Source organism: Flavobacterium polysaccharolyticum (assembly GCF_038739875.1).
Classification (GTDB): Bacteria; Bacteroidota; Bacteroidia; order Flavobacteriales; family Flavobacteriaceae; genus Flavobacterium; species Flavobacterium polysaccharolyticum.
Genome location: NZ_JBCGDP010000007.1, coordinates 1 through 115,343, shown reverse-complemented (window position 1 = coordinate 115,343; position 115,343 = coordinate 1). Strand labels below are relative to the sequence as shown.

Annotated in this window: 69 protein-coding genes and 1 tRNA gene (1 of these 70 running past the window's edge); 28 read left to right on the top strand and 42 right to left on the bottom strand. The window is 35.4% G+C overall.

Annotated elements, in window-relative coordinates:
• From galE to WFZ86_RS08885, 10 genes are all read right to left on the bottom strand, one after another.
• A protein-coding gene (gene galE, locus WFZ86_RS08930; RefSeq protein WP_342691617.1) for a UDP-glucose 4-epimerase GalE crosses the window boundary here: on the bottom strand, positions 1–418 show its beginning. Its footprint begins 602 nt before the window's first position; 418 of the gene's 1,020 nt are visible here — the first part of the coding sequence; the start codon lies at positions 416–418; its stop codon lies off the left edge, out of view.
• A 1-nt stretch (position 419) separates the two neighbouring features.
• On the bottom strand, positions 420–1,469 hold the full coding sequence (locus WFZ86_RS08925) for a UDP-glucose--hexose-1-phosphate uridylyltransferase (RefSeq protein ID WP_342691616.1): 1,050 nt from the start codon (positions 1,467–1,469) through the stop codon (positions 420–422).
• A 139-nt stretch (positions 1,470–1,608) separates the two neighbouring features.
• Complete coding sequence (gene galK, locus WFZ86_RS08920; RefSeq protein WP_342691615.1) at positions 1,609–2,781, bottom strand: galactokinase; 1,173 nt, start codon at positions 2,779–2,781, stop codon at positions 1,609–1,611.
• A gap of 107 nt (positions 2,782–2,888) precedes the next feature.
• The gene (locus tag WFZ86_RS08915) at positions 2,889–5,315 is read right to left on the bottom strand and encodes a DUF4982 domain-containing protein (RefSeq protein WP_342691614.1); all 2,427 of its coding nucleotides are present in this window, start codon (positions 5,313–5,315) and stop codon (positions 2,889–2,891) included.
• Between the two features lie 135 nt (positions 5,316–5,450).
• The gene (locus WFZ86_RS08910; protein WP_342691613.1) at positions 5,451–6,488 is read right to left on the bottom strand and encodes a glycoside hydrolase family 53 protein; all 1,038 of its coding nucleotides are present in this window, start codon (positions 6,486–6,488) and stop codon (positions 5,451–5,453) included.
• A gap of 2 nt (positions 6,489–6,490) precedes the next feature.
• Positions 6,491–7,588, bottom strand: a complete 1,098-nt coding sequence (locus WFZ86_RS08905; protein WP_342691612.1) for a glycoside hydrolase family 53 protein — start codon at positions 7,586–7,588, stop codon at positions 6,491–6,493.
• An 11-nt stretch (positions 7,589–7,599) separates the two neighbouring features.
• Entirely contained in the window at positions 7,600–8,631 is a 1,032-nt protein-coding gene (locus WFZ86_RS08900) for an aldose epimerase family protein (protein ID WP_342691611.1), read from the bottom strand.
• A gap of 250 nt (positions 8,632–8,881) precedes the next feature.
• Positions 8,882–9,940, bottom strand: coding sequence for a SusE domain-containing protein (locus tag WFZ86_RS08895; RefSeq protein WP_342691610.1), 1,059 nt, complete (start codon positions 9,938–9,940; stop codon positions 8,882–8,884).
• Positions 9,941–9,966: 26 nt separating this feature from the next.
• Complete coding sequence (locus tag WFZ86_RS08890; protein ID WP_315172619.1) at positions 9,967–11,577, bottom strand: RagB/SusD family nutrient uptake outer membrane protein; 1,611 nt, start codon at positions 11,575–11,577, stop codon at positions 9,967–9,969.
• 6 nt (positions 11,578–11,583) lie between these two features.
• Positions 11,584–14,541, bottom strand: coding sequence for a SusC/RagA family TonB-linked outer membrane protein (locus WFZ86_RS08885; RefSeq protein ID WP_342691609.1), 2,958 nt, complete (start codon positions 14,539–14,541; stop codon positions 11,584–11,586).
• A 257-nt stretch (positions 14,542–14,798) separates the two neighbouring features.
• Here WFZ86_RS08885 and WFZ86_RS08880 point away from each other — a divergent pair, with 257 nt between their 5' ends.
• The 3 genes from WFZ86_RS08880 (at position 14,799) to fsa (ending at position 18,797) form a co-directional block, all read left to right on the top strand.
• The gene (locus WFZ86_RS08880; RefSeq protein WP_342691608.1) at positions 14,799–15,797 is read left to right on the top strand and encodes a GntR family transcriptional regulator; all 999 of its coding nucleotides are present in this window, start codon (positions 14,799–14,801) and stop codon (positions 15,795–15,797) included.
• A gap of 286 nt (positions 15,798–16,083) precedes the next feature.
• Positions 16,084–18,135 carry a transketolase family protein gene (locus WFZ86_RS08875; protein WP_342691607.1) on the top strand — a complete coding sequence of 684 codons (2,052 nt, stop codon included), beginning with the start codon at positions 16,084–16,086 and terminating at the stop codon, positions 18,133–18,135.
• Positions 18,136–18,140: 5 nt separating this feature from the next.
• The gene (fsa, locus tag WFZ86_RS08870; RefSeq protein ID WP_342691606.1) at positions 18,141–18,797 is read left to right on the top strand and encodes a fructose-6-phosphate aldolase; all 657 of its coding nucleotides are present in this window, start codon (positions 18,141–18,143) and stop codon (positions 18,795–18,797) included.
• A gap of 63 nt (positions 18,798–18,860) precedes the next feature.
• On the opposite strand, the gene WFZ86_RS08865 is transcribed toward fsa, so the two are convergent.
• Positions 18,861–19,550: an NUDIX hydrolase gene (locus WFZ86_RS08865; protein ID WP_342691605.1), complete on the bottom strand. Its 690-nt coding sequence runs from the start codon at positions 19,548–19,550 to the stop codon at positions 18,861–18,863.
• Positions 19,551–20,061: 511 nt separating this feature from the next.
• Here WFZ86_RS08865 and WFZ86_RS08860 point away from each other — a divergent pair.
• From WFZ86_RS08860 to WFZ86_RS08800, 13 genes are all read left to right on the top strand, one after another.
• On the top strand, positions 20,062–23,109 hold the full coding sequence (locus WFZ86_RS08860) for a SusC/RagA family TonB-linked outer membrane protein (RefSeq protein WP_342691604.1): 3,048 nt from the start codon (positions 20,062–20,064) through the stop codon (positions 23,107–23,109).
• Positions 23,110–23,137: 28 nt separating this feature from the next.
• Positions 23,138–24,700 carry a RagB/SusD family nutrient uptake outer membrane protein gene (locus WFZ86_RS08855; protein ID WP_342691603.1) on the top strand — a complete coding sequence of 521 codons (1,563 nt, stop codon included), beginning with the start codon at positions 23,138–23,140 and terminating at the stop codon, positions 24,698–24,700.
• 128 nt (positions 24,701–24,828) lie between these two features.
• On the top strand, positions 24,829–25,845 hold the full coding sequence (locus tag WFZ86_RS08850) for an arabinan endo-1,5-alpha-L-arabinosidase (RefSeq protein ID WP_342691602.1): 1,017 nt from the start codon (positions 24,829–24,831) through the stop codon (positions 25,843–25,845).
• Between the two features lie 46 nt (positions 25,846–25,891).
• Positions 25,892–27,439 (top strand): alpha-N-arabinofuranosidase, encoded by a 1,548-nt coding sequence (locus WFZ86_RS08845; protein ID WP_342691601.1) that lies wholly within the window; start codon positions 25,892–25,894, stop codon positions 27,437–27,439.
• A 12-nt stretch (positions 27,440–27,451) separates the two neighbouring features.
• The gene (locus WFZ86_RS08840; protein WP_342691600.1) at positions 27,452–29,074 is read left to right on the top strand and encodes an arabinan endo-1,5-alpha-L-arabinosidase; all 1,623 of its coding nucleotides are present in this window, start codon (positions 27,452–27,454) and stop codon (positions 29,072–29,074) included.
• Between the two features lie 25 nt (positions 29,075–29,099).
• Positions 29,100–30,071, top strand: coding sequence for a glycoside hydrolase family 43 protein (locus WFZ86_RS08835; protein ID WP_342691599.1), 972 nt, complete (start codon positions 29,100–29,102; stop codon positions 30,069–30,071).
• A 34-nt stretch (positions 30,072–30,105) separates the two neighbouring features.
• Positions 30,106–31,089 (top strand): arabinan endo-1,5-alpha-L-arabinosidase, encoded by a 984-nt coding sequence (locus tag WFZ86_RS08830; protein WP_342691598.1) that lies wholly within the window; start codon positions 30,106–30,108, stop codon positions 31,087–31,089.
• Between the two features lie 5 nt (positions 31,090–31,094).
• On the top strand, positions 31,095–33,062 hold the full coding sequence (locus tag WFZ86_RS08825; protein ID WP_342691597.1) for a glycoside hydrolase family 127 protein: 1,968 nt from the start codon (positions 31,095–31,097) through the stop codon (positions 33,060–33,062).
• Positions 33,063–33,119: 57 nt separating this feature from the next.
• A complete protein-coding gene (locus WFZ86_RS08820) occupies positions 33,120–35,105 on the top strand; it encodes an alpha-L-arabinofuranosidase C-terminal domain-containing protein (protein WP_342691596.1) in 1,986 nt (661 codons plus the stop codon).
• A gap of 169 nt (positions 35,106–35,274) precedes the next feature.
• On the top strand, positions 35,275–36,966 hold the full coding sequence (locus WFZ86_RS08815) for a ribulokinase (RefSeq protein WP_342691595.1): 1,692 nt from the start codon (positions 35,275–35,277) through the stop codon (positions 36,964–36,966).
• Positions 36,950–37,651, top strand: a complete 702-nt coding sequence (locus WFZ86_RS08810) for an L-ribulose-5-phosphate 4-epimerase (RefSeq protein ID WP_342691594.1) — start codon at positions 36,950–36,952, stop codon at positions 37,649–37,651. The genes WFZ86_RS08815 and WFZ86_RS08810 overlap by 17 nt, the downstream gene beginning before the upstream one ends.
• A gap of 94 nt (positions 37,652–37,745) precedes the next feature.
• Positions 37,746–39,254: an L-arabinose isomerase gene (gene araA / locus WFZ86_RS08805; RefSeq protein WP_342691593.1), complete on the top strand. Its 1,509-nt coding sequence runs from the start codon at positions 37,746–37,748 to the stop codon at positions 39,252–39,254.
• Positions 39,255–39,454: 200 nt separating this feature from the next.
• Positions 39,455–40,642: an aldose epimerase family protein gene (locus WFZ86_RS08800; RefSeq protein WP_342691592.1), complete on the top strand. Its 1,188-nt coding sequence runs from the start codon at positions 39,455–39,457 to the stop codon at positions 40,640–40,642.
• 380 nt (positions 40,643–41,022) lie between these two features.
• On the opposite strand, the gene WFZ86_RS08795 is transcribed toward WFZ86_RS08800, so the two are convergent.
• The 23 genes from WFZ86_RS08795 to WFZ86_RS08685 all read right to left on the bottom strand — a co-directional run bounded on the left by WFZ86_RS08795 (position 41,023) and on the right by WFZ86_RS08685 (position 87,444).
• Positions 41,023–42,942 (bottom strand): glycoside hydrolase family 97 protein, encoded by a 1,920-nt coding sequence (locus WFZ86_RS08795; RefSeq protein ID WP_342691591.1) that lies wholly within the window; start codon positions 42,940–42,942, stop codon positions 41,023–41,025.
• 149 nt (positions 42,943–43,091) lie between these two features.
• The gene (locus WFZ86_RS08790; RefSeq protein ID WP_342691590.1) at positions 43,092–44,417 is read right to left on the bottom strand and encodes a vanadium-dependent haloperoxidase; all 1,326 of its coding nucleotides are present in this window, start codon (positions 44,415–44,417) and stop codon (positions 43,092–43,094) included.
• A gap of 6 nt (positions 44,418–44,423) precedes the next feature.
• Positions 44,424–47,720 (bottom strand): VCBS repeat-containing protein, encoded by a 3,297-nt coding sequence (locus WFZ86_RS08785; protein WP_342691589.1) that lies wholly within the window; start codon positions 47,718–47,720, stop codon positions 44,424–44,426.
• 180 nt (positions 47,721–47,900) lie between these two features.
• Positions 47,901–48,920: a sialidase family protein gene (locus WFZ86_RS08780; RefSeq protein ID WP_342691588.1), complete on the bottom strand. Its 1,020-nt coding sequence runs from the start codon at positions 48,918–48,920 to the stop codon at positions 47,901–47,903.
• A gap of 214 nt (positions 48,921–49,134) precedes the next feature.
• Entirely contained in the window at positions 49,135–50,694 is a 1,560-nt protein-coding gene (locus WFZ86_RS08775; protein WP_483788275.1) for a PNGase F N-terminal domain-containing protein, read from the bottom strand.
• A gap of 286 nt (positions 50,695–50,980) precedes the next feature.
• Entirely contained in the window at positions 50,981–52,546 is a 1,566-nt protein-coding gene (locus tag WFZ86_RS08770; protein WP_342691586.1) for a SusD/RagB family nutrient-binding outer membrane lipoprotein, read from the bottom strand.
• Positions 52,547–52,576: 30 nt separating this feature from the next.
• The gene (locus WFZ86_RS08765) at positions 52,577–55,909 is read right to left on the bottom strand and encodes a SusC/RagA family TonB-linked outer membrane protein (RefSeq protein WP_342691585.1); all 3,333 of its coding nucleotides are present in this window, start codon (positions 55,907–55,909) and stop codon (positions 52,577–52,579) included.
• A 785-nt stretch (positions 55,910–56,694) separates the two neighbouring features.
• On the bottom strand, positions 56,695–58,023 hold the full coding sequence (locus WFZ86_RS08760; protein WP_342691584.1) for a sugar MFS transporter: 1,329 nt from the start codon (positions 58,021–58,023) through the stop codon (positions 56,695–56,697).
• 237 nt (positions 58,024–58,260) lie between these two features.
• On the bottom strand, positions 58,261–59,856 hold the full coding sequence (locus WFZ86_RS08755; RefSeq protein WP_342691583.1) for a SusD/RagB family nutrient-binding outer membrane lipoprotein: 1,596 nt from the start codon (positions 59,854–59,856) through the stop codon (positions 58,261–58,263).
• Positions 59,857–59,858: 2 nt separating this feature from the next.
• Positions 59,859–62,933 carry a SusC/RagA family TonB-linked outer membrane protein gene (locus WFZ86_RS08750; protein ID WP_342691582.1) on the bottom strand — a complete coding sequence of 1,025 codons (3,075 nt, stop codon included), beginning with the start codon at positions 62,931–62,933 and terminating at the stop codon, positions 59,859–59,861.
• Between the two features lie 471 nt (positions 62,934–63,404).
• Positions 63,405–66,065 carry a glycoside hydrolase family 3 N-terminal domain-containing protein gene (locus WFZ86_RS08745; RefSeq protein ID WP_342691581.1) on the bottom strand — a complete coding sequence of 887 codons (2,661 nt, stop codon included), beginning with the start codon at positions 66,063–66,065 and terminating at the stop codon, positions 63,405–63,407.
• 10 nt (positions 66,066–66,075) lie between these two features.
• The gene (locus tag WFZ86_RS08740) at positions 66,076–68,319 is read right to left on the bottom strand and encodes a GH92 family glycosyl hydrolase (protein WP_342691580.1); all 2,244 of its coding nucleotides are present in this window, start codon (positions 68,317–68,319) and stop codon (positions 66,076–66,078) included.
• Between the two features lie 4 nt (positions 68,320–68,323).
• A complete protein-coding gene (locus tag WFZ86_RS08735) occupies positions 68,324–69,808 on the bottom strand; it encodes an alpha-L-fucosidase (protein ID WP_342691579.1) in 1,485 nt (494 codons plus the stop codon).
• 77 nt (positions 69,809–69,885) lie between these two features.
• A complete protein-coding gene (locus WFZ86_RS08730) occupies positions 69,886–71,748 on the bottom strand; it encodes a glycoside hydrolase family 35 protein (RefSeq protein ID WP_342691578.1) in 1,863 nt (620 codons plus the stop codon).
• Between the two features lie 62 nt (positions 71,749–71,810).
• A complete protein-coding gene (locus tag WFZ86_RS08725; protein ID WP_342691577.1) occupies positions 71,811–74,126 on the bottom strand; it encodes a GH92 family glycosyl hydrolase in 2,316 nt (771 codons plus the stop codon).
• A gap of 2 nt (positions 74,127–74,128) precedes the next feature.
• Complete coding sequence (locus tag WFZ86_RS08720) at positions 74,129–76,450, bottom strand: glycoside hydrolase family 20 protein (RefSeq protein ID WP_342691576.1); 2,322 nt, start codon at positions 76,448–76,450, stop codon at positions 74,129–74,131.
• A 120-nt stretch (positions 76,451–76,570) separates the two neighbouring features.
• Complete coding sequence (locus WFZ86_RS08715) at positions 76,571–78,808, bottom strand: GH92 family glycosyl hydrolase (protein ID WP_342691575.1); 2,238 nt, start codon at positions 78,806–78,808, stop codon at positions 76,571–76,573.
• Complete coding sequence (locus tag WFZ86_RS08710; RefSeq protein ID WP_342691574.1) at positions 78,808–79,920, bottom strand: family 10 glycosylhydrolase; 1,113 nt, start codon at positions 79,918–79,920, stop codon at positions 78,808–78,810. The genes WFZ86_RS08715 and WFZ86_RS08710 overlap by 1 nt, the downstream gene beginning before the upstream one ends.
• A 21-nt stretch (positions 79,921–79,941) precedes the next feature.
• Positions 79,942–80,991 carry a glycoside hydrolase family 18 protein gene (locus WFZ86_RS08705; protein WP_342691573.1) on the bottom strand — a complete coding sequence of 350 codons (1,050 nt, stop codon included), beginning with the start codon at positions 80,989–80,991 and terminating at the stop codon, positions 79,942–79,944.
• Positions 80,992–81,120: 129 nt separating this feature from the next.
• Entirely contained in the window at positions 81,121–82,191 is a 1,071-nt protein-coding gene (locus WFZ86_RS08700; RefSeq protein ID WP_342691572.1) for a carbohydrate-binding family 9-like protein, read from the bottom strand.
• An 8-nt stretch (positions 82,192–82,199) separates the two neighbouring features.
• A complete protein-coding gene (locus WFZ86_RS08695; protein WP_315172663.1) occupies positions 82,200–83,165 on the bottom strand; it encodes a glycoside hydrolase family 130 protein in 966 nt (321 codons plus the stop codon).
• Positions 83,166–83,281: 116 nt separating this feature from the next.
• Entirely contained in the window at positions 83,282–85,159 is a 1,878-nt protein-coding gene (locus tag WFZ86_RS08690) for a sodium:solute symporter family protein (RefSeq protein WP_342691571.1), read from the bottom strand.
• A gap of 38 nt (positions 85,160–85,197) precedes the next feature.
• Entirely contained in the window at positions 85,198–87,444 is a 2,247-nt protein-coding gene (locus WFZ86_RS08685; protein WP_342691570.1) for a GH92 family glycosyl hydrolase, read from the bottom strand.
• Between the two features lie 112 nt (positions 87,445–87,556).
• Here WFZ86_RS08685 and WFZ86_RS08680 point away from each other — a divergent pair, with 112 nt between their 5' ends.
• Complete coding sequence (locus WFZ86_RS08680) at positions 87,557–88,615, top strand: sensor histidine kinase (RefSeq protein WP_425402873.1); 1,059 nt, start codon at positions 87,557–87,559, stop codon at positions 88,613–88,615.
• Between the two features lie 57 nt (positions 88,616–88,672).
• Positions 88,673–89,383 (top strand): LytR/AlgR family response regulator transcription factor, encoded by a 711-nt coding sequence (locus WFZ86_RS08675; RefSeq protein WP_315172674.1) that lies wholly within the window; start codon positions 88,673–88,675, stop codon positions 89,381–89,383.
• A gap of 121 nt (positions 89,384–89,504) precedes the next feature.
• Here the strand turns inward: WFZ86_RS08675 and nagB are convergent, their stop codons facing one another.
• From nagB to WFZ86_RS08655, 4 genes are all read right to left on the bottom strand, one after another.
• Complete coding sequence (gene nagB / locus WFZ86_RS08670) at positions 89,505–91,418, bottom strand: glucosamine-6-phosphate deaminase (RefSeq protein WP_342691568.1); 1,914 nt, start codon at positions 91,416–91,418, stop codon at positions 89,505–89,507.
• Positions 91,419–91,564: 146 nt separating this feature from the next.
• Positions 91,565–93,661, bottom strand: coding sequence for an alpha-L-fucosidase (locus WFZ86_RS08665; RefSeq protein WP_342691567.1), 2,097 nt, complete (start codon positions 93,659–93,661; stop codon positions 91,565–91,567).
• A 696-nt stretch (positions 93,662–94,357) separates the two neighbouring features.
• On the bottom strand, positions 94,358–95,317 hold the full coding sequence (locus WFZ86_RS08660) for a hypothetical protein (protein WP_342691566.1): 960 nt from the start codon (positions 95,315–95,317) through the stop codon (positions 94,358–94,360).
• A gap of 141 nt (positions 95,318–95,458) precedes the next feature.
• Positions 95,459–95,899, bottom strand: coding sequence for a hypothetical protein (locus WFZ86_RS08655; protein WP_342691565.1), 441 nt, complete (start codon positions 95,897–95,899; stop codon positions 95,459–95,461).
• A gap of 227 nt (positions 95,900–96,126) precedes the next feature.
• Between WFZ86_RS08655 and WFZ86_RS08650 the strand changes: the two genes are divergently transcribed.
• The 3 genes from WFZ86_RS08650 to WFZ86_RS08640 all read left to right on the top strand — a co-directional run bounded on the left by WFZ86_RS08650 (position 96,127) and on the right by WFZ86_RS08640 (position 97,976).
• A complete protein-coding gene (locus WFZ86_RS08650) occupies positions 96,127–96,267 on the top strand; it encodes a hypothetical protein (RefSeq protein ID WP_342691564.1) in 141 nt (46 codons plus the stop codon).
• A 221-nt stretch (positions 96,268–96,488) separates the two neighbouring features.
• A complete protein-coding gene (locus tag WFZ86_RS08645) occupies positions 96,489–96,818 on the top strand; it encodes a hypothetical protein (RefSeq protein ID WP_342691563.1) in 330 nt (109 codons plus the stop codon).
• A 174-nt stretch (positions 96,819–96,992) separates the two neighbouring features.
• Entirely contained in the window at positions 96,993–97,976 is a 984-nt protein-coding gene (locus WFZ86_RS08640) for a hypothetical protein (RefSeq protein ID WP_342691562.1), read from the top strand.
• 704 nt (positions 97,977–98,680) lie between these two features.
• Here WFZ86_RS08640 and WFZ86_RS08635 read toward each other — a convergent pair.
• Positions 98,681–98,760, bottom strand: a tRNA-Leu gene (locus tag WFZ86_RS08635).
• 283 nt (positions 98,761–99,043) lie between these two features.
• Here WFZ86_RS08635 and WFZ86_RS08630 point away from each other — a divergent pair.
• The 3 genes from WFZ86_RS08630 to pth all read left to right on the top strand — a co-directional run bounded on the left by WFZ86_RS08630 (position 99,044) and on the right by pth (position 101,650).
• Positions 99,044–99,985, top strand: coding sequence for a ribose-phosphate pyrophosphokinase (locus tag WFZ86_RS08630; RefSeq protein ID WP_342691561.1), 942 nt, complete (start codon positions 99,044–99,046; stop codon positions 99,983–99,985).
• A 115-nt stretch (positions 99,986–100,100) separates the two neighbouring features.
• Positions 100,101–100,712, top strand: a complete 612-nt coding sequence (locus WFZ86_RS08625) for a 50S ribosomal protein L25/general stress protein Ctc (protein ID WP_342691560.1) — start codon at positions 100,101–100,103, stop codon at positions 100,710–100,712.
• 368 nt (positions 100,713–101,080) lie between these two features.
• Positions 101,081–101,650 (top strand): aminoacyl-tRNA hydrolase, encoded by a 570-nt coding sequence (gene pth, locus WFZ86_RS08620; protein ID WP_342691559.1) that lies wholly within the window; start codon positions 101,081–101,083, stop codon positions 101,648–101,650.
• A gap of 64 nt (positions 101,651–101,714) precedes the next feature.
• Here pth and WFZ86_RS08615 read toward each other — a convergent pair whose 3' ends face one another.
• The gene (locus WFZ86_RS08615) at positions 101,715–104,375 is read right to left on the bottom strand and encodes a zinc-dependent metalloprotease (protein WP_342691558.1); all 2,661 of its coding nucleotides are present in this window, start codon (positions 104,373–104,375) and stop codon (positions 101,715–101,717) included.
• Between the two features lie 324 nt (positions 104,376–104,699).
• Between WFZ86_RS08615 and WFZ86_RS08610 the strand changes: the two genes are divergently transcribed.
• The 3 genes from WFZ86_RS08610 to bioB all read left to right on the top strand — a co-directional run bounded on the left by WFZ86_RS08610 (position 104,700) and on the right by bioB (position 107,354).
• The gene (locus tag WFZ86_RS08610) at positions 104,700–105,647 is read left to right on the top strand and encodes a bifunctional riboflavin kinase/FAD synthetase (RefSeq protein WP_342691557.1); all 948 of its coding nucleotides are present in this window, start codon (positions 104,700–104,702) and stop codon (positions 105,645–105,647) included.
• 96 nt (positions 105,648–105,743) lie between these two features.
• Positions 105,744–106,181 carry a hypothetical protein gene (locus tag WFZ86_RS08605; RefSeq protein ID WP_342691556.1) on the top strand — a complete coding sequence of 146 codons (438 nt, stop codon included), beginning with the start codon at positions 105,744–105,746 and terminating at the stop codon, positions 106,179–106,181.
• A gap of 87 nt (positions 106,182–106,268) precedes the next feature.
• A complete protein-coding gene (gene bioB, locus WFZ86_RS08600; RefSeq protein WP_342691555.1) occupies positions 106,269–107,354 on the top strand; it encodes a biotin synthase BioB in 1,086 nt (361 codons plus the stop codon).
• A 269-nt stretch (positions 107,355–107,623) separates the two neighbouring features.
• Here bioB and WFZ86_RS08595 read toward each other — a convergent pair whose 3' ends face one another.
• Positions 107,624–112,531 carry a T9SS sorting signal type C domain-containing protein gene (locus WFZ86_RS08595; protein WP_342691554.1) on the bottom strand — a complete coding sequence of 1,636 codons (4,908 nt, stop codon included), beginning with the start codon at positions 112,529–112,531 and terminating at the stop codon, positions 107,624–107,626.
• A 251-nt stretch (positions 112,532–112,782) separates the two neighbouring features.
• Here WFZ86_RS08595 and WFZ86_RS08590 point away from each other — a divergent pair, with 251 nt between their 5' ends.
• Entirely contained in the window at positions 112,783–113,256 is a 474-nt protein-coding gene (locus tag WFZ86_RS08590; RefSeq protein ID WP_342691553.1) for a regulatory protein RecX, read from the top strand.
• Positions 113,257–113,781: 525 nt separating this feature from the next.
• Here WFZ86_RS08590 and WFZ86_RS08585 read toward each other — a convergent pair.
• The gene (locus tag WFZ86_RS08585) at positions 113,782–114,936 is read right to left on the bottom strand and encodes a beta-ketoacyl synthase N-terminal-like domain-containing protein (RefSeq protein ID WP_342691552.1); all 1,155 of its coding nucleotides are present in this window, start codon (positions 114,934–114,936) and stop codon (positions 113,782–113,784) included.
• Between the last annotated feature and the right edge of the window lie 407 nt (positions 114,937–115,343).

Genomic DNA, 115,343 nt, shown 5'->3' with positions numbered 1-115,343 from the left:
CTTCTGCAATAGGCATCACTTCGGCTTGACCATAAACCGTGCAAGAGGAACTAAAAATGAAATGAGCTTCTGGCTTTTTCTGCAATTCTTGCAAAAGATAGACTAAAGAAGCAATATTGTTCTCGTAGTACAATAAAGGATTTTGAACACTCTCACCCACTGCCTTTGAGGCTGCGAAATGAATCACTCCTGTAACCTCAGTATATTTGGTAAAAAAAGCTTGTACTGCCGCTTTTTCTCTTAAATCAATCTGTTCAAAAATAGGCTGCTTTCCTGTGATTCTTTCAATTCCATCCAAAACATCAATAGACGAATTCGATAAATTATCAATCACGATTACCTCATAACCAACATTTTGTAGTTCAACAACCGTATGCGAACCTATAAATCCTAAACCTCCTGTGACAACTATTTGCATCTTATTTGTTTTTATAATGAACTACTGATAATCCTCTCAAAACCTCAGCACTTTTCTCTGGAGTAATATCACGCTGTGACTCGCCCATCATTTCATAACCTACCATAAATTTCTTTACCGAAGCTGAGCGCAACAAGGGCGGATAAAAGTGCATATGAAAATGCCATTCTGGATGTTCATCACCATCTGTTGGCGCCTGATGAATCCCCGAAGAATACGGAAAGGAAGTCTCAAAAAGGTTATCGTATTTGGTGGTTAATTGTTTTAAAATAATCGCAAAAGCAGTTACCTCAGCTGCACTAAAATCAGTGATTTTAGACACGTTTCGTTTGCTTACAATCATAGTCTCATAAGGCCAAATCGCCCAAAAAGGCACCAAGGCTACAAAATGCTCATTCTCGATAACGATGCGCTCTTGTGCCTTCAATTCTGCTTCAACATAATCTTGCAATAAGGTTCGGCCTTGTTGTTCATAATACTGTTTCAAGCTATTATGTGTTTTTTCTACCTGCGTAGGTAAAGACGATTGTGCCCAAATTTGACCATGCGGATGCGGATTACTACAGCCCATCACACTGCCTTTGTTTTCAAAAATTTGAACATGGTTAATGTAATCTATAGCGCCCAAAGTGGTGTATTCTTTTTGCCAAGTCGCTACAATATTCTCGATATTCTCGACCTCCATTTGAGGTAAGGTCAAATCGTGTCTTGGTGAAAAACAAACCACTCTAGAAATGCCTCGTTCTGGTTTTGCTTTAAAAAAAGTAGGCGTATTGTTTTCTTCAAAAGCAATAGGTTCTTGTTTTAGCGCAGCAAAATCATTTTCAAAAACATAACAAGAATCATAAGCAGGATTCACTTCGCCATTGGCACGTACATTCCCTGGACATAAGTAACATTCAGGGTCGTACTCTGGCAATTGCGCACCTGAAATGCTTTCTTTTTGACCTTGCCAAGGTCTTTTGGAACGGTGAGGAGAAACCAAAACCCATTCGTTGATTAAGGGATTAAAACGTCTATGTGGGTCTTCGTTGATATCAAAATTTTTCATGCTATTCATTTTATGTTTGTTACCGCAAGGGTCGCAATGTGTATTAAACAGATAAGTCATTTAAGCTTATGACACTTTTATTTTTGGATTTAAAAGGTCATAAAAGTTTTTAAATTATTCGTGCATTCGTGGCTACCATTTACCCTACAGGTTCATACAATGATGTACCGTTTCCGATTTTTACGTCATAAATTTTCAACTCAATGTTCCATTTTTCTTGGTACAATTGAGCGAATTTTTGTTTAACGGCTTCTTCTTTTCCTTTTTTAATCAAAGTAATGGTACAACCGCCAAAACCTCCGCCCATCAATCGAGAGCCTATTACGGCATCATCGGCTAAGGCCAATTCCACCAAATAATCCAACTCGGGGCAGCTCACTTCGTATTCTCTAGACAAGCCATCGTGTGTTTCAAAAAGTAATTGTCCCAAAAGTTCAATATTTCCAGCATCCAAAGCTTCGCAGGCTTTAGACACACGAGCAATTTCTTTCACTACATAATGCACGCGTGTAAAAACAACAGCATCCATTTTGTCTTTCAAAGTCAACAATTGCGCTTCGGTACAGTTTCTGAAACTTTTAACTTCAGGAAAATTAGCTTTGATAATCGCCAAACCTTCCTCGCATTCTTCTCTTCTTTTGTTATACGCCGACGTAAACAAGGAATGCTTCACGTTGCTATCAAATAACACCAAAGCATAGTCTTTAAAATCAGCATTGTGGTACTCAAATTCCAAAGTATTACAATCCAATTTGATGACCATATTTTCAAGTCCATGCACACTAGCAAATTGGTCCATAATACCACAGTTGATTCCCACCCAATGTTCTGCCTTTTGGCTCATCAATGCGCGATTTTGTTGGCTAATGTCTAGTCCAAAAAGCGATTGCATTCCGAAAAGAAAACCACATTCTAAAGCAGCCGAAGACGACAATCCAGAACCTACTGGAATGTTGCTACTAAATACGCAATTAACTCCACTAAAATCAAAACCATTATCTTGCAACTGTTTCAAAACTCCTAAAATATAATTGTTCCAAACGGTTGAACTGAGTTGAATGTCTTTCGACAAATCGATTTCAAATTCTTGATTCAAATCGATAGCCACAATTCGAGAAATAGTTGTATTGCTTTTTTCGAAAGCAAAACAGATGATCTTATCTATAGCAGCAGGCAATACATAACCATCGTTGTAATCTACATGTTCTCCTATGATATTAATTCTTCCTGGAGAAAGCACTATTTTTTCGGGCGTACTACCAAATGTATCCTGAAAAAAAGTTGTCGTTTTTTGTATTAATGAATCATTCATTATTCTTAAAATTATTAAAGTGTTGCATCGCAAAAACTCGCTTTAATGTCTTTGCAATAATTTTGTATTTGAAATATGATAAGGAGGCATACCTCTTGTTTATCTATTTATTTCTTTGCTTCCAAAGTCAATTTACCCGCCTTTAATCCAGCTCCATTCACTTCTAATTGGATGGTTCCATCGGTAGTTTTCGATCGTACTAGTACTACCAATTTTCCGCTAAACAATTTCATCGTGTCTTTATGGAACATTTCGAGTGAAGTCGCATCTCCATTACAGGCGGCGCGATACGTACCCGCTCCAGAAACTTTAAATTTTAACTGGTTTGTTGCTGTTGGACAAGGAACTCCATTTTTATCCACTACAGAAACCGTCACAAACGAAATATCCTCGCCATCGGCTGTGATGGTTTTTCGGTCGGCATCCAAAACAATTTGGTACGGTTGACCAGCGGTTCGGATTTCCTTTTCTTCAGCCACTTTGCCATTGTCATCATAAGCTACGACTTTTACCGTTCCTGGTTCATATTTTACATCCATCCACATCAAGCGGTAACGGTTTTGCGGAGTATTTTTGTTTTTGGTTTGTACGCCCATACTTTTACCATTGATAAAAAGTTCGGCACTGTTGTAACTGGTGTACACAAAAACAGGAGTTGTTTGTCCCTCGCGACCTTCCCAGTTCCAATGGGGTAAAATGTGTAGCGTAGTTGCCTTGGTGTTCCAACGGCTTCGGTACAAATAATAACGGTCTTTCGGTAAGCCTGCTAAATCGTTAATTCCGAAATACGAACTACGAGACGGCCAGCTTTCGTCATAAGGTGTTGGTTCGCCCAAATAATCAAATCCTGTCCAAACGAATTCACCAATTACCCAAGGTTTATCATCCTGAAGTACAAAATCTTCATCGGGAACATTGGACCAACTACAGGCTTCCAAATCATACGATGAAGATTGAAAGTCTGGATATTGCTTCATTTTTTCTTGTACTACAGGAAATTTGTAAATCCCTCTAGAACTCACGGTTGATGCCGTTTCGGAACCCAAAATGAATCCTTGCGGGAATTTTTTGAATGCCTCATCATACAAATGCACGCGATAATTCAATCCTGGAATATCCAACAAAGCTCCAAAACCAGACTCCATAGTCGCTTTCACTTGATCCATTCCTACGGTTACAGGACGCGTTGGGTCTTCTCTATGAAAAATCTCCTGTAACCATTTGGCTCGTTTTACACCCGCTTCTCCCCACTGATCTGGAACTTCATTTCCTGAACTCCACATCACAATTGAGGGATGATTTCTTGTGGCTTGTACCAAATTCACTATGTCTTTTTCAGCATATTCGTCAAAAAAGCGATGGTAGCCGTTTTCTACTTTTGGTAAAACCCATTCATCGAAACTCTCTGCCAAAAACAAAAAGCCCATTTCGTCTGCCAACTCCAATTGCTCGAAAGAAGGCATATTATGCGAACTGCGAATGGCATTGCATCCCATATCTTTTAAAATGGTCAACTGTCTACGCAAAGCGGCTTTGTTTACCGCAGCACCAAGAGGTCCCAAATCGTGATGCAAACAAACCCCTTTGAATTTGGTCACTTTCCCATTAAGACTAAATCCTTTATTGGCTTCATATTTAATTTCACGAATTCCAAATCGGGTGGCAACCTCATCTTTTAGTTCATTGCCAACATACAATTGAGCAACCGCTTTGTACAAATAAGGTGTTTCTGGGCTCCACAATTTTGGATTCTCTACTTTTAAATTTTGATCAAACTCTTTTCCGAAACGTAAGGAAGATTCCTCTGCACTTACTTTGTGTCCTTCAGCATCAAAAATGGTGGTCACCAAACGCGTATTTTCGCCAGAAGCTTTGGTCTTAATATTCACTTTGGCCACGGCATCACTAATAAAAGGTGTCGTTATAAATTGCCCCCATTGGTCAATGCTTTCATTGTTCTTAATAATAACACTTACTTTTCGATACAAACCAGCTCCGGGATACCAACGGGAGGCAAATTCTTTATTGGATAATTTTACAGCTAATGTATTGTCTCCTTCTTGAATAAATTGAGAAACATCAAAATAAAAATAACTATAGCCATATGCCCATTCTCCTACTTTTTTCCCATTCAAATACACTTGAGGTTCGCTCATAGCGCCTTCAAAAAGCAATAGTATCTTTTTTCCTTTGGCATCTTTAGGCAAAGTAAAAGTATTGCGATACCACGCGGTGCCAATATGTGGTAAGGCTCCGGTTCTTCCTGTTTTTTCGGTAGCTACATTTTCTCCATTTTGAACAATGGCTACATTTTGTATATCCACTTTTTTATCAAAAGGACCATAAATTGCCCAATCATGTGGAACAGTAACCAATTCCCATTTCGAGTCGTTGAAGTTGGCCTTAAAAGCGTCTTCAAAATTTCCTTTTTGAAATTTCCAATGAGTATCCAATACCTTTACCACTCGGGCTTGAGAAAAAACTATGGCGGTGAAGGCTATAAAAACCAACAAAAAAGAGGGTATTTTTTTCATTTATACAACATATTTTTGAACCATATAAGGCATTTAAGGCCATATAAGGTTTTTATTTTAATCTATAGAGTTTCCTCATTTCTAACATTCAGAAATATGGTTTACTTATTTCGTCTTTATTCTGAATCCAATTCATTATTCTTTAAAAGCATCCAATGCTGGTGAAGGTTTTCCGTCTTGTTGCCAAGCACTCAAGCCATAACCACTCCAAGATTTGGCTCCTTGCGGCTCCCAATACAAAACGCCCAAGCCTTTATGATCGGGAACGGCTCTTACGGCTTTGATCGTAGCAGCTAGAAGTTCTTTGGTGTTTTGTACTTGTTCATCAACACCTCCGACTTCAACAACCATTACCTCTTTCTGATAACGAGAAGCCATATCATTTAGGTTTTTTTGTAAATCGGCTATGGTTTCTGAATAGTCTTTTTTAATCCAAAATGGATAGTAAGACAGACCAATAACGTCATACTTTACTTGATGTTCGGTAGCTTTATCAAAAAACCAACGGAATTTTTCATTGTTGTTCCCTTCATCTACATGCACAATTACTTTGATTTTGGCGTTCACGGCTTTGGCGGCTTCGTATCCTTTATTCAATAATTGCGCTAGTTGAGCCCAATTGTTCGTACTCCCATCAGGCCAAAGCATTCCGTCTGGAATTTCATTCCCCACCTGAACCCATTCTGGAGTAACACCTGCTTTTTTTAAAGCGGTCAACACATCAAATGTATGTTCATAGACTTTATTTTGTAACGCATCGGACGATAAGTTCGCCCAAGCAGCTGGTTTGGCTTGTTTGGCGGGATCTGCCCAAGTATCGCTATAATGAAAATCGATCATAATGCGCATTTTGGCTTTTTGAGCACGCAAAGCCATAACAACCGTTTCGGCAGCACTGCAATGACCACTGGCTTTATCTTGACTTGGATTGACAAATACACGCAAACGAATGGTATTCATTCCGCGTTCTTTTAGCAATTGCAAACAATCTTTTTCCTTTCCGTCGACATCATGAAAACGATAGCCAGTAGCTTCCATTTGAGGTAACCAACTCACGTCGGCCCCTTTGGCGAAAGCCAATTTATTTTTCTTTTGTCCCAAAGCAATAGTGGTACTACTTATAAAAAGAAGCAGTAGCACTATTCTTTGAAAAATTCTAACAGTGGCAATCATGACTAATTGGTAAACGCTTGTAAAACCGGCAATGATTTATTAGAAAAATCATAGAATGCTTGGTTTTCGAAAGTAGAACCATTGGTGGCTTGACTTCCTTTGAAAGACACCCATTCGCCTCCCCAATACGCAAAACCTTGTCCGTAAGTAGAAGATTTTACTAAATCTTTAATCGCCAAAACAAAGTTTTTTTGCCCTTCTGCGGTAGCTGGATAACCAGTAACTAATTGTGAATCTAACCCAACAATATTATTCGTCCAGTCATTGAATCCTAAAGTAAATGGATAAGCAGTTTCTGCAATCAATACTTTTTTAGAAAAGTTTTTTCCTAAGGCATCGATAGTGGTTTTTATTGTAGCCAAATCTTTCCCGTGCCAAATAGGATAATACGACAAACCGATATAATCATAATCAACACTTTTTACTTTATTAAAAAACCAATTAGTATCTGTAGCCGAAACGCCTGCATAGTGAATCATAATTTTGGTACTTGGCGCTTTGCTTCGAATGGTAGCACTCGCTGTTTTTAACAAATCTATACATTGTGCTTCTTGATTGATTAAATGCCCTTGAGGCCAAAGCAATCCGGTATTGATTTCGTTCCCGATTTGAATAATATCTGGATTAATTTCGGTCAAAATAGTTGTGGTGTAAGTGACTACCGCAGCTTTTAAATCGGTAAAAGATAAGTTTTTCCAAGCAGCTGGAGTGGTTTGAACCGCAGGATCAGCCCAATCGTCAGAATAGTGAACAGTTAACCAAACTTTTAAGCCCGCTTGTTTTACGCGCTGCGCCAAAGCCTTTACCTCGGTCAATCCAGAATGTCCGTTGGCTGGATCTTTCCACAAACGAATTCTGATGGTATTACAACCAACACTTTTTAGTGTGGTTAGCATGTCTTCTGTTTTTCCGTTGTTAGTAAAAACTACTCCCGCAGCTTCTATTTCTGGCAAATACGAAATATCAGCCGCTTTAATAAAATCACTTGTTACTACAGGTGGTGTAACCGTTCCACCATCATTTTTTTCGCTATCGCTTGAACATGCCGTTTGCAACAAAACACTTAGAAGAATAACTATAGTTAAGAAGGTTTTTTTCATAATTAAGGTAATTAAATTGATTTGGATTGGAATTTATAGATGGTTTTATGATAATAATTTTCGTCTTTTTTTAAGACCGCCGAAGGAAAATGATCGTGATTAGGCGCATCCGGAAAATTTTGTGTTTCAAAACAAATACCGCTCAACGGATGGTAGTTCGCACCTTCTTTCCCTGGAATGGTATCAAAACAATTGCCTCCCACATACACATGAACTCCAGGTTGATTAGTATAAACCGACAATTGCAAGTTGTTTTTGAGACTGTAAAGCGAAGCCGCCATTTCTTCTTGACTTGCTAAAACGAAAGTATCATCAATAGACGTTGGACAATTTTTAGCTTCTAAAAAATCGAAGGCACTTTCGGCCACAGCCAAAACCCTACCAGTTGGTATATTTTGATGATTTTTCTCTATTACTTTTTCGGCATTGACAAATAACTCTTGTTCCGTTACCGCATATTGATGACCATCGAGGTTAAAATAACTGTGATGAGTCAGGTTTAATACAGTATCCTCTGTAGTAGTTGCGTGGTACTCTACCAACAATTCATTCGACTCTGTCAAACTATAAGTAACCGTTACGGTTACCTCACCAGGAAAATTCTCTTCCCCAGAAGGACTAGTATACGACAAAGTAACTGCTGAATTAATTCCTTTTTTTATTTTCTCAATTCTCCAGTTTTTTTGATGAAATCCAGTGGCTCCACCATGTAACAAATGCTCGCCATGGTTGGGGTTTAACTTAATAGCTTGGCCGTTCAAGTCAAAGCTACCACCCCTGATTCTTCCAGCATATCGACCAATTATTGCTCCGAAATAAGGAGGACTGGGCAACTCAAAGGACTGAATATAATCCTCTAAGGTTTCGAATCCCAAAACAACATCTACTTCTTTGTGATCTGCCATAGGAATTTTTACAGACGTTACTGTAGCCCCATAACTTATCACATGGACTTTCATACCATTTTTATTGGTTAATTCAATCGCCTGGACATCATCACCGTTAGGCATTATACCATATGATTTATTGATGGAGAGTGTCATAATTTGAGAAATTTATTTTATTTGGGCTTATTTTTTATCAAATGTGAAATTCAAATGTATGCAAAAAAAGAACAAAAACATACCAGTACCTACCAGTTTTTTAAGCTTAGGAAAAACAGTTAGAATAATAAAAATCAACCTACTAAAACTGATCTAATTAGTAAGTGAAAAAAATTAAAAACTCTGTAAAAAAACAATCCCCGATAGCAAATACTACCGAGGATTGAAAAGTATAAAAAACCAAAAATTATTACTGTGCTACAATGAACGTGTAACGCCCATCTAAATCATTGAACCAGATATCGTATTTACCTGCTGTTACAATAATATCACCTCCATTATCTCCCCAATTCACATCCCAACTGTTGTTGGCTCTGAATTTCATTTTACCATCAGTAAGGGTTTGAGTAACTTTCCACATATGGACATCAAAAGTAGATTGCACCATTGGCACACTCACATCCCATCCAGAAGGTAAAGCATCACCAACTAATCCAATCGTTGCATAAGTTGTTGTTGGCCCAGTGTAAGGCGTCAAAGTATAGGTTAATGATTCTAAATTCAATTCAAAATAATAGTATCCTGCTTTATCTGTAGGGAAAAGTCCTGGATCTGGCGCACTGTCATTGGCTCTGTATTTTACTTTGCCCCCATCAACACCATACATAGGAGCCCAGAAACCTAATTGCTCAATTAATTTGAATCCGCCCGCATTGAAGTATCCTGTGTAATAAAATTTAGCATTGTCTTTAGTATCTCTAAAAATAGGCATATTCCCTTTATTCACTTCCCAACCTGCGATTGTTCCTGGTCCAACTTGATACAAATCAACTTTAGGGAAAACACCTCTGTAAGGTGTTACTACAATACTTATTGCCTTAGAATATTTAGGTTGAGATCCTGTAGTACCTACAGTAGATTTGATACGGATATCTATAGTTCCCTCTACCTCTGGAGTTAATCCAAAATCCAACGCTTTGGTGTTTAGCTCCGAAACTTTAATAGTAGCAAAAGAATTTGATGTTGAATTGATTTCGACTGGTGCGGCAAAATCAGTTCCGCTTTTGGCAAACTCAACCGTATAGGTTACAATAGTTGGAGCACCATAAGATACTTTTTCCCAAGTTAAAGTAAGTGCCGTATTATCTGGTGTAGCTTTGTTCAAAATTACTTTCGAACCCGCATCTGGAGTAATAATAGCAAAATCAGCTTCTTGTGCTTCAAGAATCATCAAATCAGTTTCGTTATCACAGGACCAAAATCCTAAAATAGCTACAAAAGCAACTAATAGTTTATATGTATTTTTCATTTCTTTAGTGTAAAGTGGTTATTTTTTTAGTATCCAAGGTTTTGAGTTAGGTTGCTATTTGATCCCAAAGAACCCGCAGGAATTGGAAACAAATCCATAAAAGCTGGAATAGAAACTCCAGTAGAAGCATTGCCTTTCCAAGCCCAATTGTAAGAACCGCCAGAGAATTTCCCAAAACGGATTAAGTCTTGTCTGCGATGAGCTTCCCAGTGTAATTCACGAGCTCTTTCGTCTAAAACAAAATCAAGAGTCAAATCAGCAGGGACAATATTACCAACAGTAGTATTGTTATTGGCTCTTATTCTAAGTGCATTCACATAGTCTAATGCTTTGGCAACATCTCCTCCTGCTCCTGCTCGTAAAGTTGCTTCGGCATACATCAAGTATACATCGGCCAAACGGAATAATGGAAAATCAGTATCGGCATAAGTTGAACTTGTCCCATTTTGTCCCGTAGATGTTTTGTTAGAAAATTTAGACAAGATGTACCCTTGGGTTTTAACTCCAATATCTGCAATATCAATCGTTCTTTGTTTAGAAGCACTTCCAGCCACGCCAGTTCCTATTGTTTTACGAGTATCTTGGTTGAATTTGGTACCATCAAATTTTTGAGCAAATTCTTTTCTAATTCTCAAGGCTCCACTCCATCCGCCAATACCAAAATCAGCTCCGTTATTTTCCCATACACCAATTTGTCCATTGGTCAATACTGTAGTGGCTCCCCAGTTTTGAGTTTTGGCTCCATCAGATTGAATGGTGAAAATCATTTCAGGCGAAGTATGATTATCAGCTTTGAAATTATCCAAATAATTCGTTTTCAAAGAATAGCCCGCTGCAATAAGATCATTACACATAGTAATACAATCTCCGTAACGCTTAGTTTTGGTATACACTTCTGCGTTCAAGTAAATTTTAGCTAAAATCATTTTTGCCATTCCTTGATCAACACGTCCGTATTCATTGGTTCTTGCGGCTTTCAAGTTAGGAAGCGCGGCTTTTAATTCTGTTTCCACAAAATCAAACAATTGTTGTCTTGTAAACTCAGGTCCTTTGAAGTTGATAGGATCAGTTTCTGTATACATAGCTGCTTTCCCAAACAAATCCATCATATTATAGTAGGCATACGCACGCAAAACCTTTACTTCATTTCGGTACAATTCGATTGCTGCCAAATCTTCAGCGCTAGTAATATTGCGTGATTTCAATTTTTCAGGAGTACTCTGACGCAAAAATTCATTAGCATAAGCCACAGAAGCCATAGTTCGTGAGTACATTCCCAAAAGAATTGGATTCGCTGGTGTCCAAATATTGCGTTGCAACTCAGCTGTTCCACCATCATTTTCATAACTCCACACTAACTCATCGGTAGTAAGCTCTTGTAAATACAACAAACATCTACTAAACTGACTTGTTCCTGCGTCTACTCCTTCAAGCGAAGAAGCATCTGGTCCCCAAGTACTCGTAAGCGATAAATTTCCGTAAACACCTGCTAAGGCATTTTTGTATCCTGCTGCATCTTTATAGACAGCATCTGAAGCCAATACATCGTCATCTTCTGACACTACATTCAAATCATCAGTACACGATTGAAATAAAGTAGCCAAAGCTAAAAAGGATATAATTATATATTTCTTCATCGTTTATTAAAATTTAAGATTAAGACCAAATAGAATAGTACGCTGTCTAGGATAGATGGTTTTATCGACACCATTATTAGTAATTTCAGGATCTAAACCACTGTATTTTGTCAAGACAAAAACATTTTGAACTCCTGTAAACATTCTCAAGCTAGTATTTTCATTCATTATTTTTCTAAAAGTATAGCCTAAGGTTACGTTATCCATTTTCAAATATGAAGCATTTTCGATATAAATATCAGACAACAACACGTTTGAAGTGGTTTGGAAATTATTATCTAAAATAGAAGAAGGAACATTACTTAAAATCCCACCATTTTCCATCGCTTCAAATTGTGCTCTGGAAGCGTCTACTGCATTAAAAATTCGGTTACCAATGCTCGCTCTTAAGTTAAAAGAGAAATCAATGTCTTTGTAATTCATTGTAGAAGCAAAGCCTAAAGTTACATCTGGATCTGGATTGTTATAGATGTAGCGGTCTGAATCATTTTTGATGTTATCTCCATTCAAATCTGCAAAAGCACCTTCAATAGCTTTTCCGTTGGTATCATACAATTGTTTGTACACATAAAAAGAATAAGGCGTATATCCTTCTCTAAAAATCTGACCTGGTGTTCCGGTTCCAGCAATGTTATCGCCTACATAAATATCTGTTCCATACACTAAATCTTTGATTCTTCGCTCGAATTTAGTCGCATTAAAATTGACATTCCAATTGAAATTTTCTGTTTTAATTGGATTGGCATTCAAGGTAAACTCAATTCCTTTGGTCGTAAAAGAACCTACATTTTGGTACACACGGTTAGAGAAATTACTTCCGTCAGAGATAGCCGCATTTACCAATAAATCTTTAGCTTCTTTATAAAATACGTCTACCGCACCTGTGATTACATTGTTGAATACTCCAAAATCAAGACCCGCGTTATAAGAAACGGTTTCTTCCCATTTCAAGTTTTTGGTACGTTTGCTTGGCAAGGCAATTGGAAAATAAGCATTACCAAATTGGTATTGTGAGTTACCTCCACCTAAATCGTATTTCTCCAAATAACCATTTGGATCAGGAATATCTTGTTGTCCAGTAATACCATAGCTCAATCGCAATTTCAAATCCGAAACTACCGTACTGTTTTTAAAGAAATCTTCTTTTACTTTCCAAGCAAAAGCGGCAGAAGGAAAATTCCCCCAACGGCTTTCTTTTTCAAATCGAGAAGAACCATCTCTACGATAAGACAAGGTCAATAAATATTTATTTTTGAAATTAATGTTGGATCTTCCAAAAAAGCCTAACAGCACTACATCCGTATTCAAAGTAGTTTCAGGAAAAGTCGAGGGTAGATCTGGGTTTAAGATGTTACCGGTATCAAATCGATTGGATTCGAATTTTTGATACGAATGTCCACCTGTTAGTTCAACATTAAAATCATTAAAAGTCTTGTTATACACAAAATAGGCATCAATCAACTTATTTCTTCGAGTCGATTCAGAGTACTCATCTGTTCCGTAAGGAATATTGTTGTTGGATGGAGCCGAACCAGCATTGGCACCTACCAAACGACGTCTTTCTCCATTCGATTCATCAAAACCAAGATTCACTACAGCTCTCAAAGAAGGCAAAAAGTGAAATTTATAATCGATTTCAAAATTTCCAAAAAGTCTATTGCTCTTCCCACGATCATTAGTTTGTAGTAACTGAGCCACAGGATTTCTTGCTGCGATAGCGATTAACGGATAATTCCCGTTAGCATCTACGCCAGAAGTATACTCAAAAAATCCTCCATAAGGAGCACCCTCAACACGAATAGGTTGTGTTGGATCAAAACCAATAGCAGTACCTTCAACAGCATCAGTAAAACGGTTTCTTTCATTGGCATAATTAGCAGAAAGTTTTACCTTCAAATGGTTCTCGAAAAAAGACGGATTCATAACCAAACCTACCGTATTTCTTTTGAACTCATTGGTAATACGCAATCCTTGTTGATCCGTATTTCCTAAAGTTAAACTTGTTGGAATCACACCAAAAAGACTACCTCTAACCGCTAAATTTTGATCTACTAAACCTGTATTACGGTAAATTGCCTCTTGCCAGTTGGTATTGGCTGTGCCTAATTTATCTACATCCTGCGGACGCATTTGAGCAATGGTATTTCTAAAAGCTGTTGGACTCAATACATCAACCGTATTAACCAACTCACCCGCTCCAAACTGCACATTGTAGTCTACAGAAAGGGTTTTACTTCCCTTTTTGGTCGTGATGATAATTACACCGTTGGACGCACGTGAACCATAAATAGCGGTTGCCGAAGCATCTTTCAAAACTGTCATTGACTCAACTGTACTTGGATTCAAAGAAGCTAAAAACGAAGCGGAACCGGTATTGGTCGTGTTTTCAAGAGGCAAACCATCAATAACAATCAAAGGGTCATTACTCGCAAATAATGAACTTCCCCCTCTAATTCTAATTTCTGACAAAGAACCAGGTGCTCCCGAAGAATTGATAGACAAACCTGCAACTCTACCTGTAAGCATGTTCTCGGTAGAAACGTTTACCCCTTTGTTAAAATCTTTGGTAGCCAAAGTAGTTACAGAACCTGTGGCATCTTTTCTTTTTACAGATCCGTATCCTACTTGAACTACGACCTCCTTAAGCTCATTGTCTTGTTCTTGCAATAAAACAGTAAGCGAACTTTGTCCGGAATAAATCACGGTTTGTGATTTAAAACCCACAAACGAAACTACGATTTGATCTCCTTTACTCACACTAGACAGTTGAAAAGCCCCAGAAAAATCAGTAGACGCACTAACTTTAGAACCTTTAACAACTAGATTGGCTCCAGGAATTGGTAGTTTGGTTGTATTATCAACCACCGTTCCAGACAATTTATTTTGTGCCTGAACAAAAAACGGAACAAGGAGCAGTAAAAAGAACAATCTGAAATGAATTGTTTTCAAACTTTTTGTTTTCATTAAATTGATTTTGTTAGTTATTATTTTTTGAATATTCCCAAAAAAACAACTGAACCGTTTCTGAATCAAAAATTAGTTTATCATGATTTTGGTTGCTAAAAAATGATAATCTTAATTTTTTTTGCTATTTGTGACAAAAACGTTTTATTTTTCTATTTTTTTTGTGAAATATTAAAATCCAAAATTATACGAAGCTTAACACTTTACATACCAGTACCTACCAGTTTTTTTGTATATTGCCCAAAAAAAATACCATCATGAAATATATTACTGTTCAAAACAACCAAGGCGTACCCAAATACAAACAAATAATTCAATCGATTGAGAAAGCCATTGAGTCCGAGAAATTAGTCAAAGGTGATCAACTGCCTTCGGTGAATAAAGTGTGTTTAGCACACGATTTATCAAGAGACACTGTACTACAAGCCTATGATGAATTAAAGAAGCGAGGTATTGTATTTGCTATACCTGGCAAAGGCTACTACATAAAAAGTGTAGAAATAAATATCAAACAAAAAATATTTTTACTCTTTGACGAATTGAATATTTTTAAGGAAGATTTGTACAATTCATTTTTAGAAAACATAGGAAAAAACGTTCAGGTTGATATTTTTTTTCACCATTTTAATTTTAAATTTTTTCAAAAAATTATTGCAGAAAACAATGGCAATTATACCAAATACATTATTATGCCGACCGCTTTTGAAGAAGCACATACCACAATAAAAAGCCTACCAGTAAATGATGTCTACATATTAGATCAAACCAATTCCGAATTATTTTCCTACCCTTCAATTCATCAAAACTTTATCCAAAATATTTATGACGGTCTTTTGGAGGGAAAATCTAGGTTGGATAAATACAAAAAACTCATCATTATCTTCCCTGGATTTAGAGAACCACTGGGCATGAAAATAGGTTTTTTAAACTTTTGCAACGACTTTGGATTTGATCATGAAGTAATTACAGAGTTTAAAAACAGAACCATTGCGCACGGTGAAGTCTATATAGTTCCAAGTGATCGCGATTTAGTGAGAGTAATTGAAAAGGCAAAATCACAGCAGTTCACTATAGGTAAAGATTACGGAATCGTTTCGTATAATGAAACGCCACTAAAGAAAATTGTAGAAAATGGCATCACGACCATCTCCACTGATTTTGAACAAATGGGTAAAATATTGGCCGAAATGATTTTGAAAGCGCAAAAAGAACAAATAGAAAACAAATGCCATTTGATTTTAAGAAGTTCACTTTAGATTGAATCAATAGAATTTTTGGATTTACAAACAAAGGATCATACTTGTTTTGGTCCTTTTTCTTTTTTATCAAATTACGATTTTTAAAGCAAGCATATTGTCATATCCGTATAAAAACTAATAAAAAAATATAAATATAATTTCCTTGGTTATATGAATTAAATTTGCTTCATTTGTAAATGTGTTTTTTACACTTATTATTAAACACAACGAAACAAGTCCTTTAGAATATTCTATTTTAAAAAACAGTCGTTGAAAAAAGACAAGTAATTTAATATCATTTACTATGAATTATAATATTGAAAAAAAAGCTCCCGATAACATTCGAGCACTAGCAATAGCAATGGTCGAAAAGGCCAAATCAGGACATCCAGGAGGAGCCATGGGTGGGGCCGATTTTTTGCACGTTTTATATACTGAATACATAAAGTTCGACCCTACCGATATGGAATGGATCTTTAGAGATCGCTTTTTTATGGATGCAGGTCACCTTTCAGCTTTATTATACGCCCAATACTACTTACTTGGCCATTATGAAAAATCCGATTTGGAAAATTTCAGACAATGGGAATCAGTCACACCTGGTCATCCAGAAATTGATGTAAAAAGAGGCATAGAAAATACCTCTGGACCACTCGGACAAGGACATGTTATGGGGATTGGAGCTGCCATTGCAGCAAAATTCCTAGCAGCACGATTTACAGGTCTTTTTGATCATAAAATTTACGGTTTCATTACTGATGGCGGCATACAAGAGGAAATTTCACAGGGCGCTGGAAGAATTGCTGGACACTTAGGTTTGGATAATTTCATTATGTTCTATGATTCTAATAATGTTCAACTGTCTTCTATGACTGATGAAGTTACAACCGAAGATACCGCCAAAAAATATGAATCTTGGGGATGGAATGTACTAACAATCGACGCACATAATTATATCGAAATCAAAAAAGCACTAGACTCTGCCAATGCTCAAACCGAAAAACCTACACTGATTATAGGCAACACCATTATGGGGAAAGGTTGTGTAACAGCTGAAGGTGAAATGTATGAAGGTGAATGCGAACTGCATGGAAAACCAATAGGTGCTACCAAAGCCGATTTCACTAAAACACTACTCAATCTTGGAGCCAATCCCGAAGATCCATTTGCAAAATACGAAGCAGTAGATGCTTATTACCAAACCGTTCTTGCCGAAAAAAGACAAGAAGCCGCTACAAAAAAAGAAGCCTATAAAAATTGGGAAAACCAAAACCCTGCTTTAGCTCAAAAACTGACCGCTTTCTTTTCAGGAAAGACACCTGAACTTGATTTTGGTAGTATCATTCAAAAAAACAATGCCGCGACTAGAGACGCCTCGGCTGCAGTACTGAGTTATTTAGCAGAAAAAGTAGAAAATATGATTGTATCATCAGCCGATTTATCCAACAGTGATAAAACGGATGGTTTCTTAAAAAAGACAACTGTACTACAAAAAAATAATTTCAAAGGTGCCTTTTTACAAGCTGGTGTAGCCGAATTGACAATGGCTGCTATCGCAAATGGTATAGCTTTGCATGGAGGTGTGATTCCGGTAGTAGCTACTTTTTTTGTGTTTTCTGATTATATGAAACCCGCCATTCGACTATCGGCTATCCAAGAACTACCTGTAAAATATGTTTGGACTCATGATTCTTTTAGGGTTGGTGAAGATGGACCAACGCATCAACCTATCGAACAAGAAGCTCAGATACGATTAGTTGAAAAAATTAAAAACCATTCAGGTCGTCAAAGTTTTCTAGCCCTACGTCCTGCAGATGCTATAGAAACATCAGTAGCTTGGGAAATGGCGATGCAAAACACCACTACCCCAACTGGATTAATTTTATCACGACAAGAAATTAGCAGTATTCCAACCCAAGGCGACGCATACACAGCAGCTAAACAAGCTAAAAAAGGAGGTTATTTGGTAAAAACCGTAAGTCAACCTGATATAACATTGGTTGCAAATGGTTCTGAAGTAGCAACTTTACTTGACGCCGCAACTATTCTTGAAAAAGAAACTGCTATTAAAATCAATGTGGCCTCAGTCATTTCTGAAGGACTTTTTAGGAACCAATCCATCGAATATCAAGAAAGCGTTCTACCAAACCATCAATTAATTTTTGGGTTAACCGCTGGTCTTCCTGTAAATCTTCAAGCATTGGTTGGTGCAAGAGGAAAAGTATTTGGCTTAGAACACTTTGGCTATTCAGCTCCTGCTCAAGTATTGGATGAAAAATTCGGATTCACGAGCCAAAATATTGCTAACGAAATCAAAAACTATTTATCAGAACAAAATTATTCAACTCAAAAATAAAGATTATGAAATTTTTTATTGATACTGCCAATCTAAAAGACATTAAAGAAGCCAACGATCTTGGCATTTTAGATGGTGTAACCACTAATCCATCATTGATGGCCAAAGAAGGAATTACAGGAGCGGAAAACATTTTGGCTCACTATATAAAAATATGCGAATTAGTAGATGGCGATGTAAGTGCCGAAGTTATTGCCACAGATTTTGAAGGTATGGTTGCCGAAGGCGAAAAGTTGGCCGCTTTGCATCCTCAAATCGTAGTTAAAATTCCGATGATCAAAGAGGGAATCAAAGCCATAAAGTACTTTACAAACAAAGGAATAAAAACCAATTGCACCTTGGTCTTCTCTGCGGGACAAGCTTTATTAGCGGCAAAAGCTGGTGCAACCTACGTCTCTCCTTTTATAGGACGCTTAGATGATGTTTCTACAGACGGTATGACTTTAATTGATGATATCCGATTAATTTATGACAACTTCGGCTTTGAAACTCAAATTTTAGCAGCCTCCGTTCGCCATGTAATGCATATTGTAAATTGTGCAAAAACAGGAGCTGATGTAATTACAGGACCATTGAGTGCCATTGAGGGATTATTAAAACACCCATTAACCGACATTGGATTAGCTACCTTTTTGGCGGATTATCAAAAAGGAAATAGCTAAACTAGATTTAATTTTTGGTTTTAATTGAAAAAGCCCTGACTAAAAAATACGTCAGGGCTTTTTTTATAAATTAAGAACAAAATCATTAAGAAGTTTTTCTTCATACTTTTCTTTGTCAAAACGATACAAGTAAGAACCTTTTCGAGAGGATTTCATGTCTTTTTCATCCAGTTTTATCAATATATCAAGCGAATTTATTTTACTTATAAAATTACGCTTATCGAGTTCTTTACTCAAAATCGCTTCATACAATTCTAACAATTGACGCATGGTAAATTTTTCTGGCAAAAGCTCGAAACCAATAGGTTTTATCGAAGTACGATAACGCAATCTTCGGATGGCATTACGCAACATTTTGTCGTGGTCAAAAATTAATTTAGGTACTTCAGCCATACTAAACCATTGAGCATGATAATTTTTAATCAACTCTGCATTATGATTTTCTATATTTATCAAAGCATAATATGATACAGAAATCGTTCGTTCTACAGGATCACGGTCAATTTCACTATATGCGTACAATTGCTCCATATAAATATCATTCAGTCCCGTATAAGTATTCAAAATACGGATGGCAGCTGTATCCAAAACCTCGTCATTTTTTAAAAATCCCCCTATCAAAGACCACTTCCCTTTTTCAGGTTCAAAATCTCTTTTGATCAAAAGTATTTTTAAACCATCGGCATCAAAACCAAAAATGATACAATCTACTGCAACTAAAATTTTATCGGTATCACTATACTTGTTGAGCATAATTCTTATTTTTTGGTAAATATATAAACTTCTATTTGTTTTTTAATGAAATAATTAATGTCAAAAAAACACTTATTATTTTTTTTTATCTAAATTTTACCTACCTCGCAAAAGCTAAAATCATAATTCTGAAGCTTTTCAAAAGAATAAGAGTAGTAAAACTAAAGAAAAAAATTAAGAAATACCCTATGGTAAGTTCATTTTAAATGGCTTTGAATGTGAAATTTCGAAAACGTTATAGCTTTTTTAAAAAAAATTACGAAAACGATTTTCGTAAAAGAAAAACAGCTTTTTATTAAAAAGTGTAAATTTTACACAAATAATTAATTAAAAAAGGCTCTTTTTTAAAACAAACTTCAAAAGGAAATCTTAAATAAATAAGTAAAATTAAAAAATCTGTTTTTTTATCAACTTTTTTTTGTCAAATACATTTGTTTACATCAATTTTTTTTAATTATATTTACAAATGTAAAAATAACACTTATAAACAAACTAATTAATTTAACCCAATATGATAACAAACCAAAGATTGTTTTTTTTCAACAATACGTTATTGTTAAAAAAAGAATGGCTAGTGGCGTTACTAATCATACTGTTCACTTCCTATACAGTATCAGCGCAACAGCTTAATGAAATAAAGGGAATTGTAACTTCCGGTACAGACAATCTTCCTTTAGCAGGTGTGAATGTAGCCTTGAAGGGAGCAAAAGGAGTAACTTCTACTGGTTTTGATGGAGAATTTACTATCAAAGCCTCCTCAAATGATGTCCTAGTATTTTCATTTATCGGTTTTAAAAACCAAGAGGTACAAGTAGGATCAAGCACATATTTAAAAGTAACTCTAAGAGAAGACATAAACTCACTTAATGAAGTAGTGGTAGTAGGTTACGGAACGCAAAAAAAATCCGACCTAACTGGTGCGGTGAGTGTAATAAAAATGGAAGATGCTAAAAAAACCGTCACTTATGATGTTGCTAAGATGATGCAAGGTCAAGTAGCTGGTGTTACCGTACAATCTTCGGGAGAGCCTGGAGGTTTTGTAAACATCAAAATTCGTGGCATCAATTCCTTTAGCAATAATAATCCGTTATTTGTGATAGACGGTATGATTGTAGACAGTCCTTATGATTTTGCTACTGGTGAGATCGAGTCAATGCAAGTATTAAAAGACGCATCATCTGCCGCTATCTACGGAGTTAGAGGAGCCAATGGGGTAGTAATTATTACAACCAAAAAAGGAAAATTAGGCAAACTTGACATTAAATACAGATCATTAGTAGGTTTTCAAAATGTAGCTCAAAAATGGTCATTGACAGATCGTTTAGGATACCAAAAAGTTACAAGCGCAGCGGAACTAAATGCTGGCCTAGCTATAGCTCCAGGTAATGATCCTAATAGCGCCTCTTATATTAATAACGTAAATACAAACTGGCAAGACGCTGCTTTTGGAACAGGAATTATAGAAAATCACTCATTAACCTTTAATGGAGGTGCCGAAAGCTTAGGATACAACTTGAATGTTGATTATTTCAAAAACAAAGGATATGTAAATACACCTCAAGATTACACTAGATATTCTACTACTTTGAATTTACATGGCAAAAAAGGCAACTTCAAATACGGATCAAAAATTGCTTTTACACAATCTGACAAAGAAAACTTTAATGAATACAACGGTGGTCAAACACCCATTTCAGATTTATTAGGAGCGGTACCTACCATGCCAGTTCGTGACCCAAATCGTCTTGGAGGTTATGGTGGAACTGATAATTTAACCCAAAGAGCTATTTCGATGAACGTAATTGGATACAATAGTCTTATTACAAACAACAGCAAACGCAACCGTTTTGTAGGTGACATTTGGGGAGAATATGAAATCATCAAAGGATTGAAATACAAAATCGATGCAAGTTTTGATATCTTAAACTGGCAAAATAGAAAATTTGTTCCACCAAGTGATTTAGGTTGGTATTACATTACCACAAATGACGAAGCTTCATTAGACGTTTCAACAGGAAGCCAAACCAGAACTTTCTTAAACAACTTATTGACGTATAACGTTGACATCAACAAACATAAAATTGATGCTTTAGCAGGTTGGGTTCAAGAGCGTAACGATAATTACAACCACTGGTCAAGAGGTGTTGGTTATCTACCAGGAGAAATCAGTCACTTAGAATATGCTGATGCGACAAGTGCTGGAGAATATGAAAATACAGTAACCAATATTTCATACTTAAGTAGATTGAACTATGCTTATGACGATCGTTATTTGTTAACCGTAAACTTTAGACAAGATAAAACCTCATTATTTAGTGAAGAAAACAACACAGGAAACTTTTACTCTTTCTCTGCTGGATGGAAAATTAGCAACGAGAAATTCCTAAAATTACCAGAATGGGTAAGCAACATCAAACTAAGAGGTGGTTATGGAATCTTAGGAAACAACACCATAGGTCCTTACGCCTATTCTCCAACAACCAACTCGTTTGCAGGTTATAACTTCAACAATGAATTGGCGCCTGGAACAACAGTAGTTAGTGCCATTGACCCAGATGTTCATTGGGAAGAAACCAAAACAACCAACGTGGCACTTGAATTAGGATTTTTAGACAATGCCCTTCAGTTCACAGCTGAATACTACGAGAAAAAATCAACAGATTTATTGATTGGCGTACCACTACCTTTCTCTACAGGAGCATTCCCTGCAAGTGTAGTTACAAATGCTGGAGCAGTAAAAAATAATGGTTTAGAATTTACAGCTTCATACAACAATAATAAAAATGAATTCAAGTATACTATTTCAGCGAACTTAGGTACAATGAAAAACAAAGTATTACAAATTGGTTTAGACGGAAATCCAATTTATGGAGCAGCGTCAAAAACAGAAGTAGGTCGTTCTATTGGTGAAATTTATGCTTACCAAACTGCAGGAATTTTTAAAGATGCAGCTGATGTAGCTACTTCTCCAACGCAAGTAAATGCTGCACCTGGAGATGTGAAATTCAAAGATGTAAACGGAGACGGAATGATTTCTGACTTAGACAGAACTTACCAAGGAGTTACCATTCCAAAATACAGTTATGGTTTGAACTTTAGTGCTTCTTACAAAAATTGGGATCTGTCTATGTTCTGGCAAGGAGCTGGCGGACATAAAGTATTCAATGCCATGTATCGCAACCTAATGTTAGGACAATATGGCAACCACCATACTGACATGCTGAATTATTGGACACCAACAAATACAGATACCAATGTACCAAGACCAATAATTGGTGATCCTAATGCCAACGCAAGAGACTCTAATAGATTCATCGAAAAAGGAGATTATATTAAATTACAAACCATGCAAATTGGTTATCAAATTCCTTTAGAAGGTATTAAATTCATACAAAAAGCAAAAATATTTGCCAACGGACAAAACTTATTGATCTTAAGCAAATACAAAGGGTACGATCCTGACTTTAATAGTAACGATGGATTGTTTTCAAGAGGTTATGACGCAGGTTCCTTCCCAAATCCAAGAACCGTTTCATTAGGAATTGAAGTTGAGTTTTAATTTTAGCTAACCCATAAAAAATATAAAAATGAAATATAAAATATATAATTATCTAACAGTCTTCTTTACACTATCTGTAGTGATGACCAGCTGTGTAGACAATGAAGATTTATTACAAGTAGATCCAAACGTAGAGACTTCGGGCTCTTTCTGGAAAACAGATCAGGATGCTATTGAAGGAGTAAATGCCGCTTATAGTAGCTTATTAACAGATGGAACTTACATGAGAAGTACTCCGCTTTTATTAGACCTAAAAGGTGATGATACCCGCAGTAACAGTCCATGGGATGCAATGTATAATGTAGGGCGTTTCAATTCTAATGTTTCTAATCCAGCTATCTACGGATGGGCTTATGAAACCTACTATCAAGGAATTTATAGAGCCAATCAAGTCCTCAAAAATGTACCAAACATAGACATGGCCGACAAAGGTTTAAAAGACAGAGTACTTGGACAAGCCTACTTTTTGAGAGGATTGTATTTATTTCACGCAGTAAATCTGTTCAAAAATGTGCCTGTTCCAACGGATATTGCCACTTTTTATCCTCAAAAAACACAAGCAGATGGTTGGGCACAAGTAATTGCTGATTTTAAACAAGCTGCAGATTTACTACCTGTAACATATAACAATGTTACTGGTTTAGACGCAGGTGAAAAAGGACGTGCTACCAAGGGTGCTGCACTTGGCTATTTAGGAAAAGTGTACCTATTTACTAAAGATTTTAACAATGCTAAAACCGCTTTCAAACAAGTAATCGATTTGGGAGTTTATGCATTAGTTAGCAACTATCGTGATAACTTTACAACTACCAATGAAAACAATTCTGAGTCGCTTTTTGAAGTACAATTTAGCAGAGAAGCTGGTGGTGTAGATTTAGGTTGGGGCGGTGCTCCTGCATCTGGATGGGGAAAAACATCGGCTAGGGCTATTACTTATGGACCAAGAGCTTTCGGATGGACTGACGTACAACCTACTTGGGCCTTGTATAATGATTATCAAATAGAGAAAACGACATCTGGAGCAGTAGATCCACGTTTAGACGCAACGATGTTTTACAATAAACCAGGTGGTATGCAATTATACGGTCAAGATTTTGCTAGTTTTTACAGCAAAAGTCCAGCCGATTTGAACGATTTATTTTGTAGAAAATATCAAAATTCTGACGGACAATTTGCCAACGAATATGATTGGAGATCCGGAATTAACGAACGTCTTTTACGTTATGCTGATGTATTGCTAATGTATGCCGAGTGTTTGAACGAAACAGGCGATACACCTGGGGCTTACACTTACATTCAAATGGTTAGATCACGTGTTGGACTTCCTAATTTAGCGACTACAAAACCAGGCATGACCCAAGCACAGATGAGAGATCAAATCGCTCATGAACGCTTCTTAGAATTCCCTCTTGAAGGCCACCGATTTGATGACATTCGTAGATGGGGCTGGTTACAAGACCCAGCAAAACTTGCTTGGTTAAAATCTAGAGATGCTGAATTTAACACTTACACCTCTGGTAGAGAGTACTTCCCAATTCCGCAATTAGAAATGGACAACAATCCTGGAACCATACAAAATGATGGCTACTAGTATTTACATAAAATTTTGAGTTAGTTGAGTTTTGAAAATCATATGGTAACAATGACCGTTACCATATGATTTTATACCTTTAAATAAATTCCAGAAAAAAAACTGTTACCTACAAAACAAGAAACCACATGAAGAAAGTAAACAAAATAGCATTCATCATCCTATTTGGATTTTTAGTAACCAATTGCCAAAACGAAGAAATAAATTCACCAGAATCCCAAAGTGAAGCCATTGCAACAAATCCAAAAGCACCGACTCAAAATCAAACGGCCAAAACTGTTAGCGGAACGGTTCCCTCACACGACCCAAGTACCATTGTAAAAAGCGGAGTCAATTATTATGTGTTTACCACAGGAGACAACATTCCTATGACCTACTCTAGCAATTTAAACAGTTGGACATGGGGAACTTCTGTTTTTACGACCACTCCAAGCTGGATTACAAGCTATGTCTCAGGATTTACCAAAAATTTTTGGGCACCCGACGTTGCTTGGTTTAATAACCGTTGGAACATGTACTATTCGTGCTCCACATTTGGCTCAGCCACTTCAACAATCGGATTAGTAACAGCGCCTTCTATTTCACAAAGTGCTGGAACAAAATGGACCGACAGAGGTATGGTGGTCGCTTCTTCCTCTTCTTCGGATGTCAATGCAATAGATCCATCGATTTTGGTAGATGGTTCAAATGTGTATATGGCTTATGGTTCATGGCATGCGGGTATTGGAGTGATTCAAATTAATCCTTCGACAGGTAAAACCACTGGTAGCAGAACAATTGTTGCAGGAGGAAACAGTGCCAGTTGGGAAGCGCCTTGCTTAATCAAAGAAGGAAGTTATTATTATTTATTTGTAAATAGAGGTTCGTGTTGTAATGGAGTAAACAGCACTTACTATATTGTTGTAGGCCGTTCTACGAGTCCATTTGGCCCATTTGTTGACAAAAATGGAGTTTCCTTAAAAAGCGGAGGCGGCACTACTGTTCTAGCTTCTCAAGGCAATTATATCGGCCCAGGTCATTTGTCTAGGATTGTTGGAACTCAAAAAGGCTCGGTTCATTATTACGATGGGGCCGACAACGGAAATCCAAAACTTGAAATTGTTTATTTTACTTGGTCAGGAGGTTGGCCAACACTTTCTTATTAAATTCAGAAGAAACCCAAAGCCTCCATTCTTCATAAAGCCCATTATCATGAAAAAATCATTAGTAGTACTTTTTGCCCTTACCCTATGTAGTTCCTTTGTTTTGGCACAAAATAAAGTGACTGTCGTTACATTACAAAACACCAAAGAATCACCTACTATAAGCAAACACATTTATGGCCATTTTGCTGAACACCTAGGACGATCCATTTATGGTGGCTTTTTTGTTGGTGACACTTCCAAAATACCAAACACAAACGGAGTTAGAAATGATATTATAAAAGCTTTAAAAGAACTTCAAATTCCAAATCTAAGATGGCCTGGCGGTTGTTTTGCTGATACCTATCACTGGAAAGACGGTATTGGTCCGAAAGAACAAAGACCTACCATAGTCAATAAATGGTGGGGAGGTACAACCGAAGACAATAGCTTTGGAACCCACGACTTCCTCAACCTATGTGAAGCACTTGGAGCAGAACCCTATCTTTCTGGAAATGTGGGAAGTGGTACAGTTCAAGAATTAGCAGATTGGGTACAATACACCAACTTTAGCGGAAAAAGTCCGATGAGTGATTTGCGTCAAAAAAATGGTAGAACAGCCCCTTGGAAAGTTAAATTTTGGGGAATAGGTAATGAAGCATGGGGTTGTGGTGGTAACATGACCGCTGAATACTATGCTGGTGAATATAGAAAGTATGCCACTTTCATGTCTGATTGGGAAAATACTGGAGGCATTACACGTATTGCCTCTGGCTCCAATAGCGCCGATTATAATTGGACTGAAGTTTTAATGAAAAACATCCCACTGAATATGCTTGGCGGAGTGGGTGTTCATCACTATGCAGTAATAGATTGGAATAAAAAAGGAGACGGTGTAGACTTTACAGAAAACCAATATTTCCAAACCATGAAATCGGCACTAAAAATGGAAGAATTAGTGACCAAACATGGCGCTATTATGGACAAATACGATCCTGAGAAAAAAGTAGCCATTATGGTTGATGAATGGGGAGCTTGGTACGAGGTAGAAAAAGGAACCAATCCCGGATTCTTGTATCAACAAAACACAATGCGTGATGCTGTTTTAGCTGGGGCAACACTTAATATTTTTAACAATCACGCCGATAGAGTGCGCATGGCCAATTTAGCTCAATGTGTCAATGTATTGCAAGCTGTGATTCTAACAGATAAGGCCAAAATGATTGTAACGCCTACCTATCACGTAATGAAAATGTATAGCGTACACCAAGAAGCTAAATTGATACCTGTAACATTTCAATCACCAAACTATACTTTTAATGGAGAAACTCTTCCTGCAGTATCCGTATCGGCTTCAAAAAATAACAACGGTACTATTCATATTTCGCTAGTAAATCTAGACACTAAGAACAAAAATACCATTGAAATTGCAGTAAATGAACTTGGAGTAAAAAACTTCACAGGAACTATACTAAGCTCGGCTAAATTACAAGACTACAACAGTTTTGATACTCCAAACAAAATTACTACCAATACATTCAAAGGTTTCGAAAACAAAAATGGAAAACTTCAAATCACCATTCCTCCATTCGCTGTAGTGGTTTTAGAAGGAAAATAAAAGCTGAAAGTCATGAAAAAAGCAACTGCATTTGTAAAAAATATAATTCATCTAGGCCTATTTATACTAATCATAACTATGGTTAGTTGTTCTAAAGATGAACCCACAACAACGGATCCAACAACAACTCCTACACCTACACCAACTCCTACGCCATCTACATTTGCAGGACCTACTTACCCAGACAATTATACGGTAAACGCCTCATGGGGCAATCGTTTACAATGGAATTTGGCCAATGTGCATGATCCATCAGTAGAGAAAAGTGGAGAATACTACTACATGTACCAAACCGATGCTTCCTATGGAAATGCACATGAAGGTAATGGTCACTTTTTTTACAGACGTTCCAAAGATTTAATCAATTGGGAATTTATGGGTGCTGCAATGACACAAGCACCTGCTTGGGTAAAGGATTCCTTAAACAACAAAAGAGCCAGAATGAATCCCGCTTTACCCGCAATTACCAATCCAAGTTATGGTTTTTGGGCACCTTGTGTAAGAAAGGTAGGCAATGTATACCGAATGTATTATAGCATTGTCGTAACCAACCCAATTGTTGGTACTGATACCAATACATCTTGGACAGAGCGTGCTTTTATTGGCCTTGCCGAAACAAGTGATTTGGCTTCTAATAATTGGACCGATAAAGGCATGGTCGTTTGTTCAGAACCCGATGGTGCAAAAAGTTATGTCCGAAATGGAGGAAATGATTGGGGTGCCTATTTCAAATTTAATGCTATAGATCCAAGTTTTATTGAAACTCCCGAAGGTGAACAATACCTTGTTTATGGTTCTTGGCACTCAGGGATTGCTGCTGTAAAACTAAATCCAACTACTGGAAAACCTTATCAACTCAAAACAATAGATGATTATGGTGTTCGAATTGCAGGTCGTGGTAATGTAAACACCAATCGTTGGCAAGCGCTTGAAGGTCCAGAAATTATCTATAATCCAGACACGCAGTATTACTATTTATTTCTAGCCTACGACGAACTTTCGGTGGCCTACAATACTCGTGTAGCTCGTTCCAAAAGTATTCTAGGTCCTTATGTTACCATTAGCGGACAAAGCGTTACTACTGGTGCCGAAACTTGGCCAATAGTGACTCATCCTTACGCATTCAACAATCACACGGGTTGGGTAGGATTTGCTCATTGTGCGGTATTCCAAGACCCCACGTCTAAACAATGGTACTACGCCTCTCAGGCAAGACTACCAGAAGGTGTAGCGGGAATAGCGGTTTCGAATGCTGTAATGATGGGACACGTACGCGAAATAGAATGGACTCCAGATGGATGGCCTGTAGTAGCTCCAGAACGCTATGCTGGTGTTCCAAAAACAAGCATAACAGAAGCTAATATCATTGGAACATGGGAATTTATCACTATGAATTATCAATACAAAACCATGCAAAAAGCAGTAACTGTTTATATGACTGCTGACAAAAAAGTAAGCGGTGGGGTAACCGGTACTTGGGCGTATGATAGTAGTACCAAAATTTTAACTTTTAACGGAAATAAATGCATTGTAAAAGATGCATGGGATTGGGAGGCCTCTACCCGAAAAGTGACGCTAACGTTTACTGGATTAAATTCTGGTGGGCAATCACTTTGGGGCAAAAAATCAAATTAACTCCAAGAACCAAACAAGAACAACAATGAAGAAAGTTCTTTTAATTGTACCTCTGCTTATTGGCAATATTGCCATAATCTCAGCACAAAACAAGGCTACAAAAGCCGCTGAGATTAAGAAAGAGAACAACCCAATAATCACCGAAAAGTATACTGGGGATCCTGCCGCATTGGTATACAAAGACAAAGTATATCTTTATGCAGGTCATGATGAGGCACCAAACGATTTCAATTTTTATAAAATGAACGAATGGTTGGTCTATTCATCCTCAGACATGAAGCAATGGCAAGAACATCCTGTACCGCTCAAAGTGACCGATTTTGAATGGGCTTCTGGAGACGCTTGGGCCTCACAAGTCATAGAAAGAAACGGAAAATTCTACTGGTATGTGACCGTTTCTCATAAAACCATTAACGGTAAAGCTATAGGTATTGCTGTTGCTGATACTCCTACAGGTCCGTTTAAAGATGCCCTAGGAAAAGCACTTATTACGAATGACATGACCACTCAAACTAAAATTGATTGGGATGATATTGACCCAACCATATTTATCGATTCAGATAGTCAGGCTTATTTGTTTTGGGGGAATTCCGTTTGTCATTACGTTAAACTAAAAGAAAACATGCTCGAAATGGAAGGTCCTATTCAAACCATTTCCTTGCCCCATTTCACCGAAGCTCCTTGGATTCACAAACATAAGCAATGGTATTATTTATCCTATGCTTACCAATTTCCTGAAAAAATAGCCTATGCCATGAGCAAATCTATCAACGGACCATGGGAGTTCAAAGGCATTCTAAATGAACTTGCTGGTAACTCAAACACAAATCATCAATCAATCATTGCCTTTAAAGGGAAAGATTATTTCATTTATCACAATGGAGCGATACAACCCAATGGGGGTAGTTTTAGAAGATCAGTTTGTGTAGATCAATTGTTCTACAACAAAGATGGCACGATGAAACGGGTAGTAATGACCACCGAAGGCATTCAATAAAAACCTTGTTTTAGTTTAAAAAAAAATACATGCAATGAAATTTCACAAAAAAATAGCGACTCCACTTGCCCTATTTATGCTACTCATAACCACTGTATCATTGGCGCAAAACAATATGGTTCATGATCCTGTGGTTATCAAACAAAAAGACACCTACTATCTGTACTGTACGGGTAAAGGCATCAGCGTTTTAAGTTCCAAAGATTTAAAAAACTGGCAACCAGAGCCTCCTATCTTTAAAGAAAAACCGCACTGGGTAGATGTCGTGGTTCCCAATTTTGACAACCATATTTGGGCACCTGATATCTCTTTTCATAATAATACATATTACTTGTATTACTCTGTCTCGGCTTTCGCCAAAAACACATCTGCTATTGGTGTAGCGACTAATACAACTTTAAACCCCAAAGACCCCGCCTATAAATGGATTGACCATGGTATTGTGATCCAGTCACAACCGAATCGCGATATGTGGAATGCCATTGATCCCAATTTGGTTTTTGACGATAGCAACACCCATTGGTTAACTTTTGGCTCTTTTTGGGAAGGACTAAAAATGGTGAAACTTAATCCAGATTTGAAATCTATTGCTAACCCACAAGAATGGCACACCATTGCCAAACGCAAACGCTCTTTTGATTTACCCGACACCGATCCTGGTGATGCTGCACTCGAAGCGCCATTTATCTTTAAGAAAAAGGGATATTATTATCTATTTCTTTCATGGGATTTGTGCTGTAGAGGAGACAAAAGCACATACAAAGTGGTAGTAGGAAGATCCAAAAACCCGACTGGTCCTTATGTAGACAAAACCGGGAAATCACTCGCTGAAGGAGGAGGTAGTTTAGTGGTAGAAGGAGACGAAAACTATTTTGGCGTAGGCCACAACAGCGTCTATACTTTTGACAACAAAGATTATATTTTTTACCATGGTTACGAAAAAAAGTCTAACGGCACCCCAAAATTGATTATAAAAGAAATACTCTGGGACACTGAAGATTGGCCTTCATTAAAATAAAAAACATGAAAAAATTAATATCCTCCCTAAGTTTTCTATTACTATTACCAATAGTTTTTGCGTCATGGAAAGGAATTCCACCTAAAAAAACCAAAGCACTTCCTCCAAAAGGATATGCGATAACTCCTGTCAATATTCAACAGGTAAAACTAACAGATGCTTTTTGGTTACCCATTATTAAAATAGTACAAGAAGTAACCATAGAATATGCCATTCAAAAATGTAAAGAAGAAGGGCGTTTGGACAACTTTTTGATTGCTGGCGGACAAATGAAAGGCGAGGTAAAAGGTCAATTCCCCTTTGATGATACCGATGTGTACAAAATTATTGAAGGCGCCTCAAACACATTGATTAGCGAACCCAATCCAAAATTAGAAAAACAACTAGATGCTTTGATTGCTATTATCAAAATAGGTCAAGAAAAAGACGGCTACTTAACAACTTGGAGAACAATAAATCCAATGAAGCCACCTGCTCCTTGGGTAAAAACCGTAACAGGCAAAAAATGGGAATCATTAATATCTAGTCATGAATTATACAATTCTGGTCATTTAATCGAAGCGGCGGTAGTGCATTATAAAGCCACTAACAAAAGAAACTTTTTGGATATTGCGATTAAAAATGCAAACCTACTAGTACAAACTTTTGGAGATCAACCCCATCAAGTGCATGGCGTTCCTGGCCATCAAATAGTAGAAACTGGATTAGTAAATCTATATCAAATTACCAAAAACAAAGCCTATCTAAAACTAGCGAAGTATTATCTCGATAATAGAGGAAATCCAAAAAATCATAAGTTATATGGAGCTTATTCCCAAGATGACATTCCGGTTATCCAACAAAAAGAAGCAGTAGGTCACGCAGTAAGAGCTGTTTATATGTATGCAGGAATGACTGATATTGCTGCAATATACAACGACAAAAACTACTTGAATGCGGTAAATAATTTATGGACAAACATGGTTAACAAAAAAATGTACCTCACTGGTGGTATTGGAGCCAAACATGATGGAGAAGCTTTTGGCGAAAACTACGAATTGCCCAATCTTACTGCTTACAACGAAACTTGTGCCGCTATTGGTGATGTATATTGGAATCACAGATTGCACAACTTGACTGGAAAATCTGATTATTTCGATGTAATTGAACGCTCTTTATACAACGGATTAATCTCTGGAATATCCCTAGACGGAAAACAATTTTTCTATCCCAATGCTTTAGAGTCTGATGGAATACACAAAAACAACAGGGGATCCTGCACCCGTCAATCATGGTTTGATTGTTCATGCTGTCCTACGAACTTGATTCGGTTTATTCCCTCGATTCCTGGATTGATTTATTCTCAAAGCAAAAACACCCTTTATGTAAATTTATACGCTTCGAATACCGCCAAAGTAACATTAGAAAAAACCGAATTAGAGATTAGTCAACAAACCAATTACCCTTGGAATGGGAAAGTTACACTAGCTGTTACTCCAAAAAACACAGCAACATTCACCCTCAAATTACGAATTCCAGGATGGGCAAGGAATCAAGTAATTCCTGGAGATTTGTATCATTATGCCAACACTTCTACTGCAAAAACTAAGGTAACTATAAATGGAATCCCTTTTGAAGGCAAAGAAAATGAAGGATACATAAGCATCCATCGAAAATGGAAAAAAGGGGATGCTATTGCGATGGATTTTCCAATGGAAGTTCAAAAAGTTATCACCAATGAAAAAGTAGTGACCAACAAAGATAAAATGGCACTAGAATATGGCCCCATTGTATATGCAATAGAAGAAATGGATAACAAAGACAGCTTCGATGCCATAAAAATCAATCCATCAGAAACTTTCAAAGTAACATATACCCCTAGTTTTCTCAACGGAATTAATATAATTGAAAATTCAAACCTAAAAGCCATTCCTTACTACTCATGGTCCAATAGAGGGGTTGGAAAAATGAAAGTTTGGATAGATAAGAAATAAAAAGAGTACCTAAGAAACTTAGATTATTTATAAAAAATAGAAATAAAGTAACAAAATATGAAATCAAAGCTAATCACAAAAATAACCCTATGCGGTCTTTTACTAAGTGGTGTATATGGCATGGCGCAAACCAATACATTTGAAGTAGAAGTTGGAAAATCGGTCACCAAAATTCAGCCCACCATGTACGGGGTATTTTTTGAAGACATCAACTTCGCCGCCGATGGTGGTTTGTATGCCGAAATGATCAAAAATCGCTCCTTCGAATTCGAACTGCCTTTTATGGGCTGGCAAGAACCTAACAGCGACCGACACAAGTTAAACACAAACTCGGGAATTGCGAAAATCATAAAATACGCTACCGAAGGCACCAATCATAGCTATTGCCGTGTAACCATCAACGAACCCAAAGGATATGAACTCATCAATGAAGGATTTAGAGGAATGGGAATTAAAAAAGACGCCCGATACAATATATCGCTCAATGCAGCCAAAGAATCAGGGAATATTTCCAAAATAAAAATCCAATTCATTGACAAAAACAATACTGTTCTCGGAGAATCCTCTATCACTCCTACTGCATCCAATTGGACCAATTATACCTCCCAACTAATTGCTACAAAAACAGAAGCCAAAGCCAGAATCAAAATCACTTTTGAAGGAACTGGCGTACTAGATTTAGACATGATTTCTCTTTTCCCAGAAGATACTTGGAAAGGAAGAAAAAACGGAATGCGTAAAGATTTAGTGCAACTTTTATACGATCTAAAACCTGGTTTTCTTCGTTTTCCTGGCGGTTGTATTGTAGAAGGAAGAACACTAGCACAACGCTATCAATGGAAAAAAACCGTAGGTGAAGTAGCAAAAAGAGAAACTTTAATCAACAGATGGAATACCGAGTTTGCTCACAAACCAACACCAGACTATTTTCAAAGTTTTGGTCTTGGATTTTATGAATACTTTCTCCTTTCAGAAGATATTGGAGCCGCACCACTACCTATCTTAAGTTGTGGTATGGCCTGTCAGTTTAATACTGGTGAATTAGTTCCAATGGAAAAATTAGACCCTTATGTACAAGACGCCTTAGACCTCATCGAGTTTGCCAATGGCGATGTAACTACTCCTTGGGGAAAAATCCGTTCAGAAATGGGACACCCCAAACCCTTTAATCTAAAACATATTGGAGTTGGTAACGAGCAATGGGGGCCTGATTATATCGAGCGCTTTAAAGTTTTCGAAAAGGCTATCAAAGCTAAATACCCTAGTATCATTATTGTTTCTGGCTCTGGTCCTTTTCCCGAAGGAGATTATTTTGACTACGCTCATTCTGAACTCAAAAAACTTAATGCCGAAATTGTGGATGAGCATTATTACAAAAGTCCAGAATGGTTCCGAAAAAATGCTACTCGTTATGACAGCTATGATCGCAAAGGACCCAAAATATTCGCTGGAGAATATGCTGCACAAAGTGTAGAAATTGCTAGTCCTGACAATAAAAACAATTGGGAATGTGCTTTCTCTGAAGCTGCTTTTATCACCGGAATGGAGCGCAATGCCGAAGTAGTTCACCTTACCTCCTATGCACCGCTATTAGCTCACGAAGAAGGATGGCAATGGACACCCGATATGATTTGGTTTAACAATTTAGAATCTTTTGGAACACCAAATTATTATGTACAACAACTGTTCTCGAATAATAAAGGAACAGATTTAATTACCATTACCGAAAAAGGAAAAGCCATTACAGGGCAAAACGACCTGTTTGCATCGGCAGTGAAAGATGTCAATACCAAAGAGGTAATCGTAAAAATTGTCAATACCAAAGATACCCCTCAAAAAGTGAATTTGAACTTCAAAAATGCCAAATTGGAATCAAAAGGAGAACTAATCACCTTAAAAGGAGATCAATTAAATGATGAAAATTCATTTGCAACACCTAAGAAAATTAGCCCCATCACAAGCATGCTTACCCTTAACGGAACTGATGCCAATTTAAATCTAGCGGCTTACTCGGTAACCGTTTTAAAAATAAAGATGAAATAATCTTAGTAAATCAAAGAATTGGTTATAAAAAGCATACACTTTATCACCAAAAAGCCTTGATTTACTTAGCATTTAATAAAAAGATAATTGCCATAAATTATTAAGTGTTTATTAAACACTTATAAAACAAAAAAGAGTATATTTGTTATCAGATTTAAAGAATATGACAATGAAAAACTATGTAATAGGTCTTGATTACGGAACAGACTCTGTTCGTGCGGTGTTGATTGATACTGATAACGGACAAGAAATAGCGTCTAATGTTCATTATTATCAAAGATGGAAAAATAAACAGTATTGTAACGCTGCGATCAACCAATTTCGCCAACATCCTTTGGATCATATCGAAGGATTAGAAAACACTATACAACAAGTAGTTGCTTCAGGAAATGTGTCACCTTCACAAATCAAAAGTATTTGTATTGACACCACAGGTTCTTCCCCAATTCCTGTGGTCCAAGACGGCACTCCTCTAGCGCTTACCAAAGGTTTTGAGGAGAATCCTAATGCGATGATGATTCTCTGGAAAGACCACACCGCCATAAACGAAGCCAACGAAATCAATGAACTAGCGGCCAACTGGGGAGGAGAAAATTTCACCAAATACGAAGGAGGAATTTATTCTTCGGAATGGTTTTGGGCAAAAATCTTACACATTGCTCGTCAAGATGAAGCCGTAAAAAATGCCACCTATACTTGGATGGAACACTGTGATTTGATGACTTATTTACTAATTGATTCCAAAGATTTAAAAACATTCAAACGCTCTCGTTGTGCCGCCGGACATAAAGCAATGTGGCACGAAGACTGGAACGGCCTTCCACCAGAAGAATTCTTGGCAAAATTAGATCCCTATTTGGCCTCTTTGAGAGGGAAACTCTACGACGAAACCTATACTTCGGATATAGTAGCTGGAAATCTAAGTCAAGAATGGGCAACTCGATTGGGACTTACCACTGATACACTCATTGCTGTAGGAACATTTGATGCGCATTCGGGAGCGGTAGGTGCAAAAATCGAAGAACATACTTTGGTACGCGTTATGGGAACCTCAACTTGTGATATCATTGTAGATACCAAGGCATCAATAGGAGCCAAAACTGTTCGTGGCATTTGCGGACAAGTAGATGGCTCTGTAATCCCAGGATTTATTGGACTAGAAGCAGGGCAATCTGCCTTTGGTGACTTATTGGCTTGGTACAAAGAATTACTAATGTGGCCTACAGAAAAAGTGTTGGCCTCTTCTACCCTTTTGACACCTTCGCAAAAAGATGCGTTAAGAACAGAAATCAGTGATAAACTTATTATAGAACTAACTGCCGAAGCAGAAAAAATTCCATTATCAGAAAGTGTGCCCATTGCTTTAGACTGGATTAACGGAAGACGAACTCCCGATGCCAATCAAGAATTGAAAAGTGCCCTATCCAATTTATCATTGGGTACCAAAGCCCCACATTTATTTAAATCATTAGTGAATGCCATCTGTTTTGGCTCTAAAAAAATTGTAGATCGCTTTGAAGAAGAAGGCGTGAAAATCAATAGCGTTATTGGTATTGGTGGTGTAGCAAGAAAATCGCCTTTTATCATGCAAACTTTGGCAAATGTGCTGAACAAACCCATCAAAGTGGCTGCTTCAGATCAAACTCCAGCTTTGGGAGCCGCCATTTATGCCGCTGTTGCCGCAGGTATTTACCCCAACGTAATCGAAGCCAGTCAAAAAATGGGAAGCGATTTCGAAAGCGAATATTTACCACAGCTAGACAAAGTGGCCGCTTACAATAAACTGCTATTAGCCTACGAACAATTAAGTCAATTTGCTGATCCGTCCCTAAAAAACCAACACTATGAGCACGCTATATAAAGACCTGAAACAAGAATGTTATGAAGCCAATATGCAACTGAATGCTTTGAATTTGGTCGTATATACTTTTGGCAATGTAAGTGCGGTAGATCGAGAAAAAGGGGTTTTTGCCATCAAACCAAGTGGTGTACCTTATGAAGACTTAAAACCCGAAGATATGGTGATACTTGACTTTGACAACAACATCATCGAAGGAACTATGCGTCCATCATCGGATACCAAAACGCATGCTTATTTGTATAAAAACTGGCCTAACATTGGCGGAGTAGCTCATACCCATGCAACTTACTCTGTAGCTTGGGCTCAATCGCAACTCGATATTCCGATTTTTGGAACCACTCACGCCGATCATTTAACGGCAGACATCCCTTGTGCGCCACCAATGGCCGATTCACTTATTGAAGGAAATTACGAACACAATACAGGAATCCAAATTTTGGATTGTTTCAAAGAAAAAAACCTTTCTTATGAAGAAGTGGAAATGGTATTGATTGGCAATCACGGCCCTTTTGCTTGGGGAAAAAACGCTGCCAAAGCGGTTTACAACAGTAAAGTACTTGAAGTAGTTGCCGAAATGGCCTATCTAACCTTACAAATTAATCCAAATGCCCCTAGATTGAAGGATTCTTTAATCAAAAAACATTACGAGCGCAAACACGGAAAGGATTCGTATTACGGTCAATAATTTTAGTGTAAGGTTTCTTTGGTTTACAGTTGTTTAAACTAAAACGAACCTTTAAACAATGTTAACCTTTAAACAATTTAAAAAAAATATTATAATGATAGATCTCTCTCAAAAAGAAATTTGGTTTGTAGTCGGAAGCCAAGAATTATACGGTGAAGAAACTCTAAGAAAAGTAGCAGAACATTCACAAATTATTGCAAAAGGGCTAGATGCTTCTGCAAAATTACCCGTTAAATTAATTTATAAAGATGTCGTAAAATCGCCTGCACAAATTACAAATGTGTGCTTAGAAGCCAATACCAACAAAAACTGTATTGGGATCATCGCTTGGATGCATACCTTCTCTCCAGCCAAAATGTGGATTGGTGGTTTGAGTATTTTGAACAAACCTTTATGCCATTTACACACCCAATTCAATGCCGAAATCCCTTGGGCTAGTATTGATATGGATTTTATGAACTTGAACCAATCCGCTCATGGAGACCGAGAGTTTGGATTTATCATGTCTAGAATGCGTAAAAAACGCAAAGTAGTGGTAGGTCATTGGGAGGACGAAAGAGTACAAACCAAATTAGGCAATTGGACAAGAGTAGCCTTAGGCTGGAATGAATTACAAAACCTAAAAGTGGCTCGTATTGGCGACAATATGCGAGAAGTTGCCGTTACGGAAGGGGATAAAGTAGAAGCTCAAATACGTTTTGGTGTATCTGTAAATGGTTACGACTCATCGGATGTGACCAAACATATCGAGAAAATAACCGACAAACAACTGAACGATTTATTGGCGGTTTATGAAGCTTCTTATACTTTGACTCCTTCTTTGAAAGAAGGTGGAGCACAAAGACAATCACTAGTAGATGCTGCAAAAATAGAATTAGGACTAAGAGCTTTCTTGGAAGAAGGTGGTTTTGGAGCTTTTACTGATACGTTTGAAAATTTAGGCGTTTGGAAACAATTACCTGGAATTGCGACACAACGTTTGATGGCCGATGGCTACGGCTTTGGTGGCGAAGGCGATTGGAAAACAGCAGCAATGGTAAGAGCGTTGAAAGTTATGAATGTAGGCCTTGAAGGAGGAACCTCGTTCATGGAAGATTATACCTACCACTTCACTCCACAAAAATCGTATGTTTTAGGATCACATATGTTAGAAATTTGTCCTTCCATTTCAGATGGAAAACCTTCTTGTGAAGTACATCCGTTAGGCATTGGTGGAAAAGAAGATCCAGCCCGTTTGGTGTTTAATTCTCCAGCTGGCGATGCCATCAACGTATCTTTGGTAGATATGGGTACTCGTTTTAGATTGATTGTAAACGAAGTAACGGCTGTAAAACCAATGGCTGATTTACCAAAACTTCCTGTGGCGCGTGTCGTATGGGATTGTAAACCAAACCTTGATATTGCAGCTACGGCTTGGATTCTTGCTGGTGGGGCGCATCATACGGTTTATAGCCAAGCAGTAACTACCGAATTTATGGAAGATTTTGCAGATATTGCTGGCATCGAATTATTGGTAATTGATGAAAAAACAACAATAAGAGACTTTAAAGACAAGCTTAATGCTAATGAAGCATACTTTCATTTGTTTCAACATGGCTTGTAAAAAGAAAAAGGTGTAGGTTAGCACTGTCCGCGTGAGTGATGGCAGTGGAGCTCTTTTTTTGATTCCGTTTTTTCGGAATCAAAAAAAAGCGGGAACGTACAGCACGACCCGTAGTCTCGTCTTTTCTGACGAGACGAAGGGGCACGCCCAACAAAAATTTTTTGTTTATAGTTATTTCTAAAAACCAAAAAAACAAATATATGAATCTAGTAAAACGTTGTATTTATGGAATTTCCATTTTAAGTTTAGCAAGTATGAATGTGCAATGCAAAGGAGAAAAAAAAACAGATGCAGCGGAAACTGCACTTGAAACGAAAGCTACGGATGCTGTATCTATAGCCAAAACAATGTATGGTAAAACAGATAAAGGGGTACAAATAGACCGCTATACACTGAAAAACCAAAAAGGAATGGAAGTTGACATCATCACTTATGGTGGAATTATTTCTTCCCTAAAAGTGCCTAACAAAGCGGGAAAATCCGAGGAAGTGGTACTTGGTTTTAACTCATTGGAACAATACATGAAGCCTAATCCGTATTTTGGAGCACTTATCGGAAGATATGGCAACCGTATTGCAAAAGGTAAATTTACTTTGGATGGAAAACAATATTCCTTGGCGATCAACAACACCCCAAATGCCTTGCACGGAGGTCCTGAAGGTTTTCACCGAGTGGTTTGGACTGCCGAAGAAGCCAAAGGAGGTGATACTGCTTCGCTAAAATTGAAGTATGTAGCCAAAGATATGGAAGAAGGTTATCCTGGCAACTTGACGGTTTTTGTAACCTATACTTTGAATAAAGACAATGCTTTGGATGTTTTGTATGAAGCCACTACCGATAAAAAAACGATCGTAAACCTAACACAACATTCGTATTTCAATCTGTCTGCTGATTTTTCTAAACCTATTTTAGACCACGAAATCATGATTGATGCAGACAAATTGATTCCTGTAGCTGCAACTTTGATTCCAACTGGACAGTTGACGGATGTTACCAATACTCCATTTGACTTTAGAAAACCGAAATTGGTTGGTGCAGCAATAGAAGCCAAAGACGAACAATTGAAAAACGGATTGGGTTATGACCATTGCTGGGTCTTGAACAACCAAAACAAAGGAGAACGATTAGTAGCCTCAGCTTATCATGCTACAAGCGGAAGAGTAGTAGAAGTGTACACAGACCAACCTGGTATTCAGTTCTACTCTGGTAACTTTTTGGATGGAACTTTACCAATGAGAAACGGTGGTACCTATGCGCATAGAACTGGTTTTTGCTTGGAAACACAACATTATCCAGATTCGCCCAATCAAAAAGATTTTCCTACGACTGCGTTAAGTCCAGGGGAAAACTATAAAACAAAAACAACTTTTAAGTTTTCGGTTAAATAATAAAATAAATAATCTGGGTTCGATAAGTAAAGTAAGTTGATTTTTTGAATACATCTTATTTACTAAATACAATCATCGAAATCAGAACAACCCATGAAAGAAACCCTAACTAATTATAGATTGAATTTTTCTACACATAAATAAGTCAACTGGTTATTGCTTGTAATTATGGTATTAGTTAGTACCCCGAGAGTTATACTTTCGGGGTTTTTTATTGATTTAAATTCTAATTCCTATCGAAGAAGTTCGTTACTATTTTAAAGAAAAATTGGTTGGTTCTTATTCAAAATCAAAAGGATGTTCATAAGAACAGTAGCACAGATCCTGAAGAAAAACCAACCAAATTTGTTTTATCATAAATTACACAATCCTCATAGCGATTATATTTTTACCACAAATCCGTCGTTGGGCTGTATGGTTACCGAAAGTGGCTTTGCCTTAGTAACAGGAAGCTTTTCAAAACCATTCTCACCATCAGTAATCAAAAAGCCGTTTGTTTGGGTTACAAATGACAAATCGATTGTTATTGTTTTGGCTACGTTTTCGGCATTGATGCCCACAATATGCCAGATGTTATTTTTCTTTCTTGCCATTACGATATACTTTCCAGGATAGCCCTCAATAAATTTGGAGTCCTCCCAATTCGTTGGTATATCTTTTAAATAATCCACAACATAACTAGGCATTTTGGCCATTCCTTCAGGAATTTCGGCTATGTGTTGAATTCCCGACAAGAACAAAACAGGAAGTGCCAGTTCAAAGGCAGGGGTTGTTTTACGTGTAATTCCAGGTATAGCATCGAGTACCATGGGAGTAAAATCCATAGGGTCAAAAACATTACGTGTAAACGGAATAGTAGCACAATGTGTAGGCTGTTTGTCGGCATCGGGTTGTCCAAAAGTAATAAACTCCTCCCCTTTGATGGCCTCTGTAGTCAACAAGTGAGGATAGGTACGCTGCCAACCTCTAGGAAGTGTCGCACCGTGAAAATTAACCAACAATTGGTATTTGGCTGTAGCTTTCAATAATTCGTGATAATAAGCAATCATCGATTGGCCGTCGCCTCCAAAGAAATCTATTTTGACTCCCGCAATGCCTATTTCTTTCAACCTTCCAAATTCGGCGGCTCTACTTTCTGGTGTCAAGAGTTTACTTTTAGGATGGTATTCTGTTCCGTTCCAACTCCCAGAAGAATTGTACCAAACTAGTAATTTTACTTTCTTGGTTTTTCCATATTCAACCAATTCTTTGAGTTTATCAACGCCAATTCGGGTATCCCAATCAGCATCTATCAAACAATAAGGCCAATTCATACTCGCCGCATAATCTATAAACTGACGCGTAATAGCATAATTAACCGATTCGTCTTTCAACAGCACCCAACTCCATGAAGCTAGTCCTCCTTTTATGAAAGAAGTATCCATTTTGATAGCTGGTTCGGCCAGATCGGTTCCCAAAGTACTTTCGGTAATTGTGCTTAAAGTACCAATAGTTATGAGACGCCAAGGGGTGCGCCAAGGCAAAACAGATTCAGGTTGTAGCGCACCATTAGGAAAAACTTCTTGTTTTTGAGGAAAAGTAACCTGCAATGCCTGTGCATTGTCGTTATAAACCAATCTTGAACCACAGTATTTATCGTGTAGTCCAGTTTCTGAAAGTAACACCCATGCTGCATTGGTTTCAAAAAGTGCTGGATACACCCATCCTTCGCCTATCTCTGGTTGAGTAAGTACAGGAACTCCCATGGCATAATGTTCCTCGTAAGAAGGGTTGGTTTCTTTCCATCCCGTCTTGGCCTTGGCCATAGGTTGCAACCAAGATTTGGTAGTAGAATCGAAATTGTAGGTCGTTTTTTCTTCAATTATTTTTTTTATATCCTTAGAATAGGAAGGAAAATAATAACGAAAAGCCACGCCATCTTTCGAAAGTTGAAAAATGATCTCCATCGGTTCGCCTTTGCCATTTACAAGACTTACAATGTATTGATTGGCCAAATAAGAAATATCTTTTCGCTTGCCCTGAAGCATGGTGTAATGATCATTTACTTTTTTAGCTCTAGAAATTGCAACAATTTTTAAATCCGAGTAAAAATTGGCATCTTCACGGATAATGCCTAGTTGCGAGGTATTGATCACCAATTTATTTTTATAGAAAACCCGATAAACAGCTGTTTTTTCAGGAGACAACTCAAACGCTACTTCGATAGTTTTATCAGCGTTGACCAAAATATAAGGACTGGATTTCACCGTAAACGAAGTGAAAAACAACAGTACTATTCCTAAAGTGAGAACTTGTTTCATTTTTTAAGTGTTTTTATTACACTTACAAGTTTACAACAAAAAAAGGAGTTAAAATAGCGATTGGCTCTAAAATTTAGTCGGTTGGTTCTATTTTATATAGAGAAAAAAGCACTTTTCCCAAACCGGCTTTTCTATGCTTTACACATAAATTACTTATCAATCTTATAATTCCTTAGCAGATTAGATGCCATATACTTGCCAATTTCTTGTCCTTGCAAAACACCATTATCGATAGCATCTCTATAATGTATGCCACCATATAATCTAGAAACAGCGGCTTCTTGAGAAGCCTGTATAAAGGATTTAAATTTTCGTTCAGGCAAACCAAATTCAATTTCAGTAGTATCTTCAAAAGAAAAGTTATCGCCAAAAAATTGGGTAAGCACAACGGCAACTGCTGATGAAATTACGCTATGTCCAGATGTATATTCAGGAAACGGAGGCGTTTGTAATAAAGGTTTCCATGTCTTATCGATATATTTCTTAATTGCGGTTTCTGGTCTTATCCTATTGCTTCTGTACTTTTCGTCCCAACAGCTAATAAAGGCATCATGCAAAGTAATTGCCACAACGGAATGAATAAAAACTGTCTGCGATAAACTTATTTGCTTTTTTAAACAAGCAATTCCAGTAATACCCATCCAATGTCCGCCAGGTGAAATTTTTTTCAACCCAAACTCAACATGACCAATCTGATTTAAAATAAAAGGATTACAGTCCCAGAAACTGGCAATCGCTCTTTGCTTCTTGGTCAAACTATTTACAACCGTATACACCTCCTTCATTTGCTTATAAAAAGAAGCCGTCGAAGCAAGATCAAAGGCCGCGGGTTCTTTTGGTTTAAATTGACTAGATGATTCTAGTAAAAAGGGTCTAATTGTATTCCAATTGGGCTCAAGAGCTTGCATATAGCCAGGACCTGTGGGCTCCCAATAACCTTCGCCTACTACAGGACTGTACTTTTTATAACTACTCAATTTACTAAATCCATCCGTTTTTACGTACTCTATCATTTGCTTAACTACCAAATTTACTAACTCCTCCGAATGTTGCACTTGGTCTTTAGGAATTCCTTTTTTAATTGCTACTTGTCGCAATGAATCGATTTTATCAGAGAATAAATAACCAGAGGGCAAAAGTTTTTCAGCCATTTTAAAAACTGCGGAAACTGTTGCAAAAGATTGACTGCTTTTTGAAACAAGTGTATCAGGAATTATGATCTTTTTAAAACTTCTAATAGCGGGATACAAAGAATTGCTGTTTTGGTCAAATAACGACGAAACTTCATTTGAAGTAAGTGTTACATATGAATAATATCTCCCTGCTGCTACTGGGGAAGTCACATCATTAACCATTACATCTGTAACCTTTTTTAAAGCAATGATATACTCTTTGGATGAAAATGTTTGATCTTGTTGAGAAAACACCTTCCCAGTAATAAGGATCAAGAATAAAACGAAGCCAACTTTATTCATATGAATTTAATTAAAATTATAAACAGAAGGAGTTTGATTATTTACTGAAAAAATGACTCTTTTTACCTCTTTGGACTGGATTGAAATAATATCTCTAACACAGCCATTCACTATTAAACCTGAATCTAACTGAGGGATATAAGTAAAATTTCCTTTTCCGTCTCCAGTTAATAAAACACCATAATTAGCATCAATTTTTCCGATTTTAATTCGAGTTTGTTCTATGTTACCTCCTAATAAAATATCCAGATTACCATCATTATTATAGTCAGCTGTTCCAATGGCATAAACAGGAGCATAATTCGCCTGAATTGGTAAACTATGTTTTACAAAACCTCCGTTTTTATTTTCGAACCAAACCGTTTCGAAAGTAGACGCTTTTAATTGCTTTGATAGCTTTAATTGTTCTGAAGTTAAAATTTCGTTGATCGTAACTTCTGAATAGGATTCGTAATTTGGAAACCGCTGGCGTAAACTAACCATTTGATCTGTAAGTTCATCTCTACTGGCCATAGGAAATGATTTTCCTTGTACAAAACAAGAAACAAAAGGATCTACCGACCCATTTTTATCAAAATCTCCGTAACACAATGTTGCGGGTTCTTTCTCATTTACATGAATTTGGCTGTTATTTCCCCAATTGGCAGCCACTAAGTCCATATCTCCATCAGCATCAAAATCAGCCAAAGCTAGTCGATTCCACCATCCTTCTAAAGACTCGGGAAAATACTTGTTAGTTGCATCAGAAAATTTACCTCCATTATTTTCAAAACAACTAATTTTCATCCATTCCCCACAAACAATCAACTCGGCTTTGCCATCTTTATTGATGTCATACCATAAGGCGTCAGTGACCATCCCTATTTCTTCTAAAGTTGGTGCTATAGCTTCTATCTTATTGGTAAAAAACCCTTTCCCGTCATTTATCAATAACATATTTTTTGGCGTCTCTGGATATCTTCCTGGAATCACACGACTCCCAACAAATAAATCTAGATCACCATCATGATCAATATCGATAGCTTTTACACAAGAACCACTATTCGTTTCAAGAGGTAATGCATTATTTCTTTTTTCAAATACACTATTGTTATTGATATACAATCTATCTTGTAGCTCTGGTGCTTTTTCACCAAAAGCGTATCCGCCACTTACTACATATAAGTCTAAATCACCATCACTGTCTGCATCAAAAAACAAGGCATCTGTATCTTCTGATGCTTTATCATCATCAAAATCTTTTTGATTATAAGTAATAAATTCTCCGTTGGGTTGTTGCAATAATAATTGTCCTGACTGTCCTCTTGCACCGCAAATAAAAATATCTTCTAACTTATCTTTATTAATATCCCCTTTTGTCATATGTGGCCCGCTGTAAGAAATCATATTAGGCATTAAAGGTTGTACTTTAAAATCATTGGTTTGTTCCTCTGAATGACTAAATGGAATCGTATTGTTTTCTGAAAAAAAGATTGTTTTGTTAACTGCTTTGGGGGCAATTGAATTAACCTTTGTGGTTTCATATTTAATTACAATAGATGTATTTGCAACAATATCTTTCTTTATAGTCTGTATTTTTCTATTAGGCCAATAAATAGAAATAGAATCAATTGTAGCCGAAGGGAGTCCTATGTGCATTGGTTGTTGCATAGAACTTTGAAAACCATGAACTGGGTAATTTTCTTGAGTTACTGTACCTTTGGGAGTGAACACTTTCACTTTTGCTCCTAAAGCATTTGTATTTTGGATGGACATTCTCAAATCTAAATTCAAATAACTTCCAGATTTACCTATTTCAACTGCATTATTTTTGTAAATAGCGGCTACATCATTCATTCTGTTTATAACAAGATCCAAATCCCCATCATTATCTAGATCTGAATAAACAGCACCGTGAGAAAAATTTTCATCTTCTAACCCCCAATCTATTGATTGATCCTTGAACTGAAGATGCCCAGTATTCTCGAATATAAAATTATGAAGGGGAGTTGAAGGCACTCCTTTCAGCATTTGGAACATATTGTCTTCGGTTTCTCCTCTTAAATGTTTTAACCGTTCGTTTGCATAAAACTTAACAAAATCACGATTAATCATATCCTTACCATATCCATTTGAAACAAATAAATCTTTGTTCCCATCATTATTAAAATCGGCAAATAAAGCGGACCAACTCCAGTCGGTATTAGAAACACCACTTAATTGCCCCGTTTCGCTAAAAGTATTATTCCCATTATTTACTTGTAGCATATTACGCATCAACTGATGATAAAAACCATTTTTTAATGTGTTTTCGTAGAGTTCATAATTGTCTGGTGCATATAATAATTTTTGCCTTTTATTATCCGCAGGAAGCATGTCTAGGGTATAAATATCTGACCAACCATCATTATTTATATCCGCAATATCTGCACCCATAGAAAAGTTAGAAATGTGTCCAATCTGTTCTTTCAACTTTTCCGTAAAAGTTCCATCAGTATTGTTTATGTATAAATAATCTTCTTCGACATAATCATTAGAAACATATAAATCTGCCCAACCATCATTATTAACATCACTCACGACAACAGATAATCCGTACCCGATAGGATTAGAAATGATGTTGGCTTGTACAGTAACATCCGTAAAACGATTAGCGTCATTGCGATACAACCGATCACCAGCATCAGGGTCAATCATTTTTTTCACGAAAGAAGCATCAAAATTTCGCAGTTGTTTGATATTATGATTCAGTACAAAAAGGTCTAAGTCCCCATCATTATCATAATCGAAAAAAGCGGCTTGTGTAGCATATCCTTGATCTGCAATACCCATTTCATCAGCTTTATCCTTAAATGAAATTTCTCCAATAGCATTCGGTCCACTATTAATTAACATTTGATTTTTTCTTTTTTCAGGTTCTACATCGCCTGAATAACAAACATAAATATCTAACCATCCATCTCCATTTATGTCAACTACACTTACTCCGGTCTTCCAACCTCTTCGCCCACCAACACCAGCTTTTTTAGTAACATCTTCAAACTTTAAATTGCCTTTGTTGATATACATCTTATTGGGTTGTAAATTTGAAGTAAAATACAAATCGATTAATCCGTCATTATTGAAATCCCCAGATGCCACTCCACCTCCATTATAAAAATATTCATAAGTAATAATATTAAGTTGAGGAGATTCTGGAAGATAATTATTGAACTTAATACCTGTATCTTCCGAAGCTAACAATGTAAATAACTTTGTATGCTGCGAAAAAACAGGTGAAAAAAACAACAAACTCAACCCAATAAATAAGCAAACTCTCTTCATATTTTTTGTGTATTAAAATTGAATTTTTAATAGATGTAAATGTCTCCCTAATAATAAATTACTAAAACTAAACATAAAAGTTCAAGTATGTCTTACGCCCTGTTTGATGGATCTTAAAAAATGTAATTATCATTTTTTTAAGGTCATTAAGGATTTAAAAACTGTAATCTTAAAGCTAATTTATATATTAAAAGCTACATGCTTAATGTATTTTCGATTGTAAGTATATAAAATATGTATTTTCCCGTCTAAAGTCTGAATAACAGCAGGATAACTAAATTCTCCTTCGCTTTGATTTTCAAGATCAAAAAGCTTTTTCCAATGCAGTCCGTCGTTAGAATATTCTACATCAAGAACATTGCGCCCATTGAACCAGTCTTTACCTTGCGGTAATGGATTATTGACCAATAAAAAAGACTTTTTGGACAATGTTATTGCATCAATTCCTGAATTAGAATTAATCACATTCAGGCTGTCAGTGTGACTCCATTGTTGGCCTGTATCGGTAGACCAACTACTGATGATTTTATTGTGCTTACTTCTGGATAACATTTGAATAGTATTCTTTGAATGAACAAGAAATGTCGGCTGGATGATATTAAACCCCTTTTCATTTTCAACAGCAACCTTCTCCCAACTATCCGTTGCTTCTGTATACATTTCAACATGTACTCGCCATTCTTTATTATCAATACTTTCAGTACTGCTGCCACACAAAATAACACCTTGGCCTACCTCAATAGGCTTATTTTTAATGGGGCCAAGTAATCCTTTAGGTAAGTATTTAGGAGCGCTCCAAGAAGTCCCATTATCTTTTGATACTGTCATGGCACCAAACCATTCTCTGGGATTTTTCCCAACCTTGTAAAACAAATACAAATTTTGGCTTTTACTTTTGAATAATACTGGATTCCAACAAGGTAACGTATCTCCTTCTCTGATTAAGGGCTTAATCAATTGATTAGGAGCAGACCAGACTTTCCCATTATAAACCGCTGTATAAATCCCTACATCTTTAGCACCTTCATGCTTCCCACCAAACCACGCTGCCATAAGTTGGTTTGACTCCAACTCAACTAATGTTGCCGCATGACTACTGCTAGTTATTGGCTGATTCGTTATGAGCGTATTAGTTATATTGCCTACTTTTAATTTCTTTGTTGAAGAGCAGGAAACATTAAACAAAATTAGTATTAGCACTAAATAATTAAATTTTAAAATCATTGTTTATTGTTATTTTTAAACTTTTTGATGAAGTCATTTAAACTTTTTTAATTGATTGAAAATATCCTTTTTCCTTACATGTATATTCTACACAGCTTTAATAGTATTATTTAACTATGAAGCATGATTTTCGGAAATTAAATTAATCACTGAATAAAAAAATCACAACAACCGTATTTTTATTTAACAATTAATTATTCAATTGTCCGACCAAAACTCCTGAAACATTCCAATGATTTGTACTAGGCCCTTCATTTGGACCTTGATCTATAACTACCTCTATCACATGATTTCCTTTTTGTAAGTCATTCAATGGAACAATGTAAGGAAAGGTTAATGTTCCCGGACACCAATTTGAACGACTTAAATCACTAGAAGATAAACCATCAGAGAAATTGCCTGAAGCAGGATTAAATAACCGATATGTGGCACAATCAGTTCGCCAAGGAATAATTTTAAAAACTTCTTTGCCATCAACAAACAACTTATTCATTCTTGGTACAAACTCATCTCCATTTCCCCAGCCCCCATGTCCTGTTGTTGTATATAAAAGCTGTAAGTTTTTTACCTCTTCCTTAATTTCGAAATTTACTTTCAAAGTATCATTAGCAAAAAGTCCACCATAATTTTGACCTGACATTTCCATAGTATTAACTGTTGAAAATAAAGGTACTATATACTTTTTCGTTTTTATGTTACTTTCATTATTCATTAATGGATAAGCATCAAATTCTAGACTTATTATATGGCCACCAGCATCATAATTACCTATAAAAACGCCAATCCAAATTTCATCTTCATCTGTAGGAACAAGAGAGGTAATGTCTTCTTTATAAACGACTTCATTTGCCCAGTTATAATTATTTATTTTTCGTTTATCATTAAAATGATTTACTCCAAATGGCGTAAAAAACCTAAGTAATTCAATTGCTGGAGAATATCCTTTTTCTTTTATAATTCCTTGATATTTATTTGCTTTACTATCTGTATAAATTGGTAATCGATCCAATCCATGTAAATAAGCATCTAATAAAGTAGTTATCTCTCTCTCTTTTTTTTCTGGAATAATGAATACTGAACCAGTCCTGTCATAGGCATCCCCATTAGACTTACAAGTTAATTTTGCAAAAACAGCATTACTGTTTTTTAATTCTGGAGTAATTTTTATTTTTTTCAGAACTACACTTCCGTTAGAAAAATGATAAACCTTATCTGAAATAAGGTCTTCTTCTTTTGGAATTATTGACTTAGAATTGAAGTTTAATTTTTCATTATCAAAAATATGCAATTTAGTATATCTAGAGTTAATGAGAATTTCTTCAAATTCTGATTTATCAACTAATACTGTCTTATCATCATAAGTAATAAATGGTTCATACTTTTTAACTTTGGTTATGGCATTAGCTGTTAAAGTCTGATTGCCATTATAAACCATTTGCAATACAAGAGCATTTCTATTTGGCAGATAATTGCTATTAGGAGTCCCTTTTACTGCAGCTTTTTCAGTGTACCAAACATCAATTCTATTTGAAAAATAAGAAAAAGAAACATGCTGACATTCATAGCCCAATATGACACGAGTATCATTTTCTTTTTTAGGAATAGGTAAACTATCAAAAGAGATTATTTTTTTGAAAACAGTATTTCGATCTTTAATAGTGCTAATGTTATAACCGTTTTTTAAATCGATGTATTGTTGAATTTTATCAGAAGGTTTTGACAAAAAAACCATCTGATTATATACATAGATTTGGGTATTCTCACCTGTTTTTTTTCCATTTTCGATTTTATCATACTCGATTTTATACGCCTCTAATTTAGTTTGAGCAACGAGAACAAAAGAAAATAATCATAATAATATGGTATTAAAAAAACGTATCATGTATTTACAAATTATATATTTTTTTATAAAATTTAAGACTGAAAACCTTTAAAAAACAGAGGTAAGAATGAACATCTTACCTCTGTGTAAATTAATAGCTATAGCTGCTTTTGATCGCACATGTTAATTATTCAACTTTCTATTGCAACTATAATTATTTTACATCCCAGAATATTTTGGTACTCAAATTATCATTTGCTTTAACAGCATTATAATTAGCCGAATTATAAACACTCTCTGAATTTGGATATGTCCAACGTGTTGGTGGTGTTTTTCTCACACTACTTGTTTCATCATCAAGAAATGACAAAACAGGGAGTTTCAGCCTTCTTTGTTCAGCCCAAGATTCATCTACTTGCATCATATTGTAGTGAATGTATTTTTGAAAAGCAATTAACTCCAATTGAGCTGCAGGCGTTATAGCTCCAGCAAAATTTATGGTTACAATGTAAGCATCAATTTCAGCTGTTGTAGGCTCTGTAGCTGGTTTCCAAGTAGTGTCATCAGCTTTATCTCCTAATCGTACATAATATTCAACTGATTGTCTGATAGCTTTTTCAAAATATGTTTTTGCCGAACTGGCATTACCTGTTCTTGAATAATACTCCGCAAGAATCAAGTTTACCTCGGCAGCATTGATTAATGTTCCCGGTAACCAATCATTTCTACTGATTACAGAACGATTATAGGTAGAAATTTTACCATCGACTATTAGCTGATCCTGAGCCGCTGATAATAGCATTGGATCAAGGCCTGTAAAAACACCGGGGGTATTAACTGCTGCTTCAAACAGCCAAGGTTTACGAGGATCATTATTCGCGTTCATGTGATCAATCATTGGTTTTGGGGCAATGTTGTTTCCTCCCTCCATTGCATCAATAAATCCAGAAGTATCTAAATCAGTGTCTTGTGTATATACTCTGAAAGCAATATTTTCAGCATTTTCATCTACAATATTTCCATCAGTAATAATTGCAGCCATCTCAGTATTGGCTCTTGCTGCAAAAGCAGGAACTCCAGAAACTCTGTTCAGCATTTTTAAGCGCAAAGAATTGCAATAATTTCTCCAACTCGTCAAGCTACCTTTATTAATTAAGTCTTGGTTTTTGAACTCTAATGCCACGCCTGCAGACAAAGTAATAGAATTCAATTCAGTAGAAAAAGCTTTCAATTGATCCAACATCAGGGTATATAACTCCGTTTGATTATCATACTTTGCTAATGCAGCAGCATAATCGCCCCCCGTTGAACTAATTTTACCCGCTTGAGAAAAAGGGATATCACCAAAGTTATCAATCATTTTTTGAGTATGATCGTATAAATAAATAGTCGAAGCAATCGTATAGATTCTATTTTCAGTTTGCATAGCTGCGGGCAAAGTAGCCATCACTTTTTCCAACTCTCTATATTGAGCCATAAATTTATAAAACCTATCCCATCTATACACTGTTGCTGCACCTGGAACATAGCGCCCTTGTCTGTTTGTAAATCCATGCGACTGAGTGTAGGATAGAGAAGTCGATTGAAGAACAGTAAAATAATTCCAATAAGACGGTATTACATCCTCAAAATTAATTTTCAAGAATCCTGCAAATTGTTTAGGAACGGTTGTTGTTTCAACCGTTGACGGATTTTTATATGCCTCTGAGAAATCGTCATTCGAACAAGAACTCAAAAAGACAACAGCAGTTGTTAACGATATATATAATAATTTTTTCATATTGTTTTTTTAAAATTATAATTTAATAAACTAAAAAGATGCTCTTAACATACACCCAATACTTCTAGTCGCTGGATTGGTACCCGCATTGGTAATGTTTTGAGACCATTTAGAACCCGCAGTAGTAGCCTCAGGATCCATATCCTTAATTGATCTGTAGATGAAGAACAAATTACGTCCATAAGCAGAAAAACTTAATCTAGAAGCACCAATTTTACTAGCCCAAGCAATTGGCAAACTATAAGTTAACGATACTTCTCTCATTTTTATATAATTATTTTCCTGGATATATAACTCATAACGGGAACTACTATATTGAGGGCCTCCCCAGTTATAAGTCATATTATAATATCCAGCCTGAGAGATTACATTAGTATTTACTTTGCCATCTGCTGTAACACCTTCCATCAACATCCCATCACGATATAATGTTTGCCCACCTGGTCCTGAAGTAGCGCTATTAGGGACTTGAACTCCCTGACCATTAGCATCTTTATAATACGTTAAGCCTCCACGTTCATTTGTACTGTAGTTCAATGTTTCTTCTGTCAATCCTCTTGATTTCATCCAGTTAATCCCAGTTGGCATCAAATATCCTCCATAAGAATAATCAATATTAAGATCTAAAGTGAAATTTTTATATGTAAATGAATTGATCAAACCTCCAACACCTTGAGGCATAGCTGTTCCGTATTTTTCCCATTTATCTCCATCAATCATATAAAAACCATTAGAGTCAACCATTTTATTACCATTAACATCTGTCTTAACAGGGTGTGCATAAATACCTCCCATTGGATCACCTACTACAGATTTCAATTGTGCAGCAGACCCATCGTAATCAGCATGTAATAATTCAGATGCTCCGTTAGCCAATTTCACTACTTTGTTTATATTTTTAGCCCAGTTCAAAGTAATATCCCAAGAAAAAGAATCTGTTTTTATTGGAGTACCCGTCAAAGCGATTTCAACTCCTTGGTTACTCAATTCTCCAACATTAGCTAAGATGGACGACGCTCCAGTTGTAGGTGCCAATGTCAAATCCAAAATCTGATCATAAACATGCGCATTATAGTACGAAAGATCTAATCCTAATCTGCCTTTAAAGAACTTAGTTTCAAAACCAAACTCATATTCATTTTTCATCTCAGGTTTTATTCCTTCATTACCATAATTATTCATAGAATTTGTTATCAACACTGGAGTAGTTGTACCTTGATTACCAAGTGTATTTTGATTAAAAGCTACGTTAGCTTTATAAATTTCTGGGTAATTACCCACAATACCCCAAGAAGCACGTAGTTTTGCATAACTGATTACTTCTGGCAATGTAAATGCATCTGACAATACTAAAGAGGAGTTTACAGAAGGGTACGTGAATGTATTATTTTTAGGATTCATAGTAGAAGTACGATCCTTTCTTATTGTTCCTTCAACGAACAAGTAATTTTTGTAGCTAGCGTTTATTGTTCCAAATACAGCATCTTTTACAACTTCATATTTTGCATCAGTACTTCTTGGAATGTTTACGGAAGCATTCATATCGTACCAGCCTTCAACGCTCAAACCTCCATCTGTAAATCTTGACAAACTAAATCCAGTTTCTTTTGTTGCATTATACCCTGCTTGAGCTCCCAATGCGAAATCATCATTAATTTTCTTGTTATAAATCAACATCACATCTCCATAAAGAATATTGTAGTTTTTAGTTTCCATTTCATAAGATCCAGAACCAAATCCATAAACCAATGGTCTCTCAACTGGTCTTTTAGTTTCAACATTTATTGACGTTAGATCAGTAGAAGCACGCCCACGTAATTTCAAATCATTATAAATAGTATAAGTTTCCGTAACACTAGCAATTAAACGGTTTGTAATTTCATCTTGCTGAATCGCATTCGTATACCAGAAATAATCCGCGATGTCTGACCTGAAACCATTACGAATAATATTTTCATTTGGAGTCAAACTTTGATTACTACCAGTAACATACTTATATCCTAAACTAGTTTTATATTTATCTTTGTACCAATCACCATTAGCAAACGGACCAAGCATACCTGTAAAGTTATTTATCAATCGATCTGTACCAACAGCACGATTATGGACATCTTGATTCATATAACTAACGATTATATCCGTTTTCAAATTTTCGCCAGTTTTAAATGATGTGTTTAGATTAAGAGTATTTTTTTTATTCATGTTACCCATACTCAAACCTTGTGATTCGTTGTGAGTATATGAAAAACGAATACTGCTATTATCTGTATTATTAGAAAGTGCAACATTTGTTACCCCGTCCCATGAATATTGAAACATATTTTTGTATCCGTCTCTTTGAGCTGAATATGGACGAATGACACCATCCCAAGTCATAATAGGCTGACCATCGAACCAATTCCCAAAATTAGAACTCCCATTTGGAGTCCCTCTCGTCTCAGCTACACCATCACCGTCGGTATCGTAACGAGCAAAACCATCTGGACCCAAATATGCTGAAGGAGCATAGGCTGGATTGGCATAACCTGGCCCTCTTTCATATTGGAATCTTGGCAAATATGCTATTTCATTTGTTGCATAACTTGTACTGAAATCAATACCGAAACCTTTTTTTCCTTTACCAGATTTAGAAGTAATTAATACTACACCGTTTACAGCCTCTGAACCATATAATGCAGCAGCCGAAGCGCCTTTAAGAATAGAAATACTTTCAATATCTTCAGGATTAATATCTGCCAAACCATTGCTTCTAATACGCTGATCATTCCAATAATCATTATTCTTTGTATCCCCATCACGAATCGGCACACCATCAAGAATGATAAGCGGCTGGTTTTTACCTGTTATAGAGTTAACACCACGTATCTGGATATTAATATTTCCAGCTCCACCTGGAGTAGAAGTGATTCGAACCCCTGGAGCTTTTCCGTAGATAGAGTTAGCAATGGTAGCTGAACCTGTCTTCACGATAGCATCAGACTTAATCACACTGGTAGAATATCCTAAAGATTTTTTCTCTTTACTTTGACCCAATGCAGTTACAACAACTTCATGAAGATTTTCAGAGGATGATATCAATTTTACATTAAGAACAGAAGAACCAGTTAGTGTAACTTCCTTTGTCACAAATCCTACATAAGAAACCATTAATACCACAGACAAATTTGGCACCTTAAGACTATAGGCGCCATCAAAATCTGCAGAAGCACCAGTTGACGATCCTTTAACAATAATAGTGGCTCCTGGCAAAGGCATACCAGCAGCATCTGTAATTTTACCTGTGACTGTAATGTTTTGTGATTTAGCATATTGAAAACTAAATAAACAAAATACAAGCAGTAGTTTTAATAGTTTTTGAATCATAATTAGTTTTTTTTTATAGATTTTACTTAAATTAGTTAACTATAGGTTAATAGTTTGTTAAATTTAAAACTATGTTTTTGTTATGTCTACGAAATTTCGACCAATAACAAATTTGAAAAGGTGTTAGTATGTTTTTTAGTGTTTTTTAAACAAAAAAACTTTATTTAACAACTTATTAATAACAAAAACCACAAAATGATAATTATTCAATAATGCTTTGGCATATTTATAATCCAAAATTACATATCAGACATCGTAGCGAAACTGAATTCTTCAATAAAAGCAACAGCTAATGGACTATTTTAAAGAAGGAAGCAGGGTCCATTGAATACCTATAAAAATATAGTACAATGAGATACTACTTTTGTATTTTGAATTCAAAAATTGGAATAAGTTCTTGGTTTTGAAGAAGACATCGAAGATTACATTTAACCTAAACAACAATATTAAAAACAAATGAAATTTATTCACTGAACTCCGATATAAAAAAATAAACATGGTGAAGTAATTTAGTTGTAGTAGATTTCTAATGCAGAATCTGGGCCTAAATAAAAAGCATCAACCTTAAAGTAGAGGTTAATGCTTTTAATTGAGGTTATCCTTGAAAAGAATCGTTTGGAAGTGGATAGAAACTGAGTATGGATCAATTTCAAAAGCGGATTATTTTCGGGAAATTGAAAAAACTATACTTTAAGCAGCAGTAATGTTTGAATTGCTTTTATATTACTTTTTGTGAATAAAATACAATTCAAAAACATACTCTTTAACTTGTTTTATGAGCATTATTATTTCTTTACTCCTAACTTGTGTCCTGCAATGGCGTAATATAATATCATACTATAACACGGTAATAAAATCCAATATCCTTGAGTAGAAGCTGATGCTGTAGCCAATGCTTCACTTACTCCTTGAGCAATACTATCTGCTTTATTAGAATCTACAAATTTGCCATATAGTGGAGGAATAATTGCTCCTCCAGAAATTGCCATGACCAACAAGGCAGAGGCTGTTTTTGTGAATCTCCCCAGTCCATTTAATGCTAAAGGCCAAATCGCTGGCCAAACTAAAGCGTTTGCAATTCCTAATGCTGCTACAAATAAAATGGAAGTAAAACCTGTTGTAAGTACAATACAAAACGTCAAAATAATACCCAAAATAGCACTTACTCTTAACGCGAGAGCTTGAGTAATGTATTTTGGAATTAAAAAAACACCCAAAGCATAAGTTAGAACCATCGCCAATAATGTAAATGTGGTAAAAAATTTAGCATCAGCAGCAGGAAACCCTAACGATATACCATAGGCTATAATAGTATCACCCGCAATAACTTCAACGCCAACATACATAAAAAGAGTCAATACCCCTAGCCATAAATGCGGAAAATGAAATATACTAGCTTTTGTTGAATCTTCCTCTTTTCGTGATTCAGTAGATGAAGCTTCAACATCAGGCAACGGTGCTTTTCTTATCAATATTCCAAGAACAAATAAAACAACCGCCATTGTTACATAAGGCATAACAACACTATTTGCCATTGTATCTAATAATTCCGCTTTTTCAGTTGCATTGACTTTACTTAGTTTTTGTTGAATTTCATCTATTCCAGACAGCAAAAGTGAGCCAAAAATAAGTGAGCCTAGAGCACCCGCAATTTTATTTGCAATCCCCATTATGGAAATACGCTTAGCAGCACTATCAATGGGGCCTAAAATTGTTATATACGGATTTGATGCGGTTTGTAATAAGGTCATTCCTGCTCCTTGAATAAAAATACCCGTTAAAAACATCCAATATGTTCTTGCCTCTGCGGCTGGTATAAAAACCAAGGCTCCAAACCCCATGATAAACAGCCCTAAAGACATCCCTTTTTTGTATCCAATATTTGTTAATATATAAGATGCTGGCAAAGCCATAATCACAAAAGAGATATAGGATGCCGAAGCAACTAAAAGAGATTGTGCAGACGTTAGTTCACTTATGGTTTTCATAAATGGAATCAAAGCTCCATTAATCCAAGTAACAAATCCTAAAATAAAAAAAAGGCCACCAATTATCATAATTGGAATAAATGTCGTTTTTTTTGTATGTAATTGTGATTCTATATCACTAGTCATAATTGTATTTTTTTGCAGTTAAATCGAAATTTTTTATGAAATACTAAAAAGCAATAAGTATTGACTTTTGAAACATCTTTTACTTCAACCATACCAAATAAAACCCATTAAAGATTAAAGATGATGAAATTCTATACATAAATATGATGTAATAGATTATGGAAAGAGTAATTACTAATAAAGTTAAAAGGAGAGTCACCTCTCCTTTTAACAGAATTATAAATCAATAAATTATTATTATTTGTCCCACCATATTTTAGTAATCCATGTATCTCCACCCATGTTAGAAACTGCTTGATTATAACTTGCAGTATTATTACTTCCTTCGGTAGATGGATAAACCTGTCTCGTAGGTATTCTACCTGAACTAAAGTTTCCAGGGTAATTTACTGGTGTTAGTACAGGATAATCAGATCTTTTCCAGTTGTTCCATGCTTCAACCCAATTTCCTGTTAGTCCAGTAGTAGCCCAAATTTGCTCATTAATCATTTTTAATGAAGCATTTGTTGAAGTCACATCTAATGGGTGTGCTGCGGCATAGAATGTAGCATCTCCAGTAGTAATTTGTGCACCTCCAAATTTGTTTAAAGTCAACATCGCTCCCGTCAATCCGTTATTGTAATATTGACTAGCGGTTCCTGACACAGAATATCCTCTTACAGCAGCTTCTGCTAATAACAATTGAACTTGAGCATAAGTTAAAATAAAAACAGGAGTAGTTCTATTTCTATACATTGGTGTAGGTCTAGAATAATTACCTATTGCTGCAATATTAGAACCTGTACCAGTAGCCCCAGGATAATTAGGTTCTAAACTTACATCTCTAGCACCACCTTTAGTGTCATAGCCATTAGGGAAACCTATTTGAACAGCCGTATTTGTGTTACCTCCTGTGTATAAAAAATTTGCAGTAAGACCAGCAGCTGGAACTTCGGCTACAACAGGTAGACGCAAATCATTGTTAGTTTTTAGATAATCAATCAATGTTTTTGACCAACGTACTTCATAAACATCTCCAGAAACAGTAAAAGAAGCACCATTACCATTATCAAAACCATTTGCATCATCAGTAGGTGAAATAGCTTCATCAGCAATAGAAGCAAAAACACCCCCAGCAGCGGCAATTTCAGCATATTTTTTTGCATTAACAGGATCAGCAGCCGTTAAACGCATGGCCATTTTCAACATCAAGGAATAACCAAAAGAACGCCATTTAGCAATATTCCCATTGTAATAAATATCACTAGTTGGTTTATCTTTAGAAGCATCTAATTTCAAAATTGCAGCCTCTAAATCAGCTAACATTTTTGGATATAAATCTTGTTGTTTATCATACTTTGGTTGAGAAACATTTTGATCCAACATTAAAGCCTCTGAATAAGGAACATCACCATAAACATCTGATATATAAGAAATAGACATTATTTTTACAATTGTTCCAATAGCGGCTAGATTTGGCATATCTTTTTGAGACGCCAACTTAGACATCTGATTTGCTGTTGAAGCAGCTGTATAAACACCATTCCAAATTCTCTGAACATAATCAAATGTACCTCCTGTTGGGACATATTTATCTCCACCATCATAATAATTAGCTCCACCTGTAGAAGGAGATGCTAAAAGTTGCACCCACATACTTTGAAACAAAATTGGCCCTTCGTAACCTACAGTTCTTTGTCCATAATCATAAAGAGCCCTCGGTAAAAGTAGATTGGGGTCAAATATTTCTGATCCCGCTTTTGTTGGATCTGTATTAATTTCTTCAAAATTGCTATCGCATGAAATTAGCAAACCACTAACTACCACAAACAATATTTTAATATATTTAGTCATAATTATTTTATTTTAAAGTTAACATTTAGACCAAAAGAGCTTGTAGAAGGCAAGCTAGTCCCTTCAATTCCATAATATTTTACGTTAGAACCAAAACTACTTTCTGGGTCTATATTGTCTGCTTTACGCATTAATATTCCAAGATTTCTTGCAACAAATGAAACATCAATTCCTTGTAAGAATGAAACTTTACGTACTAAGTCTTTAGGGAATGAATATCCAAAAGATAATTGTCTAAATTTGATAAAATCACCACTAACTATACTTGTACTTGTAATATTACGAGCTTCTGCTTGATAATAATTTTCGGCCGTAGCTGTAATTCCGTTATTTGTAATACCTGTTTCTCTTCCTACTAGTGTAGCTTGATGTAATCCTCGTAAACGAGAATAGTATTCAGTTGCAGAAATTACTTTATTACCATAATTAAAGTCAATTAAGAAAGCGAGGTTAAAATTTTTGTACTTAAATTCATTATTCCATCCTCCATAAAAAGTGGGCAAAACAGAACCAAAGTTTTTAAATTCTCCTCTTACTGGCAATCCAGCTGCATCAACTTGTATACTACCATCAGCATTATAAGCATAATCATAAGCTCTAATTTGAGGTCCAGCTTCACCTACAACATATGCAGTAACAGCATTTCCTAGAGTTCCACGATTACTTCCCAAAATAATTGGGGTCTTATCTGCATTCGTAGCTAATACTTTATTCTTGAAATTTGTCGTATTTAAACTAGTTGTCCAAGTAAAATTATCTGTTTTAACAGGAACCCCAGTTACACTAATCTCTAATCCTTTATTTTCGATCGAGGCACTTGCCACTACACCCGTAGCAAATCCAGTAGCTCTACTATATTCTGCATTTAAAATCTCATCGTGAGAAGTTTTTTTATAATAAGATGCATCAAATGTTAATCTACTTTTGAAAAATCTAAGATCTAAACCTACTTCTATCTCATCTACAGTAAATGGTTTTAAAAGTGTAGGAAGTGTTGAAGGAATTGACCCTGTTGAATAACTCACTCCGTTAGTTACTAATGAATTTCCAGAATTGAAATATAAAGAATTTGTATAAGGAGTAGCTTCACCACTTGTTACAGCGTATGATAATCTTACTTTTCCAAAATCTAATGCCTCCATTTTTAATAAATCATTAAAGATAAACGCTCCAGAAACTGATGGTGTAAATACTGCATTATCAGAAGAAGAAGCAGAAGACAATGAAGAATAAACATCATAACGACCAGTTGTTGTTAAGGTTAGGTATTTTGTATAGCCAAAATCTAAAGAATAAAATGCAGAATGACTTTCACTTCCTGAATAATTATACTCTCTATTGAAATTAACGACATTATTTGGAGTATATAAATAAGGTAGAACAAATGGACCTCCACCAACTTTTATTCTTTCATATTTATTTTGTCTAATATTAGCCCCCGCTAATGCATCGATTGAAAAATCTTCACCAAATTTAAATTTAGCTCCAAAAAGCCCATCAAGATTTAGCTCTGAACGAGTAGATTGTCCTTGACTGTCTAATCCACCACGTTTATTTAAGGTGTAATCTAATCCCCAAGGATTCACACTAAATTCGGTATCATGAGAAACATCATTACCTAATCTTACCATTGCATAAATATCATCCGTAAAACTATACTTAGTTGATAATACAGAAATGGTTCTTTTTCTAGTAGGATCCTCAACCCCTCTATTTGCAATAAAATATGGATTGGTCACATAAATATCATCACTAAAAACGATTTCATTCCCTGTCACTGGATCATAACCTGGTGCAAAAATATTGTGATCTACGTTTGGCGCCAAGAATAAAAAGTTATTTGGATTTTTTGGACCATCACTTAAAAAAGACCTGTTGTTTGAACGTTCGTCTGTGTAGTTTATAGAAGCTGCAACGTTGAGTTTCTCAGTAATATTTTGATCAGCACTTAAATTAATAGTTGTACGTTTCAAACCACTATTAGGTACTATCGATTTAGAATCTAAATTAGATACGGACAAACGAAATGCCCCTTCTGCCATTCCCTTAGAAATAGAAACAGTATTTGTAAAATTTGTTCCTGTTCTATAAAAGTCAATATAGCTTTCATTAGCTTTACCATACGTGTATTGCTTTCCGTCAAAACCAATTACTGAACTACCATCTAATTTACCTCCCCAAGCCATTCTATTGGTTGCTAAAGCTGCTCCTGTGGTTAGAGGCTTTGCACCGCCAGTTCCTTGACCATATTGATCTTGAAAATCTGTAAAATCAACTGGAGCATCTGCCATAAAATTAGAATTAAAACTAATTTCATAATCACTCCCTTTTTTTCCTTTTCTTGTAGTAATAAGAATAACACCATTTACAGCTCTAGCGCCATAAAGAGCAGATGCTGACTGACCTTTAAGAACCGTCATTTTCTCAATATCATCTGGATTAATATTTCCAATTCCATCTCCTTGGTCAGCTCCTCCCCACTCTCCAGCAGAACCTCTTTGTGTATTATCCATAGGAATACCATCAATTACATACAATGGATTACCTCCACTAGTAACTCCAGATATACCTCTCAAAAGAACTTTTGATGTTCCTCCAGCACCACTATTAGTACCTCTTACCACAAGACCAGAAACACGACCCGATAAACTATTAGCTACGTTCGTCTCTCTTGCTTTGTTCAAGTTATCACCTCCTACAGTAGCTACTGCATACCCTACTTTTCGTTGATCTTTAGAAATACCCAAGGCCGTTACAACAACTTCCCCTAACTGATTTGGACTTTCTGCTAAAGCTACATTTATAGTAGTTTCATCAGAAACAGCAACTTCTTTTGTAATAAAACCAATATAGGAAATCACTAAAATCGCAGAACTATTGGGTGACTTAATACTATATTTCCCATCAAATCCTGTTGACACTCCATTTTTCGTTCCCTTTATTGTAACATTAGCACCAGAAATGGGAAGACCATTTGCCGCATCTGTTACAATTCCCGATACTGTAGTCTGTGCCTCAAGGTTTTGAAAACCAAACAAGCAAAAAACAAACAGTATTTTTAACACGTTTTGAATCATAAATTTAATTTTTTTAGTTAATGGATATTTTAAAGTTAATTGTTAGTTAAAAGTAAACACCAAAGACGTTAACTATAATATAATTTCGACGAACAACAATTATTAAAAGATATAAGTAGTCTTTTAAAATAAAAACCATAAAAACTACCATCGATTAATCAGTTTCCTTATGCTATTTTTAATTTTTGATCTATATAATTAAGCATAACAAACCAAAATTGCTCTTTTACATAACAAACACTTTATATTCTATTCGTGTTATTTTATGACTAAAAAAAAATATTTTAAAAAAAACTATACCATAAAAAGAAATTTAATTAGCATAAAAAATAATATAGGATATTAACCATTTGTTAATTCAATCAATAGTCAAACTCGTTTCTTAATATCAAAAGCACTATCCCTAATAAAAAAAGAGGGAGTCACAAACAATGAGACTCCCTCTTTTCGGTTGATCTATTAACTGTTAAATCAATTTAGCACTTTAAAATTTAATTTCAACAAATCTGTAGCATTTCCACCAACCATAACTTCAAAATCGCCTGGCTCTACTACTCTTTTCATTTCTCTATTCCATATGGATAACTCATCCGCTGTCAATGTAAATTCAACCTTTTTTGTTTCGCCTTTTTCGATGAATAACCTTTTAAAACCTTTTAATGTTTTTCTTGGGGTTGTTACACTGCTGTAAACATCATTGATGTACAATTGTACAACCTCATCTCCACCATAATTTCCAATATTTTTAACATTTACACTAACTTTCAATTCGCCGTCAGCTTTGATTTCTTTGGTAGTAATAGCAAAATTTGAATATTCGAACTTGGTATAGCTTAAACCATAACCAAATGTATAAAGCGGGTTTTCACTTTCAGAGACATACCTATGAATCGCAGATGGTTTTTGGTTGTAATATATAGGTAGCTGTCCAACAGATTTTGGAACAGTAATGGGCAACCTACCACCAGGATTATAATCTCCAAACAAAACATCGGCAACAGCCTTTCCTCCTGCTTCTCCAGGAAACCAAGCTTCTACAAGAGCAGGAATATTTTCGCTAATCCAATTTGTCGAAAGCGGACGCCCATTTAATAAAACACAAACTACCGGAGTTCCTGTTTTTTGAATTGCTTCGATCAATTCCTGTTGCATTCCGTGTAAATCTAATGAAGCAACATCTCTATTTTCTTCGACCAATTCGTTTGATTCTCCTAGAACCACAATCGCTACATCAGCTTTTTTAGCAATGTCAATTGCTGGCTGAAAGTTTACTTTTTCGAGATTCCAGCGTAAGTGTGCTCTGGCTCCCCAGCCGCCTTCCCACATTTCGATGCGGACTTTGTATTTTTTACCTGCTTCAATATTTTTTGGAGTTGTAACGATACTTGTCGCCCCTTTTGTCCAATTGTCAATAACCAATTGATCGTCAATCCACATTCTAATTCCATCATCAGAACTTAAACCTAACCAGCCATCAAAGGCTTTATCAGATTTTATGTAACCCGTCCAGCGAATAGAGAAATCGTCATCTGTAACACCTGTTCCAGGAGACCATGGCCAGTCAAATTCTAATTGATTATCGATGCGAGTTAATACAGGAGTTCCTTCTACATTTCTATTGTTGAAATATTCACCTTTCAATCCGTTTTGACCTTCGTCTGGAGTAAATAAATATTTTGATGGAATAATTTGTCCTTTTACAATTAAAGGGACACCTTCTTCGTAAAGAACATTAGTTTTGGCACCAGCAACTTGTTTAATACCTTCCAGCACTGTAGTACCTACTTTATTTTTTACCGCATATCCTCCCAATCTTGAAGCATCAGCATTTGGTCCGATAACTGCAATAGTTTGAATATCCTTTTTTAAAGGCAACACATTGTTTTCGTTTTTTAATAAAATAATCGATTTATGTGCTGCTTCCAGGGCGATATCCTGATTTTCTTTGGTATGAAAACGCTCTTTAATTAAGTTTTTATCTGTGTACGGATTTTCAAATAATCCTAATAAGAATTTCAATCTTAAAACTCCTCCGGCAGCACGATCAATCTGCTCCATTGTCAATTTTTTTTCATTTACCAATTCTATAAGGCTTGTCTGCCAAAACTCATTTGTAAAATCATAAAACTGCATATCAACGCCAGCAGCAATAGCTGTTCTGATACTTTCTTTTGGAGAATCTGTAACATAATGTGTGGTTTGAAGGTATTTAATAGCACCCAAATCTGAGACTACAATTCCTTTAAAGCCCCATTCTTTTCTCAGAACATCTGTCAGCAGCCAATGATTTGCTGCACAAGGAATTCCATCTAATTCAGAATACGCACACATAGTTCCCAATGCTCCACCTTTTCTAAATGCTTTTTCAAAAGAAGGAAGATGGTCCTCTCTAGCCGAACGCTCTCCTACTAAAATTGGAGAAGAATTCCCCCCTGCCTGTGGAATACCGTGAACGGCAAAGTGTTTTGGTTCTGCAATAATAGTACGATCAGATTTTAAATCATCACCCTGCATTCCTTTGATCATGGCCAAACCAATTTCACTGTTTAAATAGGCATCTTCCCCAAAAGTTTCTGCAACTCTTCCCCAGCGTGGTTCACGACCCAAATCTAAATTTGGACCTAAACCAAAATGAACGCCATGCGCTCTTGCCTCCATAGCAATTACTTTTCCAACTTTGTCCATTATATTAATATCCCAAGTTGCTCCTAAACCAATATTCATTGGAAAAGCCGTACTTCCGTCATCTAAATAACCATGGAGCATCTCGCACATAATAAGTGCAGGAATCCCCCAACGGTTTCCTTTTATTACTTCAGTTTGAAGATCATTGATCATTTTTGCCGAACGAGGATAAACATCATGAATCGCTCCAATTCCTAATTTTCCAATTTTAGCTGTTGATTTTGACTTCGAAAAATTCTCTTCATCCTTAAAAAATTCGCCTTTGTACATATCCATTTGGCGCACCTTTTCTTCTAGGCTCATTCGGCTTAACAAATCTTTTACTCTATCTTCTACAGGCATTTTAGCATCCTGATAGGGATATTTTTTCTGCGCTGAACTTTGGATGAAAAAACCTAAAACCATTACTAAAACAATGGTCGTCTTTTTTGTTCTTAATCGTAACATAGTTCTGATTTTAATTTTGAATCACTTTAAGCTTTTTCCCATTCACAAAGTCTTCATGAGAGATAAAAAAACTATTATGCACTTTTCCGTTTAATTGAATTTCCTTGATTTTTCCATCATTGTTGGTTTCCCGTTCAATTACAATACTTTCTTTTTTATAATATTTTGTATCTAATTTGATTGTTACTTTATCAAACATTGGCGTTGTGATTGTATAAACTGGGTCACCTGGCGAGATTGGATAAATCCCCATCATTGAATACACCAACCAAGCCGACATTGTTCCTGTATCATCGTTTCCGGGTAATCCTTTGGGCTTATTCTGGAAATATTCTCTAACCAGTTTTTTTACATTTTCCTGAGCTTTCCATTCTTGACCTTTTACATAATTAAACAAATAAGGATAAGCAATATCCGGCTCGTTTGCCATATCAAATTGTTTGCTATCAAAAACTTTTTGCAGCTGATCTGAGAACGCTTTATCTCCTCCCATTAATTTTTTAAGTCCGACAATATCATGCGGAATCATAAAAGCATATTGCCATGCGTTTCCTTCGATAAAACCAACATTTTCTTCAAAATTGGCGCCAGATAAGGGATCAAATGGCTCATACCATTTCCCGTTTGCTAATCTTGGACGCAGTAGTTTTAAATTTTTATCGAATAATTTTCGGTATGACAATGAACGATTTTTGAAACGTTCTGCATCGGCTGTTTTCCCTAAGGCTTTAGCCAAAAGTGAAATGGAATAATCCGAAGCATTGTATTCCTGAGTTGTCGAAACCGGTCCGCGATTATCTGTTGTCAAATATCCTTTCTCGATATAATCCTTAAGTCCTGGACGAAGCGGATTATTTTCAATTTGGTCAGCTCCTTTCAGCATCGCTTTGTAGGCTTTTTGCACATCAAAATCCTGAATCCCTTTCAGGTAAGTATCTGCAATAACAATACTTGCAGGATCACCAACCATGGTAAATGTTTCAGTTGAATTTAGTTCCCATTTTGGTAACCAGCCATTTTCATCATACATTTCCAGCATACTTTTAACCATATTTGATTGCTGTTGTGGATAGACCAATGACATTAGCGAATGTAAATTTCTATAGGTATCCCATAAAGAAAAAACCGTGTAACGCGTTCCGTCAGTTTTGCCAGTTTTACCTCTTTTTATTTCAGGATATTCTCCGTTAACATCATTTAAAGTATTTGGATGAATTAAAGTGTGGTATAAAGCCGTATAAAAAATAGTCTTATCGTCTTTCGAACTGCCTTCTACCAAAATTTTAGAAAGTGCCGCGTTCCATTCGTCATAGGTTTCTTTATAAACAGCGTCAAAAGATTTGTTTCTGGTTTCTTGTTCTAAGTTTTCTCGTGCATTTTCAATACTTACATACGAAATACCGACTTTAACTTCAACCGTTTCTTCTTTATCAAATTTATAAGAGAAATACGTTCCGATGCTGTCACCAACTACTGTTTTAATGGTATTTTCCATCATTCGGGTTTTTCCGTTATACGTCATCCATTGCGCTTCAACGCCTTCATATTTTGATGGCTTTTTCCAAACTCCAAATTTATCTGCAGGCTTAGAAAATTTTGCCACAAAATAAACTGGATAAGCCTCTTCGGGACTATTATAGCAAAAAGAACCAACAGAACGCATTCCTTCAATTTCAGTTGGCGACACCACTTTTACCATAGCACCTTCTTCATTTGTCAAACCTAGACCCAGATTTAATAAAATATTAGATTCCCCTTTCGGGAAAGTAAATTTGCTTACACCGACTCTTTTAGATGCAGTAAATTCTGCTTTGATATTATACTTATCAATGTTTAGCCCGTAATAAGCTGTTTTGGCTACTTCGTTTGAATAAGCTGAACCATATTTTAAATGATTCGTTTCTACAGTTCCAGTAGTTGGCATTAATACAATAACACCCAATTCAGGACAGCCAACACCACTTAAATTCACCTGACTAAAACCTGTTAAAAATGTATTTTCGTTTACATACGGATTTGATAACCAGCGGCTGTCTTTTTCTAAGGGCAAGTTTTGAGGACCAGCAACATTAAACGGACTGATACTAGCCATCCCTCTTGGAGCAATAGGTCCAGGAAAGGCCGCTCCATAATTAGAAGTTCCAATAAACGGATTCACATAATCTGCTGGTTGTTGTGCAAAAATAGTCACGCTAAAAAACAGCATGAAAAAGATACGTGCTGGTATTGCTATTATTTTTTTAATTGAAAACATATTTTTATCTGTTAATAGCTTCAATTTTTAAAGTCCAAGCTTCTTTACATGGTAAATTATTACGCAAACTTTCCGGAATTACAACCTTAAATCCTTCTGCTTCTTTTGTCCATATAAGAGAAGTTTTAGAACCTAACATAGTGATTTTTGTTCCTTTTTTAGGATTGATAGATTTTACAACAAGCTCAGCAGGAATCTTAGTTTCTCCTTCTTTAGCCAAATAAAACAAGAAAACATTTCCTTCTTTGTTTTGAGTCATACAGATGTTATTCTCTTTGTAAGGCGCAATTGGTTTAGTATTATAAATTGCGGTACTATTCACTTTCATCCAGTCTCCGTAGGCTGTCAATAAATCATAAGCACCTTGCTGCCATTCACCTTCTGGGCTTGGCGCTACATTTAATAATAAATTCCCGCCTTTTGCTACAACATCAATCAACATATGAATACCTTGTCTTCCGGTTAAATAGGTAGCATCAGGAGTGTAAGACCAACCACCACCAGATGTAATACAAGATTCCCAAGGATAAGGCAAGGTTTTTTCAGGAACTCTATTTTCTGGAGTTAAGTAATTTTGGTTTTTACCATGAACAGCTCTGTCAACTACAATTAAACCTGGTTGTTTCTGGCGTGCTTTTACTACCAATTCATCCATTTTAACGTCTTGTTCGACCACTCTGTGCTTAATAAATCCGTTTTTAGCTTCGTTTTCGGTAAACTTTTCATCGTAGTTTTCTTTGATATTTTGTTGGTCTCTTTTACGAACCCATCCTCCGTCTAACCATAAAATATCGACTTTACCGTAATCTGTCAATAACTCTAGAATTTGATTATGTGTAAAATCAACATATTTCTTCCATTTTTCAGGATATAATGTCGGGTCATAATTTACGTTTCTATCAAAAGGAGGGAAATATGGATCCCAATAATTTTCGTTGTGCCAATCTGGTTTAGAGAAATAGGCTCCTGTTGAAATCTTTTCTGCTCTAAAGGCATTAAAGACTTCTTTAGCAATATTTGATTTAGGATTACTGTTGAAAGGACAATCTTTGTCAGTAACTTTATAATCTGAATATTTAGTGTCAAACATATTGAAACCATCATGGTGCTTCGTGGTAAAAACCATGTATTTCATTCCAGCGTACTTTGCTGCTTTTGCCCATTTTGCAGGATCAAACTTTACAGGATTAAATGTTTTTTTTAAGCCTTCATACTCTTTTACATAATCATTATAATTAGCAGGATTACTTCCTTTTTTGCGTTCACACCAACCATAATCCTCAGGACAAATTGACCAAGATTCTACAATACCCCATTGACTGTAAGTTCCCCAGTGCATTAACAATCCGAACTTTTTCCCTTGCCACTCCTCTAAATTTTTCAACACCAACGGATCTGTTTCGGGTACATATCTTTCGTCTTCATAGATAGCCTGTGAGAACAATTGTGCCGAAAATAATAAGGCTATGATTGCTATTCTTTTTTTCATTTTCCCTTAATTTATTTTTTAAATTACTTTTTTTAGTTGCTTTTTCAGAATGGATTTGTTGTGCAAAACTGCCATTTTTAATTTTCTGGTTTTCTCAATTGCTCTAGTATCGGCTCATTAGTAAAAGTGATGTGAGTTTGTGGTTTTTCATTGAGTTGATCATAAATAACAATACTATTTTGACCCGATTTCAACCAACAACCTGGTACATAAAGCGTTTGTTGTGGTCCCACTTTCCAATATCTTCCAAGATGATGTCCATTGACAAATACAATTCCCTTTCCCCAATCTGTCATATCAAGAAATGTATCGGCTGGTTTGTCTATAGTTACTGTAGATTCATACAAAACAGGTCGTCCAAGCTTAACCGATTCATTTTTAACAACTGGAGCTTCATTCATTGGCATTTTATACATTTCCCATCCACCACTAATTTCATAATCATTTATGAAAATTGGAGAAATAATTCCTTTGGTGTTATGTACTATTTCGGCTCCGTAATTGATACGCCCCATATTTTCGACTAGGATTTCCAAAATACCATTAAAAGGAATAGAAACAGCCAATTCATATTTATTAAAAACTCTGTTTAATTCACCAACATTTACCCCATTAACATAAACTACAGCAAAGTCTCTCAATCCTTCAACTTTTAAAGTACCAACGATGGGTTGAGTGAATCGTTTTCGATACAAAACATACCCATTTCCCTGACCCAATTTTTCAAATGTTAAAGGTTGATCACTAACGACTGCCTTTTGTTTTTTAATCCAATTCAAAACATCCATACTGGCTTTTACAGCTTGATCAGGATACTTAACAGATGGAATTTTTTCAGGAATAGGAGCTAATTTTGTTTTGGAGAACTGTTGCATCACTTCGCGGATGGCCATGAATTTTGGTGTTGCCCAACCTGCTTCGCTAATGGGAGCATCATAATCATAACTCGTAAGATCTGGCTGAATATTACTTTCTGCATTATAATTAGCTCCAGAAGTAAATCCAAAATTAGTACCTCCGTGCACCATATAATAATTAAAAGATACCCCGGCATCTATATACTTTTTGGTTTGGTTTGCAATCTCATCGCTTCCAATTTTAACAAATGGTTCTGCCCAATGATCCAACCAACCCGTATAAAACTCTGCAACCATATACGGTCCTTGAGCCTTGTTATACTTATTAACCTGTTTTTTTAAATTATCAATATTGGTTTCTCCATTTGCTGTTGGCAAAACACCTTCAACCGCACCACCTTCAAATAACCAAGTCCCATCCGAAGTAAAAAATGGCCCCTGAAAACCAGTTTCTTTAAGCAAATTATAAATAGCCATTTTATAATCCTTATGATCACTGGCTTTAATATCTGTTCTTTGCGAAACATAAGACCCAAATTCGTTTTCAACTTGAACCATAATAATTGGCCCACCCTGAGTAGCAAAAAGTCCTTTAACCTCTGCATACAAATGCTCAAGATACGTTTTACAAGCCTCCAAAAAGGCTTTGTTGTTTGTACGAATCACTAAATCCGGATTGTTTTGCAACCACCAAGGGTATCCACCAAATTCCCACTCTCCACATGCATATGGCCCTGGTCTAAGAATTACAAACAATCCTTCACTTTTTGCAATACGAATAAACTCGGCCAAATCTTTATTGCCAGTTTCAAAATCCCATACTCCTGGCTCTATTTCGTGATAATTCCAAAACACATAAGTAGTCACAGTATTCATACCCATAGCTTTTAGCATTTGTAACCTATGCCTCCAATATTCCCTTGGAATACGTTCGTAGTGCATTTCTCCAGAATGTATTTTTATAATTTTACCGTCTTGACGAAATTCTCCATCAGAAATAGTAAATGCTTTTGATTGCCCTAGAATACTAAAGGGCAATAAAAAAAAGACTAAAATTCCTAACCTAAATAAAATCTGCTTCATTTTCTCTTTTTTAACTGCTGGACCGTATTAAATTACATGTAATAATTTATGTTTTGCGCCAATTAATTTTTCAATTCATTATTACTTAAAGAATAAGGAACGTTTTCATTTTTACTTCCCCAATCTTTATTTGGTTTTTTATCTAAATTGAATTCTAATCTTCCTCCTTTTTGAATTGCATCAAAATTTATAAAACTATTAAAATAGGCATCCCCATTTAAAGTAGCAGACTGTATATAGAAATTATCTTTAGAATTGTTTTTAGCATCAATTTGAAACTTCTTTCCGTTCTCTAAGTAAAGCGTTGCTTTTTTAAATAAAGGACTTCCTATTACATACTGATCAACTCCTGGAGTAACAGGATAAAATCCAAGAGCACTAAAGACATACCAAGCAGAGGTTTGTCCATTGTCCTCATCACCACAATAACCATCAGGTGTGGGAGCATATAATTTAGTGAGAACTTCTCTTATTTTTTCTTGTGCTTTATAGGATTGATAGGCATAATTATATAGATAAATCATGTGTTGAATGGGTTGATTTCCATGAGCATAATTCCCCATATTCACGACTTGCATTTCACGAATTTCATGAATTGTTTGTCCATAATAAGAATCGTCAAAAGAAGGTGGCATCTGAAAAACTTCATCAAGTTTTGAGGCAAATTTCTCTTTTCCTCCCATCAAATCTATTAACCCTTTAATATCATGAAATACCGACCATGTGTAGTGCAAACTATTTCCTTCGGTAAACGCATCTCCCCATTTTAAAGGATTAAAAGGAGTTTGAAAATCACCTTCTTTGTTTTTACCCCTCATTAAGTTTACTGAAGGATCAAATACATTTTTATAATTTAAAGATTTCTTGAAATAGGCATCAGCAATGTTTGTCTTGCCTAACTTTTGTGCCATTTTAGCAATGGTAAAATCTGCAAAAGCATATTCTAGTGTTCGAGCGACATTTTCGTTTATACCAACGTTGTAAGGAACATAACCCAAAGTATTATAATATCCTAAACCTTCACGACCAACAGATTTGACAGGTCTGCCGTCTTCGATTGTGGCGTTTTTTAGCATTGCCTCAAATAGCAGTTCAGTATCCTTATTTTGAACCCCTTTTAAAAAAGCATCGGCTATAATTGGTGCAGAATTGGATCCGACCATACAATCTCTATGTCCTGGGCTTGCCCATTCTGGTAACCAACCTGACTCTTTATAAGTATTAGCGAGTCCTTCCAAAATATGACTATTCAAATCAGGATACATTATATTAAAAAAAGGAAAAACAGCTCTAAAAGTGTCCCAAAAGCCATTATCTGTAAACATATAACCTGAATTTACTTTTCCATTGTAAGGGCTGTAATGTACTACTGCATTATTTTTATCAAACTCATAAAACTTTCTAGGGAATAACAACACACGGTATAAACTTGAATAAAATGTTCTGATATGATCTATATTGTCGTCTTCCACTTGAATTCTACTTAATTCTTTTTCCCAAGCTTGTTTTGCCTTCTCTTTAGTTTCTTCAAAAGTATCCTGACCTATTTCTTTGCTCAAGTTAAGTTGAGCCTGATCTAAACTTATAAAGGATGAAGCTACTTTCACATGCACAACTTCACCTTTTTTAGTTTTAAAACCAATGATTGCTCCTACATGTTCCCCTTTACTATCCGTAGCATTAGGAATTAATTTCCATCCATCTGTCCAAGTATGGTTTATCTCAAAATCTTTATCAAACTCGGCCACAAAATAATTATGGAAATTTTCTGGAACACCTCCACTATTATTGCGACAATACCCTATTATTTTGCGCTCACTCGGAATAATTTTGACCATAGAGCCTTTAAAAAAGGCATCCAACATAATATAAGATGTGTTAGATTCTGGAAAAGTAAATTTAAAATGAGCTGCTCTTTCTGTTGGAGAAACCTCCAAAGTCACGTCATAATCAGCTAAATATGCTGAATAGTAATACGGTTTAGCCGTTTCTGCTTTATGTGAAAACCAAGATTCACGATCATCTTCTTGAAATTTCAATTTTCCAGTTACAGCCATCAACGAGAAAGCGGCGTAATCATTAATCCATGGACTTGGTTGGTGTGTTTGCTTGATGCCTCTAATTTTTTTATCATGGTATTTATAAGTCCAACCATCTCCCATTTTGGCGGTCATTGGTGACCAAAAATTCATTGCCCAAGGTGTAGCAATTACAGGATAAGTATTACCATTTGATAAACTATAATCAGAATCAGTGCCCATCAATGGATTTACAAAATCTACAAGATTTACAGGTTTTTCATTTGTTTTTAGTAGTTCAATATTTTTATTAGAACACGACAAACATAACAAACAAACCAAAATTTTTAAATACCTCATTTTTAATTAATTAATATTTCATCGAAAAACATAAAAGAACTATCTCCTTTGGGGCTTTTTCTTAAGTTAGTAGCTATCACTTTTACATATCTTGCAGTGATAGCATTAAAATTAATTACAAAGTCTTTTAGCTCAGATTTGGAATTGATAGCAAACGGTTGCGTTATTTTTCCAACTTCATTATATACTACTCCATCATTAGAAACAAAGGCTTTTATTTCGGTAGGAAAATAAATCCCAGATCCTTGATTTTCTAATGAACCCAAAATTACTTGATGAATGGTTTGTGTTTGATCTAAATCAATTACTGTTTCCATATCATCAACCAACCAAGCTTGCCACTGCCCGTCATGAAAATTTTTGCTTCCTCTTACTACGTTTACCAAACTTAAGAATCCATCTCCTTCATAATTTTTATTAAAAGGCTTTTTAAAAGTCAACTTACTCCCCACTGCTTTATGGAATTGAATGGTATCTGTAAAAACTTTACCAACTGATTTCTCCGATTTGAATAAAGAGGCCCGTAACATCGAAGTCCCTGAAACCGTAATAGTGTCAGTATATTGTATAGGATTATCGGTACTACTTTTGTCTGCCAAAACATACCGGATATCAGCATTAGGAAACTCATTCTTCAATACCAATTTGACTTTTTTATTACTCAAATCAGCGGTATAAGAAGCCGTTACCAAATATGCACTTTTTGAATAATTGATTCCTAAGTAATCATAACGCTCTAATAAAGAAGGTAATCTTGTAGTAAAATCATTCCAATTCCGGGCTTCTTTTGAACTCCACAATGTCTCGGATAAAGCCGCAATTCTTGGAAAAATCATATACTCAGATTGTTGAGTTGTGGGAACGTATTCTGACCAAAGATTGGCTTGTCCTCCAAGAACATGTTGCGCTTGATCAGGAGTCATTGAATCAACAACGGGATCAAATTCATAAACTTTACTAAGTGGTGTATACCCCCCAAAAGCCAATGGCTCTTCGTTTTGCGGGCCTTGATAATGATCAAAATAACAATGTGATTGCGGAGACATAACCACATCATGCCCTTGTTTTGAAGCTTCAATACCACCTTGGGTTCCTTGCCAACTCATAACTGTTGCTTCTGGAGCCAAACCGCCTTCTAATATTTCGTCCCAACCAATTAATTTTTTACCTTTAGAATTAATGTATTTTTCCATTCTTTTGATAAAATAACTTTGTAATTCGTGTACGTTTTTTAACCCTTCGTCTTTCATTCTTTTTTGGCAAAGCGGGCATTTTTCCCAATTGGTTTTAGTAGCTTCATCTCCTCCTACATGAATGTACTTTGAAGGAAAAACAGTAACAACCTCATCAATTATATTCTGCAAAAACTCAAACGTAGTTTCTTTTCCAGCACAATAAATATCTGTGATAGGCCATAATCCACCAGAAGGTACCCCAATACGCTGATTAAAACAGGCTAATTCTGGATAAGCAGCAATTGCACAACTAACATGCGCTGGCATCTCAATTTCCGGAATGATTTCTATATTTTTGGCCGCAGCATACTTTACAATTTCTTTTAATTCTTTTTGGGTCAAAAACCCTCCATAAGTTCCTTTTTCGTTTGGATTTACAGTAAGTCTGGCATTCCAGATTACATTTTCTTGATCTACTCTCCAAGCTCCAATATCAGTCAATTTAGGATACTTTTTGATTTCCATTCGCCAACCTTGATCATCTACCAAATGCAAATGCAAAACATTCATTTTAAGCATAGCCAAGCGGTCAATGGTTTTTTTGATATAATCAGTTTTGAAAAAATGACGTGATAAATCGAGCATTAATCCTCGCCATTGAAAACGAGGTGCATCTGTAATGATCACATTGGGAATCATCCATTTTACATTCGCCACTTGGCTTTTACTTTCGATAGCTGTTGGCAATAATTGTCTGATACTCTCCAGTGCATAAATAAAACCAGCAGCATCTTTAGCCGAAAGAATACAGCTTGTAGAAGTCACTTCTAATTTATAGGCTTCATGAGGTAAACTTGTATCTAACTTAAACAAGACGTAATTGCTATTTGGAAGCTTATTTGAAATCTTGGGTGTCCATCCTGCTGCCTTTGTAAATTTTTGAATCAATGCAGTTGCTATTTCTTTTTGGGAAGCATCTAAGACAACAAACAAAGTGTTTTTAGTAAACAGAAAATCACCTTGAGTCACTGTTATATTTGCTGGTTTTGGAATAATAGTAACATCCTTTGCAGCAAACACCTTTTGCCCAACAACAGAATTTGAAATAAGCATTAAAAGTGCTACCCAAGTTATTCTAAGTATTCTCATAAATCAGTTATTTTAAAATAAAAATGATAATTTTTTTTCTATTCAAATATTTCTCTTTTTATAATCGTCCAACTTTCAACACCTCTCACAATAGATTTTTAAAACTTAAAAAGTTGCGTCTTATTTAAATACTTTTGACGATAATGCGTTTTTATTTTTAACAGAGGCTGGAATATTTCCCATTATAAAAACTAAAGTTCCACCTTGCATAATCTCTTTATGGGTGATATAATTTCTATTTATTTTTCTGTGATTCAACTCGACAGATTGTATATAGATGTTATCCTTGTTATTATTTTTAGTTTCAACTACAAATCTTTTATTGTTTTCTAAATTAATCGTCGCCTTTTCAAACATTGGAGAGCCAAAACTATAAACACTTTGTGCTGGGTTTACAGGATAAAAACCAAGTGAACTCAAAACATACCAAGACGACATTTGTCCACAATCTTCGTTACCACAAAGTCCTTTAGGAGTGTTTTTGTATTGTGTTTCTAAAATTTCTCTAACTATTTTTTGGGTTTTCCATGGCTTATTGACATAATTATATAAATAGGCAACATGATGACTTGGCTCATTTCCATGTGCATATTGACCAATCATTCCGGTACTGAAAATGGGTAATTTATCCTCTGGCAACGGTTTTAGAGAGAACATAGAATCTAACTTTTGATCAAAAATTTCTTCACCTCCAACTTCTTTTATCAAACCTTCAATGTTTTGAGGAACGGACCAAAAATATTGCCATGCATTGCTTTCGCAGAAATAGGGTGTGTATTCTTTTGGTATAAAATTATTAACAAACTGACCATTTCTCAATTTTGGTCGCATAAAACTAGTTTGTTTATCATAAACATTTTTCCAGTTTTCAGAGCGATTCAAAAAATATTTATAATCATTTGGCTTATTCAACGCTTTTGCAAATTGAGCCAAACACCAATCATCGTAAGCGTATTCTAAAGTTTTAGAAACGGACCAGTTTTCTCCACTATCATCTACAGGTACATAACCGATAGATTTGTAGCTATCTAGTTGTCTTGCATCTACCATAGAACTCTCTTTACAAGCTTTATAAGCCAATGTGATGTCAAAATTTTTAATTCCTTTAAAATAAGCGTCAACAATAACAGGAATAGCATGATTGCCTATCATCATATTGGTCTCATTTCCTTGTAAGGACCAAACAGGCAATAGTCCCGTTTCTTTGTAATGAGCCAATAAAGAATTTATCATGCTCGACACTCGATTAGGATGCATAATCGTATACAAAGGATGGGCAGCCCTATAGGTATCCCATAACGAAAAGGTATCGTATCGATCATACCCATTGGCTCTTTGAATGTTGCCATCAGCGCCTTTATACTCACCATTATGGTCACTTAATAAAGTTGGAGCTAACATGGACTGGTATAGCATGGTATAAAAAATACTTTTCTTCGTTTCGTCTGTCGTTGTCACTTGAATTTTTTGCAACTCCTTTTCCCAAAGGACACTCGCTTTTTCTTTATACTTTTCAAAATCAAAATCAGGAGCTTCATTTGTTAAAGATGCGTATGCTCCATTTATTGTTGCAGTAGAAAGCCCTGTTTTTAGAACTATTGATTCTTTTTCGGCAGTTTTATAATTTAATATGATTTTTGTTTTAACCGCTTCAACTGGGCTGGTTGACAATGAATCATTTTTAAAAATTTGATAAGACTCAAAAGGTTTTGAAAATTTCATAACAAAATAAACCCTTTGGTCTTTTGCCCATCCTGTAGATTGACGATACCCTTCGATAGTTGTCTTATTAACCACTTTTAGGTAGGTTTTTGTAGGTGCATCCCAATTCAAAGCATACCCCAAATCAACATGAATTTGTGAGGCATTATCTTTTGGAAAAGTATACTTATGAATTCCTGTCCTTGCAGTTGTCGTAAGCTCTGCTTTGATACCAAAATCTAATAAATCTACAGAATAATATCCTGGTGAAGCCTTTTCTTTTTCATGCGAAAAAGTTGAAAATGGCATAAAATTATTGCTCTTAATTCTATTGACAAATCTACTATTGGTAGGCATCACTAAAATATCATACAAATCACCAGCTCCAGTTCCTGTTAAATGCATATGCGAAAAACCAGAAACTATAGAATCTTGATAAAAATAGCCTGAAATTCTATCCCAACCCGGAATACCAACGTCTGGACTTAATTGTACCATTCCAAAAGGCACTGTTGCTCCAGGATAAGTATTGCCAGGGCCGCCAGTACCTATAAACGGATTTACATAATTAACTAATTCATTTTCATCAGAATGGTTGGAACTACAATTTGATAAAAAAATTAGCAATAAAATAAATATGAGGCCCTGTTGTTTCATTACTTCAAATTGGCTTTAGTTTCTTTAATCACTTTTAAATAAGCATCTGATATGGCATTACCATCAAAAAAAGAAACTCCTTTGGCTCCATTATCTTTTGCTAATACAATTGCCTTTCTTAATTCGTCTTCTGATGTAACGCCAGGGATGTAGATTCCTGTATTTACTTTTGTATTTGTTCCTTTTAAGTCGACAACACCTTGCTTGGTAGCAAAGCCAATCCAATCTATTCCTTCGTTGTAAAAATTATGATAAATCATAGGATAAACCTCATCTATTGTCCATTTATCCCAACGTTGACGAACCATATGACCAGCCATTTCTGGATAAGGAAATACCGCTGCGGTTAATAATTTGCCATATTTGTGTGCAATATCATAGGCATGATTCACTACGTTTCTTATCTGATTCAGGCGGAATTGCTTCCATTCCATATCAATTTCTGGGTGCTCCATTTTTCTTGGATCTCTACCAAATTCTTTCATAAAAGCATTAATACTCGCCTCAGAATAATCAAAATCATAATCAGGCAATTCCGTGTTTTGTACTAGATTATATTTAGGTAACAACCCTATAGGTAAAAAAACATCAGGGTATCTAATATAATCCAAATGAATACTTTCGACTCCTTTTACTTTGGCCAATGCCTCTAATAAATCATAGATGTGTTGACAGGCTTCGGGATGACTTGGAGATAACCATTGGTAATAATCAACATACGGACGATCGTCAAAACAAGATTTTCCACTACGACTTACCATATACCAATCCGGGTGTTTTAATGCTATGGGATCTCCAGGACGATTCATAGTCATGATCCATGCGTGTACTTTCAAACCTTCTTTGACGGCCAAAGGAACCAATCGTTTTAACAAATCAGGATCAGCATTGGTATTGATCAACACTTCATCAATTCCTCCCTCTTTATATCTTTTAAATTCTTGAGTATAGGAATCATTGGTACGTTTTGCATCGGCACCAATCCAAACAGCAAATTCAAAAACTTGTTTTGATGGTAGGTGTTTCGTTTTATGGGCTGGATTATTTTCTCTAGAACTTGTATTAAAGGACACAAAAAGATACCCAATAATAAGTAGTTTGATATATTTCATAATGTTTACTATTTATTCAACTCAATTCATACTGTCATAAAGCTTGTATAACAACTCATGGTTATTGTCTAAACTATATTCCCAAAACATGGCACCACCTAAACCTTTTTTCTTAATAAACTCGGACTTCAATTTTATCTCTATTGGTGTCTCATAGGAAATGAATACGCTGTCTTGTGCATTCCATAAATAGGAAGCTTTTGCTGAGTTATCATATAATTTTTGAAATTTACCCGACTTTATTTCTTCTGCTATTTTCCAAGAAGCAACAATTTCACTTCCTGTTTGAGCGGATTCATACAAACCATTATTTTGTAATGATACTTTGTTCCACTTTCTTCCGTAAAACGGAATGCCCAAGATGATTTTATTCGCAGGAATACCTAAATCCATATATCTAGCTATCGTTTCGCTTACGCTATCTCCACCAAATTTTTCTTGATTCGAAGGATATAAATTAGCATGATGACCTGTTTGATAAAACCAGCCATTATAAAAATCGTAGCACATTACATTTATAAAATCAAGATACTTGCTGGCATTTTTTAAATCTGTATGATTGATATACAATTGATCTGCTCCTGCTGCAATAGTTAATAAATAAGTAGTGTTATCTGCATTACCTTCAATCTCTAATTGTTTTCGCAATTCTCCTAATAGCAGTGTGAAATTTTCTTTATCGGAAGGTCTAAACACATTATCTTCTGCACGTTGTCCTGGGAACTCCCAGTCAATATCAATACCGTCAAAACCATACGATTTCATTAACGTAACAGCGCTTTTTGCAAACTTCTCTCTTGATACATTATAGGCCGCAATATTTGAAAATTGATCAGACCAAACCCAACCACCAATAGAATACAATACTTTTAACCGAGGATTTTGCTTTTTTAAAGCCAAAACACTAGCTATTTTGGCTCTATCTGTTGCTAACTCAAATTGCACATTTCCATTAACAATATTTGCAAAGGCATAATTAATGTGTGTTAACTTAGTAGCATCAATCTTTGCAGGATCAAAATTTTCGTAACCCGCAACATAACCAATAATCTTAAAATCTTTATTGGCCATTTTTTGCTTTGTTTCTAATGAAGAACAAGCTAAAAAAACACTTATAATCAAAACTAAAAAACTGGATTTTATTAGTATCTTGAATGGTTTAAAATAATTCATTACGCGAGGAGATTTGATTTGTACTAATTAATTTTGCTGTAAATATCGACCATCCTCATTTATAATTAATGTTTTATTAGAAAAAGGACTTTTAATAGAGATGCCCCATCCAAAACTATAATTCTCCAATTTGGGATTTATAGAAAAGCCATCCATTTTAAGATTGATATTACCAAGATCTTTTAATGATGTTGCCCATTGTTTTTTTAATGAAAAATATTGTTTTTGAGCTCTATACCATTTAAACAATTCCCATTTTAATTGTTCGTCTTTAGGAATTGTAAAAGCATCTTTCCCCTCTTTCGAAGAAAAATAAACATAGCCCCATTTTTCGGGTTCGTGCATATTAATAACACCTTGTGGCGACCAAACCCAATTATATTCTGGCAAAAATTTACCAGAAGCATCTTTTTTACGTTCGTATTTACCGTCAATAATGGAATGTTGCCAATTGACTCTAGAGAAATTCACTCTCCAAAAGCGATCTCTAGGTACATTATCCTCATTATACGATTTTTGATAAGCCGCCCAAGGTATAGCTATTTCCAACATCCATCCTTGATCAGTATCCGTTGAATTATTGATTGTTCCTTTGACTTTTACTGCTGACTTTAATCCAGTAATGTTCCAATCATTTAGAACGACATTATCGTTTGTTCGATAAGGTTTTGACAAGAATAAATCCCAAACAGTATTTAATGCATTGATTTCTAATTCATAATAATTAAAAGAATCACCATCTGGGTCTATAAAAACTTCAAAATCGTTATTGTAAAAAATAATGGCATCACGCTGTTTTAGGTTGGCCCAAACATGTGGCTCGTTGATTTTTGCTAAAATATAATAATTGGTTTCGTCCCACAGCATTTTCACTTTTGTTTCGTATTTGGGTTTTTGAACACCTTCAATATCAACAAAAGCATCTGTCCAATCTACTTTTGACCATGATGTTTCAGATTCCTCCCCATCAACAATGATTTTGTCTGTAGTTTTATATGCTATATGAGTTTTAGGAACAATTTCGTTGTTGGATTGTGAAAACCCAATACTAGTAGTTAAACCAAAAACAACTGTAAACCATTTTAATATTAAACGCATATTTTTTTCTATAAACTGTTCTCTTTTGTAAACTGAATTACTTCACTTAATTTACCAAATGCAATAGCGACTACGGTATCAGCAGCACCATAATATACGGCCAATTTGTCTTCTTCTATACTATGTAAAGCGGCACATGGGAAAACTACATTGGGCACATCACCAACTTGCTCATAAAGTTCTGCTGGTCCTAATAAATAAGGCTGTGTTCTATATTTTACTATATCCGGTGAATCAACTTCTAAAAGCGCTGCTCCCATTGCATAACGGAAACCGTTGCAGGTATTAATAACGCCGTGATAAATCATTAACCAACCTTCAGCGGTAAGAATCGGGATTGGTCCTGCACCAACTTTGGTACATTGCCAAGCACTGTCTTCAAAAGGAGTTGGTTTCATCACTAAACGGTGTTCTCCCCAGTATTTCATATCTGGACTATAACTGATCCAAATATCTCCAAAAGGAGTATGTCCGTTGTCACTCGGACGGCTTAACATAGCATATTTTCCGTTTATTTTTTGCGGAAATAAAACCCCATTTCTGTTAAAAGGCAAGTAAGCATTTTCACATTGATAAAATTCTTTGAAATCAAAAGTATATCCTATTCCAATTGTTGGACCGTTGTATCCGTTACACCAAGTAATCCAGTAACGGTCTTCGATAAAAACAACACGAGGGTCATATTTATAGGCAGATTCAATCATTTCTGTATTCCCAGCCTGCATTTCTATTGGCTCATGGTTAATATCCCAATTTATTCCATCTTTGCTGAAACCTGCAAAAATATTCATCTGAACTGCTTTGTTATCACATCTAAAAACACCAGCATAGCCATCTCCAAAAGGAACTACAGCGCTATTAAAAACACTGTTTGATGAAGGTATAGCATATCTATTAATAATTGGATTTTCAGCATATCTCCACATTACATCATTGGAATTTTCGGGTCTATCTTGCCAAGGAATTGTACTCACTTTTATATCATTTTATTTGTTAAACATTTTCTTTTTTACCCTTTAAGGGTGCAATTAAATCATAACTACACCCAGGGTGCCTCTTGTATGTGTGGTATTCTAAATAATATTTTCTTTTAATCTTCTATTTTTCGAACTTTATCTAACCAAGTGAATTTTAAAATTGTTGTTGTTATTAAAAACACAATTAAAGCCACAATTGCTTTTGGATAATCTCTGATGATGAAGAATATCGGAAGTAAAATCATACTGGACTGCCATACAATTCCGATTACACAATTCAGCATATCTTTCCAAAAGTCATTATTTTTCTCAAAAGTCTGATCTTCAATTTTTAATGTTTCGTAAACTGGATGCCACCAACCCCATGGACGTACATTAGTATAAAAAGATTTGAGCACCTCCATATCAGTAGGTTTACTTAAGAAAGTTCCTAAAAGACACCCCAAAATAGAGAAACCAAAAATTAATGGAAATAAGTAAATGGCTTGTACTTCTGCTAAATCATATAAAAACGATCCTTCTGTTAAACTTCCTTTGGCCTGACCTAGAGCAAATTGTAAAGAAGCAATGATTAATCCAGCGAACATTCCCCAAAAATATCCCCAACCGTTAAAACGCCACCAAATCCATTTTAAGAAATTCGCCGCTACGTAACCACCATATAATGCACTGGTAATCCATAACGTCAATGAATTAATTGAGTCTGCAAAGAATCCCATAAAAACTCCTAAACCAACAACTAAGAAAGAAGAAAGCTGACTTACTTTTATATAATGTGCATTTGTAGCGACTGGTTTAAAGTATTTTTTATAAATATCATTTACAATATAAGCTGGTCCTGCATTTACAAATGCTGAAAATCCAGACATAAACGCCGCTAATAAACCCGCCAGTAAAATTCCTTTAATTCCAACAGGAATATATAAATTGACCACTTTTGGCATTAATAATTCTAAATCCGCTCCTGTTAAACCTGCATTAGCATTTAGTTCTGGCGCTAAATTAACCAAAGCAATTACTACAATTCCTGTAATTAATAAATACCTTGGAATGAACAGGATTAAGTTCGTGAAACCACTCATATAAGCCGCTTCCTTTACGGATTTGGTAGAAAGTACTCTTTGTAAATCATAACTTGGTGTTGGCCCAGCAATACTAGCAAAGAAACCTTTGAATAGTGTCATCCCTATAAAAGCTGCAAACATTTTGTACCCTTCCGAATCAATCAAATTATTAAACGTCTGAAACTTATCACTCCACTGAGTTTCAAACTGCCATCCGAAGAACACATTTTTCCATTCCTCAGTAATAATCGAATTAATCTGAATATCAGTATAGTTAATAAAAGCATATCCCGCAATTAAAACACTGGCAACTATCATAATTAAATATTGCACAACCTCTGTTGCTACTACAGAGAACATTCCGCCTTTAACCGTATAAATTGTAGTTAAAAAAATGATTAACAAGGCATAAGAACGCTCGGATGTCAATAAAATTAAATCGCCATAATGAAGCGTTAAATCCCAAGGAAGAATAATAGTTACAAATTTTCCGATTCCTTCAAAGAAATAAGCGATAAAACCAATGGTAGAAATAATGGCAAAAATAGCCACAATAATGTGTGATGCTTTTCCAGCTCTGTCGCTCCCGAAACGGGTTAAAATCCATTCAGAACCTGTCATTACTTTCGATCTTCTGATCCACACCGCAAGAAACATCATTACAAAAATCTGATTCCATATCGGCCAAAGCCACATAAACATGAAACTTTTTACTCCATATAAAAACAGAACCCCAATCATCCAGGAAGTTCCTGAAACATCAAACATTCCAGATCCGTTACTTAACCCTAAAAGATACCATTTTATTGTTTTTCCGCCAAGGAAATAATCATCTAGTCCTTTTGATGCTTTTCTTGAAATCCAAATACCTATACCTACTGTGAGGAAAATATAAGCTACGATGATTGATACGTCAATGATATCCATTAAATTTATTTGTTAGTAGGTTAGTTACGTTTTTGTTTTTATTTATTTTTTATTCCCCAGTTTTTATTTGGCTGAGGTCCCATTACAAAATGAAGAACTCCTCCTTTTAAAATCTGCTCATGTGTGATTGCTGTTTGATTGAATTCGATTCCGTTTAAAGTAGCAGACTGTATATAAAAATTTTTGTCTGAAACATTTTGAGCTTCGATTACAAAGGCTTTTCTGCCTTCAAGATTGATAGTTGCTTTTTCGAAAATCGGACTTCCTATTTCGTATTCTCCCGAAGCTGGATTCATAGGATACAGTCCCATTGAACTGAAAACATACCAAGCTGACATTTGTCCGCAATCTTCATTACCGCTCAAGCCATTGGGAGTCGTATTGTATTGTGTGTCTAAAATATGACGTACCCAATATTGCGTTCTCCAGGGCTGTCCAGCATGATTGAACATGTAAGCAATATGATGACTTGGCTCATTTCCGTGTGCGTATTGCCCAATTAATCCTGAAATATCTGCCGAAACGTTATTTCCTGTAATTTCTGAACTCTCAGTAAATAGCTGTTCTAAACGTTTTGCAAAAACTTCATTACTTCCGTGAAGCGCAATTAAATTATCTACATTCTGAGGTACGAACCAGCTGTGCTGCCAAGCATTTCCTTCAGTATAATCTGTATGCTCTCTGTGATTAGAATGTTTCGGATCGAAAGGTTCGTTCCATGTTTTTCCGTCTTCCGATTTACCTCTCATAAATCCAGTTTTCGGATCAAATAAATGTTGGTAAGCTTGAGATCTCTTTAAAAAGAATTGGTAATCATCATTTTTACCTAAAGCTTTAGCCATTTGTGCCACACACCAATCGTCATAAGCATATTCTAAAGTAATGGTTACTGATTCATCAAGTAAATTATAAGGGATATAACCATACTTTTTGTAAAAATTTAATCCACGTTCATCCTGCATCATTGTGGCTTTCATTGCTTCATACGCCTTTTCAGCATTAAACCCTTTAATGCCTTTTTGATATGCATCAACAATTACTGGAATCGAATGATAGCCTGTCATTGTATTCGTTTCGTTAGCATATAAAGTCCAAACCGGTAATATCTTTTTGGTATCATAATAGGCTAACATTGAGTTCACAATATCTGATACTTTGTCTGGAGCTAGTATAGTAAGTAAGGGATTTTCGGCTCTAAAAGTATCCCATAGTGACAAAGTGGAATAAGCAGTATAATCTTTTGCTGTAACAATTTGATCATCTTCTTTTCTATACTGTCCGCTTTTATCACTATAGGCTACAGGGGCAATTTGTGCATGATACATCGCCGTATAAAAAATTCTCTTTAAAGAATCTACGGGTGTTTCAACCTCTATTTTACTTAATGTTCTATTCCATGTTTCGGTAGCTTCAGATTTGGTTTTTTCAAAACTAGCGTTTTCTCTGTCTAAATTATCTTTGGCATTAGCCACACTAACTGATGATAAAGCAACCTTTACCCTCAATTCATCGGAATTATTGGCTTGAAAAAACAATTGTGCTGCTGTAGTTTCTCCACCAGCTGTATTTCCTGTAACAATTTGTTTATTGGCCAATAAAACGGATTCAGCAATTGGTTTTGAAAATTTTGCGACAAAAAAAACTTTTTGATTTTTGGCCCAACCTGTACTAAAACGATGACCACTTATGGTAAATTCGTCTTCGATTGTAATGCCTGTTTTCAAAGTTTTGTCCCAATTAATAGCAAATCCAAGATCGATTATGAGTGATTGCTTGTCATTTTTGGCAAATGTATATTTATGGAAGGCCGTTCTCTGGGATGAAGTTAATTCTACATTAATTTTGGGGTCTTTAAGGAAAACTTGATAAGAGCCCGGTGTTGCTTTTTCGTTAACATGACTGTAAGATGATTTATAAGGTAACTGATCGCGTGAAGCTATTTTTGTTGTTAAATCAACCTTTTTATTTGTTGGCATAAATAAAATATCTACCAAATCTCCTATCCCTGTTCCACTTAAATGTAAATGACTGAATCCTGCAATTATTGAATCCGAATGATGATATCCAGAACACCAATCCCAATTTGAAACACCATTATCAGGACTCACTTGTAACATTCCAAAAGGAACAGTGGCTCCAGGATAAGTATGCCCGTGACCACCCGTACCTATAAAAGGATCAACATAGTTTACAAAAGGTGTTTTTTGATGATGATTTTTATTTACATTTATCTTGCAACTTGCGATCAAAATCATAAATAAAATCAACACGATACTATTCTTCATATTTAACAATCTTAATTTAACTTTAAATTTATACATATCCGACTTTCATCAAAAGTAATTTAGACGGACGACATGTAAACTAAGATAAACATCAAAAAAACATATTTTCATTATGAATTTAAATTCCAGTAAATTTTATCGATTACCATTACAGTATCACTTCTTTTTTTGGATTACTTATTTTTTATTTAACACATTTAGATGGGGAATTTATTTTAATGATTATTGGTATTCATTAAAAACTAACTTACTAGGATTTCCAATTCACATGACGCTGTGCTATCTGAATATTCTAGTCTTTATGCCTTATCTAGTATACAGAAAAAGATATTTTTTATATGTAATTACAATTTTAACAACCATCTTTTTAATGGTGATTATAAAATTCAATCTCACATATTTATTAATAACTCATAATGTTTGGCCTGAAGGTCCTGAGACTATTGATAAATTAACCTTCAATTATAGTATCAACATGATGATGGGAGAATTGTATGTAATCACTTTTGTGACAGCGATTAAGATTACATTTGACTTTCTAAAAGAACAAAAAAGAGCAACAGATCTTGAAAAAACTCAATTAGAGACAGAGTTACTGTTCTTAAAATCTCAAATTTCTCCACACTTTTTCTTCAATACGCTCAATAATATTTATTCACTATCTGTAGAAAAATCGAACAAAACTCCAAAAATTGTTCTCAAACTTTCTGAATTAATGCGCTACATGCTTTATGATACTAAGACTAAAAAGCAAACTTTAGAGAATGAAATACTTTGTATTCAAAACTATCTTGACTTGGAGAGAATTAGAAATGATGATCGCTTACAAGTTAATATGTCTATTTCTGGAGATATACATGATAAAGAAATTAGTCCAATCATACTACTCACTTTTATTGAAAATGCTTTTAAACATGGGGTCAACAAAAACACTGGACCCGTAGTAATCGATATAAAATTTAAAATCAAAAATGATTTTTTATACTTCACTATCACTAATCCAATGCCTGAAATCACAAAGCACAAAGACAACTTTAACAAGTCTAGTGGTATAGGAATAGAGAATGTAAAAAAAAGACTTGAATTGGGCTATAATAAAAACGATTATAAACTTTCATTTAAAAATAAAAAGAATATTTTTGCTGTAAAGCTTGTAATTAAAGTATCTTAGGGGAAATTCCCTCTCTTTTCAAAACACTTAATTTATTTCTCTCAAAAACATATAGCAATGAAAATAAATTGTTTAATCATAGATGATGAGCCTTTGGCAATTAATGTTATTAAAAATTATTTAGAACCTATTGAAAATTTTGAAGTAATAAACACTTTTAGTAATCCAATTGAAGGTTTAAATTTTTTAAAAAACACTAAAGTCGACGTAATCTTTCTCGATATTAATATGCCTGTTCTTGATGGAATAAATTTCATAAAAAGTCTAGAAAACCCTCCTATACTTATCATTACAAGTGCTTATAGCCAGTTTGCTATAGAAACTTATGAACTTGATGTTTTGGATTATCTGGTAAAACCAATCGAATTTCCTAGACTAATGAAAACATTAAACAAAATTAGCAAGAGGCTTGACATCAACAACAAGGTTTCACAAGAAAGTAATACTGAAAGCCCTTTTATTTTTGTTAAGATTGACAAAAAGAGAATGAAAAAAATATTTTTCAATGAAATTCTTGTAATCGAAAGTTTAAAAGACTATTTAAAAATAAACACCTTAACAGGTAAATACATAATTCACAGTACATTATCCGACTTTACTGATTTATTACCCGAAAAAAATTTTTTAAGAATTCACAGATCATATACTATCGCTATTGATAAGATTGATGCCGTTGAAGGAAATAGTATCGAAATTGAAGGACTTAGATACGTAATTGGAAGATCTTATATTGATCATGTAAAACAACGAATTTTAACTTCTACTTAAAAAACTTCACCTCATTTGGTTACAGTATGAGCAATAAAAAAATGCAGCCGAGTAGACTGCATTTAAAAAAATGGTAACCAACCAAATAAACCACATGAAAATAGTTTACATTTTATATTCATTAAAAGAAATACCTCTTAAATGCTTCTATTGCCGAATAATTTGCTAATCCCAAGGCATGATATTTTTCTGCAGTTAATCGGTTTCTGTCCTCAACTCTTACCCAAAACTCCCTACTATCATCTCCCTGAAACATTACTCCATCTTTTTGAGATTGATGATAAAAAATAGCATGTCGTTTTTTGAGTACTTGATCAGGACTCATTGGAACTGCCATATCAATCTGGTAAGATTCCCATTCATGCCATGCTCCTCTATATAACCAAACCCAGCAATCATCCATAAAACTTTTATGCTTTAGTCTTTTTAAAGCTTCAAACAAACTATCTAAACAAACTTTGTGAGTTCCGTGAGGGTCTGCTAAATCTCCCGCTGCATAAATTTGATGTGGTTGTATTCTTTCAATAATATCACACATAATTTCTATATCAGCTTCTCCAAGATTATTTTTCTTTACTGTACCCGTTTCGTAAAAAGGTAAATCTAGGAAGGTAACATTTGAATCCTGCAAACCTAAATATCGGGTAGCAGCCAAAGATTCACTTCTCCTTATGAGTCCTTTTAATTTTCTAACTTCTAGTGAATCGATATCATTCGCTTTTTTATTCTTTAAAAAATTGATGATGTTTTCAGATTCGCTGGAATTTTTATTCAAGGCCATCGAGATTTCAGCAAATTTTAAAGCTTCTTCATTAGAAACAGCAATGTTTCCTGATGTCTGGTATGCAATATGTACATCATGACCCTGTTCTACCAATCTATCAAAAGTTCCTCCCATAGAAATAACATCATCATCAGGATGCGGGCTAAAAATGATAATTCTCTTTCGTTCTGGAGTGGCTCGTTCCGGTCTGTGAGTATCGTCTGCATTTGGTTTTCCTCCAGGCCATCCAGTTATAGTGTGCTGGATTTTATTAAACATTTTAATATTTAAATCATAGGCAGTTCCTTCTTCTGTCAATAAACTAGACATACCATGATCATTGTAATCTTTATCTGTAAGTTTAAGAAACGGTTTTTTTGTTAACTCACTTAACCAAGCAACAGCTTTCAGTTTTAATTCCTCAGTCCAAATTATCGATTTTACTAGCCAAGGTGTTTTCACTCTCGTTAATTCAGAGGAAGCTTCGGTGTCTAAAACAAAAGTTGTATTGCTGTGCTGTTGTAAATAGGTTGCTGGTACTTTTGAAGAAATCTCTCCTTCAATGGTTTTTTTAATAATTTCGGCTTTACTGATTCCCCATGCTAGGAGTACGATTCTCTTGGCGTTTTTTACAGTCCCAATTCCCATGGTGATCGCTTTTCTAGGCACATTATCAATTCCTAAAAAGGAGGATGCCGCGTCAATACGTGTCAAATGATCGAGCGTAATACTTCTTGTTCCGGAATTAACATGAGATCCTGGCTCATTAAACCCAATATGACCTGTTCTTCCTATGCCTAAAAGCTGAAAATCTAAACCACCGTATGATTTAATTTTCATCTCATAATCTATACAATATTGATATAAATCTTCACTATTAATATTCCCATCAGGTATATTAATATTATCTGCTAAGATGTCTACATGATCGAAAAGATGCTCATGCATAAAATGATAATAACTTTGAATGTTATTCTTATCCATTGGATAATATTCATCTAAGTTAAAAGTAACTACATTTGCAAAACTCAACCCTTCTTCTTTGTGCATTCTTACCAATTCTTCGTAAACTTTTATTGGCGAAGATCCTGTTGCTAATCCTAGAACGCAAGGCTCGTTTAATTCTTCTTTTCTCTGAATTATGTTTGCTATTTCCTGCGCAACCAATACAGAAGCTTCTTGAGAGGATTGAAAAATCACATTATGAATCTTCTCAAAACGTGTTTCTTCAAACTTCCCCGCTTCTTTAAAACTTATGCTTTCTCTAATCATTTTGCTTATTAGCTTTAATTATATAGCATAAAATTAGAAATTACTGTAGCTGTAAAACTAAAAATTCGACTAATAACCTTTTAACTACGGCAAAAGACAAAATCAGCAACTTTAAAAAAATCGGTGTCTATTTAAGTTTCGTTTATTTACTTTTCGATCACATTTATTTCACCTATAGAAAACGTCTGCCCATTTCCTTCAGTTGATTTAGCAACAAATCGCAGGTATCTTGCTTTAGTTTCAGCAAATGTTTTTACTTGTTCGATGGGATTATTTTTAATATTTGAAAACTCTCCCTGAGATTGCAAGGTCCACTTTATATTATCTAAACTTGTGTAAAATTCGTATTTAGAGATTAAATTAAGATTGTTACCCACTTGTTGCGGAATATAAGTAAACCCTTTTATTTTGAGAATAACTCCCATATCAATTACTACTTCCTGTGAAGCTTTATTATTGTCACTTCTAAAACTCCAGTCTGTATCAGGATTTCCGTCTATAATTCTATTTACTAAATTCATATCTCCACCTGAAGCGGTAACCACTTTCCATTTTTCTTTAGAAACCCCATACTTTGCAGTTGTAATGGCACTGCTGATCTTTTCATCTTTATGAATCGCTATCGCTTTTATCTGAACTGCTTTATTATATTCAAAAACACCTTTATATAATATACTTTTTACAGATGGCTTAGAACCATCTGTAGTGTAATAGATACTATTTCCTTCTCTAGATTTCATAGTAACATTTCCATTTTTATCACGCTGAATTTCCGGAGCCCTTACAAAAGTTGGAGCATTATAAGCCTGAATATTCGAAATAACAATAGTTGCTTTGGAGTCGGTGATATTAATTTTAAGCGCCGAAGCTGTAATTCTCTCTAGCCTTAAAATTCTTTTATAGCCGATAGTAGTTTCGTTGGCAATAGTTTTCCATTGTCCGTCAATTTTAGCTTCAATAGTAAAAGCCTTGATGCGTTGTCCTAATTTTATATATTCCTGAAGCAAAATCCGATTGACAGCTGTAGGCCTTTCAAAATCAAAGACAATCGAAGCCATTTTCACATGATCATCTGTAGCCCAATAAGTATCTTTATTACCGTCTGTTACATTTTGAACTGCGAATTCATTGCTGTTACCTCTGGCATTAGTTACTGTTACTTTACTTGATGCTAATAATTCGGTTTTGAAATCTTCTTTTATGACCGCAACCAGTTCTTTTAATCTAGTTTCGTCATTTTCATGTACCAATCCCCTTTTATCTACAGGCAGATTAAGTAACAAATTTGCATTACGTCCTACTGATTCATAATAAATATCAACCATTTCATCGAGCGAGCGTACTTTATCATCTTCAATAGCATGATAAAACCACCCAGGTCTAATGGATACATCTGCTTCGCCAGGCACCCATTTTTCACCATTTTCGTGTCCGGACATAAACTCAGTATAATGTACTTTTCCAGCTAACTCTTCTTTCTGACGTAAAAGACTCCAATTTGTTTTTCCAGCACGACCTTCTTCATTCCCAATCCATCTGGCTTCTGAAGGACCTACACCCCACACCAAAGTTTTTGGTGCTGTTTTATAAATTAGTTTATAGGTTTCATCCCAATTGTAATATTCAAGCGTATTAATTTTTCGGGTTTCATTTGCCCCGCCATAATAACCATCACCGCCATTTGCACCATCAAACCACATTTCGAAAACATCACCGTAATTAGTAAGCAGTTCTTTCAGTTGATTTCTGAAATAAGTAATGTATTCGGGTTTGCCATATTCAGCATGATTTCTATCCCATGGGGAAAGATATAGTCCTAATTTTAAATCATACTTTTTACAAGCTGCAGCTAATTCTTTAACCAAATCGCCTTTGCCTTTTTTCCATGGAGAATTTTTCACTGATCGTTCAGTATAAGCTGATGGCCATAAACAAAATCCATCATGGTGTTTGGCTACTAATATAATTCCCTTCATTCCAGCTTCCTTGACAATCCGAGCCCATTGATAAACATCCAAATTTGTTGGATTAAAAAGCTGCGGAGACTCATCACCATAACCCCACTCTTTATTCGTAAATGTATTTAAGGAGAAGTGTACAAAAGCATAAAACTCCATTTCATGCCAATCCACTTGCTTTTGTGTTGGCAATGGACCAAATGGTTCAGGAGCTTTGATCAATTCCTGAGAAGAAATTGGTGTTATAATTGAAATAAAACTTAGTAATAAAAAAATATTTTTCATTAGAAAACTAATTAATGTTTTGTGAGTGAGGAATAAAAAAGACATAAATTTAAAGTAAATCATTATTCTATTTACTACTATTTCGACCAACAACGTTTTTAAAAGAGTATTGGAAAAATTATGAAGGGATAAAAAAAATTGTGATTATTAATTCCGAATCAGGGACAAAATTTGGTGAGGAATAATTAGAAATTCTAAGAATTATATAAATACCATAAAATTTGAATCGTATATAAAACGATTGCAATTAATATTGCTGGCGTTTTTGATTGAAAATTCAGTATATATTTAGATGTATTACAATAATGCCATTTTGAAAATAATCCTAAGTAAAAAACAGAGGACATGGTTTACTATTCTCATGGAAAGATACTAAAACCTTTTGAATGTCTTTTTTGAAGTTACTAAAACGAAATTGAAGTAATACAAGAAGGAAAAAATCATTCAATGCAAAAATAAAAGCCTTTAGAAGGAAGTTTAGAGGGGTAAGAAAAATAGATTTCTTCTTATTCAGATTATCCAATCTTTTTGCATAATCCCCAACTTTTGAACTTGATCCGATTGATCCCATATAATCCCAAAAGTTCTAAAAACAAAAAAACCGCTTCTTTCGAAGCGGTTTTGTACCCTTTACCGTTCAATTGTCGGATTTATTTATTCAAGATTTGAAGAAATTAGCTTACGCTTATGTTAAACTTAAAGATTGTTGTAATTTTTAATGTCATCAATATACCACAATGAAGTTTGTCCATTTATATCAACGTTCGAATAAATTTTTGCAACAACAATATCACCTATTGTAATTTTTTCTTTTTTAATTAGCTCTTTTCCTTTTTCATCAATATCAACGAAAACAGTTGGAAATCCTTGTGGATTAAATTCTGTTAGGTCAATTTCTTCATCATCTAAATCTCTTACTTTATAAATATTATACTTATTGACAATCTTGACATCTGGTGCTTGAGCAATATGAAAATTCAATAAATGAGAAAACATATTTCTATGTTTCCATATTAATTCTTCGAAATTTCTACTGTTTTCGTGCTTAAAAGTTTCATCAAGTAAAATTTCAAAATCATTTGGGTCAATGTTGTTTCCAATAATTTCCTTTAAAACAATCTTAAGATTATTTAAAACTTTTAGAGCATCATTTTTTAATTCATTTTGAGGTTTTTGCTTAAAGTTTTGGTTATAATGCAGACAATCATTTCTTATTGAACGAATTTCGTCTAATAAGTCATAGCTGTTTTGCGATATTATATTTTCGCTTAATTGTAGTTTTAATCTATTATACTGGCTTACATCTATAGTTCCTCCTCTTCTACCAATTATAGTAATATGTTCATTTTTATTATTTTGAAGGGACAAATATTTTGAAAAATCTTCAGCTGAAACCCCAATTAAAGCTGTACAACTAGTATAAAATCCTAATTCATAAAGGTTTTCAGCTTCTTGCAAAAGTTTAATGAAATCACCAATTTGTTTCAGATAATGTATTTCTCCTATTTCCCATTTTCTATCTATAAAATCAATTAAGTTCTCATTAAACCATTTAGTTAAGACCTCTTTATAAGCATTTTTATCTCGTAATTCATAGTCAGATTTTTCATCATTTGATAACAGACTGTAATTATATTTATGAAAATTTATATACATACGTTTTTAATTAATTATTATACTCTTAATGATTACAACGTTGATAATTTGAACTGATTTAGTTTAAAATCTTTAGATAATTGATTTAAAATCAAAATTCCATTTCTTAGAAGCAATTTCAGCAAATAATTGATTTATATTCTAAACACTAGGATAAATAGAATAAAATTTTTCAACGCTAAATTCACCATTGACAATAAATTTTTCAATATCAGGACTTGTAAAATTCCTTAAATCACCTACACACAACCCTGATATAAATGTAAAATTAATTTGGCTAAACGTTATACCTATCGAAGTCAACATTATTCCGTCTCGTTGAAAATATTTTTTTCCATTATCTAATAAAACTTCATTGAATCCAAGTCTATTTAAATGAATTTCTTCTGTACTTATCGGGCGTATTGAACTAACGAGACACTTAATTCGCGAGTTAGAAGTAATTAAGTCCAATGTAACAACCCAATAAGATTCATTTTTATCAATTTCGACAATTTGGGCAAAGTCTTCATTTCTTCTTAAGGGTTCCATTGTTGTATAATCACCAATATACTTCACAAAATCATTTTCTTTATATATCATACTTTTAATGTTTTGCGCTAATTTAATGATTTAAATATTCCGATTTTCAGCATTAATTAATCCTATTAAAAAACAGGTATTTATATTTGTTTAGTACCTTTCTCATTTGAACAAAATTTATTTTTAGATTATGGTTTTCCGTAGTGTAATGAAAAGTTTATTAAAGTTATTTGTATGTCTTTACATATACAGAAGTAAGACTCGTTATATTAATTTAAACTATAAGTATGGAAAAAGTTCAAGCAATTAAGCCAGGTCCAAAACCTAACACTCCAGATGGAACACCAGATGAAAGAAGACGAGTTACACCTCCGAATCAACCCAAACATCCAATTTTAAAACCTCATATCCATAAACCTAAGGATTAATGAAGTAAAAAAAGAAAGCTCTAAAATCAAAACCCTTTTCTATTTAAGAAGAGGTTTTTGTAATCTTTAAAGTTGAATTGGTAAATTTATTCTTTGATGATTTGAAGAAGTTATCATGGTTTTAAAAGTTAATAAGCTAAGTGTGATAAATGCATAAGCTTTATTGGAGGTATCTGATATTGTAAATGGTTAATAATTATATTTGATAAAAAAATGTCCAGATGATAATTGTTATAGATAGTACAGAATACAGACAAGACCGAAGTTTAAATAAGACTGACCTTGCTTATATAAAAGATTTGGGAAGTAAAGGACTTGTAAAATTGCATATTCCATGGTTCGTGTACAAGGAATCTACAACTCAAAGTGTTTTAGAGATAGAAACAGAACTCAGTAAAATTAAAAACACTCTAGCTTCTTTAGATAAGCATGGAATAGTTCCAATTGATTTTAAAATAGTTAAAGATATTTCAAAAAGTGTTGAAAATTTCAGAATAGGAATTAAATGTTGTAGTGAAGCCAGAAGAAGTACTTGTCCAACCTGTAGATAGTTCAAAAAGAAAAGCAACTCATAATCTGAGTTGTCAAACACCTCCAGAAGGTGTTTTATTTTAACTTTTTTATTTTAAACACAACCCACACTTCTATAAATCAGGTATTTACACCCTAGTCTAATAATAATTACTTTCATAATTTTGGCACTAATCAACCCAAAACTAAAAATTATGAAAAGAATTTTTCCCATTATTTTTCTAGTTTCTAATCTTTGTATTAGCCAAACTCAAGTTATACCACCAAAAAACATTAGTGCTACGTATACTCAAATCATTGGGAATGCAGACCCCAAAACAATTGTTAAATTTTATATTGATAAGGATTACAAAAACCCAAATTCAATAATAGTAAATTATAAAGGGATATTTGAATATAATTTCAAACCAATCTTAAGACCAAAAGATGATGGTAAAGCAACAGATATTATTTTATGGTCAGAAAATGAAGCTGGAAAGAAATCAGATTCATTAGTTATAAAAGTTGAAACAAGTGAATCATTACTAAACAAAATAAAATTTGGGACTTATAATCTACCACAGAAAAATTCAAATGCTACACCAACATCACCGTATAATCCTCAAATTTATGAAGTACAACCACCAAGTACAACATATAGTTATCGAGCAACTTTATTAAATACAAATTTTACTGTTCCTATTGCTAGATTCAATTTAGTTAAAGATGCATCAGAAAAAAAAGGTGATATACTTCTATTTAATTCAATTGGCGCAGGAGTTGGTATCAGCAGGGGTTTATATGAAAAAACAACTGATGCTACTGGTGAAACTATTAATTCAGAATTCACCAATTCTTTTGGTCTTCATTTTGGTGTTTTATTTTCTGCTGGTAGCAGTAATTCCGAAAATACAAATGTTTTTGCACCTACAGTTTCAGTGAGTGTTTTAGATTTTCAAATTGGATATGGTTATGAATTAGGAACAATTCAAACTAATCAAAAAAGAAGTTTTTTCACAATTGCTTATGCTATTCCATTATCAAAGTTAGTTAAAGGTAAGTTCTTTATATTCAAAGCTTCAAAAGGATACAATTCACAAAATCCATTACCAATACAACCAATTACAAACGGTAATCCTTTAAATCAAATAAAACAAAATATAATAGAATGGACAAGAGTAAATATGTTTATTCAATAATAATTAAGGCTATCTCAATCGATAGCCTTAATTATTTATCCATTCCTTATTAGAACAATTCAAAAAACTCATAAAAAACATATTTTTTCAAATTAAGGTATAGTCTATCTAAATAATCCGTTTTTTTATTCGGATTTCTGAGAAGAATAAAAGAAATAATCATGGCCACTCGGGCATTCCTCAATCAAATCGGGTTCATAAAAATTAATAAATGTTTTGACTGATAATATAGCTTTTTGGAAATCAAAATTCAATAAATTTCTGCACACTCCTTTATAGGCTGTGTTAGTTTGTTCTGTTGGTTTTAAATGAATTATATCATTTCCCCGCTGTCCGAAGTGTTCATTATAAAAAATAAATCCCACTCCGCAAAAAGTTGTTATGAAAAGCTCCGCAGGTCCGGAGACTTTTATTGTGTTTACGACTTGAAAGAAGTATTTTGGAAAAATACAAAAATGAGACTTTGCAGAGCGAGTTTCTTCTTATTCAGATTATCCAATCTTTTTGCATAATCCCCTACTTTGGACTTGATCCAATAAAAGCCTTTAGAAGTCAGTTTACAGGGGTAAGAAAAATAGATTTCTTCTTATTAAGATTATCCAATCTTTTTGCATAATCCCCAACTTTTGAACTTGATCCCTTTGATCCCATATAATCCCAAAAGTTCTAAAAACAAAAAAACCGCTTCTTTCGAAGCGGTTTTGTACCCGGAGCCGGAGTCGAACCGGCACGGTTTCCCACAGGTGTTTGAGACCAGCGCGTCTACCAATTCCGCCATCCGGGCTTAGCAGACTGAAATAACAACAGTTATTTCTCGCAATAAAGAAATATTTAGTGGTAGCTAAATATCTTTTTCTTTAACACGGTGCAAATGTAAAAAATAAAATTAAATGTTCAACTAAAAATACTTAAATTTTTCCTTTCAGTGTTGAATAAATTTTATAAATTTGCACCTCGTTAAAACGACACACACTAACTAACTACACCCGAGGCAAATACAACAACAACGCTTTAATCGATTATTAAAGTAAATATTGTAAGCGCATCGGAATAAAACAACAAATTACATGTCACACCTAGAACCAGAAGCTAAAATTTTTGCTTGTTCACAAAGTGTATATCTTGCAGAGCAAATTGCAAAAAATTACGGAATTCCTTTAGGAAAAGTAACCTTAGCCAAATACAGCGACGGAGAATTTCAACCTTCCTACGAAGAGTCAATTAGAGGGTTACGTGTTTTTATTGTTTGTTCTACATTCCCAACGGCAGACAATTTGATGGAATTATTAATGATGATTGATGCAGCCAAAAGAGCTTCAGCAAGACACATTACCGCAGTAATTCCTTATTTTGGTTGGGCTAGACAAGACCGAAAAGACAAACCAAGAGTTCCAATTGGAGCCAAATTAGTAGCTAATTTATTAGATGCTGCCGGGGCAACCCGAATCATGACCATGGATTTGCACGCAGATCAAATTCAAGGATTCTTTGAAAAACCTGTAGATCATTTATTCGCTTCCACGATCTTTTTACCGTATGTAAAAAGTCTAGAATTAGAAAACTTGACTATTGCCTCTCCAGATATGGGAGGTTCAAAAAGAGCTTATGCCTATTCTAAATTCCTAGAATCAGACGTAGTTATTTGTTACAAACAAAGAAAAGTAGCCAACGTTATCGATACCATGGAATTGATTGGTGAAGTAAAAGGAAGAAATGTAATTCTAGTAGACGACATGATCGACACTGGAGGAACATTAGCAAAAGCAGCCGATTTGATGATCGAAAAAGGCGCTTTGAGCGTGAGAGCTATTTGTACACACGCAATTTTGTCTGGTAGCGCTTACGAAAAAATAGAAAATTCAAAACTAAGCGAGTTAATCGTTTCAGATTCTATTCCATTAAGAAAAGAGTCTAATAAAATAAAAGTGTTGAGTTGTGCACCACTTTTTGCAGAAGTAATGCACATGGTACACCACAACAATTCCATTAGTGGAAAATTTATAATGTAAATTTTTTAGTTCCGAGTGATTAGTCCTTAGTGATTAGTCGACTTCTAAGAACTAAAAACTTACCACTAAGGACTATAAAGAAGAGTTTAATTAATAACTATTATAAATATTTAAAATGAAATCGATTACAATTAAAGGATCAGAAAGAGAAAGCGTGGGCAAAGTGTCAACTAAAGCCTTACGTAATGCTGGATTGGTTCCTTGCGTATTATACGGAGGAAATCAGGCAGTTCATTTTTCAGCGGAAGTTATAGCTTTCAAGAACTTGGTTTACACTCCAAACGCGCACACAGTTGTGATTGAGCTTGGAAATGGTAAAACATTCAATGCAGTTTTACAAGACATTCAAGTACACCCAGTGTCTGACAAAATCTTACACATCGATTTTTTCCAAATTCACGAGGATAAGGAAATCACAATCGAAGTTCCTGTAAAAATTATTGGTAACTCTAAAGGAGTTATGGCAGGTGGTGATTTACGTATGAACAACCGTAAATTAAAAGTAAAAGCATTACCAAAAAACCTTCCTGATTATGTTGAAGCTGATATTACTCCATTAGACATGGGTAATAAATTGTATGTTACAAAAGTACCTACACCAAACTTCAAAATCATGCACCCAGAAAACACTGTTATCTGTCAAGTGAAGATCTCTCGTGCGGCGATGAAAGCAGCTCAAGAAGCAGCAAAAGCAGCAAAAGCTCCTGCAAAAGGAAAGAAAAAATAATTTTTTTTCAAATCATTATATCAAAGCGTCAGTTGCAAAACTGGCGCTTTTTTTTAATCTGAACTTGTTTCAGATTCTATGATTCTATTAAGAAGCACACCTCCCTTCTATTAATCACGAATCCTCCTGCTGTCCGCTATATCTTTACTGCCGAACCCCGTCAGCAAAGGATGCCGCTCCCATCAGGGCTACACTACACGGCTCCTTTCCATAACAATTATAGACTTTCAATTTAACATCTGCACTAAATACACTATTTTTACAGCATTATAAAATGAATCCAAATTTTGTTTTCATCACGAAAAAGCAGAGATACAAAGCAAAATGAAACCAGTGGTTCACGAAAACCAAAAAACAAAATTGAGAAAGTGAGTAAAAAGTTTTTAATAGTAGGATTAGGCAACATTGGCGCCGAATATGTCAATACCCGTCACAACATCGGTTTCAAAGTGCTCGACTTTTTAGCCAAAAAAGAAAGTCTAGATTTTCAAACGGTAAAACTTGGTGCTTTAGCCGAATACAAGTTCAAAGGCAGGACTTTCTTGCTTTTAAAACCCAATACCTACATGAACCTGAGCGGAAAAGCCGTAAAATACTGGATGGACCAAGAAAACATTCCGCTAGAAAACATTTTGATAATTACGGACGACCTCAATCTTTCCTTCGGCACAATACGTATCAAAGGCAAAGGTAGCGACGGCGGCCACAACGGACTAAAAAACATCAATCTTATCCTAAATACCCAAAATTATACTCGTTTTCGCTTTGGTATTAGCGACCAATTCAAAAAAGGACAACAAATAGATTATGTTTTGGGCGAATGGGACGAACAAGAAAAAGCAACACTTCCTGAACGATTAGAAATAAGCACAGAAATTATCAAATCATTTGGTACCGCTGGACTTAACAACACCATGAATAGCTTTAACGGAAAATAAAAAAAGGGAAACACTTAAATAGTTTTCCTTTTTCGTTTTTTTATTAAAAGATCTAAATACTCCTTTACTGAACAACTATCTTTTTCACTTCTTTCCTCTCACCATCTTCAACCGTTACAAGATAAACTCCTGCCATTATCTTCTTCAAATCGATGACCTCACTAAAATTAGTAGTCTTTTCATATTGCTTTTGATACACACTTCGTCCTAACACATCCACTACTGAAACCATAATAGGCAAATTAGACACACTAGAAAATTCGACTTTAAAATTACCATTAGAAGGATTAGGAAATAATTTAAAATCAGCAATGCCCAACTCTTCTGTTCCTAAGGTCGCCTTTTGAGTACAAATCTTCAGCGAAGCCGAACTAATTATTCCACTATCACTATCATAAGCATCCCTCACTCGTAAAACCCATGTCCCAGCTGGATTTTGAGCATTAAAGCTACTTAATAAGTCACCAGGTTTGATAATCTGAAAAGCGCTGTTGGCGCATTGAAGAGCATCACCAAGATCATCAATTTTTAGTGTCAACGCTACATCTGAACCACCACAAACCCTTTGCAACAATCGAACTGTAGTATTTTGAGGACTCACGATTTCCAACTCCACATCAGACATATAAGTATGAGATAAAGCAACTTCAACGTCAACATCAGTAATAGAACCCAAATCGGCAGGAACTACAATTTGTCTTGTGGTATAACTACTTACTCCATCTGGAATTGTAATGGGAGCCGCAAAAGCATAAGTGTCACAAGCAGAAACAACAGCATAACCAATAGCAAAAGGAGTCGGATTCATAGCATAAAAAATAGAATTGGTAGGCTCAACTAAAATCCTACAATTCAGAGCAGTTACCTCAGGCACAACAATAGATTGCGAGCCATCGTTTGGTGTATTAGCAATTAAAGTGATTGGAAATGTAAGACCTCCATCAATAGACAATTTAATATTTACATTAGCCGCTCCTGATAATAAATTAGCACCATTTACATTCCACGTAATTGTTTGAGTAGCACCTTGAGTCCAACTTAAATCAGCAATAGCTTGGGAAGTCACTTCAAATGGCCCTGCAGTAGCATTGACATTTACCAACATTTCATCTGAAGCAGTTTGACCCGACCCCATAGCAGCATTATCTCTGGCAGTAAAAACAAATGTCAACGTCCTACCTATACTACTCAATGATTCCCAAGGGCTAGTAAGTTTGTTGAGTAAAACATTATCATAGGATGGAAAATAGCGCGTTAACGAAGAAGTTGGTAAAAAAGAACGAAACAAAGGACCATCTGCCTTATCAGCTATAGCTAAACTATTACCCCCTGAAGTAGTCTCTGCAGAATCATTTTGTTCCCAAACATAAGTAAAAGAACTTGTAGTAGTTCCAGTTGTAGATCCTTTCAACACGAATGGAGTACTTTTAGGAATAGTATAATCAGGTCCAGCATTTACCCCAAATAAAGCAGTAGTTACAGCTGTTGCAACAGGGCATGTTTTTGGGGCTAAATTTTGTTGTATTTGATTAATACTAACAAAAGCAAAATAATCATCAGAATTGGATTGAACATCATAATCTGTAATTCCCGCATAGCCCATAATAGTCGAACCACTTCCAGGTTCTACATTGGTTCCCGTATCTTCAATATCATACGAAAAAGTGTGGGTAGCCCCTAATTGATGTCCAAATTCATGCACCACAAAATCAATATCAAAAGTGTCTCCCTCAGGTTTGTTATTAGAAGGAGAGGTGTAAGCTCTTGCCTTGTCTGAATCACAAACACAACCAATACAACCAGCATTTCCTCCACCACCAGAAGCACCAAATAAATGCCCTATGTCGTATTTACTTGCTCCTAAAAGATTACTAGTAAGCGTCTTCTCTAATTCTAGACCCCATTCCGAAGGTGCTTTTCCTCCTACAACAGCTGAGTAAGGATCCGTTGCAGCATTAGTAAAAATAACCTTGTCATTATCTGCAATAATCACCAACTTTAAAGCTAAATCTCTATTAAAAACCCCATTGACTCTGGTCATTGTTGCATTCATAGCAGCCAAAGCACCTTCTACAGTTCCTCCATGATACGTAGTGTACTCACTAGTACAAGACAAAGCCAATCGCATCGTTCGAAAAATACGACCACTTATTTTTGTCTTTGCCGTTTTAGACAATAAACTTGACGTTAAATCTTTTTCATCTGTACTACAACTCAAAGGTAAATCTCCTTTGGCTTTTTTATCCGATCGATACAACACATACTTTTGAGTCTCGCCTTTTATCGGCTCCATAAACTCAGCAGGTTTGCCATTATTACGCAAAACCATAGTTTGTATTCCTTTGTCAGATGTACTGAAATAAACGGTAGCACTAGGATCTGTTATTCCTTTTCCACTAAAGGACTGAATCGTTGGAAATCGTGCTTGCAAAATTGGATCAAAATTGGAAGATTCCCATATTAAAAAACGTTCCATTTTACCAACTGCATTCGGTAAACTTATCTCCTCTGTACTATTCTCATACATCTTCTCTTTAACCGAAGCTAAAGTTGATTTGAAAGTTTGAGTATCCAATTCATACACGCCTTCATTTTGTCTTTCATCTTTGGACAAACTTCTACTAGAAATTGAAGCTTTAGAAATAGGTTTCCAAAACACTTTATCTTGGGCTTGAGCAAAGAACGAAAGACAAAATAAAACTAAAAAAAGTATCTTTTTTTTCATTAACATTAGATTTTGAGACATTAAAGTTACTACAATTATCTTCATAGCCACTTGGGTTTTATCTAAAAAAGATAAATTATTAAATTCGATCTTAAAAAAGATACACAAATAAAAGCTTTAGTTATATTTAATGCAATAGTTTATAGCAAAAAAACAAGAAATTCAACGCAGAAAAAGCTACTAAATTATCCACTTAAAAACAAAAGTACTATCCCGCAATCGATTTAAAATAGAATCAGTTTTGGCAATTTTTAAAATGATACTTTTTATCTTGTTTCTTTTAAAATAGATAGTATAAATTTGCAACTTTATAAATTAGTCATTTTGAAGATTTTTCACTCCATAAGCGAATTTGTTGCAACCAAAAAAACGATTCTTACCTTAGGCACTTTTGATGGCGTTCATTTTGGCCACAAAACCATTTTGAACAAAATAACACAAAGCACCAAAAACGGAACATACGAAAGTGTCGTGCTTACTTTTTTTCCACACCCCAGAATGGTGCTTCAAGAAAAATCAGACATAAAACTACTCAACACTATTGCCGAAAAAATCGAATTATTAGAGCAGTTAGGCATCGAGAATTTGGTCATTCATCCTTTTGATACCAACTTTTCAAAATTAACTGCCGAAGAATTCGTTCGAGACATTTTGGTCAATCGATTTAATATTCAAAAAATCATTATTGGATATGACCATCGTTTTGGCAGAAATAGAACCGCAGATATTAACGACTTGATTACCTATGGTAAAACATATAACTTCGAAGTTGAACAAATAACAGCTCAAGAAATAAATGCAATTTCTGTTAGTTCAACCAAGATAAGGACTGCCATTTTAGAAGGTGAAATAGAGTTAGCCAACGCCTATTTAGAATATCCTTACCCAATTTCTGGCCAGGTTATTCAAGGAAAGCAGCTAGGCAGAACCATTGGCTTCCCAACAGCAAATATTGCCATAGCAGAAGATTTTAAATTAATTCCAAAAAACGGGGTATACGTTGTAAGCAGCATCATTAACGACCAACTGGTATATGGAATGATGAACATTGGAACCAATCCTACAGTGGGAGGCGAAAAACAAAGCATAGAAGTTCATTTCTTAGACTTCAATAAAGATTTATACCACCAACCGCTTAAAGTTTCTATTTTACACCGTTTGCGTTCTGAGCAAAAATTCCTGAACATAGATTTTCTAAAAGCACAACTAGCAAAAGACGAAAATAATACTCGGGATTACATCGCTACCTATCAATCGCTTAACAAAAGTTAATCTTTCATAAAATAAATTTAGAGTCGTTTTTTTTAGTAATTTTATAGGTATTGAATTCATTTTCAACACTCTAAAACCTAACTTAAAAACTACGCTATGAAACTTTCAAGAGAATTTCAGAACGGCTTTCTTATTTTTCTGGGAATTGCCATCTACTTTTTGTTCATGAACATTATTGGCCTATCTGATGTGTTCTATCTCCGTCTATTCAACACCCTTTTTGTATTATATGGTGTAAATAGAACCATCATGATGAACATTCATGACGGGGAAGTCATTTTGGCCAACAACGCCAAAGCTGCAATGAAAACTTCATTAATTGGTGTATTCTTGAGCATTATTGGATTAATTGTTTACAGTTATCTTCAAGGGGGTGACGAATATGTTCAATCACTCTCCAAAACCTTTCTTTTTGGCGGAAATCCATCAGTTATGACCTATAGCATTTGTTTACTATTTGAAGGAATTGCCTCAACCGTTGTAGTAACCATGCTTCTCTTATTGTATTGGAATAATCGATTAGTGACAGATTAACTTTACCAAATAAATACCGCTTTTACTGAGGCTAGATTGTTACTTCAAAACAAATTGATTACTTTTGTTGCTCTAAAAAATGCACCTATGAGCAGTACAAAACACAATTGGACAAAAGAAGAAATCATTGCGATATATAATAAACCACTAATGGATTTGCTTTATGAAGCAGCATCTATACACAGAACCAATCATGACCCTAATGTAGTACAAGTTTCAACTTTACTATCTATAAAAACTGGAGGATGCCCTGAAGATTGTGGCTATTGCCCACAAGCTGCAAGGTACCACACAGAAATCGAAGGAAATGATTTGATGTCTGTTAGCCAAGTAAAAGCACAGGCATTAAGAGCGAAATCTGGAGGTTCCTCTAGAGTTTGTATGGGAGCCGCATGGCGAAATGTAAAAGACGGACCAGAATTTGATCAAGTACTAGAAATGGTCCGCACCATCAACAAACTAGACATGGAAGTATGCTGTACCTTAGGGATGCTTACTGAAAATCAAGCCAAACGATTAGCCGAAGCAGGTTTATATGCTTACAATCATAATTTAGACACTTCTGAAGAATACTATAAAGAAGTTATCTCTACACGTGGTTTTGAAGACCGTTTACAAACTATAGAAAATGTTCGCAAAACCAATGTAACGGTTTGTAGCGGTGGAATTATCGGAATGGGAGAAAGTATCGAAGATCGTGCAGGCATGCTTGTAGCACTTTCTACATTGAATCCCCAACCAGAATCAGTACCCATTAATGCACTAGTTGCCGTTGAAGGAACCCCATTAGAAGAAGAAAAACCTGTTGAAATCTGGGAAATGATCCGAATGGTAGCCACCACTAGAATCGTAATGCCCGAAACCCAAGTTCGTCTATCTGCTGGAAGAATGAATATGAGTAGAGAAGGACAAGCCTTATGTTTCTTTGCAGGAGCCAACTCCATATTTGCAGGTGATAAACTATTGACAACTCCAAATCCTGACGTGAACGAGGACATGAAAATGTTTGAAATACTAGGCCTGGAACCACAAAAACCTTTTATTAAAATTATGCAACCCGAAACGGTTGAAGCAGAGGACTCTCAATACAATGCGCTTGGAGAAAAACCAAAATGGACTAGACCAGGGCATACCATAGAAAGAAATATAGAGGCTGCTGTTAAGAATAAGTAAAAATATTTTATCATAAATTGAAGCTTTATTAAATTTGCTCTTAGTCAAAAACTAAGAGCTTTTTTTTTAATTTTTAATTTAAATGCAAAGGCGCAAAGTTCAATAGTATTGCTTTGTGTGGCTTCGTGAATTCTTCGTGTTTCTTGGTGGTAAAAACCTTAACCACACGCCGTTTAAACCATCAACCAATTAATATATTACACTACAAAAGAAAAACCCTTTCAAAGCACTTGACTCTGAAAGGTTTTTTTAATTAAAAAGCTATTTCTCTAGTAAATAATTTTCTTGTTACTAATAGCACCGTTGGCCAAAGTAGTTTTTACTATCAAGGTTTGTTCGCTTGAAGACAAATTCGAAATTGACCATTCTTGCGCGTTGATTTTTGATTTATCGTATACTTTTCTGCCCAACAAATCAAATACTTGAACTTGTGTTATCGCCTCCGCCGAAGAAGTAAGGCTGATTTTTTTGTTTTTCACACTTACAATAAGCGATTTATCTGCCACTTCGTTATCATCAGTACCTAAAGTTTTGTTGGTGTATTTCAACACAAAACGATCGTTCTCTACTCCATTGATGGCGGTAAACGTATATTTACCTTTGGTCAATTCATGAAGCGTGTTCGTTTTTTTGTCCTCTAACCAAATCTCTTGACCCGCCAAAGCACCATCTCTGTTATCGATGCTAATATCGAATGGCCCAGCAATAGTACTTCGATAACCCAAAGGAACTACGTCGGTAGTTTCAAACGGTAAAGCACGCCCTTGAATAGTTAAGTTTTTACCTTGGTTGGTACTGTAAAAATCCACAAACTCTTGTCCATCAAAACTTGGTCCATCATACAAATTGTCCCAATCGTTGGTAGCTCCTGTAATGTAGCCCACTAACAATTGTTTGAAAGCCCCTTTGCTATTGGTCAAGTTCAACCAAACTCGATTTTTCTCAACTGCTGCCGTTTTTTTGGTATTCGCTTGTTTGAAAAACTGTGAATTATTGCCTGTTTCACGCATCGAATTAGTAAATTGAAAACTTCCTGCTATTGAATTCTCTACAAAAAACGATTGACCTGCAGCAATAAATCCATCGGGAACAGTTCCGCCCAAACCTGTACTTGGCGCTTTACTTGTTCCTGTACCTCCTGCTAAAGTATAACTCGCATAATCATCAGCAGTATATGTATTATTAGTAATCGCTGTATTGTGTGTCCAGAAATACAAGGCACCATTTATAATCGCACTATTGGCATTGATAAAATCATCTGCTCTGATAGCTGATGGATAAGGATTACCTATCAAGTTCAATTCGTTGGGACCTACAGCAAAAGGATAGTTGCCATTGTTTGGAACGCCTTTAAAAGCTACCGGTTGTGAATAAGTACTACCTGACCAATTATCGGGCGCTGGTGAGCCTGGCTTGGGAACACGAATGATATAACCTACGCCAGGTACCATTGTACCATTATAAAATACCCAATCATCTGCTGAACCACTAAATCTAAAATATTTATCCGCCAAAGTATTCGGAGACAAATCAACAATATTTTGACCCGTTACTGGCGATGACCAATAGGTAAAATCAAAATTCTTCATAGGTGAAGAGATACGACGGTACTCTATCGCTCCTGTATTCGTGGCATCGGTGGTTTGTACCAAACTCGCATTGTTTTCAAAAACAAGACTTGTTGTAGCATTATTAGTAACATTTACTGCATTAGTTATGGTCATCGTATGTCCCGAATTTATCACAACATTACCCGATGTTACCGTACAAGAACAGCCATTAATATCACCTGTGGAGGTGTAATTCCCATCAAAAACAATAGGCTGTGTTAGCAAAGGATTAGAACCAGCAGGCGTTGTTCCTGTCCATGCACCATTCCAAGTGGCGGTAGTAGGAACCGCATTAATCACTGCTGCCGTAGAGGCTGTTGATGGACATGTACCGTTGCTAACTACAAAAGTATAACTAGTATTAGCATCTAATCCGCTAACAACCGTATTATCTAAATTAGTTCCAATTAATCCTGTCAAACCAGTAGTTGCAGGTGTAGCTGTAATAGTCCAAGATCCTGAAGATGGTAAGCCACTCAAAGCAACACTTCCTGTTACCAATGCACAAGTGGGTTGCGTGATGATGCCAACTATAGGAGCTGAAGGCAAAGGGTTTACTATGATTGTGCCACTAGCTAAATCAACTCCTGGACATGTGCCATTTAATGGAATACTATAATTAAACGTTCCTGACACTGTTGGCGTACCACTTATTGTGATGATGTTGGATGCAAATGATGCTGTTACTCCCGAGGGTAAGCCAGTTGCAGAACCAATACTCGTTGTTCCTGTTGTAGTAGAAGTTATGGTTAAAGGCGAATTAACACATATAACTGGTGTCGATGAAGTTACACTTGCTGCTTTACCAATTTTAATTGTAAAGATTCTATCTTCACTAATACAATTACCACTAGTTTTCATTGTTAAAACACCTGTATATGTACCAGCTTGTGTGTTAGCAGGTATATTTAACACTATAGGACTAGTAATAGTAAAATCAATATCATCTAAAAGCAAATTAGGTATTGACCTGTCCCAAACGATACTGTATCGATTTGGAGCGGTTCCTGTATAAGTATAGGTTAAATTTACATCTTGTATCACAGAACTTGTACAAATATCAGGCACTGTAGCTGCCGTAATAACAATAGGATTTACTGGAGCGGTTATAGTTATACTTCCACAAAGACTTGTCCCACAAGTATTTCTATATCTGGCATAATAAGTTCCTAAAGAACTTGGAGTTATCTCATTTCCTGTTGCGTATAGTGTACCCCCGCACGAATCTGTAAACCATTCTACATAAGTTCCTGGAATAGATGATGCAGCTACCCGTAGGGTACTGTTTGTACATGTACTGGTAATTGTAGGGGCAACAGTGGGGGCTTGTATAACTGGTACAATAACTATTGTTTCATCTGTATAGCTTCCTGATGTTACCGTTCTTTTGTAAAATGTCGTAGCAGTTAATGCACCTGGAGTATAATCTTCATTAGTAGCACCACTAATTGTAGTATAAGTACCGTTTACCGCTGAACTTCGAGACCAAACATAAGTATATGGACTTCCAACTGTTCCTCCAGTTGGGGTAGAACCATCAATAAGACCAGGACTAGAGCCTGAGCATATTGGCAAAGCATACGTTAATACAACACTATAGTTTTTAACCGTACCTACACATGGATCTGGAGTAAAAAACATATTATAACTGCCAATACCAAAAGAGGCAGTAGTATTGCCTAATACCCCAGTAGTAACTGAACGACTACCTGTTGCGTGACATGTCCCTATAGTAAAATAAGGAAAAACCCCGTTTGGTGTACCATAGCTTGCAAATTTAGTATTAATGAAAACGGTCCCATTAGGGGCTGTAAGCGTTAATACACCTGAGTATTCACCTACTGTTCCTCCTATTTCACCCAAAGCGCCATAGGAAGCAAAATTATTATCGATTGGTGCATTTACTGCTGTAGAAGTAGTAACGTTTAAAATACCAGTTGCAGATGCAAAATAAGAAGGTCTAATATTTGTTGCAGCTGAACCATTACCTCCCCATGAACCATTTACTGTTCCTGCAGGGTTTCCAGTTAGTGTCAGCGAGCCAGTAGCAGTATGCACTAATCCTGTTCCTAAACTTAATATAGCTCCGAGATTAATCGAAAAGTTTCCTCCTGTTGTGTTGCTTGTAAGTGTGGCCTTACCTCCATCCTTTGTAAAACTTACTAATCCTGTTGTAGTAAAACCAGCTATATTTTGAATACCATTACCAGAAATAGTTATATTTGAACTACCTGCTGTGAAAGTTCCACTTCTAGTAAAATTCCCTCCCAATGTTAGAGAATTACCATTAGTATTTAAACTTGCTCCATTATTAATAGTAAGTGGTATATTGGTAGTAAATGTCTTTGCATTATTCATTGTTATTACACCTGTTCCAGCAATAATAACGCCTCCAGCTGATGCAAATGGAGTTATCCATTCTGCCCCAGCAGTTCGTGAAGTTGCAGTATTATATTGCAAAGTAGCAGCAGAACCATAAGACAGACTTCCTGTAAAAGTATTTGCATTTGCACCATTTTCAATAGATAATATGCCATTCACTGTGGTAGTTCCTGTTGGGAAAGTCTTCCCACCACTCCCGGAAAGGGTTAGTTTACCGTATGATGTTGCAGTAAGTGCTTGGGCTCCACCATAAAATTCTACTGTACTACCAGCATCTATTGTATATGTAGTGAAAGTTGGTAATGAAGCTGTCCCTCCGACTCTTAAAAAAGCATTATTAGAGACCGTGAGTGTTCCAGCACCAGTATGCGTAAATGTTGATAAATCTAAAGCTCCTTGAGTAACATCTAATCCCACATTATTTAATACAATTGAAGCAAGAGCAGTTGCAGTTCCGCTACTCTTGTTAATTGATAGCCTTCTAAAATTGTTAATTCCATTAATGCTTTGGTTTCCTGTTCCATTAAGAACAAGATTCATTCTGTTATTATTTGATAAAGTTCCTGCAAAGGAATAATTTCCGCGAATATTCCAAGTAGCAGAGTTATTTAATCCAAGGCGACCGTTATTTGTTCCACTTGTTAAATTCCCACCAATATTAATTGTGGCTGCCCCTGTTGTATTTAGATTAGCAGAAGCTGATTGATTCCCACTATTAAAAGTTACATCTCCTGTGACATTAATAGTACCTGTTGCCACGGTAATAGTATTAACGAATGTTGCTGTATTAGCCCCTGCAATAGTAATACTCTCAGCATTTAAAGTACCTGGTGAATTACCAATTGAAATAGACCTAGTTGCAGCTGCTGTTCCAGCCTGCATTACCACAGCACCAGAAACTGTTAGAGTATTTGTGCCGATTGCTAAGGTACTCGCTAATGCAGATGCAGGAAATGTTACACTCGCGCATGAAGCGTTAGCAGTTAAAGTAATTGTAAATCCTCCGCCAATATTAACAATATCTCCAGCCACTGGAAAAGTACCTGCATTTGTAGAACTGGCGAAACTTACTGTTGACCAAGTCCCAGCTGAGTTCCAGTTACCTGTTGCTCTTGAATAATAAGTAGTTTGCCCAAACCCCAATTGAACCATCAACAACACCGCAAAAAATAAAATTCTTTTCATAAAAAAATGTTTAGAAATTTTAAAAACAAAGCTTGAAAAACGTATCACCAAAAACAAGGTTTCGTTTACACGAGCTAGTTCAGCGCAAAAGTAACCAATATTGACTAAAACACAAGTAAAAGCTTCATTTATAGTGTTTAGAAATTCATTTTTGTACTAACCTAACCCTAACTAAAATCATCAAAAGGAGTTATGTGGGCATAAATCGCTATTTTTGTAGGCAAAAGACCTACAAACCCAACAATTACAAGATGGCAGCAACACTCACCCTTCTTCAAGCCCAACAAAAAATAGAACAGTATTGCGCCTATCAAGAGCGCTGTCACGAAGAAGTGCTGACCAAATTGAGAAGTATGCATTTAGCATCCCACGAAATAGACCAGCTTATTGTGCATCTTATCGAACAAAATTTCTTGAATGAATCGCGTTTCGCTTGTAGCTTTGCCCGTGGCAAACATCGCATCAAACACTGGGGAAAAATCCGCATTACCAACGAACTCAAAATGCGCCACATCAACAATACCTTGATTACAATTGCCTTAAAAGAAATCTCAACCGAGGAATATTTGGAAACTTTTAATGCTTTAGCCGAAAGGAATTGGCACTCTATTTCGGAAAAAAATGCGCTTAAAAAAAGGAAGAAGTTTTGTGATTATATGCTTCGTCGTGGTTTTGAGAGTAACTTAGTTTATGAGAAAGTAAAGGAATTGGAAAAAAGTGAATAGTGATTGGTGAGAAGTGAGTAGTGCGTTGTGAAAATCCAGCATATTTATTACCACATTGCGCACAGTCGAGATTTATTTTTTTGGTTAGAAGTGAACACCATTGGCTTTTTTTTTCAGCTGTGGGATAGATTACTCTAGTAAAAATGGGACGCGGATGACGCAGATATAGCAGATTAACGCGGATTTTTGTTTATAGTTACAGAATAATTTAACCGCAAAGTTCGCAAAGGGTTATGCAATGGACGCAAAGCTTTGAATGATTATCTCTTAAAAAATCCGTGAAATCTATGGAATCTGTGTCTAAAAAATTTAACCGCAAGGACGCAAGGGACTCAAAGTTCAATAGTATTGCTTTGTGTAGCTTCGTGACTTCTTCGTGTTTCTTTGTGGTAAAAAATTTAACCACTAAGTTCACAAAGATTTACGCAAAGGAACCAAAGCTTTAAAAAATTAACTCTTAAAAAAATCCGTGGAATCTGTGGAATCTGTGTCTAAAATTTAACCGTCTAAACAGTTCAACAAATTTTACAAACTCAACAACACCGAAACGGCATTACCTCCAAAACCAACGGCGTTAACGAGCACCTTGCGAATCGTTCTTGAATCGGAATTTTGATTTAAAAAAGGAGTGGAAATAAACTGCTTGTGTTGCAGCATCAAAATGGCCATTTCGACACTTAAGATTCCAGAGGCACCAAACGTGTGGCCTATTTTCCATTTATTTGTAGTGAGTAATGGCAAAGCTTTTCCGAAAAGTTTTTCTATGGCACGATATTCTGTCAAATCACCTTTGATGGTACCAGGAGCGTGCATTACAATAGCATCTACTTCAGATAAAGGGGTGTTTTGCAAAGCCATTGCCATCGATTTTTGAAAACAAATAGCTTCTGCCGAAATTGAAATGTTATGCTCCAAAATTTCTGTAGCGTAACCTATGCCTTCAATAAAAGCCAAGGCATTTTCTTTTTGTCCTAATTCTAAACAACATACTGCCGCACCTTCACCTAAAACCATTGTATTTTGCTTTTTATCCAAATCCAAAGCACGGTTGGGATACTCCTCTTTATTTTGAGTATAAATCTTCAAAGCGCGCATTTGGCCTATCGTAAAATCAGTCAAGGGTGCTTCGCTACCACCTACCAAAAACTGATTCGCCATTCCTGCTCGCAACCAAGCGACTCCGTTGAGCAAAGCATGCAAAGCAGTAGAACAAGTAATGGAATGCGAAATTTCGGGACCGGTACTTTGCAAATCATGTGCTACCCAAGACGAAATATTCCCCAAAGTAGTCGTTGGTGAAGCTAAAGTCTGGGCTTTGCCGGTCGTTAAATATTCCTGAAAATGTTTTTCGAACAAATCGGTGGCACCTCTTGAAGAGCCAATGTTGATACCAAAACTCCCTCCTTTTTCCCAACCTGCCTGAGCCATCGCTTTTCTTGCCGCCACCATAGCATACAACACCGACTTATCCAATGATTTGTACTTTATATCCGTTTGTTGTAAAGCCAAAACTTCTTGTTGTGAAGCGGAATCCAAAGCAGCCACGCAAGTATTTTGATGGTCTAAAAACTGCTCAGAAAAACAAGTTTTACGATTTTGATAGTTTTCCCAAATGGTCTTCGGGTCGTTGCCCAAAGGGGAAATGGAGGACAGGGCGGTTATAGAAATAATTTGTGACAAAATAGACGATTGTAATTTACCGCAAAGGTCGCAAAGAATTACACAAAGTCCACAAAATAATTAAAAATCTATGCAAATTGAATTTAGCTATATGAATAAATGGAACACGGATGACGCGGATTTTTTTTATTTGTTGTTGAAACAAACACCAATTTTTCCACAAAGCGCAAAGCATTGCGAACCTTGCGACTTTTCCTTTGCGTGCCTTGCGGTTAAAACTAACAACCTGATGGAACACGGATGACGCGGATAAAACTGATTGACGCGGATTTTATTTATGTGTATCGTCCTAAAAAAAGTTTACAGTTTTTAATTAATACCTAGAATAGGTTTACATTTTTTTTTAATACTAGAATTAGTTTACAATGATAGTGTTTTTTCGATAATAGTTCTTCCATAGTTTTTCT

Excerpts from the sequence above, each read along its gene's own strand:
- WFZ86_RS08645 (WP_342691563.1), top strand. The coding sequence starts at position 96,489 with ATGATAATTGTTATAGATAGTACAGAATACAGACAAGACCGAAGTTTA.
- WFZ86_RS08685 (WP_342691570.1), bottom strand. The coding sequence starts at position 87,444 with ATGAAGAATAGTATCGTGTTGATTTTATTTATGATTTTGATCGCAAGT.
- WFZ86_RS08810 (WP_342691594.1), top strand. The coding sequence starts at position 36,950 with ATGAGCACGCTATATAAAGACCTGAAACAAGAATGTTATGAAGCCAAT.
- bioB (WP_342691555.1), top strand. The coding sequence starts at position 106,269 with ATGAGCAGTACAAAACACAATTGGACAAAAGAAGAAATCATTGCGATA.
- WFZ86_RS08690 (WP_342691571.1), bottom strand. The coding sequence starts at position 85,159 with ATGGATATCATTGACGTATCAATCATCGTAGCTTATATTTTCCTCACA.
- WFZ86_RS08655 (WP_342691565.1), bottom strand. The coding sequence starts at position 95,899 with ATGATATATAAAGAAAATGATTTTGTGAAGTATATTGGTGATTATACA.
- WFZ86_RS08850 (WP_342691602.1), top strand. The coding sequence starts at position 24,829 with ATGAAGAAAGTAAACAAAATAGCATTCATCATCCTATTTGGATTTTTA.
- WFZ86_RS08855 (WP_342691603.1), top strand. The coding sequence starts at position 23,138 with ATGAAATATAAAATATATAATTATCTAACAGTCTTCTTTACACTATCT.
- WFZ86_RS08925 (WP_342691616.1), bottom strand. The coding sequence starts at position 1,469 with ATGAAAAATTTTGATATCAACGAAGACCCACATAGACGTTTTAATCCC.
- WFZ86_RS08880 (WP_342691608.1), top strand. The coding sequence starts at position 14,799 with ATGAAATATATTACTGTTCAAAACAACCAAGGCGTACCCAAATACAAA.
- WFZ86_RS08915 (WP_342691614.1), bottom strand. The coding sequence starts at position 5,315 with ATGAAAAAAATACCCTCTTTTTTGTTGGTTTTTATAGCCTTCACCGCC.
- araA (WP_342691593.1), top strand. The coding sequence starts at position 37,746 with ATGATAGATCTCTCTCAAAAAGAAATTTGGTTTGTAGTCGGAAGCCAA.
- WFZ86_RS08755 (WP_342691583.1), bottom strand. The coding sequence starts at position 59,856 with ATGACTAAATATATTAAAATATTGTTTGTGGTAGTTAGTGGTTTGCTA.
- nagB (WP_342691568.1), bottom strand. The coding sequence starts at position 91,418 with ATGATTAGAGAAAGCATAAGTTTTAAAGAAGCGGGGAAGTTTGAAGAA.
- WFZ86_RS08845 (WP_342691601.1), top strand. The coding sequence starts at position 25,892 with ATGAAAAAATCATTAGTAGTACTTTTTGCCCTTACCCTATGTAGTTCC.
- WFZ86_RS08815 (WP_342691595.1), top strand. The coding sequence starts at position 35,275 with ATGAAAAACTATGTAATAGGTCTTGATTACGGAACAGACTCTGTTCGT.
- WFZ86_RS08910 (WP_342691613.1), bottom strand. The coding sequence starts at position 6,488 with ATGATTGCCACTGTTAGAATTTTTCAAAGAATAGTGCTACTGCTTCTT.
- WFZ86_RS08640 (WP_342691562.1), top strand. The coding sequence starts at position 96,993 with ATGAAAAGAATTTTTCCCATTATTTTTCTAGTTTCTAATCTTTGTATT.
- WFZ86_RS08895 (WP_342691610.1), bottom strand. The coding sequence starts at position 9,940 with ATGAAAAATACATATAAACTATTAGTTGCTTTTGTAGCTATTTTAGGA.
- WFZ86_RS08745 (WP_342691581.1), bottom strand. The coding sequence starts at position 66,065 with ATGTTACGATTAAGAACAAAAAAGACGACCATTGTTTTAGTAATGGTT.
- WFZ86_RS08605 (WP_342691556.1), top strand. The coding sequence starts at position 105,744 with ATGAAACTTTCAAGAGAATTTCAGAACGGCTTTCTTATTTTTCTGGGA.
- WFZ86_RS08905 (WP_342691612.1), bottom strand. The coding sequence starts at position 7,588 with ATGAAAAAAACCTTCTTAACTATAGTTATTCTTCTAAGTGTTTTGTTG.
- WFZ86_RS08900 (WP_342691611.1), bottom strand. The coding sequence starts at position 8,631 with ATGACACTCTCCATCAATAAATCATATGGTATAATGCCTAACGGTGAT.
- WFZ86_RS08760 (WP_342691584.1), bottom strand. The coding sequence starts at position 58,023 with ATGACTAGTGATATAGAATCACAATTACATACAAAAAAAACGACATTT.
- WFZ86_RS08785 (WP_342691589.1), bottom strand. The coding sequence starts at position 47,720 with ATGAAGAGAGTTTGCTTATTTATTGGGTTGAGTTTGTTGTTTTTTTCA.
- WFZ86_RS08740 (WP_342691580.1), bottom strand. The coding sequence starts at position 68,319 with ATGTTTTCAATTAAAAAAATAATAGCAATACCAGCACGTATCTTTTTC.
- WFZ86_RS08735 (WP_342691579.1), bottom strand. The coding sequence starts at position 69,808 with ATGAAAAAAAGAATAGCAATCATAGCCTTATTATTTTCGGCACAATTG.
- WFZ86_RS08595 (WP_342691554.1), bottom strand. The coding sequence starts at position 112,531 with ATGAAAAGAATTTTATTTTTTGCGGTGTTGTTGATGGTTCAATTGGGG.
- WFZ86_RS08660 (WP_342691566.1), bottom strand. The coding sequence starts at position 95,317 with ATGTATATAAATTTTCATAAATATAATTACAGTCTGTTATCAAATGAT.
- WFZ86_RS08725 (WP_342691577.1), bottom strand. The coding sequence starts at position 74,126 with ATGAGGTATTTAAAAATTTTGGTTTGTTTGTTATGTTTGTCGTGTTCT.
- WFZ86_RS08680 (WP_425402873.1), top strand. The coding sequence starts at position 87,557 with ATGAATTTAAATTCCAGTAAATTTTATCGATTACCATTACAGTATCAC.
- WFZ86_RS08800 (WP_342691592.1), top strand. The coding sequence starts at position 39,455 with ATGAATCTAGTAAAACGTTGTATTTATGGAATTTCCATTTTAAGTTTA.
- fsa (WP_342691606.1), top strand. The coding sequence starts at position 18,141 with ATGAAATTTTTTATTGATACTGCCAATCTAAAAGACATTAAAGAAGCC.
- WFZ86_RS08890 (WP_315172619.1), bottom strand. The coding sequence starts at position 11,577 with ATGAAGAAATATATAATTATATCCTTTTTAGCTTTGGCTACTTTATTT.
- WFZ86_RS08750 (WP_342691582.1), bottom strand. The coding sequence starts at position 62,933 with ATGATTCAAAACGTGTTAAAAATACTGTTTGTTTTTTGCTTGTTTGGT.
- WFZ86_RS08770 (WP_342691586.1), bottom strand. The coding sequence starts at position 52,546 with ATGAAAAAATTATTATATATATCGTTAACAACTGCTGTTGTCTTTTTG.
- WFZ86_RS08835 (WP_342691599.1), top strand. The coding sequence starts at position 29,100 with ATGAAGAAAGTTCTTTTAATTGTACCTCTGCTTATTGGCAATATTGCC.
- WFZ86_RS08590 (WP_342691553.1), top strand. The coding sequence starts at position 112,783 with ATGGCAGCAACACTCACCCTTCTTCAAGCCCAACAAAAAATAGAACAG.
- WFZ86_RS08705 (WP_342691573.1), bottom strand. The coding sequence starts at position 80,991 with ATGGCCAATAAAGATTTTAAGATTATTGGTTATGTTGCGGGTTACGAA.
- WFZ86_RS08720 (WP_342691576.1), bottom strand. The coding sequence starts at position 76,450 with ATGAGAATACTTAGAATAACTTGGGTAGCACTTTTAATGCTTATTTCA.
- WFZ86_RS08650 (WP_342691564.1), top strand. The coding sequence starts at position 96,127 with ATGGAAAAAGTTCAAGCAATTAAGCCAGGTCCAAAACCTAACACTCCA.
- galK (WP_342691615.1), bottom strand. The coding sequence starts at position 2,781 with ATGAATGATTCATTAATACAAAAAACGACAACTTTTTTTCAGGATACA.
- WFZ86_RS08615 (WP_342691558.1), bottom strand. The coding sequence starts at position 104,375 with ATGAAAAAAAAGATACTTTTTTTAGTTTTATTTTGTCTTTCGTTCTTT.
- WFZ86_RS08765 (WP_342691585.1), bottom strand. The coding sequence starts at position 55,909 with ATGATTCAAAAACTATTAAAACTACTGCTTGTATTTTGTTTATTTAGT.
- WFZ86_RS08730 (WP_342691578.1), bottom strand. The coding sequence starts at position 71,748 with ATGAAGCAGATTTTATTTAGGTTAGGAATTTTAGTCTTTTTTTTATTG.
- WFZ86_RS08795 (WP_342691591.1), bottom strand. The coding sequence starts at position 42,942 with ATGAAACAAGTTCTCACTTTAGGAATAGTACTGTTGTTTTTCACTTCG.
- WFZ86_RS08885 (WP_342691609.1), bottom strand. The coding sequence starts at position 14,541 with ATGAAAACAAAAAGTTTGAAAACAATTCATTTCAGATTGTTCTTTTTA.
- WFZ86_RS08860 (WP_342691604.1), top strand. The coding sequence starts at position 20,062 with ATGATAACAAACCAAAGATTGTTTTTTTTCAACAATACGTTATTGTTA.
- WFZ86_RS08665 (WP_342691567.1), bottom strand. The coding sequence starts at position 93,661 with ATGAAAAATATTTTTTTATTACTAAGTTTTATTTCAATTATAACACCA.
- WFZ86_RS08865 (WP_342691605.1), bottom strand. The coding sequence starts at position 19,550 with ATGCTCAACAAGTATAGTGATACCGATAAAATTTTAGTTGCAGTAGAT.
- WFZ86_RS08700 (WP_342691572.1), bottom strand. The coding sequence starts at position 82,191 with ATGCGTTTAATATTAAAATGGTTTACAGTTGTTTTTGGTTTAACTACT.
- WFZ86_RS08710 (WP_342691574.1), bottom strand. The coding sequence starts at position 79,920 with ATGAAATATATCAAACTACTTATTATTGGGTATCTTTTTGTGTCCTTT.
- WFZ86_RS08715 (WP_342691575.1), bottom strand. The coding sequence starts at position 78,808 with ATGAAACAACAGGGCCTCATATTTATTTTATTGCTAATTTTTTTATCA.
- WFZ86_RS08840 (WP_342691600.1), top strand. The coding sequence starts at position 27,452 with ATGAAAAAAGCAACTGCATTTGTAAAAAATATAATTCATCTAGGCCTA.
- WFZ86_RS08630 (WP_342691561.1), top strand. The coding sequence starts at position 99,044 with ATGTCACACCTAGAACCAGAAGCTAAAATTTTTGCTTGTTCACAAAGT.
- WFZ86_RS08875 (WP_342691607.1), top strand. The coding sequence starts at position 16,084 with ATGAATTATAATATTGAAAAAAAAGCTCCCGATAACATTCGAGCACTA.
- WFZ86_RS08825 (WP_342691597.1), top strand. The coding sequence starts at position 31,095 with ATGAAAAAATTAATATCCTCCCTAAGTTTTCTATTACTATTACCAATA.
- WFZ86_RS08830 (WP_342691598.1), top strand. The coding sequence starts at position 30,106 with ATGAAATTTCACAAAAAAATAGCGACTCCACTTGCCCTATTTATGCTA.
- WFZ86_RS08675 (WP_315172674.1), top strand. The coding sequence starts at position 88,673 with ATGAAAATAAATTGTTTAATCATAGATGATGAGCCTTTGGCAATTAAT.
- WFZ86_RS08625 (WP_342691560.1), top strand. The coding sequence starts at position 100,101 with ATGAAATCGATTACAATTAAAGGATCAGAAAGAGAAAGCGTGGGCAAA.
- WFZ86_RS08820 (WP_342691596.1), top strand. The coding sequence starts at position 33,120 with ATGAAATCAAAGCTAATCACAAAAATAACCCTATGCGGTCTTTTACTA.
- WFZ86_RS08790 (WP_342691590.1), bottom strand. The coding sequence starts at position 44,417 with ATGAATAAAGTTGGCTTCGTTTTATTCTTGATCCTTATTACTGGGAAG.